The organism is Shewanella sp. YQ_9 (genome assembly GCF_043103185.1).
Lineage (GTDB): Bacteria > Pseudomonadota > Gammaproteobacteria > Enterobacterales > Shewanellaceae > Shewanella > Shewanella algae.
The window spans coordinates 1-115343 of sequence record NZ_JBICJO010000039.1; the positions used below are offsets into that span (position 1 = coordinate 1).

General features: G+C 51.2%; 110 protein-coding genes and 4 tRNA genes (1 of these 114 running past the window's edge). 41 read left to right on the forward strand and 73 right to left on the reverse strand.

All coding sequences use genetic code 11. The annotated features are described in order from the left end of the window. Window positions 1-106 precede the first annotated feature (106 nt). The 3 genes from ACF8D4_RS11960 to ACF8D4_RS11970 all read right to left on the reverse strand — a co-directional run bounded on the left by ACF8D4_RS11960 (window position 107) and on the right by ACF8D4_RS11970 (window position 3062). On the reverse strand, window positions 107-508 hold the full coding sequence (locus tag ACF8D4_RS11960) for a hypothetical protein (RefSeq protein WP_044733678.1): 402 nt from the start codon (window positions 506-508) through the stop codon (window positions 107-109). 312 nt (window positions 509-820) lie between these two features. Then, window positions 821-1129: a hypothetical protein gene (locus ACF8D4_RS11965; RefSeq protein ID WP_025889188.1), complete on the reverse strand. Its 309-nt coding sequence runs from the start codon at window positions 1127-1129 to the stop codon at window positions 821-823. 4 nt (window positions 1130-1133) lie between these two features. Then, window positions 1134-3062, reverse strand: a complete 1929-nt coding sequence (locus tag ACF8D4_RS11970) for a hypothetical protein (RefSeq protein ID WP_392465573.1) — start codon at window positions 3060-3062, stop codon at window positions 1134-1136. A 330-nt stretch (window positions 3063-3392) separates the two neighbouring features. Here ACF8D4_RS11970 and ACF8D4_RS11975 point away from each other — a divergent pair, with 330 nt between their 5' ends. Together ACF8D4_RS11975 and ACF8D4_RS11980 are read left to right on the forward strand one after the other, a co-directional pair. Further along, a complete protein-coding gene (locus tag ACF8D4_RS11975) occupies window positions 3393-5300 on the forward strand; it encodes an ABC transporter ATP-binding protein (RefSeq protein WP_392465574.1) in 1908 nt (635 codons plus the stop codon). Between the two features lie 44 nt (window positions 5301-5344). Continuing rightward, a complete protein-coding gene (locus tag ACF8D4_RS11980) occupies window positions 5345-5797 on the forward strand; it encodes a DUF2390 domain-containing protein (protein WP_025011297.1) in 453 nt (150 codons plus the stop codon). On the opposite strand, the gene ACF8D4_RS11985 is transcribed toward ACF8D4_RS11980, so the two are convergent. Both ACF8D4_RS11985 and ACF8D4_RS11990 read right to left on the reverse strand, forming a co-directional pair. Then, window positions 5757-7370: a GMC family oxidoreductase gene (locus ACF8D4_RS11985; protein WP_144216758.1), complete on the reverse strand. Its 1614-nt coding sequence runs from the start codon at window positions 7368-7370 to the stop codon at window positions 5757-5759. The genes ACF8D4_RS11980 and ACF8D4_RS11985 overlap by 41 nt on opposite strands. 19 nt (window positions 7371-7389) lie before the next feature. Then, window positions 7390-7896 (reverse strand): hypothetical protein, encoded by a 507-nt coding sequence (locus ACF8D4_RS11990; RefSeq protein WP_025011298.1) that lies wholly within the window; start codon window positions 7894-7896, stop codon window positions 7390-7392. A gap of 122 nt (window positions 7897-8018) precedes the next feature. Here ACF8D4_RS11990 and ACF8D4_RS11995 point away from each other — a divergent pair, with 122 nt between their 5' ends. The 3 genes from ACF8D4_RS11995 (at window position 8019) to ACF8D4_RS12005 (ending at window position 10228) form a co-directional block, all read left to right on the forward strand. Beyond that, complete coding sequence (locus ACF8D4_RS11995) at window positions 8019-8996, forward strand: hydrolase (protein WP_392465575.1); 978 nt, start codon at window positions 8019-8021, stop codon at window positions 8994-8996. After that, window positions 8980-9237 (forward strand): YheU family protein, encoded by a 258-nt coding sequence (locus tag ACF8D4_RS12000; protein WP_025011300.1) that lies wholly within the window; start codon window positions 8980-8982, stop codon window positions 9235-9237. Before ACF8D4_RS11995 ends, ACF8D4_RS12000 begins: the two co-directional genes overlap by 17 nt. A 103-nt stretch (window positions 9238-9340) precedes the next feature. After that, a complete protein-coding gene (locus ACF8D4_RS12005; protein ID WP_025011301.1) occupies window positions 9341-10228 on the forward strand; it encodes a phosphoribulokinase in 888 nt (295 codons plus the stop codon). Window positions 10229-10573: 345 nt separating this feature from the next. On the opposite strand, the gene ACF8D4_RS12010 is transcribed toward ACF8D4_RS12005, so the two are convergent. Continuing rightward, window positions 10574-11356, reverse strand: a complete 783-nt coding sequence (locus tag ACF8D4_RS12010) for a tetratricopeptide repeat protein (RefSeq protein ID WP_025011302.1) — start codon at window positions 11354-11356, stop codon at window positions 10574-10576. A gap of 356 nt (window positions 11357-11712) precedes the next feature. Here ACF8D4_RS12010 and crp point away from each other — a divergent pair, with 356 nt between their 5' ends. The 4 genes from crp to ACF8D4_RS12030 all read left to right on the forward strand — a co-directional run bounded on the left by crp (window position 11713) and on the right by ACF8D4_RS12030 (window position 14766). Further along, complete coding sequence (gene crp / locus ACF8D4_RS12015) at window positions 11713-12348, forward strand: cAMP-activated global transcriptional regulator CRP (protein ID WP_025011303.1); 636 nt, start codon at window positions 11713-11715, stop codon at window positions 12346-12348. Between the two features lie 84 nt (window positions 12349-12432). After that, window positions 12433-12780: a PepSY domain-containing protein gene (locus ACF8D4_RS12020; protein ID WP_144216762.1), complete on the forward strand. Its 348-nt coding sequence runs from the start codon at window positions 12433-12435 to the stop codon at window positions 12778-12780. Then, window positions 12761-13435, forward strand: a complete 675-nt coding sequence (locus tag ACF8D4_RS12025) for a response regulator transcription factor (RefSeq protein ID WP_025011305.1) — start codon at window positions 12761-12763, stop codon at window positions 13433-13435. Before ACF8D4_RS12020 ends, ACF8D4_RS12025 begins: the two co-directional genes overlap by 20 nt. Further along, window positions 13435-14766 (forward strand): ATP-binding protein, encoded by a 1332-nt coding sequence (locus ACF8D4_RS12030; RefSeq protein WP_025011306.1) that lies wholly within the window; start codon window positions 13435-13437, stop codon window positions 14764-14766. Before ACF8D4_RS12025 ends, ACF8D4_RS12030 begins: the two co-directional genes overlap by 1 nt. 92 nt (window positions 14767-14858) lie before the next feature. Here ACF8D4_RS12030 and ACF8D4_RS12035 read toward each other — a convergent pair whose 3' ends face one another. From ACF8D4_RS12035 to ACF8D4_RS12090, 12 genes are all read right to left on the reverse strand, one after another. Then, window positions 14859-18317 (reverse strand): zinc-dependent metalloprotease, encoded by a 3459-nt coding sequence (locus tag ACF8D4_RS12035; RefSeq protein ID WP_392465582.1) that lies wholly within the window; start codon window positions 18315-18317, stop codon window positions 14859-14861. Between the two features lie 23 nt (window positions 18318-18340). Next, entirely contained in the window at window positions 18341-19204 is an 864-nt protein-coding gene (locus tag ACF8D4_RS12040; RefSeq protein ID WP_181317252.1) for a hypothetical protein, read from the reverse strand. 52 nt (window positions 19205-19256) lie between these two features. Then, window positions 19257-19649, reverse strand: coding sequence for a hypothetical protein (locus ACF8D4_RS12045; protein WP_025889173.1), 393 nt, complete (start codon window positions 19647-19649; stop codon window positions 19257-19259). A gap of 330 nt (window positions 19650-19979) precedes the next feature. Beyond that, a complete protein-coding gene (locus ACF8D4_RS12050; RefSeq protein WP_025011309.1) occupies window positions 19980-20780 on the reverse strand; it encodes a DUF1338 domain-containing protein in 801 nt (266 codons plus the stop codon). An 83-nt stretch (window positions 20781-20863) separates the two neighbouring features. Further along, on the reverse strand, window positions 20864-22324 hold the full coding sequence (gene astD, locus ACF8D4_RS12055) for a succinylglutamate-semialdehyde dehydrogenase (protein ID WP_025011310.1): 1461 nt from the start codon (window positions 22322-22324) through the stop codon (window positions 20864-20866). Between the two features lie 10 nt (window positions 22325-22334). Beyond that, window positions 22335-23354, reverse strand: coding sequence for an arginine N-succinyltransferase (gene astA / locus ACF8D4_RS12060; RefSeq protein WP_039035546.1), 1020 nt, complete (start codon window positions 23352-23354; stop codon window positions 22335-22337). Window positions 23355-23455: 101 nt separating this feature from the next. Further along, entirely contained in the window at window positions 23456-24673 is a 1218-nt protein-coding gene (locus tag ACF8D4_RS12065) for an aspartate aminotransferase family protein (protein WP_028779706.1), read from the reverse strand. Between the two features lie 305 nt (window positions 24674-24978). Next, the gene (locus ACF8D4_RS12070) at window positions 24979-25884 is read right to left on the reverse strand and encodes an alpha/beta hydrolase (RefSeq protein ID WP_392465585.1); all 906 of its coding nucleotides are present in this window, start codon (window positions 25882-25884) and stop codon (window positions 24979-24981) included. 37 nt (window positions 25885-25921) lie between these two features. Continuing rightward, a complete protein-coding gene (locus tag ACF8D4_RS12075) occupies window positions 25922-27064 on the reverse strand; it encodes an HDOD domain-containing protein (protein ID WP_144135837.1) in 1143 nt (380 codons plus the stop codon). Between the two features lie 138 nt (window positions 27065-27202). Next, entirely contained in the window at window positions 27203-29683 is a 2481-nt protein-coding gene (locus ACF8D4_RS12080; RefSeq protein ID WP_392465687.1) for a prolyl oligopeptidase family serine peptidase, read from the reverse strand. Window positions 29684-29861: 178 nt separating this feature from the next. Continuing rightward, window positions 29862-30434, reverse strand: a complete 573-nt coding sequence (locus ACF8D4_RS12085; protein WP_392465588.1) for an aminodeoxychorismate/anthranilate synthase component II — start codon at window positions 30432-30434, stop codon at window positions 29862-29864. Between the two features lie 247 nt (window positions 30435-30681). After that, window positions 30682-31581 (reverse strand): LysR family transcriptional regulator, encoded by a 900-nt coding sequence (locus ACF8D4_RS12090; RefSeq protein WP_025011314.1) that lies wholly within the window; start codon window positions 31579-31581, stop codon window positions 30682-30684. 232 nt (window positions 31582-31813) lie between these two features. Between ACF8D4_RS12090 and ACF8D4_RS12095 the strand changes: the two genes are divergently transcribed. The 7 genes from ACF8D4_RS12095 to ACF8D4_RS12125 all read left to right on the forward strand — a co-directional run bounded on the left by ACF8D4_RS12095 (window position 31814) and on the right by ACF8D4_RS12125 (window position 37888). Beyond that, window positions 31814-33034 carry an MFS transporter gene (locus tag ACF8D4_RS12095; protein ID WP_198552059.1) on the forward strand — a complete coding sequence of 407 codons (1221 nt, stop codon included), beginning with the start codon at window positions 31814-31816 and terminating at the stop codon, window positions 33032-33034. Window positions 33035-33174: 140 nt separating this feature from the next. Continuing rightward, window positions 33175-33570: a cyclophilin-like fold protein gene (locus ACF8D4_RS12100; RefSeq protein ID WP_259663458.1), complete on the forward strand. Its 396-nt coding sequence runs from the start codon at window positions 33175-33177 to the stop codon at window positions 33568-33570. A gap of 4 nt (window positions 33571-33574) precedes the next feature. Continuing rightward, window positions 33575-34078 (forward strand): cupin domain-containing protein, encoded by a 504-nt coding sequence (locus ACF8D4_RS12105; RefSeq protein ID WP_101095573.1) that lies wholly within the window; start codon window positions 33575-33577, stop codon window positions 34076-34078. Window positions 34079-34179: 101 nt separating this feature from the next. Next, window positions 34180-34839, forward strand: a complete 660-nt coding sequence (locus ACF8D4_RS12110; RefSeq protein WP_096141995.1) for a carboxymuconolactone decarboxylase family protein — start codon at window positions 34180-34182, stop codon at window positions 34837-34839. Window positions 34840-34846: 7 nt separating this feature from the next. Continuing rightward, on the forward strand, window positions 34847-35938 hold the full coding sequence (locus tag ACF8D4_RS12115; protein ID WP_096141996.1) for an alpha/beta hydrolase: 1092 nt from the start codon (window positions 34847-34849) through the stop codon (window positions 35936-35938). Window positions 35939-35996: 58 nt separating this feature from the next. Beyond that, window positions 35997-36635 carry an NAD(P)H-binding protein gene (locus tag ACF8D4_RS12120; protein WP_392465592.1) on the forward strand — a complete coding sequence of 213 codons (639 nt, stop codon included), beginning with the start codon at window positions 35997-35999 and terminating at the stop codon, window positions 36633-36635. A gap of 122 nt (window positions 36636-36757) precedes the next feature. Next, window positions 36758-37888, forward strand: coding sequence for a GGDEF domain-containing protein (locus ACF8D4_RS12125; RefSeq protein ID WP_208158138.1), 1131 nt, complete (start codon window positions 36758-36760; stop codon window positions 37886-37888). A gap of 44 nt (window positions 37889-37932) precedes the next feature. Here the strand turns inward: ACF8D4_RS12125 and ACF8D4_RS12130 are convergent, their stop codons facing one another. The 14 genes from ACF8D4_RS12130 to ACF8D4_RS12195 all read right to left on the reverse strand — a co-directional run bounded on the left by ACF8D4_RS12130 (window position 37933) and on the right by ACF8D4_RS12195 (window position 51926). Beyond that, complete coding sequence (locus ACF8D4_RS12130; protein WP_054743349.1) at window positions 37933-38385, reverse strand: ClpXP protease specificity-enhancing factor; 453 nt, start codon at window positions 38383-38385, stop codon at window positions 37933-37935. Beyond that, a complete protein-coding gene (gene sspA, locus ACF8D4_RS12135; protein WP_025011321.1) occupies window positions 38385-39014 on the reverse strand; it encodes a stringent starvation protein SspA in 630 nt (209 codons plus the stop codon). Before sspA ends, ACF8D4_RS12130 begins: the two co-directional genes overlap by 1 nt. Window positions 39015-39109: 95 nt before the next feature. Beyond that, the gene (locus ACF8D4_RS12140) at window positions 39110-39844 is read right to left on the reverse strand and encodes a cytochrome c1 (RefSeq protein WP_107005505.1); all 735 of its coding nucleotides are present in this window, start codon (window positions 39842-39844) and stop codon (window positions 39110-39112) included. Then, complete coding sequence (locus ACF8D4_RS12145) at window positions 39841-41058, reverse strand: cytochrome bc complex cytochrome b subunit (protein ID WP_025011323.1); 1218 nt, start codon at window positions 41056-41058, stop codon at window positions 39841-39843. The genes ACF8D4_RS12140 and ACF8D4_RS12145 overlap by 4 nt, the downstream gene beginning before the upstream one ends. Further along, a complete protein-coding gene (gene petA, locus ACF8D4_RS12150) occupies window positions 41058-41648 on the reverse strand; it encodes a ubiquinol-cytochrome c reductase iron-sulfur subunit (RefSeq protein ID WP_025011324.1) in 591 nt (196 codons plus the stop codon). The genes ACF8D4_RS12145 and petA overlap by 1 nt, the downstream gene beginning before the upstream one ends. A 378-nt stretch (window positions 41649-42026) precedes the next feature. Continuing rightward, a complete protein-coding gene (hflC, locus tag ACF8D4_RS12155; RefSeq protein ID WP_025011325.1) occupies window positions 42027-42950 on the reverse strand; it encodes a protease modulator HflC in 924 nt (307 codons plus the stop codon). 3 nt (window positions 42951-42953) lie between these two features. Beyond that, a complete protein-coding gene (gene hflK / locus ACF8D4_RS12160; protein WP_044733661.1) occupies window positions 42954-44093 on the reverse strand; it encodes an FtsH protease activity modulator HflK in 1140 nt (379 codons plus the stop codon). A gap of 35 nt (window positions 44094-44128) precedes the next feature. Further along, on the reverse strand, window positions 44129-45436 hold the full coding sequence (hflX, locus tag ACF8D4_RS12165) for a ribosome rescue GTPase HflX (RefSeq protein WP_028779698.1): 1308 nt from the start codon (window positions 45434-45436) through the stop codon (window positions 44129-44131). Between the two features lie 20 nt (window positions 45437-45456). Then, window positions 45457-45732, reverse strand: a complete 276-nt coding sequence (gene hfq, locus ACF8D4_RS12170; protein ID WP_025011327.1) for an RNA chaperone Hfq — start codon at window positions 45730-45732, stop codon at window positions 45457-45459. Window positions 45733-45819: 87 nt separating this feature from the next. After that, window positions 45820-46746 (reverse strand): tRNA (adenosine(37)-N6)-dimethylallyltransferase MiaA, encoded by a 927-nt coding sequence (gene miaA, locus ACF8D4_RS12175; RefSeq protein ID WP_392465598.1) that lies wholly within the window; start codon window positions 46744-46746, stop codon window positions 45820-45822. Then, on the reverse strand, window positions 46739-48601 hold the full coding sequence (gene mutL, locus ACF8D4_RS12180) for a DNA mismatch repair endonuclease MutL (protein ID WP_392465600.1): 1863 nt from the start codon (window positions 48599-48601) through the stop codon (window positions 46739-46741). The genes miaA and mutL overlap by 8 nt, the downstream gene beginning before the upstream one ends. Before the next feature lie 7 nt (window positions 48602-48608). Further along, the gene (locus tag ACF8D4_RS12185) at window positions 48609-49934 is read right to left on the reverse strand and encodes an N-acetylmuramoyl-L-alanine amidase (protein ID WP_028779695.1); all 1326 of its coding nucleotides are present in this window, start codon (window positions 49932-49934) and stop codon (window positions 48609-48611) included. Then, window positions 49921-50403 (reverse strand): tRNA (adenosine(37)-N6)-threonylcarbamoyltransferase complex ATPase subunit type 1 TsaE, encoded by a 483-nt coding sequence (tsaE, locus tag ACF8D4_RS12190; RefSeq protein ID WP_028779694.1) that lies wholly within the window; start codon window positions 50401-50403, stop codon window positions 49921-49923. Before tsaE ends, ACF8D4_RS12185 begins: the two co-directional genes overlap by 14 nt. A 38-nt stretch (window positions 50404-50441) precedes the next feature. Beyond that, window positions 50442-51926 carry an NAD(P)H-hydrate dehydratase gene (locus ACF8D4_RS12195; protein WP_392468748.1) on the reverse strand — a complete coding sequence of 495 codons (1485 nt, stop codon included), beginning with the start codon at window positions 51924-51926 and terminating at the stop codon, window positions 50442-50444. 112 nt (window positions 51927-52038) lie between these two features. Here ACF8D4_RS12195 and ACF8D4_RS12200 point away from each other — a divergent pair, with 112 nt between their 5' ends. After that, the gene (locus ACF8D4_RS12200; protein WP_162887874.1) at window positions 52039-52215 is read left to right on the forward strand and encodes a hypothetical protein; all 177 of its coding nucleotides are present in this window, start codon (window positions 52039-52041) and stop codon (window positions 52213-52215) included. 134 nt (window positions 52216-52349) lie between these two features. Here the strand turns inward: ACF8D4_RS12200 and ACF8D4_RS12205 are convergent, their stop codons facing one another. The 6 genes from ACF8D4_RS12205 to orn form a co-directional block, all read right to left on the reverse strand. Further along, on the reverse strand, window positions 52350-52805 hold the full coding sequence (locus ACF8D4_RS12205; RefSeq protein WP_025011330.1) for a hypothetical protein: 456 nt from the start codon (window positions 52803-52805) through the stop codon (window positions 52350-52352). 198 nt (window positions 52806-53003) lie between these two features. After that, window positions 53004-53079, reverse strand: a tRNA-Gly gene (locus tag ACF8D4_RS12210). A 46-nt stretch (window positions 53080-53125) separates the two neighbouring features. Continuing rightward, window positions 53126-53201, reverse strand: a tRNA-Gly gene (locus tag ACF8D4_RS12215). A 121-nt stretch (window positions 53202-53322) separates the two neighbouring features. Then, window positions 53323-53398, reverse strand: a tRNA-Gly gene (locus tag ACF8D4_RS12220). A 42-nt stretch (window positions 53399-53440) separates the two neighbouring features. Then, window positions 53441-53516: transfer RNA gene (locus ACF8D4_RS12225), tRNA-Gly, on the reverse strand. 207 nt (window positions 53517-53723) lie between these two features. Continuing rightward, window positions 53724-54269, reverse strand: a complete 546-nt coding sequence (orn, locus tag ACF8D4_RS12230) for an oligoribonuclease (protein ID WP_025009371.1) — start codon at window positions 54267-54269, stop codon at window positions 53724-53726. A 112-nt stretch (window positions 54270-54381) separates the two neighbouring features. On the opposite strand from orn, the gene rsgA reads away from it, so the two are divergent. From rsgA to ACF8D4_RS12255, 5 genes are all read left to right on the forward strand, one after another. After that, complete coding sequence (gene rsgA, locus ACF8D4_RS12235; RefSeq protein WP_025009370.1) at window positions 54382-55446, forward strand: small ribosomal subunit biogenesis GTPase RsgA; 1065 nt, start codon at window positions 54382-54384, stop codon at window positions 55444-55446. A 31-nt stretch (window positions 55447-55477) separates the two neighbouring features. Next, complete coding sequence (gene asd / locus ACF8D4_RS12240) at window positions 55478-56341, forward strand: archaetidylserine decarboxylase (RefSeq protein ID WP_025886885.1); 864 nt, start codon at window positions 55478-55480, stop codon at window positions 56339-56341. A 2-nt stretch (window positions 56342-56343) separates the two neighbouring features. Beyond that, window positions 56344-57234, forward strand: a complete 891-nt coding sequence (locus ACF8D4_RS12245) for a DMT family transporter (RefSeq protein WP_371874326.1) — start codon at window positions 56344-56346, stop codon at window positions 57232-57234. Between the two features lie 75 nt (window positions 57235-57309). Then, window positions 57310-60513 (forward strand): mechanosensitive ion channel domain-containing protein, encoded by a 3204-nt coding sequence (locus ACF8D4_RS12250; RefSeq protein WP_144216776.1) that lies wholly within the window; start codon window positions 57310-57312, stop codon window positions 60511-60513. A gap of 6 nt (window positions 60514-60519) precedes the next feature. Further along, window positions 60520-61239, forward strand: coding sequence for a glycerophosphodiester phosphodiesterase (locus ACF8D4_RS12255; protein ID WP_335901420.1), 720 nt, complete (start codon window positions 60520-60522; stop codon window positions 61237-61239). 32 nt (window positions 61240-61271) lie between these two features. Here ACF8D4_RS12255 and ACF8D4_RS12260 read toward each other — a convergent pair whose 3' ends face one another. Then, on the reverse strand, window positions 61272-61604 hold the full coding sequence (locus ACF8D4_RS12260; protein ID WP_025009366.1) for a DUF3392 domain-containing protein: 333 nt from the start codon (window positions 61602-61604) through the stop codon (window positions 61272-61274). 48 nt (window positions 61605-61652) lie between these two features. On the opposite strand from ACF8D4_RS12260, the gene ACF8D4_RS12265 reads away from it, so the two are divergent. Next, on the forward strand, window positions 61653-62579 hold the full coding sequence (locus tag ACF8D4_RS12265; RefSeq protein ID WP_392465609.1) for a D-2-hydroxyacid dehydrogenase: 927 nt from the start codon (window positions 61653-61655) through the stop codon (window positions 62577-62579). A 186-nt stretch (window positions 62580-62765) separates the two neighbouring features. Continuing rightward, entirely contained in the window at window positions 62766-62957 is a 192-nt protein-coding gene (locus tag ACF8D4_RS12270) for a bacterioferritin-associated ferredoxin (RefSeq protein WP_025009364.1), read from the forward strand. 61 nt (window positions 62958-63018) lie between these two features. On the opposite strand, the gene parC is transcribed toward ACF8D4_RS12270, so the two are convergent. From parC to nudF, 7 genes are read right to left on the reverse strand one after another with little or no spacing between them, the layout of a single operon-like run. Beyond that, entirely contained in the window at window positions 63019-65286 is a 2268-nt protein-coding gene (gene parC / locus ACF8D4_RS12275; protein ID WP_044733649.1) for a DNA topoisomerase IV subunit A, read from the reverse strand. Beyond that, window positions 65286-66461 (reverse strand): sorbosone dehydrogenase family protein, encoded by a 1176-nt coding sequence (locus ACF8D4_RS12280; protein WP_093982098.1) that lies wholly within the window; start codon window positions 66459-66461, stop codon window positions 65286-65288. The genes parC and ACF8D4_RS12280 overlap by 1 nt, the downstream gene beginning before the upstream one ends. A 47-nt stretch (window positions 66462-66508) precedes the next feature. Then, on the reverse strand, window positions 66509-68395 hold the full coding sequence (gene parE, locus ACF8D4_RS12285; protein WP_025009362.1) for a DNA topoisomerase IV subunit B: 1887 nt from the start codon (window positions 68393-68395) through the stop codon (window positions 66509-66511). A 53-nt stretch (window positions 68396-68448) separates the two neighbouring features. Beyond that, a complete protein-coding gene (locus ACF8D4_RS12290; protein WP_392465612.1) occupies window positions 68449-69024 on the reverse strand; it encodes a YqiA/YcfP family alpha/beta fold hydrolase in 576 nt (191 codons plus the stop codon). Window positions 69025-69059: 35 nt separating this feature from the next. Beyond that, window positions 69060-69899, reverse strand: coding sequence for a 3',5'-cyclic-AMP phosphodiesterase (gene cpdA / locus ACF8D4_RS12295; protein ID WP_025009361.1), 840 nt, complete (start codon window positions 69897-69899; stop codon window positions 69060-69062). A 15-nt stretch (window positions 69900-69914) separates the two neighbouring features. Then, the gene (locus tag ACF8D4_RS12300) at window positions 69915-70349 is read right to left on the reverse strand and encodes a DUF1249 domain-containing protein (protein WP_028779682.1); all 435 of its coding nucleotides are present in this window, start codon (window positions 70347-70349) and stop codon (window positions 69915-69917) included. After that, on the reverse strand, window positions 70330-70956 hold the full coding sequence (gene nudF / locus ACF8D4_RS12305) for an ADP-ribose diphosphatase (RefSeq protein WP_028779681.1): 627 nt from the start codon (window positions 70954-70956) through the stop codon (window positions 70330-70332). Before nudF ends, ACF8D4_RS12300 begins: the two co-directional genes overlap by 20 nt. Window positions 70957-71192: 236 nt before the next feature. On the opposite strand from nudF, the gene tolC reads away from it, so the two are divergent. Beyond that, window positions 71193-72509: an outer membrane channel protein TolC gene (gene tolC / locus ACF8D4_RS12310; protein ID WP_025009358.1), complete on the forward strand. Its 1317-nt coding sequence runs from the start codon at window positions 71193-71195 to the stop codon at window positions 72507-72509. A 67-nt stretch (window positions 72510-72576) separates the two neighbouring features. Here tolC and ACF8D4_RS12315 read toward each other — a convergent pair whose 3' ends face one another. The 3 genes from ACF8D4_RS12315 to ACF8D4_RS12325 are packed head-to-tail and all read right to left on the reverse strand — an operon-like array spanning window position 72577 to window position 74766. After that, entirely contained in the window at window positions 72577-73314 is a 738-nt protein-coding gene (locus ACF8D4_RS12315; protein ID WP_345872624.1) for a TIGR04219 family outer membrane beta-barrel protein, read from the reverse strand. Between the two features lie 3 nt (window positions 73315-73317). After that, window positions 73318-74289, reverse strand: a complete 972-nt coding sequence (locus ACF8D4_RS12320; protein WP_025009356.1) for a DUF2333 family protein — start codon at window positions 74287-74289, stop codon at window positions 73318-73320. A 12-nt stretch (window positions 74290-74301) separates the two neighbouring features. Beyond that, the gene (locus tag ACF8D4_RS12325) at window positions 74302-74766 is read right to left on the reverse strand and encodes a copper chaperone PCu(A)C (RefSeq protein WP_071239108.1); all 465 of its coding nucleotides are present in this window, start codon (window positions 74764-74766) and stop codon (window positions 74302-74304) included. 52 nt (window positions 74767-74818) lie between these two features. Here ACF8D4_RS12325 and ACF8D4_RS12330 point away from each other — a divergent pair, with 52 nt between their 5' ends. Beyond that, on the forward strand, window positions 74819-75559 hold the full coding sequence (locus ACF8D4_RS12330; RefSeq protein WP_039034482.1) for an enoyl-CoA hydratase: 741 nt from the start codon (window positions 74819-74821) through the stop codon (window positions 75557-75559). 62 nt (window positions 75560-75621) lie between these two features. On the opposite strand, the gene ACF8D4_RS12335 is transcribed toward ACF8D4_RS12330, so the two are convergent. The 4 genes from ACF8D4_RS12335 to dusA all read right to left on the reverse strand — a co-directional run bounded on the left by ACF8D4_RS12335 (window position 75622) and on the right by dusA (window position 77892). Next, on the reverse strand, window positions 75622-75996 hold the full coding sequence (locus ACF8D4_RS12335; RefSeq protein WP_052657930.1) for a hypothetical protein: 375 nt from the start codon (window positions 75994-75996) through the stop codon (window positions 75622-75624). After that, window positions 75993-76187, reverse strand: a complete 195-nt coding sequence (locus ACF8D4_RS12340) for a PspC domain-containing protein (RefSeq protein ID WP_025009353.1) — start codon at window positions 76185-76187, stop codon at window positions 75993-75995. The genes ACF8D4_RS12335 and ACF8D4_RS12340 overlap by 4 nt, the downstream gene beginning before the upstream one ends. A gap of 127 nt (window positions 76188-76314) precedes the next feature. Further along, window positions 76315-76614 carry a hypothetical protein gene (locus tag ACF8D4_RS12345; RefSeq protein WP_025009352.1) on the reverse strand — a complete coding sequence of 100 codons (300 nt, stop codon included), beginning with the start codon at window positions 76612-76614 and terminating at the stop codon, window positions 76315-76317. A 243-nt stretch (window positions 76615-76857) separates the two neighbouring features. Beyond that, window positions 76858-77892, reverse strand: a complete 1035-nt coding sequence (gene dusA / locus ACF8D4_RS12350) for a tRNA dihydrouridine(20/20a) synthase DusA (protein ID WP_392468751.1) — start codon at window positions 77890-77892, stop codon at window positions 76858-76860. 97 nt (window positions 77893-77989) lie between these two features. Here dusA and ACF8D4_RS12355 point away from each other — a divergent pair, with 97 nt between their 5' ends. Next, window positions 77990-79087 (forward strand): site-specific integrase, encoded by a 1098-nt coding sequence (locus ACF8D4_RS12355; RefSeq protein WP_023622870.1) that lies wholly within the window; start codon window positions 77990-77992, stop codon window positions 79085-79087. A gap of 65 nt (window positions 79088-79152) precedes the next feature. Here ACF8D4_RS12355 and ACF8D4_RS12360 read toward each other — a convergent pair whose 3' ends face one another. After that, window positions 79153-79602, reverse strand: a complete 450-nt coding sequence (locus ACF8D4_RS12360; protein WP_017789775.1) for a hypothetical protein — start codon at window positions 79600-79602, stop codon at window positions 79153-79155. A gap of 405 nt (window positions 79603-80007) precedes the next feature. On the opposite strand from ACF8D4_RS12360, the gene ACF8D4_RS12365 reads away from it, so the two are divergent. The 4 genes from ACF8D4_RS12365 to ACF8D4_RS12380 all read left to right on the forward strand — a co-directional run bounded on the left by ACF8D4_RS12365 (window position 80008) and on the right by ACF8D4_RS12380 (window position 82680). Beyond that, window positions 80008-80634 (forward strand): hypothetical protein, encoded by a 627-nt coding sequence (locus ACF8D4_RS12365; RefSeq protein WP_017789774.1) that lies wholly within the window; start codon window positions 80008-80010, stop codon window positions 80632-80634. Between the two features lie 3 nt (window positions 80635-80637). Next, complete coding sequence (locus ACF8D4_RS12370; protein ID WP_017789773.1) at window positions 80638-80886, forward strand: hypothetical protein; 249 nt, start codon at window positions 80638-80640, stop codon at window positions 80884-80886. Between the two features lie 450 nt (window positions 80887-81336). After that, window positions 81337-81969, forward strand: coding sequence for a hypothetical protein (locus ACF8D4_RS12375; RefSeq protein ID WP_023622872.1), 633 nt, complete (start codon window positions 81337-81339; stop codon window positions 81967-81969). A gap of 3 nt (window positions 81970-81972) precedes the next feature. Next, on the forward strand, window positions 81973-82680 hold the full coding sequence (locus tag ACF8D4_RS12380) for a PIN domain-containing protein (RefSeq protein ID WP_023622873.1): 708 nt from the start codon (window positions 81973-81975) through the stop codon (window positions 82678-82680). 50 nt (window positions 82681-82730) lie between these two features. On the opposite strand, the gene ACF8D4_RS12385 is transcribed toward ACF8D4_RS12380, so the two are convergent. From ACF8D4_RS12385 to ACF8D4_RS12415, 7 genes are all read right to left on the reverse strand, one after another. Further along, on the reverse strand, window positions 82731-83366 hold the full coding sequence (locus ACF8D4_RS12385) for a recombinase family protein (RefSeq protein WP_017788969.1): 636 nt from the start codon (window positions 83364-83366) through the stop codon (window positions 82731-82733). Between the two features lie 121 nt (window positions 83367-83487). Further along, window positions 83488-83787 (reverse strand): hypothetical protein, encoded by a 300-nt coding sequence (locus tag ACF8D4_RS12390; protein ID WP_017788968.1) that lies wholly within the window; start codon window positions 83785-83787, stop codon window positions 83488-83490. Window positions 83788-83805: 18 nt separating this feature from the next. Continuing rightward, entirely contained in the window at window positions 83806-86586 is a 2781-nt protein-coding gene (traN, locus tag ACF8D4_RS12395; protein ID WP_017788967.1) for a conjugal transfer mating pair stabilization protein TraN, read from the reverse strand. A gap of 90 nt (window positions 86587-86676) precedes the next feature. Next, entirely contained in the window at window positions 86677-87234 is a 558-nt protein-coding gene (locus ACF8D4_RS12400; protein WP_318117241.1) for a FlhC family transcriptional regulator, read from the reverse strand. Then, window positions 87224-87844, reverse strand: coding sequence for a hypothetical protein (locus tag ACF8D4_RS12405; protein ID WP_000128321.1), 621 nt, complete (start codon window positions 87842-87844; stop codon window positions 87224-87226). Before ACF8D4_RS12405 ends, ACF8D4_RS12400 begins: the two co-directional genes overlap by 11 nt. Window positions 87845-87994: 150 nt before the next feature. Then, entirely contained in the window at window positions 87995-88243 is a 249-nt protein-coding gene (locus ACF8D4_RS12410) for a hypothetical protein (RefSeq protein ID WP_077672958.1), read from the reverse strand. Window positions 88244-88333: 90 nt separating this feature from the next. After that, window positions 88334-88675: a hypothetical protein gene (locus tag ACF8D4_RS12415; RefSeq protein ID WP_039549275.1), complete on the reverse strand. Its 342-nt coding sequence runs from the start codon at window positions 88673-88675 to the stop codon at window positions 88334-88336. Window positions 88676-88758: 83 nt separating this feature from the next. On the opposite strand from ACF8D4_RS12415, the gene ACF8D4_RS12420 reads away from it, so the two are divergent. Further along, a complete protein-coding gene (locus ACF8D4_RS12420) occupies window positions 88759-89043 on the forward strand; it encodes a hypothetical protein (protein WP_023622879.1) in 285 nt (94 codons plus the stop codon). Here ACF8D4_RS12420 and ACF8D4_RS12425 read toward each other — a convergent pair. Continuing rightward, window positions 89037-92495, reverse strand: coding sequence for a conjugal transfer protein TraG N-terminal domain-containing protein (locus ACF8D4_RS12425; RefSeq protein WP_039549272.1), 3459 nt, complete (start codon window positions 92493-92495; stop codon window positions 89037-89039). The two genes, ACF8D4_RS12420 and ACF8D4_RS12425, sit on opposite strands and share 7 nt — an antisense overlap. Continuing rightward, window positions 92492-93862: a conjugal transfer protein TraH gene (locus ACF8D4_RS12430; RefSeq protein ID WP_023622882.1), complete on the reverse strand. Its 1371-nt coding sequence runs from the start codon at window positions 93860-93862 to the stop codon at window positions 92492-92494. The genes ACF8D4_RS12425 and ACF8D4_RS12430 overlap by 4 nt, the downstream gene beginning before the upstream one ends. 222 nt (window positions 93863-94084) lie before the next feature. Between ACF8D4_RS12430 and ACF8D4_RS12435 the strand changes: the two genes are divergently transcribed. Both ACF8D4_RS12435 and ACF8D4_RS12440 read left to right on the forward strand, forming a co-directional pair. Next, entirely contained in the window at window positions 94085-94942 is an 858-nt protein-coding gene (locus ACF8D4_RS12435; RefSeq protein ID WP_017788951.1) for a hypothetical protein, read from the forward strand. Window positions 94943-95005: 63 nt separating this feature from the next. After that, window positions 95006-95719: a hypothetical protein gene (locus tag ACF8D4_RS12440; protein WP_039549270.1), complete on the forward strand. Its 714-nt coding sequence runs from the start codon at window positions 95006-95008 to the stop codon at window positions 95717-95719. Window positions 95720-95761: 42 nt separating this feature from the next. Here ACF8D4_RS12440 and ACF8D4_RS12445 read toward each other — a convergent pair whose 3' ends face one another. From ACF8D4_RS12445 to ACF8D4_RS12455, 3 genes are all read right to left on the reverse strand, one after another. Beyond that, on the reverse strand, window positions 95762-96043 hold the full coding sequence (locus ACF8D4_RS12445; protein WP_017788949.1) for a hypothetical protein: 282 nt from the start codon (window positions 96041-96043) through the stop codon (window positions 95762-95764). A 68-nt stretch (window positions 96044-96111) separates the two neighbouring features. Then, window positions 96112-96366, reverse strand: a complete 255-nt coding sequence (locus ACF8D4_RS12450; RefSeq protein WP_017788948.1) for a hypothetical protein — start codon at window positions 96364-96366, stop codon at window positions 96112-96114. Continuing rightward, window positions 96366-96674 carry a hypothetical protein gene (locus ACF8D4_RS12455; RefSeq protein ID WP_017788947.1) on the reverse strand — a complete coding sequence of 103 codons (309 nt, stop codon included), beginning with the start codon at window positions 96672-96674 and terminating at the stop codon, window positions 96366-96368. Before ACF8D4_RS12455 ends, ACF8D4_RS12450 begins: the two co-directional genes overlap by 1 nt. Window positions 96675-97036: 362 nt before the next feature. Here ACF8D4_RS12455 and ACF8D4_RS12460 point away from each other — a divergent pair, with 362 nt between their 5' ends. After that, the gene (locus tag ACF8D4_RS12460; RefSeq protein ID WP_017788946.1) at window positions 97037-97513 is read left to right on the forward strand and encodes a hypothetical protein; all 477 of its coding nucleotides are present in this window, start codon (window positions 97037-97039) and stop codon (window positions 97511-97513) included. Window positions 97514-97812: 299 nt separating this feature from the next. Here ACF8D4_RS12460 and ACF8D4_RS12465 read toward each other — a convergent pair whose 3' ends face one another. Beyond that, window positions 97813-98778 (reverse strand): integrase domain-containing protein, encoded by a 966-nt coding sequence (locus tag ACF8D4_RS12465; RefSeq protein ID WP_001203214.1) that lies wholly within the window; start codon window positions 98776-98778, stop codon window positions 97813-97815. 1010 nt (window positions 98779-99788) lie between these two features. On the opposite strand from ACF8D4_RS12465, the gene ACF8D4_RS12470 reads away from it, so the two are divergent. After that, entirely contained in the window at window positions 99789-100358 is a 570-nt protein-coding gene (locus tag ACF8D4_RS12470; RefSeq protein ID WP_017788929.1) for a competence protein CoiA family protein, read from the forward strand. A gap of 1201 nt (window positions 100359-101559) precedes the next feature. Here the strand turns inward: ACF8D4_RS12470 and ACF8D4_RS12475 are convergent. From ACF8D4_RS12475 to ACF8D4_RS12490, 4 genes are all read right to left on the reverse strand, one after another. Next, the gene (locus ACF8D4_RS12475) at window positions 101560-101805 is read right to left on the reverse strand and encodes a pyocin activator PrtN family protein (RefSeq protein ID WP_000351061.1); all 246 of its coding nucleotides are present in this window, start codon (window positions 101803-101805) and stop codon (window positions 101560-101562) included. Between the two features lie 663 nt (window positions 101806-102468). Next, complete coding sequence (gene repA / locus ACF8D4_RS12480) at window positions 102469-103437, reverse strand: plasmid replication initiator RepA (RefSeq protein WP_103270986.1); 969 nt, start codon at window positions 103435-103437, stop codon at window positions 102469-102471. Between the two features lie 462 nt (window positions 103438-103899). Further along, window positions 103900-104544, reverse strand: a complete 645-nt coding sequence (locus tag ACF8D4_RS12485; protein WP_107352376.1) for a response regulator transcription factor — start codon at window positions 104542-104544, stop codon at window positions 103900-103902. Window positions 104545-104570: 26 nt separating this feature from the next. Further along, window positions 104571-106382, reverse strand: coding sequence for a PhnD/SsuA/transferrin family substrate-binding protein (locus ACF8D4_RS12490; RefSeq protein WP_392465637.1), 1812 nt, complete (start codon window positions 106380-106382; stop codon window positions 104571-104573). A 214-nt stretch (window positions 106383-106596) separates the two neighbouring features. On the opposite strand from ACF8D4_RS12490, the gene dsrO reads away from it, so the two are divergent. From dsrO to ACF8D4_RS12510, 4 genes are all read left to right on the forward strand, one after another. Continuing rightward, entirely contained in the window at window positions 106597-107340 is a 744-nt protein-coding gene (gene dsrO, locus ACF8D4_RS12495) for a sulfate reduction electron transfer complex DsrMKJOP subunit DsrO (RefSeq protein ID WP_025009348.1), read from the forward strand. Then, window positions 107330-108403: an NrfD/PsrC family molybdoenzyme membrane anchor subunit gene (nrfD, locus tag ACF8D4_RS12500; RefSeq protein WP_335899352.1), complete on the forward strand. Its 1074-nt coding sequence runs from the start codon at window positions 107330-107332 to the stop codon at window positions 108401-108403. The genes dsrO and nrfD overlap by 11 nt, the downstream gene beginning before the upstream one ends. Next, a complete protein-coding gene (locus tag ACF8D4_RS12505; protein WP_392465641.1) occupies window positions 108403-111513 on the forward strand; it encodes a tetrathionate reductase subunit A in 3111 nt (1036 codons plus the stop codon). Before nrfD ends, ACF8D4_RS12505 begins: the two co-directional genes overlap by 1 nt. 181 nt (window positions 111514-111694) lie before the next feature. Next, window positions 111695-112162 carry a chemotaxis protein CheX gene (locus ACF8D4_RS12510; RefSeq protein WP_028779668.1) on the forward strand — a complete coding sequence of 156 codons (468 nt, stop codon included), beginning with the start codon at window positions 111695-111697 and terminating at the stop codon, window positions 112160-112162. Between the two features lie 56 nt (window positions 112163-112218). Here the strand turns inward: ACF8D4_RS12510 and alr are convergent, their stop codons facing one another. Together alr and dnaB are read right to left on the reverse strand one after the other, a co-directional pair. Beyond that, window positions 112219-113295, reverse strand: coding sequence for an alanine racemase (alr, locus tag ACF8D4_RS12515; RefSeq protein ID WP_392465643.1), 1077 nt, complete (start codon window positions 113293-113295; stop codon window positions 112219-112221). Between the two features lie 68 nt (window positions 113296-113363). Further along, window positions 113364-114770 (reverse strand): replicative DNA helicase, encoded by a 1407-nt coding sequence (dnaB, locus tag ACF8D4_RS12520; protein ID WP_025009346.1) that lies wholly within the window; start codon window positions 114768-114770, stop codon window positions 113364-113366. A 130-nt stretch (window positions 114771-114900) separates the two neighbouring features. Here dnaB and ACF8D4_RS12525 point away from each other — a divergent pair, with 130 nt between their 5' ends. Then, on the forward strand, window positions 114901-115343 hold the 5' portion of the coding sequence (locus ACF8D4_RS12525; RefSeq protein WP_392465646.1) for a S46 family peptidase. The gene runs 1759 nt beyond the window's last position; the window shows 443 of its 2202 coding nt (coding positions 1-443); it begins with the start codon at window positions 114901-114903; the stop codon falls past the right edge of the window.

Sequence of the window (115343 nt, forward strand, 5' to 3'; positions counted from 1 at the left end):
CTATTTGACAATGGGAATCATATCAACGCCTTGGGCATATTTTTGCACCACAAACTAGTAGAAATTTGACAAAATTTCGAAGAGTCACGACAGTCCTGTATAATCTTTAATTCTGGTATAAATGAACTTCTTTTGATAGCACTTGTAAATCTAATCCTACAGATGGATATAATATCGAATAGATAAGATCTCCATTTTTGTATTTATGCATTACCTCACCATTAAGTTCACACTTGAGTCCTAGACGTTGCGGTGACTGTATCAATTCTTCCACTGAGCAATTTTCGCAGCTTAACAGTAACAAATCTAAAATTGTATTTTGTTCACAAAACCCACCCATGACCATCTGCTCGACTTCTACAAACTTAACAACAAACTCTTTATCCCTATCACTTAAATGTAGAAACAAGTTTTTCTTAAATATTCTTAATGACTTGACATCGAAATCATGAAGTGAAGGCGCCACAACTTCAGCGGCATCATTAAGCATAACTTTTATTTCATTCATTTTTAACCCATAAAATTCACCTACCTAAATAACTATTCCAAATAGTAGTTCACTGCACCGATATCGTCTAAAAGTAGTAACTTGACGCAGTTAGAACACTAAGCCTGTTGAGCTGGGTTCAATAACACATGTCCGGAAACTCTTACGCTACAAGGGTTCTCAAGGTGTAGCACAAATAAAATCTGTTAGTTAGAACAAGGAGCCTACGATCTGCCAAGAATTATGGGTTTCTCCATTTTTCTCTAGCGCAGCATTAAGACTGAGTGTCCATATTCTTCTGCTTTTTGAATCAGACTAAGAAATAGCCCAGTCCTAAACCAGCTTATTCTCCACAACACTAAAGTAACTAATTTCGTACTCTGCCCCTAATTCCAGTTTCAGTTTTTCCCAAATGTCTCTCCCTTCTAAGTCAAATTCCTTCTCTTCATCAAGATTAGAAAAACCAGATTGACTAGGATCATGATTATTAAGAGTTGAATCATAAAGGTCTTCCCATTTAGATATCTTCTCTTTTAATTCATCCGATATAGAAAGCTTTCTCGAATCTAAATTTTCTAAACTATCAACATCCCAAAGAGCATAACATTCATAATCAGGCAAAAGCTTTAATCTATTAGGCATATTTTCACTCCGAGATATATGGGGTTAAACGCGATTGAGGGTTCGCACCAACAATAAAGCCATTGTCGGAAATTGTAACACTAATTCGATGTCGAGTATCGTTATAGACAACATCATAAATAGTTCGACCTCTGTTTTTCCCCTGATACCCAACTACCTTTCCTTGCGTTACTGCTGTCATAACCGCATCTGGTATTTGGTCAGCATGTATACCAACACTAGCAAAATCTTGCTCATGACGAACCATAATATGCTCAAGGCCTGCTTGCTTATTTCCTATCTCCAAGAAGACTACTTGGCCATTTTGTGTCTTTCTGATATCTACGACATTTTCAGGAGTATGCTTTATACCATTAGCACTTAACTCATCCAAGAGACCTTGACGATCAAGAGCTTTTAGTTGATTTACGTGTTTAGCATGAAAAGCACTATTGAGAGCACTGTCTCCCGTATTCGGAACACCTTTTGGATTCTCCTGACTTTTCAAAGGAGTGTCAACATCACCCTTTGGTGTCTTGCTATTCAGTGGAGTCTGGTGTTTCCCGATATAAGTTTGAACTGCATGGTCGTTCCGAACCGCCTTTTGGGCCTTGGCGATATCTTCCAATACGCTGCTGGCCGGGCTGATAATCCTATTGGCCCGTTTCTTTGTCACCAAAAGGAACATCAGGATCACCCCAAAGACGCTGCCAACCAGCGCCGCAAGCAGGACAAGAGACATCTCCAACATGCCATCCAAACTGACCCGGCTATGCATATAACCGGCTATTTCGGCCAGCTTATCTTTGGGAAGGGCGTCCAGATAACGCAGTGGCAGTGATTGCAATAAGGCCCGGACATACTCGTCTTTTAACAGCAAGATCAGCATTTCCATCGCCTCACCTGTGGCCTTCAAGCCATTTTCACCGCGGGCACGCCATTGGGCCAGTTTGGCCTCCAGAGCATCGACATCGCCTGTCATTATCGCCTCGAGCAACAAAGAAAGACTTATCTCTGCTTCCTCGAGGAATGCCATCAAGCCGCTGAAATCCAGCAAATCGTCCATGAAGCTGGCTGTTCCCTGACTCAGCCCCTGTGTGTAAGCCTGGCCAGTCTGCAAGGCTTGTTGCCAGATTTGCTGTTGGTTGAACTGTTCTCGCTGAGCCGTCAGCTCCGCCAGCTGTGCATCCACTTTTTGCCTGAAGCTGTCACTGATTTGCTGAACATCCGCCTGAGCGGCCAACTGTTCGCTTTTCTTGGCCATTTCCGCTGCCGCGGTGTCCAGCGAAGCCGCCAACTGACGGTAGAGGTCGGGTAACCTTTGCTCTGCACTTTGGCGCTCAGCCTCATCGCCGAAGATCACTGTGGCTTCCCCGTTGGGGCAATCTTCCAGGCAGGCCCAGCCCTTGGCATTCAATACCCCGCTCTTTTGCGAACCATCACTGAATTCGACTCTATAGGGCACCTTACCGGCCGCCGTCTCCTCTTTGTCATCGTAAACCAGTTCCAACTCCAACCTGCGTCTGGCTTGAGCGAACTTGGGGCTGATTTTGGCCGTTGGCGCCGTGGTGGGCGCAATCTGAGTAAGGCTGGGATCCGGGCTGTAAACAGGTTCGATGGCCGGGGCCAGGCTGCCGGTGGATGTCTTAAAGTGAGCACTGCTGCCTGCAGAGGCAAAACGCTTTTGGATCTGATTAACAGCGTGAGGGGAAATACCTTCTTGAATGTTGGTAACCCACTCGCCTGATTGATAACGAAATAGTGGCAAGGTTGGAGTATCACTGAGGATCACTCTGCTGCCATCGGCCAGTTCCCGCTTGAGCTGCTCGAGCGAGCGCCCGGACGGCGCCAAAGATACCAGTTGTTCATGGCTCAAGCTTTGCCAGTTAGCCTCAATCTGCCCGGCATCGCTGAGATGCAACTCAGCCATGCTGACTACGCGGATTACGCCCATCTACGACTCTCCCTGTCTGCCCCAAGGTAATTAGGTTACCCCTTGGTAAAACTCCTTGTTTCCTGTGGCGCTTTTTTGAGCGCGCCTGGATGGTACTGCAAGTTTTTACAAAAAGCAGCTCAGAAATATCTGAAACTTTGGCTTTTTCCGATATTTTTCGCGTCGTTAGCCGTAAAACTATACTTTTGAGGGGAGTCTTTCATTCGAAATGATGACCTACTTTTACACCCAGGTGCCAGCTCACAGCAAAGTGTTGCTGCTATAGCCTGAGGCCGGGGTTCTGGGCTATCATCTGGCCCCATAAATTCAGCGTATTCCAAAGCAGTATTCATGATCACCATTTCCGATGCCCAGTTGATCCGTGGCACCAAGACCTTGCTTGACGAGGCCTCATTGACTATTTATCCCGGCCACAAGGTGGGATTAGTCGGCGCCAACGGTACGGGCAAGTCCTCATTGCTGGCCCTGATTTTAGGGCAACTACACCTGGACAAAGGCGAGATCAGTGTGCCATCCCAGTGGCGCATTGCAACTGTCGCCCAGGAAACCCCGGCGCTGGAGGTATCGGCACTGGAATATGTGCTCGATGGCGATCGTGAGTTTCGCGAGCTCGAAACCCAGCTGGCGAAAGCTGAAGCAGAGGATAATGGCCACAGGATAGCCGAACTGCACGGCAAGCTTGATGCCGTAGGCGGCTACAGCATACGCGCCCGTGCCGGTACCCTACTGGCAGGTCTTGGCTTTACCGAGGCCCAGCAGAGCCATCCGGTGAAGAGTTTCTCCGGCGGCTGGCGGATGCGTCTCAATCTGGCGCAGGCACTGCTGTGTCGCTCGGAATTATTGCTGCTCGATGAACCCACCAACCACCTGGATCTGGATACCATGTACTGGCTGGAGGGTTGGATTAAATCCTATCAGGGTACGCTGGTGCTGATCAGCCACGACCGTGACTTTATCGATGCCATAGTGGACGAAATCGTCCATGTGGAACACCAGAAACTCAACTTCTACAAGGGTAACTACAGCGCCTTTGAACACACTCGCGCCGAGCGTATGGCCCAGCAACAGGTGGCCTATGAGCGCCAGCAGCGAGAGCGTGCGCACATGCAGTCTTTTGTGGACCGCTTCCGTTACAAGGCCAGTAAGGCCAAACAGGCCCAAAGCCGCCTGAAAGCACTGGAAAGGATGACTGAGTTGATGCCTTCCAAGGCCGACAGCCCTTTCTATATGGAATTTCGCGAGCCGGATGCGCTGCCCAACCCCTTGGTGAAGATGGAAGATGTGTCGGTCGGCTACGGCGACAAGGCTATTCTCAACAAGGTGCATCTCAATCTGGTACCCGGCGCCCGCATCGGTTTGCTGGGGCGCAACGGTGCCGGTAAATCCACCCTGATTAAGTTGTTGTCTGAGCAGCTCTCGCCCATGCGCGGCCTGTACGAACCCAATCCCGGGCTCAATATCGGTTACTTTGCCCAGCATCAGATAGAGTTTCTGCAGCTGGATGATACCCCGCTGCAGCATCTGCAGCGCCTGGCACCCAATGCCCGCGAGCAGGAGTTGAGAGACTTCCTCGGTGGTTTTGGGTTCCAGGGCGATATGGCACTTGCCCAAGTGCGTCCCTTCTCCGGTGGTGAAAAGGCCCGTCTGGTGCTGGCGCTGCTGGTTTGGCAACGCCCCAATCTATTGCTGCTCGATGAGCCCACCAACCATCTGGATCTGGAGATGCGCCACGCCCTGACCGCAGCGCTGCAGGGCTTTGAAGGCGCCATGGTGATAGTGTCCCACGACCGTCACCTGCTGAGACTCACCTGCAACGACTATTACCTGGTCGATGGCGGCGAAGTGCGGATGTTCGATGGCGATCTGGATGACTATCACCAGTGGTTGCTGGATGCCGCCAAAGCCGCAACGGCAAGTGTGTCTCAGGTTGACGAAGCCTCACCGGCCCAGGACAAGAAGCTGCAAAAGCGCCTGGAAGCTGAATTGAGGCAAAAGCTATCACCGCTGAAGAAACGTCAGGCCAAACTGGAAGCCGAGCAGAGCCAGGCTACCGACAGATTGGCGGAGCTGGAAAATCTGCTGGCGGATACTTCTCTCTACGAGGCCGAACAAAAGCCCAGACTGACGGAGATCCTCGCCGAGCGCACCCAACTTTCGCAGGCGCTGGAAGAGAGTGAAATGAACTGGTTGGAACTTCAGGAAGAGATAGACACCATCGAAGCCGAGTCAGGCCTTTGAGCCGGGGAAACCCGGGTGTTGAGATTGCAAGCAAGGAGAAAAGCGTGCCACATACGAGTCTGTTTACCTCTAGTCTTTGGCAGGAATGTGAAACACTTTACCCGGCGCTGGAAAGCCTGCTGATAAAGCTGCAGGATGAACACGGCCTGATAGTCAACCTCTTGCTGCTGGCGCTGACCCTGGACAACAAAGGCGTTAGTCTTAACCAGGGCTCATGGGCCCAGCTCCACAGCGAAGTTGAGCAGTGGGAAAGCGGCATTCTGCGCCCCTATCGGCGGCTGAGACGCCTGGCCAAACCCAACCTGGGACAAGCCGAGTACCAACAGATGTTGGATGTCGAGCTGATGATGGAACGCAGAGGGCAGCAGCTGATATTGCACAAACTCAATGGCCTGCCTCGCAGCGTCACTGAAGACAAGCAACACAATCTCAGTACCTATCTGGCACAGTTCAACCTCAGCCCTCAGCAACATCCTGCTCTGCTGGCTCAGGCTTGAGCCTCCGAGCCAGCAAGCTGGCGTTGCGTGCAGTCAAACCATAGATACTCAGCTGTGGATTGGCTCCCAAACTGCTGGGGAATACAGAGCCATCCATCACCGACAGATTGCTGTAGTAATGCGCCTGGCCTTCGCTGTTCACCCAGGATAACTGCCTGTCTTCCCCCATGGCGCAGCCACCCATCACATGCGCCGAAGCCACTATGGTCTTCAGTGGCGCCAGCGGCATCTCGGCAATAACCTGTTTGGCCTCTTGCCAGGAGGACAAAATTCCGGCGCCCTCATTGATGGGCATAACCTGCTCGGCGCCTGCGGCAAACTGCAGCTCGGCCATGCTGGCAAAGGCCCTTCTGGCGGCGGCAAACAAGGCCGGCGTCAGGGGGTAATCCAGGGCAGTACCTTTATCTGTCAGCAATACCTGGCCACCGGGCAATTCCGGCGAAAAGCCATCCCGGATCAGGGCTATGGTGACCTGCAGATGATTGAACCAGGACATCAGCTCGGCATGCTGTGGCCCATAGCCCAAGGTCTTGGAGGCAATAAGCACAGGATGCACCGGCGGTACCTCCAGCTTATATCCAGGTTGACCAGTGGCACCATCTTGCCAAACAAACTGATCCGAATATATCGACTGCGGTGCACCGGAGTGGGCATTGATTGCTTCCCGAAAGCGGGCGCCGCTGAGTACGGTTGGGTGTAAACAGGTCTGCTTGCCGAGGCGCTGATAGGGATCTGTCATTTGTGAGCGCAGCAGCAATGCCGGAGTGTGGATTGCTCCGGCCGCCACCACATAATGACGGGCGCGGATCATCAATTTGACACCTGTAGGCTTGTTATAGCCATCGAGCGCCTCGGCTCTAAGGGCAAAAACCCGCTCACCATGATGCTCGAAGCGTTCGGCGCGAACATGGCTGTATAGCTCTGCCCCGGCATTCAGGGCAGCCGGTATTGTGGTGACCAGCATGGATTGCTTGGCATTCACCGGGCAGCCCATGCCGCAGTACCCCGTGTTCCAGCAGCCCAGCACATTGCGTTTGATAACTGTGTAGTCCCAGCCAAGCGCGACACAGCCATCCCTGAGGGCCTGGTTGTTGCGGTTGGGATCTATCGGCCAGCGACTGATATTGAGCCTTTGCTCCATCTTGTCGAACCAGGGATCCAGCTCGCTGCGGGACAAACCTTTAACCCCAAGGCTTTGCCAATAATCCAAAGTGGCTTTGGGGGTGCGAATCGAAGTAGTCCAGTTGACTGTGGTGGAGCCGCCGACCGACTTACCCTGGAAAATACTGATCCCCTTATCCTGGGTCTTCATGGCCGCCGCTTGCTGGTAGAGTTCTGGATAGGCGCGGCGCTCCTCCATGACAAAGTCAGAGGATGACTTGAGCGGCCCGGCCTCCAACAGCAAGACTCTGAGCCCCGCCTGAGTCAATACTTCAGCCGCCGTGCCACCGCCGGCACCTGTGCCTATGATGACAACATCCGTCTCCAGTTCAAGATCCTCGGTCAAAGAGGCTCCATCTGTATGTTTCCAACCTGCGGCCAGCCCGGCCAAAATGGGATCAGCTATCGGCAAATGTGTCTCCAGTCGGGTATCAGAGTGCCAGTTTTGGCTTGTTATAGTTGAGTCTGTCCCAATGCTCAGGGCAGGCATAATAGCTTGCCATCAACAACTCTCTGAGACCGAGATAAGCTTGTTGCAGCAGCTCCATCCAAGAGCTGCGCCAGGATTCCAGCATCTCGACCAATTCATTGGGGCTGCGCAGCATTAGAGGCGTCATGCTGCCACTCAGCAAGAGTAAACCAAAGCGGTTTTCCAGGATGTCGAGCAGTTGTTCCAACTCCTGACGCTGGGCCTTAGGTAGCCATTTCAGGGTTTGATTGACCGCATCCAGAGTGCGATTGATGGCACTGCTTCTATGTTTGTTAATCTCCGGCAACGCTCCTTCCAGCAACACGGGGATCAAGGCACCAAGCAGAAGGTCATGGGGCTTTTCGTGCTCACTCAAGTTGGCGATTTCCTCCTCCTCATAGAGGCTGACACCCAATGCCAATGCACTGGTTCCCCCCAAAGCCCAAAGCAGAAACTGCCGTCTTTGCATGCCTGTCCTCCTGTCATTCCCCTGCACTCAGCTGTGCTGACATCTGTGTTACAATCCTGCCAATAACCAATTAACCACAGCAAAGTGCCCACGGCAATAGGCCATTTCGCAAGCGAGATCCCATGAGCAGTAGTTTTCGTCCGCCCTGGTGGGCCAGGAGCCCCCATTTTCAAACGATCATACCTGTTTTGACCAAGGTGGCAGGGCTACCGCTGCGGCGTGAGCGGCTGGAGCTGGAAGATGGCGACTTTATCGACCTCGACTGGCTCAAGACGCCAATCCCAGGTAAGCCCTTGTTGGTAATACTGCACGGGCTGGAAGGCAGCGCCGACTCCCACTATATCCGCCGCCTGCTGTGCGAGTGTCAGAAGCAGGAGCTGGCAGCCGTAGTGCACCATCACAGAGGCTGCTCGGGTGAAGACAATCGCCTGGCGCGCAGTTACCACAGTGGTGATACGGCCGATATCAGCCATAGCCTGCAAACCCTGAAGCAGCGCTATCCCCATTCGCCTCTGCTGGCGGTGGGTTACAGTCTCGGCGGCAATGTACTGGCCAAGTACCAGGGAGAATTTGCAGATAAAAGCCTGCTCAGCCGCGCCGCCGTGGTATCGGCACCGCTGGCGCTGGCATCCTGTGCCAAGCGGTTGGAGAAAGGCTTCTCCAAAGTTTATCAAAGTTATCTTATCCGCCAATTGCAGCAAAAAATGCTGCTGAAACTCGAGCGGGGCAACAGCCAGTTGCCGCTGAATGGTGAAGCCATCAAACGGCTGAACACCTTTTATGATTTTGACCATCAGGTGACTGCACCGCTGCACGGTTTCAACGGTGTCGATGACTATTATCAAAGGGCCAGCGCCTTGCCTTTATTGGGTAAGATAGCCAAACCGACCCTGATACTGCATGCAGCAGACGACCCTTTTATGACTGACGCCGTAATCCCTTCATTGGAGCATCTGCCCGCCTGCGTCGAATATGAGCTGCATGCCAATGGCGGCCATGTGGGCTTTATCGAGGGCGGCACACCGTGGCAGCCACGCTATTATCTGGAGCAGCGATTGCTGCGTTATCTGACGGAGTCAACCCATGCTGATACCCTATGAATCCCTGCTGCAACTGCCCAAGGAAACCCTGGATAACCTGATTAAGGAATACCTGCTTTCCCAGGTGGAAGACGGCAGTTTCGATGCGCTGGGTGACAAGGCGTTGGAGCAGGCCATCGGCAAGTGCCGCCTGGCGCTCAAGAGCGGCCATTTACTGGTAGAATTCAGCGAAGATGACGAGTCTGTTGCCATCCGCTCCCGCGAGGAGATCATGCGGCGTACCCCACTTGTCGACGATTGACCCGTCCCCCTGCATTCCTTTATAAGTAGTTAACTAAAGGTTAACGGGTCAGATAACCACAGCGTCGGCCCGCAGCCCAAGCTCTTTGAAACAGGTAGGAAAAATGTCTGCAAAACATCCAATTATCGCAGTGACAGGTTCATCGGGTGCCGGAACCACGACTACCACAACCGCCTTCAGTCACATCTTCAGACAACTGGGGATCAACGCGGCCATGGTGGAAGGGGACAGCTTTCACCACTATACCCGCGCCGAAATGGAAGTGATGATCCGCAAGGCCAAGGCCGAAAACCGCAACATCAGCTATTTTGGCCCGGAAGCCAATGACTTTGCCCGTCTGGAGAAGTGTTTTTCCGACTATGCCGGCACGGGACAAGGGGAAACCCGCTCCTACCTGCATACCTTCGATGAAGCCGTGCCTTACAACCAGATGCCGGGTACCTTTACTCAGTGGCGACCGCTGCCGGAAGACACGGATATGCTCTACTACGAGGGGCTGCACGGCGGTGTAGTGACCGGCGAAAGCAATGTTGCCCAGCACGTGGATCTCTTGATTGGCATGGTACCCATAGTCAACCTGGAGTGGATCCAGAAGATCATTCGCGATACCTCTGAGCGCGGCCATACCCGTGAAAAAGTGATGGGCTCAATCGTGCGTTCGATGGACGACTATATCAATCATATGACGCCACAATTCTCCCGCACTCATATCAATTTTCAGCGGGTTCCTACGGTAGATACCTCCAACCCCTTCAGCGCCAAGGATATTCCCAGCCTGGACGAAAGCTTTGTGGTGATCCGCTTTCGCGGCATCAACAATGTCGACTTCCCCTATTATTTGAAGATGATCCAGGGGGCTTTTATGTCCAGGGTTAACACCCTGGTCGTGCCGGGAGGCAAGATGTCACTGGCAATGGAGCTTATTCTGACACCGCTGATCAAAGACCTGATGGATAAGCGCCAAGCCCTGCTGGAGCAGGATATTGAATAGGCTGGATGCAGATAAATTTTGGCTTCAGACTCGATTAAGTTTGATTTAAGTCTAAAGGGGTAAATTACAGTCATCGGGATTTCAGGCGAAATACTGATGGTTGACATACTCTTGGGGATAGATTCCCCCATCTTGATCTGTTTGTTCCCTCGAGTATGTCAACAACCTACCCTATTTTAGATGCCCATAATGGGCATTTTTTATTGCCCGAATTCGTGCTCCCCATGCAAGCGTCAGTTTCTTCCTCTGACGCAAACACAATCAACCACAGCTAAAACTTCAACCAAAACCCCAGCGTTCGGCAAAGGGATTATCCGTATCGGCTTGAAGCATTCACAATGGGCGTTATTCCATCAAGGGCACCACTTCACGGTAAGGCTTGTGACTGCGATAACTCTCCAGCCGCTGCCGGAATTCAAGCGCCTTACTGAGATCCTGCGACTGCTCCAGCGCTGCAATGGCCTGCTGCTGAGTCGCCACCGCGGCGGTAAAATCCCCTAATTCGGCGTAAGCTGCCGCCAAGTTATCGAGATTGGTGGGGTCCTGATTGTTGTCTTCCAGTAGTTGCTTGGCAAGCGCCAACGCCCGACCACCATCGCGGTACTTGGCTTCGGGACAAGTGGCCAGGATCCAGGCTGCATTACCAAGAGAGATGTCATCACCGGCCGAGCTGAAAAACGCCACAGCCTTGCCGCAATGGCGGTTAACCCCTTCACCACCTGAAGCATAGAGAAAGCCCAGTCTGAACCTGGCCCAATGGTTGCCCTGCTCCGCCAACGGCAGATACCAACGCTCGGCCAGCGCCAAATCCCGCTGCATCAACTTGCCTTCAAATGCCAGGTCTGCCAGGGTTTGCTGCGCCTTGGTTTCGCCCCCTTCGGCAGCCTTGGTCAACCAGGCGAGGCCGGCAATTTTGTCCTCGGCAACGAAACGGCCGGAGAGGTACATCAAACCTAGCAGGTACTGAGCTTCCACTTCACCATTGGCGGCATTGAGCTGAATATAGGCCAGTTTGCTGGCGGCAATTTCCTTGCTTGGCTGGGGAATGGCAAAGGCCTGTAACTGTCCGCTGAACAGACTCAAGGCCAACATGGCAGCCGCTGCAATTAAGGGAGATTTCACTCTGATACCCTTTGATAATCTATGCATACAGACTCATAAATTAGCCCGAACCCGGCGTGAAAGTCGAGGTCAATCCAACAATAAAACGCTAATAGTAGCCCTCAATGGGCTTGGCGAATTGTGAGCAAGGTGAAGAAGATGTGATTTAACCTACAGACTGGAGCGATTCCAGGGGCTTTTAATCTGTATTGGTTGACATGTATCACTAAAGTATCAGAATGATAACCAAGATTAGCGATTTAATTGCGTTGATTCACTCAGTCTAAACTAAGACCTGGTTCAAAGTTTACTCTTTGATATTGACGTAAAATCCTTATTTAGAATATCCTTACTTTCGTTTTAATCAATCGAGGAACATAGGCATGGCTCTGATTGGTAAGCCAAAACCAGATCCGACTTTGGAGTGGTTTTTATCACACTGTCACATTCATAAGTATCCAGCCAAAAGCACTCTGATCCATGCTGGTGAAGATTCAGACACTCTGTATTACATAGTAAAAGGGTCTGTTGCCGTATTGATTAAAGATGAAGAAGGTAAGGAAATGATCCTCTCTTACCTGAATCAGGGCGACTTTATCGGTGAACTGGGTCTGTTTGAAGAGCAAGCCGAGCGTACCGCTTGGGTTCGCGCCAAGCAAGCCTGTGAAATTGCTGAGATCTCTTACAAGAAGTTCAAGCAGCTGATCCAGGTTAACCCTGAGATCCTGATGAAGCTGGCCGCTCAGATGGCACACCGTCTGCAAAGCACCAGCCAGAAAGTGGGCAACCTGGCCTTCCTCGACGTGGCCGGTCGCATCGCTCAGACCCTGTTGCATCTGGCTAAACAGCCTGATGCCATGACACATCCAGACGGCATGCAGATCAAGATCACCCGTCAGGAAATCGGTCAGATTGTTGGCTGCTCCCGCGAAACCGTGGGCCGCATCCTCAAGATGCTGGAAGAGCAGAACCTGATCCAGGCGCACGGTAAAACCATAGTAGTTTACGGTACCCGCTAAGCCAGCTTCAGCTTGATTTAAGCCTGATTCTATAGAGTGGCCAAGGTAATAACCTTGGCCACTTTTGTTTTTCAGGAGCATCAATTGAGAGGGCTATTTTTCATTTGCTTTATTAGCCTGACTTTGAGCACTGCAAAGGCTGAAGTGGTCAGTCCCCACCTGGAACCCGATCACGATATCGCCAAGGAATTAGTGAAATCCGGGACGATCCTCTCCCTGGATGCCACTCTCTCTCAGCTACAATGGGTGTGCCATGGCAAATTGATTGACGCTCATCTCTATCAGAAAGAGGGTGAATGGCGTTATGATTTGCAGATAAAAGTCGAACATGGCCATATCGTCAGTCTGAGTCTGAATGCAGGCACAGGTTTACACGATGATCTAATCCCATTACCGAGCGAATGTCGTCCCAATGAAACTTCTACTCGTTGAAGATAATGCCCTGCTGGTTGAAGAACTGGCAAAACAACTAAAGCAAGCAGGCTATGTCACGGATGTGACCGACAAAGCCATAGAAGCCGACTATCTGGTCAAAGAAACCCAGTATGACTGCATCATTCTCGATATAGGCCTGCCCGATGGCAACGGCTTGCAGTTGCTGGAAAAATGGCGTCAGCAGGGGCTGACCACTCCTGTGATTATGCTGACCGCCCGCAGCCAGTGGCATGAAAAGGTTGAAGGCTTCAATGCCGGCGCCGACGACTATCTGGGCAAACCCTTTCACACCCAGGAACTGCTGGCCAGACTGCAGGCGATAATCCACCGCACCCATGGACGTGCCACTGTGCCCGGCAAGCAATTAAACTTCGGCGGCGTCAGTCTGGATGAAGCCGAGCAGACTGTGACTGTCAATGGTCAACGTTTCGACCTGACCGCCATGGAGTTTCGCTTGCTGAGGATCTTCTTGATGTCACCCAAGAAGCTGCTTTCCAAGGCACAGATCACCGACAAGCTGTACCAGTTTGATGATGAGAAAGAGAGCAATGTGGTCGAGGTCTATGTCACCCATCTGCGCAAGAAACTGGGTAAGACAGCGATAGAAACCCGTCGCGGCCAAGGTTATATCTTTCACGGCAGCCAATCCTGATGATGTCCATCCGCACCAAGCTGAGCCTGTGGCTGACAGCACTGGTGTTACTGAGTACCCTGATAGGCCTGGCGTTTATGGAATCCATGCTGCGCCAGGCATTTCACGACTCTATTATCAACCGCTTGCAGGAAGATCTGGAGCAAGTGGCGCTGGCCACTCACCTCAATGACGGTGAGATCCTGATAGATCAGAGCCTGCTTTCCGGCTTCTACAAACCCGCCTATTCCGGGCGCTACTACCAGCTCAATCTGCCGGATCGGGAGATCCGCTCCCGCTCCTTGTGGGATCAACGCCTGGAAATAGTGCAATTGGAGCCAGGGCAAACCCGTGCCTGGCAAACCAAAGGGCCACAGAATCACGACATTCAGCTATTGTCATTGGGGCTGACCTCAAGTAGCAAGAAGATCAATGCCACCCTGACGGTGGCACAGGATCTCAGCATAGGCCGCAAGGTATTTACCGAGGTTTATGGCACCAAACTGAGTGTCAACCTGGCCATGTTGCTGGCAATGATCCTGGGAATATTTCTGGTATTGCGGCAATCCTTCAAGCCGGTGAAGCAGATAAAACAGGCGCTGGCCAAACTCAGGGAGGGGGAGATCAACTCGCTGTCGCTGGAGACTATTCCTCCCGAAGTCAAACCTCTGGCCGAAACCTACAACGAGCTGCTCGAATACACGAGTAACCAAATTCAGCGCAGCCGCAACAATCTGGGCAATCTCAGCCACGGCCTGAAGACGCCACTGGCAGTGATGCGCCAGCAGGTAGAAGCGCTGGGGCTGAAAGATCCCGATACCGCCAGGGCACTGGAGCAACAACTGGATCAGATCCACAAGATGATAGAGCGTAAACTGGCGGCGGCGCGGATCACAGGCGATATGCTGCCGGCGGCACAGTTGGTGCTGCCAAGGGATCTGGAGAGCCTGTGCCAGACCCTGGACAAGGTGCATAGACACAAGCAGATTAGCTGGCGCTTCGATATCAGTGATGGTATTCCCAGACTGCCAATCCACAGAGAAGACGGCATGGAACTGCTCGGTAACCTGTTGGACAACGCCTATAAGTGGGCCTCAAGCCAGGTGTTGGTGAGGGTGTGGCAACATCAGGGACTGGTGTATGTCAGCGTCGAAGATGACGGCCCAGGAGTGGCAGAGGAAAACATGCAAACCCTCACCCGCCGCGGCAATCGCCTGGATGAAGAGATCAATGGTCATGGGCTGGGGTTGTCGATAGTCAAGGATATTGCCGAGCAGTATCAGTTGGATATCGACTTCTGCAAGAGCCCGGCACTGGGCGGACTCAAGGTTTCACTGACCTTCAAGGCCTGAAGGTTAGCCTGGCTCCTCAAAGAGTCACTCAGACAAAAATAAAGAACCCAGCCTAGGCTGGGTTCTTTGTTATCAAGCTGTCAGACCTTGGCTCAATCGAGTACAGGCAGGTAGCTCAGAGCAAGACGATCGCGGCTCAGTTGACCATTGAGTATCTCACCCACAGTGCCGCCCTTGAGCTGCTGCGCCAGCAGTTCAGGAGAAGCCGAGGCGATAAACTGCTCCACCTCCTTGATGCGGGCAATCAGCGCCAGCGCCAACTTATTCTCGGCGGTCGCGGCGTAGATTTTACCGTTAAGGGACACTTGGGCCTGCATATCCAGCCCAGGGGCAGCCTGATGAATACCGACATATTCACGCCATACCCTGGCCTTCTGCTCACCCTGATAGTCGCTATCGACCGATGCCAACACCACTTGTCTCAGCATCATCTGCAGCAGGTTGCTCTTGCCTTTGGGTTGACCATTGACGGTATCAAAGCCGAAGAAGCGCGATACTGTACGGTCATAATTGGGCAGAGGCTCTATGCTCTGGCTGGCAAAATCGCTGTAGTAAGGCAGATACGTTTCCAGCTCAGGGCTGCTGTTGCAGGCATCGGCAAACAAAGGCTTGCCATTGCTAACCAGATCCGGGCCATTACCCAGCGCCATGCGGCAAAGCATATCTTCGAACAGCTTGCCGGTTTGTGGCAGATCCACCAGCGCCTTGTGACCACGGCTGGAAGTCGATCTCGGAGTCGTGCGACTTACCAAGGCACGCACTGCCAGCAGTTTGTCCGGCCATACCCCAAGCACATCACGCTCGTTGACATAAGGATGGTTGGGCGAGCCTTCAGGCGCCTTGATCCCGTTCAGCAAACGACCGGCGAAGGTCACATCGGCGCTCAACATATCCCGGAACTCTTCCTTGATACCATAGTTGATGATAAGTTCCTTCAATGCCTCTGGAGAGTCGGCAAACCTGCTGATCACTTCACCCGGAGCAAACTTCATGGTCATGTCGGCGCTCTTGAAGCGATACTGCTCCAGCAACTTGGCAAAGTTGTACTGCTGTCTCAGGGCTGCCTGGCCATCTGCAGTGCGGAAGGTGACATCTACCACGGCATCATTTTCACCGGCAAGGCGCAGGAACAGGTCTGCCGCCTTGTTCATCGCCCTTTGGTTGGCACAATACCAGGCATCCTGGCCGGCTGCGACTTTCAGCTGACAGTCGTTGGCGAAGAAGTTTTCCGGCAAGTCGAACAGCCCCTCGAGGAAGCTGACATCTTCGATAAACTGGCGGATCTCATCAAACTGACGCTTGCGGGCAATGGTGTAACCCAGGCTGTGGTCTTCATAAAGCGACTGACGGTTATGTCTCAGGTTACTGGTTTCATAGCTGTCCTGATATCTGTCGATATAGAACTGGGCGATGTCATCCAGGTTCTGACCGGCATCACTGCGGTTACAGTTGCTGTTGAGCGACACATGCTCGTCGGTACAGAAGGCATAGCTGCGCAGCTTGTGGTCGCGGGCAATGTTGTAGAGCGCACCGAAACGTGTCTCGCCCTGGATCACTCCTTTTTGCAGCTCATCACGACGCTTGGCATCTTCGTCTTTAAGGGAGACAAAGTCGCCGTTGTCGGCCTCAACTTCACGGGCATAACCGAAACGCAGCGCCGCCAGGTCATAGGGCTCAAAAGTGGTCGCAAAACGGTTAACGTTGTAGTCCATCTGGCTGGAGAACTCGGCGTTCACTTTCAGATCAGGATAACCGGCACCGGCAAAGGCCTGGTTAAGTGTTTCCATTTCCTGTTGGTTGAAGGTGTTGTCACCATCGCGGCTACCGGCGAAGTTGTGTCTCAGGCCGAAGTTGTGGCCCAGTTCATGGGTCAGGGTACCGGCAAAGGCCTGGGCGGCCAGCGCAGTGCTCAGGCTATCCTGCAGATCCAGGCTCAGCTTCTCGAATGCCTGCAGCTTACCGCCAACATCACCATTGACCCACAACTCGGCATTCTGCCAATCAATCTTGTGGTCCTTGACACCGGCCGGCAGCATTCTTTGCTGACCACCTGCGGCAAACACAGTGTCGACATGCATCAAAGTATGCTCGGACCAATAGTCACGGCTGGCTTCATCGAAGTCGGCCAAGGCGTTGAACTGCTGCTCAGCGGGCTTGAGTGGCAGAGCTGCCGGAGTGGCGGCGACCATCACATCGGCGGGCTTGTCCAGCGCCGCAGGCACAGCTTGCAATGTGGTGGAAGCCACTGGCTTAACCACGGCTTGCTGATAAGGCACGCCGGTGAGCGCTTCGACCGAAGCCGCATCCAACTTGCCGCGGTTATAATCCAGCATCAGTTGCCGATAGTAACGCACCGCGCCTTGCTTGAGGTTGGAGCTGTATTGGTTAACCCTGGCGCTGACAATCTCCCCTGTCAGTGGGTTGGCTGCTGATGGACCGTAACCGGCCAGACCGTTATCCAGAGGCTCATCAAATAGAGTGATATGGTTATAACGCAGATCGCCATGGCGTTTATCGCCCGCCTGCTCCAGCTTAATCTGTGGCAAGCCGGTATGATAACGGCTGTTGGCGATATTCATCGCGGTCACAGATTCGATAGCCGCATCCAGGAAAGGCTTGTTCTTGGGCTCATAGAAGTTGTTGGACAAGTAGTACACCAACTCACCCTTAGCCGGGTTGAAGCGGTTCAGGTAGGTACGAACATAGCCATCCACCCCTTCTGAGTCGGTTCTGTCCCGATAGCTGTGACTGGAGTTGAAGAAACCAAAGGTGCCCTTCTCGTGCTCGCTGTAAGGAATGGGTTGATAATCTTCACTGGCCAGCTGATCCAGCGCCACTATGGAGATAAATTCCGTGGTGGTGAACGACAGATTATCCAGATTGCCACCGTAAAACTGATTGAAACACTGGCCCGATGCCTGATAGGTGTGTTCAATCTCGAAGTTGATCACGCCCTTGTCCAAGTCCATTTCATAGCCTTTGTAGGCTCCGGCATTGACCAGTTTTGGGGATTCAGTTTCGGTGACGCACTCACCAAACATAAAGATATCGTTGATCCCCAGCTCGGCAATCTTGGTGTCGGCAAAGTCAGGCACAAAGAAGCGCTTATCCTGCCAGGTCAGGTTGGCATCTGTATTGACCTGCTCAACGTTGATGCATTCACGCCACTTGTCTTCGGTACATCTGAAGTCTATGTACTCACCGGGGATAGTCAGTACCGGGGCCTGGTTGATGCCCTCCTGGTAGCGGCTGTCATGACCAAGACCTATGGCGTCCCGGTCCAACTGGCGAACCTGAATACCATTCTCTGTCTTGTGCAGGGTCACCAACTTGGGATCCCCCTGGCTGAAGCCGCGGATAGCGGCGGCATAACGCGGCGCCTTGCCGACACTGCGGATATAGAGGTATTGGCGCTCACCGGCCTTCTCTATCGAGTCGCTGCTAATCTGTTTCTCATCTTTGGGCAACTCCTTGTACGGTTCTTCTCCTGCCCCACATCCTGCGAGTGCCAGGCTGGCTGCTATCGCCAGGCTCAGACTTGACTTCTTCATTTAATCCTCTGAATAAATTGAGTTTATAGGTATTTTGTTACTGAGAAATAGAAGGTGGAGCTGCGCTTGTCATACAGCTCAAATCCTTCGGAAGGCCCCAGTTCCGGGTGGTAGAAACGGCCGCTGTTGTTATGGCCAATGGCCAATGTCCAACTCTCGGCAGGCATCCATCCCAGTTCCTGGGCAAAGGTGAATTGGTCATCCATACGACGACCACGGTAATTCTTCGACATCCGATAGCGGCCGCTGATATCCAGGTACCAATTACTGGCAAACTGCCAATAGGCATCGGCCACCAGATCGACCTGATGTTCAATCAGCACCCGCTCACCGGCGGTCTTGTACTTGTAGGCGTTGTACCTGTATCTGGGAGACAGGTAGAAGCTGAAGTTGCCCTCAGGGCGATAGAAGAGATAGGCCGCCACTCTGGGGGCATACTCCAGTCTATCCAGCTTGGTGTAATGCGCCGCCGGCAGATAGACACCGACACTGCCCTTGAGTGATAGAGTCTCGGTCAGAGAATAGAGTGGCGTTCGATACTCGAGCAAGGGATCAAAAAAGCTCGACTCCTTACCGTGCAGCGTCTCTTTTTCACCGCCAAAGGTCAGCAGCACACTGCCCCAATCACTGTTGTAATCGACTCTGGCATCCAGGCTATAAGCCCGATACGCATCGAAGGCCGACTCACTGTAGACATTGCGGGTATAAGACGCATTGAAATAGGCAGTCCATTCGCCGAATTCTTCCTGTTTGAGTTCAAACTCATTAACCGCCTGAGCTTGTCCCGCAAGCAATAGTAAGCCCAGCAAAGGGAAGCTCGTCTTTGCTTTTTTACTTTTTATTATGCGTGACAAGGCCAGATCGCGGTGATATTTACCGGATCTCATATTTAAAAGCCTTAATTTATTTAAAACGAATTAATCTGGAGGTAATTCCAGTCTAAGAGGTACTGCCACGAATAGGTTTTACCCATTCAAGGAGTAATTGCGCCCAATAGGGCATCCAACCAAAGGAAAGTTGCGGGACACCCAGGTTGGGAATACGGGGCCCGCATAAGAACAAAATAAACCAACTGACTGTAATGGCTTTAAACACTTCGGCCAAGACGGCGTTATCCGCCAGTTTAACGGCCATAATACAAGGCAAGGAGAGAGAATAGATTGCCAACTGATTTACCGGTGACGCGTTCTGTTTGGCAATAGATATCAGCGTATTAACTTCTTCAAACTCATTAGATATCGCTGCATTAGAAAAAGCCAAAAACAACAGCAAAGGCATGGCCAACTTGACCAAGCTCTGCAATTTACTATTCGACTTATTTCTCTTATTCATGTGATTTTCCGCCGCCCCAAACGGAATAGCGTCTCGATATTAGCTCGAATGTATTCAATACATATTGTTACTTATGTAAACAGCATAATCATGAAAAACACAGTGATCAACACCAACACTTAATGACTAGTCTAAATAGATTAAAAACTGGGTATATATCATAAAAAACATCATAAAAATAAATTAACCTTGGCAAATCAACACCAACATAAAACATAATTAAAACATCATAAAAACATTAATGCTTCACTATATTAAGCATGGTGTTTTGTTTACTTACAAAAAAGCCTCCTTAATTAAGGAGGCCATTCTGTAACTAATTAAGCACTGTTACGACTTGACGTTGGTACTCTCAAAAATCTTATCTGCCGAAGCCGCAACAAAGCCGGTATAGAGTTCACCATCGGCTTTGGGATAACGCAGGGCAAATTCATAGAAACAACTGGGGATCTCTACCGTCTTGTCATCAAAGGCGACAGGGATTCTGTCGGCCATGGTGGAAGACTGTTCCAACAAGACTTCAGCTGAACCTTTGATCTCACCGCCAACACTGTTGAGGGTAAAACCGGCCTCCTTGAGCGCAGTATTCACGGCGGCCAGGGTGCTGAATTCGGCCAGATGGTTCACAGACACGGTAAAGTGGTTGGCACGATAACCAAAGGCGGCAACCCAGGCAGCATACTCACTCTCGGCGAGCAGGGCTTGGTAGGTGTCATAGTCAAGCTGCCAGTGTCTGCCTGAATAAGTAAAGTTATCTGCGGTCAAAGCCTGGGTTGGGATCTGCTCAACCAAGTCGGCAACCCGCTGTTGCAACTCTGGGCTGAACTCTTCCACCAGCAGCTCAGAAATAAAGACCTTGGGCTGAGTCGGGTCCGGATGCTCAAAGTGCTTTGCCACCAGCTTTTTCTGCTCAAAGCGATAATCGCCGCAAGCCACATAGCCCAGCGCTTCGAAATGGGCTGCCAGCACATCCAAGCCCACCTTGGGCAGATTGAATGTACGCAAGGCGATATGGTCGTTAATAATCGCCTTGCCTTGCCCCAACAGCTGGTGCACTTTGGCCGCCGATGGCGTCATCTTGATATAGTCCTGCCACATGGCATTGAACAGCGCATTGATATCTGTATGCATGGTTATTCCCTGTGTAATGCAGTTTGCCCAAAGGCAAATGGTATGTTCAAAAAAGGGAAGCGCCACTGCGCTTCCCTTCACTGTCAGAGGCTAAGTCCCGGACTCAATGCCTGTGGCAAACTCAGACCATCGGCCTCCATGGAAGCCACGGGATAAGCACAATAGTCGGCCGCATAGAAGGCGCTGGCTCTGTGGTTACCCGATGCCCCGACACCGCCGAATGGCGCCGCACCTGAGGCTCCGGTGATCTGCTTGTTCCAGTTCACTATGCCGGCACGAATCCGTGCCAGGAAATAGTCATAGTCTTCACGGCTATCGGCCAGCAATCCGGCAGAAAGGCCATAGCGGGTATCATTGGCCAGCGAAATCGCCCGGTCAAAGCTGCTGTAACGCACCAGTTGCAACAAGGGTCCGAAATACTCTTCATCAGGTAGTTCAATCACCTCGGTAACATCAATCAACCCTGGAGACACCAGGCCGGTACCGCTCTCAATATGGGTTAGTTCCACCAGCGAGACCCCGCCGAGATTCTGCAGATTACGCTGCGCCGCGACCATTCCCTTGGCTGCTGCTTCAGAGATCATCGAGCCCATAAAGGGCTGAGGTTCGGCATTCCAAGGGCCGACAGCTATCGCTTTGACCGCCGCAACCAGTGCGGCAATCAAAGCATCGCCCTGCTCACCTTTCTCTATGTAGAGTCGGCGGGCACAGGTACAGCGCTGGCCACTGGAGATATAGGCAGATTGAATTATTTCGTGCACGGCCGCCTTGATATCACTGATCCCTTTGACGATGAGCGGATTGTTACCGCCCATTTCCAGGGCAAGGATCTTGCCCGGATGACCGGCGTACTGCTGATGCAGCAAGTGGCCGGTGCGGGAGCTGCCGGTAAAGAACAGACCATCAAGCTGAGGATGTGAAGCCAGCGCTTTGCCGGTTTCCACTTCGCCCTGCACCAGATTGATAACCCCGGCGGGCAGGCCGGCTTTCTCCCACAGCTTGAGCATCAGCTCTGCCACTTTTGGCGTCAGTTCCGATGGCTTGAATACCACGGTATTGCCCGCCAGCAGAGCCGGTACTATATGGCCGTTGGGCAGATGCCCAGGGAAGTTATAAGGCCCGAAGACCGCTACTACGCCGTGTGGCTTGTGTCTCAGCACGGCCCGCCCGGCAGGCAGTTCATTTTCAGTTTCGCCGGTACGCTTGTGATAAGCCGCGACCGACAGACCAATTTTGCCTATCATGGCACCCGCCTCAGTGGCCGTTTCCCACAGTGGCTTACCGGTTTCCTGCGCTATGGTGTCGGCGATTTCCGCCTTATGGGCTTCCAGCTGATCGCGATAGGCCTCTATCACCTGCAAGCGGCCGTCAAAGCCGAGCATAAACCAGTCAAACTGCGCCTCTCTGGCGGCTGCAACGGCAGCTTCAACTTGAGCCGGGGTAGCGGCATTACCCTGCCACAGGGTTTCGCCGTTGGCCGGGTTGCTTGAACTCATTGCCTGGCCTTCGCCAGCGAGCCATTGGCCCTTGATAAATTGTGTCATTATGCTGTTCCTATATTGCCAATACCCTGACCGATTGCCCGTCTGCCACCAAGAGTGCGGCGGCCAACTCGCTCGACAGGATCACTTCTTCACTGTCGTCTGTCAGCGCCAGCTTGGCCGAACCGGCACGGTAGTCTGCCAAATGGGTGTTGGAGAGAATAAAGCTGTCCTTTGATTGGGGCATATCGCCGATACGCACCGTCAGCAGGCGACTCTCGCGCACGGAGCGAATGTCCGCCAGGTTGCATTCAACCGTGGGGCCACCATCAAAAATATCTACATAATTGCGCCAGCGGAAACCTTCCGCCTGTAACAGGCTCAGGGCCGGGCGTGTATTGGTGTGCACTTCACCGATAACCTTCTGCGCCGCTTCGGGCAACAGGCAGACATAGACAGGGCTGCGGGGCATCATCTCGGCCATAAAGGCCTTCTGCCCCAGACCAGAGAGGTAATCGGCCTGAATAAAGTCTATGCCGAGGAAGTTTTGCTGCAGCCAGCCGTAGAAAGGGGAATTACCGTTTTCATCACTGACCCCGCGCATCTCGGCGATAACAGTTTCACCGAACCGATTGGCATGTTGGGCCAAAAACAGAAAGCGGCTGCGTGACAGCATGCGGCCATTGTTGCCCTTGCGGTAGGAGTCTCTCAGAAACAGGGTGCAGAGCTCGGCGGCACCAGTGTAGTCATGACACAGGCTGAGGGTTTCAACCTCGTTACGCACTTCTATCTGCGACGAATGATAAACCTCTGTGCCCAAACGGTAATGGTAGAAGGCATCTTCCATTCCCACCGCGGCTTCCAGACCACAGGTGCCCACGACCTCCTGGGTCTCTGTGTCTTCCAACACCATGAGGTAGCCTTCATCAAAAGGCGTTTCCACCGCCTTGGCGAAAGAGGTTTCCGAACGGGCAATCTTGCGGGTCAGCAGCTCATCATTGACCGGCAGCGAGGTGAATCCATGGCCCGATTCTTCGGCGATACAGCGCAGCGCCGGGAAATCTGAGGCTCGGATAGGCCGTATGATTAACATGGTTAAATCTCCACTCATCCACAGTTGCTGCTCCGTCGGGCCCGCCCGTCAGAACAGCAGCTGTGAGTCTATTGCGCTAAGTGGGCCTGGGCCCACGGGGATCAGGCGGCAACCACCTTGGCGACCGCTTTTTCAAAGCGTGCCAGACCCTCGGCAATATCACTTTCAGGGATGATCAAAGAAGGAGTAAAACGAACCACATTGGCACCGGCCATCAGTGTCATCAGGCCATTGTCGACCGAGGCCAACAGAAACTCACGGCTGCGTCCCTGATACTGTTCATTCAACACGGCGCCGAGCAACAGTCCCTTGCCGCGCACCTCGGAAAACACCTGGTACTTGGCATTGATTTTTTCCAGGCCATCACGCAGCAGTTGCTCACGACGCTTAACGCCCTGCAACACTTCGGGGGTATTGACTACATCAAATACCGCGTTGCTGACGGCGCAGGCCAGAGGGTTACCACCATAGGTGGAACCATGGGTGCCCACTTTAAGATGAGCGGCAATCTTGTCCGTGGTCAGCATGGCCGCGATGGGGAAACCGCCGCCCAGAGCCTTGGCCGTAGTGAGAATGTCCGGCACTATATCTGTACCCATGTAGGCATACAGCTCGCCGGTACGGCCAACGCCGGTTTGCACTTCATCGAACACCACCAATGCATTGTGCTTGTCGGCCAGTTCACGCACCTTGGCCAGAAACTCTGGAGTGGCGTTTATGATACCGCCCTCACCCTGCAGCGGCTCCAGCATGATGGCGCAGGTCTTGTCCGACACCGCGGCTTCCAATGCGGCAACATCGTTGAATGGCAGGTGTGTGATCCCCTGCGGCTTGGGGCCAAAACCATCTGAATAGGCGGCCTGGCCACCTACGCTGACGGTAAAGAAGGTTCTGCCGTGGAAGGCTTTGTCGAAGGCGATAATCTGATCTTTTTCGGCGCCGAAATTATCCAGAGCATAGCGGCGGGCCAGTTTCAGGGCCGCTTCATTGGCTTCGGCACCTGAGTTGGCGAAATAGACCTTGTCGGCAAAAGTGGCGTTAACCAGTTTGGTCGCCAATGCCAGTGCCGGCTCATTGGTCATCACATTGGACAAGTGCCAGAGTTTTTCGCCCTGCGCCTTAAGCGCCTCAACGGCGGCTGGATGACAGTGGCCCAAACAGTTAACTGCAATACCACCGGCAAAGTCGACATACTCTTTGCCTTCCTGATCCCAAACACGACTGCCATCGCCACGAACCGGGATAACGGGTGACGGTGCATAATTAGGCACCATGACTTCATCAAACTGGGCACGTGTCAAATTCATGTTTACACTCATTCCTTCTCATCCTTTGTGTTGTCGGCGGCTCTGTCGGCCACCGTTTTAAGCAGTTAATCTTTATTTTTTGTGAGTAAAACTGCACTTACTTGTGTTGCTTAGGTGTCATTATTAGCGAAATTGTGATCAAAATACCAGTTTGATCAATATGCAGGAGCAATGCCTTGGCCTATAAGTGCATAAAGATCTGAGTTTGAGAATTAAGCAGGCAAATATCTGCCGTTTAACGGCATAAATAGTCACAAAAAATCTCAACTGATACCGAATTCGTTAACTATTCACCTATTTTGAATAGTTAACGACAATCATAACAGTAGATTATTGCGTATAAAAGCAGCGATTTGGCCCCTGGCTTCCATGGCCTCGGGCAAGAGTTCAAATAGTGGAAAGACATGGGGCATATTGAGGTAGAAACCGGCTTCTATCCGGCCTCCGTCGCGCAATACCGCCTGTTGCAGGCGCTCGGCATCCTGTAGCAGCAGCTCACGGGTACCGGCCAGCAGCAAGATGGGCGGCAAGTCCTTAAAGCAACCATAAAGCGGCGAAACCCGCTCAGACATGGGGTTACTACCGGCGAGATACGCCCCTCTGAGTCTGAGCAGTGATTCAATGGTGAACAAGGGATCGTCGGCAGCCAGTATGCGCTCGGTATCACCTGTGATGCCGAGATCCAGCGCTGGAGAGAGCAACACGCAGGCTCTCGGCAACGGCAACTCGAGCTGTTTCAGCTGCAATAACAGGCTCAAGGCCAAATTGCCTCCGGCAGAGTCGCCCATCAGCACCAGTTTGCCCGGGTCACAATGCTCAAGTGTCATCCGATAAGCTTCCAGCACATCATCACAGGCTGCCGGAAACGGGTGCTCCGGCGCCAGACGATAATCGGGCACATAGCAGTCCGCCAGACTGCGCCGCATAATATCGGTCAGGAAACGGGCATGGGCATGGGGTGTCTTGAAACAGAAGCCACCGCCGCGAATATAGAAGAGGCTGACTTCTCTTGGCTGCGGCAACTGGTAATGGATGAGTGGCGAGTGGCTCAGCGGCCAGTGCTCGACCTTGAGTTCCTGCGGCCAGCCCAACCAGCGGCGATCCATCTCCAGTAAGCGCCGGCGAATGCCGCACAGAGGCACTTTGGCACTGCCGCGACTGACCGATGGCCGCGCCACGTAAGTTAACAACCGGTTCAATACCGAGGCTTGCCAACTGGGCATAGCTCCTCCATGGAAGGCCTACAGGCTCCGCAACGGCTTAAAGCAGCTCGGGTTTGCGGTAATTCTGGCCTTTGAGACGAATGAGTTCCTGTTCCGTGAGCTCATGATACGCCATCATGATCCGCCTGTCCCTGAATTCCAGTTGCCGCATCTCTTCCAGTAAAAAACACTTGGCAAAACAATCGGCTTTGGCCAGCACTGCCGCATTGGGTGACAACTGACTGAAGCCAAAGGCCGTGTCCCGCTCCTTGAGCAGAGTCACCATGGCCGCATCCGCAAACCCAAGCTGGGTTGGCAGTTGCCAATTGAGTGATAGCGCATGCTGCTTGACCAGGGAATAGACCAAGGCGGCGGGGAAATCACACAGGGCTATGGCATCATAGAGCGCCTTATCCCTGTCGCTGCTCGCCTCTCTGAGCCATGAGCCGCGCAACTGCTCAAACAGCTTGGCGCTCATGGAGAGCAGCACTGAGATCCCCAGTTGCTGCATCAAGGAAACCGCGTACAGCATTGGGGCATCCAAGTCATGCAACTTGGCCAGGGTTCTGGCGGCAATGCCCTGCACCTGAGAGAAACGCCATAGCTTGCGCACAGTCCAAAGCAAACTGGCGTGGCCTGTAGGCAGCCAATGACGACAGGTGTAGTAAGGGATCAATACCCGCAAGTGCTCAACGCCTATATAGCTGAGCACCAGCTTGAGATCTGTCAGTTGCACATCCAGATTCTGCGGCCTGCGGGCCCTGAAGGAAGGGCTGTTCACCAGAGAACTCAAGTCTCTCACCAGCCAACTCTGCTCGGCAACGACCGGACGAAGGCGTGCCAGATCAAGCCTTGGGTGCTGCAATAACTCCAGCAGCAAGATCTGTTTATCTGTGATGCCTGATAAGCGTGTCACCTCTTCGATGGAAGCCAGACGGTTGCCGAGCTCAGCCGCCAGGGTATCGGTCAACTGAGCCGATACTCTTTGATAAAGCGCCTTGGCCTGTTGCTGCCTGGCGAGCCGCTCCAGAGTCGCCTCGCGTTCAACCTCAAGCTTGAAGGCCACCGCCTCCAGCTCAGGTTCAAGCTCATCGTCACCGCTGTCAATGCGTTGCTTGCCCAGTATCAACTGCTGATACAGACGCTGCTCTATCTCTATTACACTGCCGGGTTTGACCCCACCCGCTACCGACAAGCCCAAAATGTTGCCTTCCTGCCACGCCCGCACCCGGGCCCTGTGTTTTTATGTTAGTCCCTTTAGGGTTATATATATAGCGGTCACACCGGCAAAATCTTGATACCAAAAAGAAACAGGCCTCGAATGAGGCCTGTAAAGTGACTATTTCAGCTCTTGTTCAAACAACTTATAGATGCGGCGATACTCGTCCAGCCAGCTCGATGGCTGTCTGAAGCCATGGGGTTCAACCGGGTAAATAGCCGTCTCAAACATCGGCTTTTCCAGCTCTATCAGTCGCTGCACCAGGCGGACACTGTCCTGGAAGAACACGTTGTCGTCCATTACCCCGCTCATGATAAGCAGCGGCTTTTGCAAGCCCTCGGCATGATAGATGGGCGAGCTGCGTTCATAGGCGATGTGGTCAACGTCCGGGGTGTTGAGTATGTTCGAGGTATAAGGCGCATTATAGTGAGCCCAGTCGGTCACAGGCCGCAGCGCGGCGCCGGCCTGGAACAACTCGGGTTCGGTAAACAGTGCCATAAAGGTCAAAAAGCCACCGTAAGAACCACCATAGGTGCCTACCCGCTTGGCATCAACATTGGCATGCTGACTCATCCACTTGACGCCATCGGCCAAGTCTTCCACTTCCGGATGCCCCATATTACGGTAGATGGCGGTGCGCCAGTCGCGGCCATAGCCTTTGGAGCCGCGATAATCCATGTCCATCACCACATATCCGTGCTGTGCCAGCAGGTTATGGAACATGAACTCACGGAAATAACCGGAAAAACCATAATGGGCATTCTGCAGATAACCGGCACCATGATTGAAGATCACCGCCGGATATGATTCGGCGCGATCCTTGTCGAAACCTGCCGGCAGATACACCCTGGCATAGACTTCACCTGCGCCATGGCTGGAAGGCACGGCAACCACCTCAGGCGCCTGCCAAGGATAGCTCTTGAAGCTGTCGCTGGTGTAATGGGTCAGTTGGGTCAGCTCACCGCCTATGGCTTGAATATAGAGCTCATCCGGCTGGGTCAGGCTGGAGGCGGTCAACAGCAGCGAACGGCCATCCGGGCTCAGGCTGTAGTCGAGCACTCCATTCCACTGGGTCAGTTGTTCATCCTTGCCGCTACTTATCTCAACCCGATAAACATTGTACTTGCCGGGGTGTTCTTTGTTGGCCTTGTAGTAGATATAACGATTATCCGGGCTCAGAGTGATGTCACTGACCACGAACTTGCCCGAGGTCAAAGCCCGCGCCTTGCCACCGAGCGGCTTGAGATACAACTGCGAATAACCACTCTCTTCCGACAGGTAGTAAAGGGTGTCGCTGCCGGGTAACCAACCATACTGATTGTAGTCATAGTTGACCCAGGCATCGTCATGCAGCCTGTGCTCAGTGACCAGCTTGCCCTTGGCCAGATCGACACTGGCCAGCCACCGGTCTTTGTTGTCCACGGCTTCCAGCATTACGGCCAAGCGCTTGCCTGAGTCTTGCCATTGAATGGCGCTCTGACTCCAGCCCCAATCCTGCATCAGTTGGATCTTGCGCGGGGCTTTTTCACTTTCGTAGCGTTCCCCCTTCGCCTTGGCGTTTTCTGCCTTGACGCCGGCCAACACATCCTGGTTGTAGCCGAGCAAACCTTCGATGGTTATCTCTTTCTTACTCTGCTGCTGCAAGTCCAGCAGTACCAAGCGCTGCCCTGGCGCCTTGTCTTCAGCCACTCTGGCTCGCACGGGCACAGGATCGACATAGCCATCTTTGCCAAGATAGTTGGGCATGATGTCATGCTCGCCACGCCAGTTGTAACTCTTGTCCTGCAACGCCAGCAGCACATAGCGTCCATCCGGCGACAGGCTCAGTTCCACCAGCTGCTCACTCTCACCCAGATACCAAGGCTTGGCCGACAGGGTCGGGTCTTCATTCTGTAACTGCTGCTGATATGTCTCCCGAGCCTTGGCGTTTTCCTGCTGTTTGGCCACATAGTGGATCAGCTTGTGTTGCTCCTTGGCGAGATAAGTTTCCGGCTCTTTGGTCTGTGCCGGCTCTTTGGTCATCTTGATATCCGCGAGCTGCTCCACAAGGCCTGAGTCGGCATGCAATCTGAATATCTGCCCCGCCTGCCAATAGGCAAGATCGCCATTCGCTAAAAAACGCAGCCCTTCAACCTTGGTATTTTGCCGGGTCAACTGAGTGATCTCACCGCTATCGAGCGCCTTCACAAACAGGTTGCCTTGATAGATATAAGCCTTGCGGCGCTTATCCGGGCTCAGAACACCGTCTCGTTGTGAGACGGTATGCAGTTCAGACAACGCCAGCTCCTGCGCCTGTTTGTCTGTCACTCCCTGACGATAGTAACTGCGCAGCACAGATGCACTCTGCTGGCGGGCGAACAGCACAGCGTGGCTGTCATCGCTCCAGTAGGCACCTTTGGGGGCGAGTCCCATCCAATCTGGATCCGCCATAATTTTATTCAGAGTTAACGGCTTGTCGGCCACAGGAGGCGCTGCCAAGGGTACTGTTTGGCTGGGGTTGGTGATCTCTTGGGTGGTGAGTTGCGGCTCGGTGGCGGCGCAGCCGCTGAGAACGGCCAGAGTCAAAACACTCAGACCGGCATGACGCATCAGGCTTTTCATCATCCTTCCTTTTTTATAGTTATCTTGGCCGCCGGGAAGCGACATATGACAGAAAACAAGCGATTGCGGCCTGTTATACCATATTTGCCAGAGGATGTTGTTCTGCAAAAGCTGAAAACTTGTAAAGGCTTGTTAAGGATGGAGCCTTGGTACGAATCCGGGACTGGCTCACTGCTCCTTAAGCCAGATGCAGGAAATTATTGAGCAGTTCAAGCCCCTGCTGGGTCAGAATGGATTCAGGATGAAACTGCACGCCGTAGAGGCGTTTTTGTGCATGGCTGATGGCCATGATTTCCCGCCCGTGTACCGGGTCATCATACCAGGCATCCAGACTGAAGCCTTCGGGCACGCTGTCAATCAACAGCGAGTGATAGCGGGTCACGGTCAAGGGGTTGGCCAGACCTTGAAACAGCCCGCGACCATTGTGACTGATTGCCGATGTCTTGCCATGCATCACCCGCTTGGCCCGAACCACCTTGGCACCGAATACCTGAGCCAGCGACTGGTGTCCAAGACAGACACCCAAGATAGGCAACTTACCGGCAAAATATTCGATGGCGGCCAGCGAGATCCCCGCCTGATCCGGGCTACAGGGCCCGGGAGAGATCACCAGATAATCCGGCGCCAGCTCGCGGATCTCATCGAGCCCAATCTCATCGTTGCGCTTGATAACAGGCTGCTGCCCCAACTGCTGAAAATACTGCACCAGATTGAAGGTAAAGGAATCATAGTTGTCGATCATCAGCAGCATATAACGGGAACCGATTGATTTAAGAGATAGGGCTTACAGTGCCGCAAACAAGATACCGCTGGAGATGTTCCATCTTTTTTTCAGGCGCCATCTTTTTGCGCACGCTATGTTACGTTTAACGCTGAGCTGGTTCAACCTGGGGATGAACAAGGATAGCTTTATTCGGTCAGCTATTGGCTCATTCAAACGACAAACTTATTGTATCCTGAATAATAGATGCCTTGGGCCGGTTCTCCTTGATGCCAGTTCAATCCTTACCCTCATACCTGAGTCTGTCAATAACCAACCTGAATGCCGAACTGATATTACGCCGCCCGGAATAACACAGGCAGTATCCTTCAAACGGCGGACACCAATCGGCCAACACCCGCCGAAGGGATCCATTCTCTATCTCTTCCGTCACTTCGGCTTCGGTAACAAAGGCAATGCCGTGCCCGGCCTTGGCCGCTTCAATACACACATCACTCTCACTGAAAATAAAGGGGCCGGATACATGTTTGACTATCTCTTCGCCCTCTTTTTCAAACTCCCAGTCATAGACGGGTGCATGAGCATGAAACCTCAATACTAGGCAAGCATGCTCGTCCAAGTCATGGGGGTGCTTTGGCACGCCATGGCGTTTGAAGTATTCAGGGGTGGCCACGGCTGCCAATCGCACAGCGGGGCCAATTTTCACGGCAATCATGTCCGGGCCGACAAACTCCCGCAGCCTTACCCCGGCATCGAAACGTTCTTCGGTCAAATCCGTGAGGCGACTTTCCAGATTCAGCTCAATCTGCACTTCCGGGTAGTCACGCACTATCTGTGACAACTTGGGCCACAGCAGGGTTCGCAGCGCAGGTTTACTGGTAGCCAGTCTCACCAGCCCTCTAGGGGCATCACCCAATAGTCGCAACTCTTCAATTCTCGCATTGATCATCCCCAGCCCGGGCTTGAGGGCCGCCAACAATTTTTCACCTGCATCTGTGGTGGACACTTTACGGGAAGTACGATTGAGTAATTTGATACCAACCCCCTCTTCCAGGCGCCTTATTGCATGGCTGACCGCGGATTGAGACAGCTCGAGTCGGGTCGCCGCGCGAGTAAAACTGCGCTCTTCAGCGACCGCCATAAATAGAGTTAAATCACTCAATTCTTCCCGCTTCATATTATTCCCCTGCTTGGCCTTCAGCTCACCAAATCAATCAAATATTCACAAGAATACTTCGAAAACTGGGCCAATATAACCGAAAAACATCCGTTATTAATGAATTGGATTCATAGTTTCAATGAATTTAGAGCGCTTGTTACCACAGGCGTCCAGGCCTATTCTGCTGGTCATAAATTCATCCAACAACGGCTACCAGCGCCAGCTACTCCTGAGGGGAAATTCTCAATCTATGAGCCATTCAGTTACAGATCCGCTTCCAACCACTGAAGATACCGCCTGCTGGAGTGGTGTCTTTGCCATGTCGTTATGTGTCTTCGTCCTAATTGCGTCTGAATTTATGCCGGTCAGCCTGTTGACTCCTATAGCCTCATCCCTGCAGATAACCGAAGGAATGGCCGGCCAAGGGATAGCCATTTCCGGCATATTGGCCGTGGTGACCAGCTTACTTATCCCGGTACTGGCCGGTAAGGTAAACCGTAAAACACTGCTTCTGGGACTGACAGGGCTGATGGGGATTTCCGGCCTCATCATAGGTCTGTCCGATAGCTATGCCAGTTACTTGCTGGGCCGGGCACTGATCGGTGTCGTCATAGGTGGATTCTGGTCCATGTCGGCGGCTATTGCCATGCGCTTGGTACCGAGTGAACAAGTCCCCAAAGCGCTGGCCATCTTCAATGGCGGGAACGCCTTGGCGATGATTTTGGCAGCCCCTCTCGGCGCTTATCTGGGCTCAATGCTTGGTTGGCGTGGCGCCTTTCTCTGTTTATTGCCAATAGCTGTCATCACCCTGATTTGGCAATGGCTTAGCCTGCCGTCCATGCCGGTTAGAGAGCGTTCAGCGAGGATCCGCGGCACTTTTGCGGTACTGGGCTTGTTACGCACTCCAGTAGTACTGGCCGGTATGCTGGCGATTGCCAGTTTGTTTATGGGGCAGTTTACCCTATTCACTTATGTTCGCCCGTTTCTGGAAAGCGTCACACAAGTGGCTGTAAAGCCATTATCCCTGATCCTGTTGCTCATAGGCCTGGCCGGGCTCATAGGCACCAGCCTTATCAATGGGGCTCTGAAACGACAATTTTATCTGACGCTGAAAATCATGCCCTTGTTGATGGCCGTCAGCGCACTCGGTTTGGCGTTCTTTGGCACTCAATTGATCTCGGTGATTGTGTTGTTACTCCTCTGGGGACTTATCGCTACAGCCGCCCCTGTGGGTTGGTGGGCCTGGGTGCCACGGACTATTCCGCAATCGGCCGAAACAGCCGGTGGCCTGATGGTCGCAGTCATTCAGCTCTCTATCGCCTTGGGTTCTACCTTGGGAGGTGTGCTATTCGACATTGGTGGCCACCAACTCTGTTTTGGTATCAGCGCCCTGCTGCTGTTGCTATCCACAGCTTTGGTCGGGGTAACACAAGGCTACGAAACCCCGAAAAGCCAAAAGGATAGGGTCTGACGATGACATGGACAAAGCCTTTGACCAATACAGCCTGTTTAAAGATAACCAAGGCATTTATGTTTGTCCTGCCTTTCCTTGGAGGACAAATGTCTCTGGCTCAAGACCAGTTACCCACTCAGATTGAGGAGACAAAAATCATGCACAGCATAACTCTGTTACTGGGCGGCAAAACCCTGGTCGCGAGCCTGGAAGACAACTCTGCCAGCCGGGATTTTCTTGCCTTGTTACCCCTTGAACTTGAACTGAGCGACTATGGCGCCAGTGAGAAAATCGCGGACTTACCCAAAAAGCTCTCCACCTTGGATGTCCCCAGCGGGCATTCGGCCAAAGTTGGCGACCTCACCTATTACGCCCCTTGGGGGAATCTGGCCATTTTCTATCGTGACCATGGCTACGCCCAAGGCTTGATCCCGCTAGGGCGGATAGACACTGGCAAAGAGCTGATGAAATTTTCAGGCAGGCAGAAAATTCGCATAGAAAAAGCAGGGCTTATCGAAAGCGAACAACTCAAGTCTCACTCTAACAAGGAGTAAAGCAATGAAACTCAACTTCATATTCACTTGCACATTATTGCTTATTTCGCTGCCAAATGTGGCAGCGCAGCCAAAGCAAAGTATCTCAGAATCAGGTTCCCGTTCTTCAATTGCCGGGCCAGAGCAATTTTTCACTGGTGCAGCACGTATCGACCCACTGTTTCCTGCGACCGATGAAATCAATGCATCTGCAGCCTATGTCACCTTTGAACCTGGTACCCGCACAGCCTGGCATATCCATCCCAAAGGCCAACAAATTATTGTGACTCAGGGCGTAGGCTACACACAGGAATGGGGCAAACCTCGACAACAGATAAAACCAGGCGATGTGATCTGGTGCCCTGCAGGCATAAAGCACTGGCATGGTGCAGCTCCCAAGACTGCGATGACACATCTTGTGGTCACAGGGCAAGACAATGAAGGCCGTAATGTCAGTTGGTTGGAAAAGGTCAGCGATGAACAGTATCTGGGACAGGATCAAGCAGACAAGACAGGGAAGCACCCATGAAACCCGGGATTAGTTATTGGCCGCTGATACTGTGTCTTTGCATCCCAATATTTCAGACTGCCGGACAAACACCCCATACGTTCCAATCGAGGACACCCACTATGACAGAACCAGAGCCTTTAACCTCAAGACAGCAAGCGATAGTACCTATTGCGGCTTTTGCCGCCGAAGGTAACTTGGCCAAGCTGGATACCGCCCTGGAACAGGGACTGGATGCCGGACTCACCATCAACGATACCAAGGAAATACTGGTACAGGTTTATGCCTACGCCGGCTTTCCCCGTAGCCTCAATGCGCTGGGAACTCTTATGTCAGTAGTTGAGACACGCAAGGCTCGCGGCGTGAAAGATGAAGTTGGCAAGTTGCCCAGTCATCCGCTCCCCAAAGGTGATGCGTTACTCTCAACGGGTACAGCCAACCAGACACAACTGGCAGGAGGCGTTGTCCAAGGCCCTCTGTTTGACTTTGCACCGGCCATTGATGAGTTTCTCAAGACCCATTTATTCGGTGATATTTTCAGCCGCGATAACCTGAGCTGGCATGACAGGGAAATCGCAACGCTGGCCATGTTGGCGGTTTTGCCTGGCGCTGAACCCCAACTTCAGGCCCACATAGCCATTGCCATGAATCTGGGACTAACACCTGAGCAACTCACATCTGTGATCACCGGCTTGAAGCAACTGGTGAATCAAGCCAGCGCCGAGCGCGCGCAAACCGCGCTGAACCAGCACCTGGAGCACCAGCCCTACAACCAAGAGTAACACCAGCATGAACAACCTAGACACAGCAAAATCCCCCTCTGAGACGCTCGATAATGGGCGTCGTGAACTATTGAAAATGACAGGAGCCGGTATCGCCATGACCATTGCAACCACCATCCCCACTCCGGCATTAGCCGAGTCTGAATTGAAGCTCAGTGACAGTTGGGACAAGACCTTCAGCAAGAGTGACAAGGTCGAACATCAAAAAGTCACCTTTAAAAATCGCTACGGCATCACCCTGGCCGCCGACTTCTACCTGCCAAAAGCAAGGCAGGGCAAGCTGGCCGCAATCGCAATAAGTGGCCCCTTCGGCGCGGTGAAAGAACAATCATCAGGCCTATACGCCCAAAAGATGGCCGAATACGGCTTTGCCACATTGGCGTTTGACCCCTCCTATACAGGTGAAAGTGGTGGAGAACCCAGGAACGTCGCATCCCCGGATATCAATACCGAAGATTTCAGTGCTGCCGTGGATTTTCTCGGCTTGCAAAGCCAGGTGGATCGCCAACGAATTGGCATTATCGGCATATGTGGCTGGGGTGGCATGGCACTGAACGCTGCCGCAGTGGATCAACGCATCAAGGCCGTGGTAACCAGCACCATGTATGACATGTCCCGGGTCATGTCCAAGGGCTACAACGACAGCATGACTCATGAGCAGCGCAAAGAAATTCTGGGCCAGTTGAGCCAGCAGCGCTGGTTGGATGCCGAAAATGGCAAACCCGGCTATGGCCCTATCTCTCTGGAACTTAAGGGAGGTGAACCCCGGTTTGTGCAGGAATACGCCGATTACTACAAGACCTCGCGTGGTTTTCACCCAAGGGCCATCAACTCCAATGCTTCCTGGACCATCACCAACCCTATGTCATTTATGAATCAACCTCTGCTGACTCATATCGCCGAAATCTCTCCCAGGCCTATTTTGTTGATCCACGGTGAGAAGGCGCATTCCCGCTATTTCAGTGAAACAGCTTTCGCTGAAGCCGCCTCTCCCAAGGAGCTGCTGATTATCGAAGACGCCAACCATGTTGACCTCTATGACCAATTGGAGCGGATCCCCTTCGATAAGTTGAACGCATTCTTCGGTGAGTATTTATAACTTTCAAGCGGACAGAGGCTCTCCTCTGTCCAGCCTTCATCTTTAATGGAGTTTGTTGATGCACATTTTGTTAATCGGTGCCAATGGCCGTTCGGCGCAAGCCATCTTGCCGCGTTTGTTGGAGATAAAGGAAGTGCAACTGACGCTTTTTCTTCGAAGATCTGAACGACTGCAACACCTTTACAATGACAGAGTTCGGCTGGTAGAGGGGGATGCCAACAAAGTCGATGACCTGGTCTCGGCATTGACCGGAATCGATCTGGTGATAAACACCATGGGTGGAATGGATTTGGACCGCAAGACCCGAAATCTGGTGCACGCCATGGAAAATGCTCAGGTGCAGCGCCTCGTTGCACTCAATGCCGGCGGTATCTATGAAGAACTTCCTGAACCCTTCAATAGCTGGGACAAGAGTATGGTGGGTTTCACCCGGCCTGTTAACCTCAGAAGTGCCAATGTTATCGAAGCTTCATCACTCGACTACACCATACTACGCCCCGTCTGGTTAACCGATAAACCGATAGAAGAGTTTCAACTTACTCAAAAAGGCGAGTGCTTTCTGGGGACCGAAACTTCCCGCGCCAGCTTGGGTAGATTTATTGCCATTTTGGCCAAGAATCCTAACTTTTATAGCCGCTGTAATCTGGGAATAAGCCAAAGTGGCACAGAGGGGGAGATCCCTGCCGCTTACCGCTGAAAGACATTGGCTGTTCCGCCAAACTTCACCGGCAATCCGCTGCTATCTGGCGCCAAGACTGGTTCAACAACGGGGTTTGAATTAAGCTGATATTTCGAGTGGCTTATAAAAGTGCTTTGCCTATGCCCAATATGACCAGGTTGCTGAATTTTTTGCTGATGCTGGGGTGTGATAGATGTGCTATCAAGACCCGGGAGCGTAAAGTCATTCAGGTCAACTTGGGCGTACTGGTTTCCGTAACAACTATATTGCTGTTTATTTTGGGTTTTTATATCAGCGGTAACCAAGGCTTTATTCTTTCCGGCTTGAATCAGCTGCCCTTTGTTGCCCTGCTGCCTCTGGTATTACTGCTCAACTACAAGGGAAAGTTCTTTGCCGCCAGGTGGTGTTTAATGTTGCTGTTGATGGCCGATGCCGCCACAGCTTTAATGACGGCCCAAGGTACCAGTATCAAAATCCACAGCTATTACCTGCTGTTTGCCATCATGTTGGTTGTACTGTTTGAGATCCGTGAATGGCGTTCCATCCTGATCCTGATGTTAGCCAATCTGGGGTTGTTCAGCTTCTTTGAGCTGCACGGCTGGCCATCCCACCCTGATATCGCCCTGCTTTCTACACACACTCTGGCCATTTTAAAGGCCTTGGTGATCTGCTCTTGTATTATCAGTTCCTGCGCCATACTGCTGATCAGCGAAATGTATGCCGAGCGCGCCGAGCTGGTACTGCAACATCAGGCCGACACAGACACCTTGACCGGATTGCTCAACCGCCGCGCATTCATGCGCCAAGTCGCACTGCAAAGAGAGCAGCCGGGCTGCTGGGTACTTGCCCTGTTGGATCTGGATTTCTTCAAGAAGATAAACGATAACTTTGGCCATGATGCCGGCGATGTCGCCCTTATTCATGTCAGTAAGCTGCTCAAGAAAGCGCTCAAGCCTCAGGAGCGACTGGCCAGAATAGGCGGGGAAGAGTTTGCCTTGCTGCTGAAGCTGGATGAACCCGGGACTCAGGCCCTGCAGCAAAGAGGCGAGCAACTCCTTGAGTCCCTCAGACAACAAGGCCTGGAATATCAAAGCCATTACCTACAACTGACAGCTTCTGTTGGCCTGGCAACTCTCGATCCTGGAGATAGTGCAAGCGAGGCACTCAAACAGGCTGACAAGGCTCTGTATCAGGCCAAGATAAATGGTCGTAACCGAGTGGAGCTGGCCGGCACGGTATTGCAGCCGCTGAAAAGAAAAAGCCAGTCATAGTGACTGGCTTTTTGCAATGCTGTAGCTGAAGCGTCAACCCGGCTTTATTTAACCAAAGTCAGGTGGCCACGCCGCTTGGGCTTGTCTTCTGTAGGTTCAGTTTCGGCTTCAGTCCGTGGCTGTTCAACCTCTTCAACCACATTCAGCAGTGATTCTTCACCATCTTCAAGCAGATAGGCGTCTTCCATATCGAATACTGTGCCGGCACCATTTTCACGGGCATAGATGGCAACAATAGAAGCCATAGGCAACAGCACTTGCTGTGGCACACCACCGAAACGGGCATTGAACTCGACAAACTCGTTGCCGAGCTGCAGGCCACCGACAGCACTGCCGGCGACATTCAGTACTATTTGACCATCCTTAACATACTGCAGCGGTACCTGAATATCTGGCACAGTGGCATCCACTACCAGATGTGGAGTCAGCTGATTATCCATCAGCCATTCATAGTAAGCTCTAAGCAGATATGGACGACTTGGGGTCAAATCTTTCATCAGATACCCATGCGCATTTCGCGCTCGGCTTCGGTCAGAGAGGCCTTAAAGGACTCACGCTCGAAAATACGGTTCATATAGGCTTTGATGTCTTTACCCGCGCGGTTATCCAGTTCGATACCCAGCACTGGCAGACGCCACAACAAGGGGCCAAGATAACAGTCAGCCAAACCAAACTCTTCACTCATGAAGTAAGGCATTTCGGCAAACACAGGCGCGATAGACAGCAGGCTTTCCTGCAACTCTTTACGGGCCGCATCGGCGCGGTCACCCTTACGGATACGGTCGACCAGGCAATACCAGTCTGTATCGATGCGATGCATCATCAGACGGCTTTGACCACGGGAAACTGGGTAAACGGGCATCAGCGGCGGGTGCGGGAAGCGCTCGTCCAGATACTCCATGATAATACGGCTTTCGTACAACACCAGTTCACGGTCTACCAGTGTAGGCACTGAGTTGTAAGGGTTGAGTTCCAGCAGATCCTCTGGCATATCATTGGGATCCACCTGCAACACATCAACAGTTACCCCTTTTTCAGCCAATACGATGCGAACCTGATGGCTATAGAGATCATCGGCACCTGAGAACAGGGTCATGATAGAGCGTTTATTGGCAGCAACAGCCATTGATACCCTCCGGAATTGAAAAAAACAAATGTAAACGAGGGGCAATGCCCCCCGTTTACATTATGCGGATAATATATTCTACCCCTTTCTAAGGGTTAGTGTACATCCTTCCAATATTCTTTCTTGAGCAGGTATGCGATCACGAAGAATATGAACAGGAAGCCGAGTACCCATTTACCCAGGTTTTCGCGCTCCAGTTTAACCGGCTCAGCCGAGTAAACCAGAAAACCGGTAAGGTCGCGAACAACCTGATCGTACTCTTCCGCAGACAGACTACCACCTTCAGCTGGATTCACACCTTTAACCTTAGTAACTTCTTTGCCATCAACAACTTCAGTTTCAATAACTGGAGTTGCGATGCCTTGCAGGCCTTCCAGCACATGCGGCATACCGACTGACGGGAACACAGTGTTGTTCACGCCGAAAGGACGACTTGGGTCTTTGTAGAACCCTTTGAGGTAGGAATATACCCAATCTTCACCACGGACACGGGCTACCAGAGTCAGGTCCGGTGGCGCAGCACCGAACCACTTGGCCGCATCTTTGGTTTCAATCGAGTTTTCCATCAGCTCGCCGATCTTGGCATCTGTGTGGATCAGCTTGCGCATCTCATCGACAGGAATATCCAGATCTTCGGCGACACGTTGGTAACGTTGATATTGAGTGCTGTGACAACCGGCGCAGTTGTTTTGAAACAGCTCCACACCACGACGCAGCGACTCTTTATCGGTCAGATCAATATTGGCATCTTCCAGGTGCACATTGTGACCGCTGGCGGCAGACACCATACCAGGCACAAAGGCAACCAAAGCAATCAATAACTTTTTCATTTGAATGTCACCCTTTCTGGTACTGGCTTGGTCTTTTCACTCTTGCTGTAGATGAACAACAGCAGGAAGAAACCGAAGTAAGTGAAAGTAAAGATTCGGGCAACAATGGTCAGTGTTGGTGTCGCAGGTACCGCACCCAGGTAACCCAGGACGATAAAGGACACAGCAAACTGAGCAATGTTCAGCTTGTGAATCATGCTGCGGTAGCGAACCGACTTGACCTTACAGCGATCCAGCCATGGCAGAACAAAGAGTACGGCAATCGCCAGACCCATCATAACGACACCACCCAGCTTGTCCGGTACGGCCCGCAAGATGGCGTAGAACGGAGTGAAGTACCATACAGGCGCGATATGCTCAGGCGTCTTCATTGGGTTAGCAGCTTCGAAGTTAGGCTTCTCGAGGAAGTAACCACCACCTTCAGGCATAAAGAACAGCACGTAACAGAAGACAATCAGGAAGCCGGCAACGCCCATGATATCTTTTACGGTGAAATAAGGATGGAATGGGATGCCATCGACAGGCCAGCCATTTTCATCTTTGTTCTTCTTGATTTCGATACCATCCGGGTTATTGGAACCCACTTCATGCAGCGCAATCAGGTGCAGGAATACCAGTACCACAAGTACCAGAGGCAACGCGATAACGTGCAGAGCGAAGAAGCGGTTCAGGGTTGCACCTGAGATCACATAGTCACCACGGATCCACAGGGTCAAGTCATCACCGATAACCGGAATAGCACCGAACAGTGAGATAATTACCTGAGCGCCCCAGTAGGACATCTGGCCCCATGGCAGCAGATAACCCATAAAGGCTTCGGCCATCAGCACCAGGAAGATCAACATACCGAACAGCCACAGCAGTTCACGAGGCTTCTGGTAAGAACCGTAGAGCAGGCCACGGAACATATGCAGGTAAACCACCACAAAGAAGGCCGAGGCCCCGGTGGAGTGCATGTAACGCAGCAACCAGCCGTACTCGACATCACGCATGATGTATTCGATGGAGGCAAATGCGCCTTCGGCGGTAGGCACATAGTTCATGGTCAGCCAGATACCGGTCAGCAGCTGGTTTACCAGAACCAACAGTGCCAGAGAGCCGAAGAAATACCAGAAGTTAAAATTCTTGGGGGTGGCGTACTGACCAACATGGCGGTTATAAGTTGCCGTCATAGGGATACGCGCATCGATCCAGTCAATTATATTCTTAACCATTATGCAGCTCCCTGGTCTACGCCGATGAGCACGTTACCATCATCAATGTATTGATGTGGAGGAATCACCAGGTTCAGTGGAGCAGGTACGCCCTGGAAGACGCGACCGGCCATATCGAACTTGGAACCGTGACATGGACAGAAGAAACCTGAAGTCACACCTTCAACCTGCTCTGAGAAAGAGTCTGGCAGGTAAGTAGGTGAACAACCCAGGTGAGTACAAATACCTACGGCAATAAAGTACTCAGGCTTAATCGAACGTACGCCATTTTGGGCGTAATCAGGCTGCTGTAATTCGTCAGAAGCCGGGTCCCGCAGTCTGTCATCGTGGGTTGGGAGCTCGTTAAGAACTTCCTCAGTACGGCGGACAATCCATACGGGTTTGCCACGCCATTCCACACGGATCAGCTGACCTGGTTCTAGCTTACTGATATTTACTTCTACCGGCGCACCTGCAGCTTTCGCTTTGGCACTCGGATTCCATGACTTTATAAAGGGAACCGCTACAGCGACGGCACCAGCACCGCCCACTACGGCGGTTGCAGCTGTCAGGAATCTGCGACGTCCGGTATCGACTGGCGCATTGCTCATCCACTTATCTCCCAGAGGGTGTTGGAATTTTTGTTTTTCAAGACTTTAGGCCTCTTAGTTCTCACTAAAGGGAAAAGTCGAATTTTGAGGCGGGGCTCATTATAGCGAAAAATTAGAAGCAGATCATAGTCAAAAGACACAAGTTGGTTAGGGAGATTACAGTTTTTTAGCAGGCAGGGTTAAAAAAACAGCAGATTTAGGCTACAAAATCTGAGCATCTCGAGAGTAATTTAACCATAGCTAAAACATAACCAATTGACTATTAACAGTATATTTTGGCTTTACACATTAATGCCAATAATTCTGTGACTTTCGCATCAAGCCGAGAAAAAGATAAAAAAAGACCCGGAACCAGTCCGGGTCTTTCAAGCAGTGCAATTACTTGCCTTTTTGCTTCATGTATTTGAAGAATTCGCTGTCCGGCTCCAACACCATGACATCAGACTTACCGGCGAAGCTGGCCTTGTAGGCCTCCAGGCTACGCAGGAAACTGAAGAATTCAGGATCCTTGGTATAAGCATCGGCGTAAATCTTGGCAGCAATGGCGTCGCCTTCACCGCGGATGTTCTCTGCATCGCGACGGGCATTGGCCAGAGTCACAACCACGTCGGCATCGGTCAGTGCACGGATTTTCTCAGCCGCTTCCTTACCTTCTGCCCTGTGTTTCTTGGCTACCGCCTGACGCTCGGCACGCATCCGCTGGAAGATACTGTGGCTAACGTTGGATGGCAGATTGATCTGCTTCACCCTGACATCGACCACTTCTATACCCAGACCTTCAGCACTCTTGGCGGCATTTTCCAGGGTAATACGCATCAGGTCATCACGACTGCTGCTCTCAGACAAGCTTGTGCTGCCTTCACTGGTACCGGAAACAATCTGTTTAATGGTCAGCTTACCGAACTCGGTACGCAGGTCACTGTTAATCTTACGCTGCAACAGTGACTCGGCCTTGGACTTGTTGCCACCATCTGTAGCCAGATAGTACTTTTCAAAGTCTTTGATCCGCCATTTGACATAAGAGTCGACCATTAGGTCTTTCTTCTCAGAGGTCACAAAGCGGTCGGCGGCGCCATCCAGAGTCTGGATACGGGCATCCATATAGCGGACTTTGTCGATCAACGGGATCTTAACGTTGAGACCCGGGCCATAGACTCGGGGCACCATTTTACCGTCGACCTTGTCTTTCAACACTTCACCAAAGCGGGAAACAATAGCGCGCTCCCCTTCGTTGACGACCATCAGCGAAGACACACCAACGACCGCCAGCAGGGCAATAATAATGAGTACGAATCTGCTCATGGTTTACTCCCTTCCCTGACGCATGCGCTCTTCGCGGGACATGCGTCCGTTGAAACTGCTGCTGTTAGTGTTTCTTTGACTACTGACGGCATCCACTTGCTGCTCAGGTTCCTGTTCAGTTTTGGGTTTAGGCTTGCCTTCCTGAGACATCAGCTTATCCAACGGCAGATACATCAAATTGCCATTATTTTTGGCATCTATCAGTACCTTATTGGTATCACTGAACACTTGCTGCATCGCATCGATATAGAGGCGATCGCGAGTCACTTCAGGGGCCTGCTTATACTCGGGCAACAGCTTGTTGAACTTGGCCACTGCGCCTTCAGCATCCTGGATAACACGTTCTTTGTATGCACGGGCGTCCTGCTTGATACGTTCCACCTGACCACGAGCCTTGGGCTCAATTTCCAGCTGATAAGCTTCGGCCTGACGGATATAAGTGTGCTCATCTTCCTGCGCTGAAATCGCGTCATCGAAGGCATCTTTCACCTCTTCAGGCGGTCTGGCCGGCAGGAAGTTAACGTCTTCAATCTGCAGTCCCAGGTTGTAAGGCGCGATAATACGTTCAATCTCGGCGCGGGTGTCGTCACGAACTTTGGCACGCCCTGTGGTCAAAATGTCATTCATTTTTGAATGACCTATGACATAACGCAGCGCACTGTCGGTAGCTTCACGCAGGCTCGAGTTGGCATCAACGGCACTGAACAGATACTGGTAGGCATCTTTCACCTTGTACTGCACATCGAGTTCAACCACGACCATGTTTTCATCGGCTGTCAGCATGCTGCCGGAAGCAGGAATAGAGCGAACCGTTGAGACATCTACCGGTAAAACCGAATCGACAAAAGTGGCTTTCCAGTGCAGGCCGGGACCAACTTCGCCGACATGTTCACCGAAACGCAGCACGACACCCTGCTCCGCTTCCTTGATAGTGTAGAAACCGGAAAAACCCCATACTGCCAGGGCAATACCTGCAACTATGGCCAGTGTTCCCATGCTGAAGCCTGAACCACCGTTGCCCTTGCCGCCAAAGCGTTTGGCCAGATTGCGAAATACATCGTCCAGATCCGGTGGCCCCTTGTCGTTGCCACCTTTGTTTCCCCAAGGATCATTACCCTTGTTACCGGGCTCGTTCCAAGCCATTTAACTCTCCATAAGTGGATGAATAAACGAGATTATTAACAAACTACTTTATCAATCTCGGGTTCGAGGATAAAGGTTTCCAACTCACCTTGACTCTGTTTAACCAGCCGATGCCAGTCCGGCTGTGGTAAACGAATAGACAAGATACAGTTCCCCAGGTCGTCATACTCTTTCTGCTGTATCGCATCCAGTCGATAAAACTGGCCAAGATAATGTCCGGCCATTGCCGGTATTCTCAAGCTAAGCTCAACTATAGTGGCAGCGGTCAGTTGATCCACCGCCTGCTTGAGAAGGTCCAGTCCCAACCCTTTTTGGGCCGAAATCCATACTCTGTATGGCCGGCCTTCGGGGTCGAAATCTATTTTTGGGCCTATCTCTTCCAGCAGATCTATCTTGTTGCAGACCAGAAGCTGCGGAATTTCATCGGCCTCAATCTCTTTGAGCACTTCTTGCACCTGCTCAAAGTTGTCATTCATATTGTCGTCGGCGCAGTCCACCACGTGCAGCAGGAGGTCAGCCTGGCGGGTTTCCTGTAATGTCGCCTTGAACGCCGCCACCAACTCATGGGGCAAATGACGAATAAACCCCACAGTGTCGGCTAAAAATACGGCGCCGTTGTCCAACTCCAGCTTACGCAGCGTCGGATCCAGGGTCGCAAACAACTGATCGGCGGCATAGACCTCCGATGTTGTCAAAGCGTTGAATAGAGTGGACTTTCCGGCGTTGGTATAACCGACCAGTGACACAGTAGCCAAGTCGCTTCGCTGTCTGGCCCGGCGACTTTGTTCCCGCTGTTTGTCCACTTTTTCCAAACGACGATTGATGGACTTGATCCGCCCCCGCAGCAATCGCCGGTCAGTTTCCAGCTGGGTTTCCCCGGGGCCGCGCAAACCTATCCCGCCCTTTTGACGTTCAAGGTGAGTCCAGCCCCGTACCAGGCGAGTCGACATGTGGCGCAACTGCGCTAGCTCCACCTGCAACTTACCCTCATGGGTACGGGCCCGCTGAGCAAAGATATCGAGGATAAGCGTGGTTCTGTCCAACACCCGGCATTGACACAGGATTTCAAGATTTCTTTCCTGTGCAGGACTCAATGCGTGGTTGAAGATCACCACATTTGCCTCGGTCGCAGCTACCAAAGCTGCCAGTTCTTCCGCCTTTCCCGTCCCCAAGAAAAACTTGCGGTCAGGTGCCCGGCGGCTTCCTGTTATCACCCCTACCGAACGTGCTCCAGCCGAATCGACCAAGAGTTGCAATTCGAGAAGGTCTTCCCGACTGTCTTCGTCGGAAAAGTCGATATGAACAAGTACTGCAGTTTCTCCCGCCTCATAGCGATCAAACAAGAAGTGAACTCCTTAACTTATTACTGTTCGCTGCTATCATCATGCTGCGAGTTATAGCCCTGCTGGCCGCCACCCTGGTGATTGCTCACATTGAATGGACGAGAAGGCACAACAGTCGAAATGGCATGCTTATATACCATCTGGCTAACCGTGTTTTTCAGCAAGATAACGAACTGGTCAAAAGATTCCACCTGTCCCTGCAACTTGATACCGTTGACCAGGTAGATGGAAACAGGAACGCGCTCACGGCGTAGTGCGTTCAGAAATGGGTCTTGTAAAGATTGCCCCTTAGCCATGTTTTTATTTCCTTTTTTTAATTTATATAAAATCTAACAAAAAGCTTTCTTGTTCGGTTTGAGTATTATACAGCAAGGGCTATTAAGCTAGCGGCAGTGGCGTATAAGCTGAACTATATTCCCTTGCGCCCCGCTCTCCAGCCAATTCAACTCTGGCCATCCTCGCAACCATGTTAATTGACGCTTTGCCAATTGCCTAGTAGCAGCGACGGCTTTTTCGACCATAGTATCATGGTCAAATTCACCCTCCAGATATTGCCAACACTGACGATATCCAACACAGCGCATAGAGGGCATATCCAGGTGCAGATCGCCCCTTTGCTTCAGCTTGGCCACTTCGTCTGTGAATCCGGCCTGCAGCATCTGCTTAAATCTTGTCTCAATCAGCCCATGCAGCGTCTTGCGCTCCTGTGGCGCAATGGCAAACTGCACCACATCATAGGGAAGCTCTGGAGATTTGGATTGAGTCAGCTCAGTTAAACTCTTACCGCTGATACGATATACCTCCAGTGCCCGAGCCAGTCGCTGTGGGTCATTGGGATGAATGCGTGCGGCCGAAACCGGGTCAATCCGCGCCAACTCCTGATGCAGCATTTGCCAGCCTTGCTGCTCGGCTTCCTGCTGTATCTGAGCCCTTATCCCCTCATCGGCACTGGGAAGTGGCGATAAGCCTTCCAATAATGCTTTAAAATACAACATGGTACCACCCACCAAAAGCGGGGTTTTTCCCATGCTGATTATCTGCTCAATCTCCCGCAGACAATCGCTGCGAAAATCGGCAGCTGAATAACTTTCGCGGGGATCGCGGATATCTATCAGCCTGTGCGGCCCGCGAGCCAGCTCTTCCGCGCTGGGCTTAGCCGTGCCTATATCCATTTCCCGATAGATAAGTGCCGAATCTACCGAGATGATCTCGCAGTTGTGATGTTCGGCGAGTTCCAGCGCCAACGCTGTTTTTCCTGAGGCAGTGGGCCCCATCAATGTCAGCACTCTTGGCTGTTTCGCCTTACTCACTGCCTTCTTCTTCCAACCATTGCTGCCAGGGCAATACCTTGGCCAGCTGTAAAATTTCTTGTCGAGCTTGCTCGTCCAATGCAGAGATCCCCTGCCATATCAATGGTGCCGAAACAAAGCTACTTAAGCTGCTCTGCGCCAGCCAATTAGCCAAGGCCGCTTCCTGGGGCTGCTCAAATCTGAGCCATTGCAGCAGCTCAGGGATCAAACTCGCCAGCTGCGTGTCCCTCAGATATGGGGGCACTTTTTTGATTATCAACTGCGAATGACGAATACTGAGATCCAGCCCTAGCTGCCTCAGCAGAGTCGCCCTTTCCTCCAGCAATACCGGCCATTCAGGGTCGGCATCCACAGCAACCGGCATCAACAGGGGCTGACCAGTCAGCCCGGTAGGGATGCGAGCGATAATCTCAATATATCTCAATCGCTTGGCAGCAGCTTTCACCTTGAGCAGTTTAAGTTGCTCATCTTCGACCAACACCCAATGCTCGCCATCCAGCAGAGGCGGCATGACGGTCATCTTAGCTTCTGGGCTTGCTTCATTGACCACGCCAGGCGTCGACAATAAAGCGCCATAACTGCTGATGGCCGACTTGGACGGGGCAGCGGCTCCCTGACGGGGATTGCCCCCAGAATATGAACCCGATGCCTTGCCACCTAAAGGGGCGTTGCCGCTATATTGGCTTTGATATCCAGCGCTGCCGCCGCTTGACTCGGGCTCGCGAAAACTCGGCTCGGCACGGCTGCTATCTGTCGTCCCACCTTGGGTGAAGCTTGTGCCAGCGGCGTCTGAACGCGCGTCAATGGCCGCAGCATAATCTGTTTGGCTTAAATGCGGATTAACGTCATCGACCGGCAGTTGCTGCGCTTGCTGCAGGGCAGAGCTCAAGGCCTGCAGAATATAATCGTGCACATATCTGGCCTGATGGAAACGCACCTCATGCTTGGCCGGGTGCACATTGACATCTACCTGGTGGGGATCCAGCTCCAGCATCAGCACATAGCCTGGTTGTTCCAACTCGGCCAAACCGGCAAAGGCTTGCCTGACCGCATGGTTCATCAAACGGTCTCTGACCAGGCGGCCATTGACATAAAAATAGTGAGTATCACAAGGCTCAACTTGCCAGGGTGACTGCAGGTAGCCACTGAGGCGCATGTCGTCATGCTGACATTCCACCTTCAACGCCTGCTCGGCAAACGGACGACCACAAACCTGAGCCAGACGCTGCAGATATTGGGCTTCATTCTCTGCCGGACGATAGTTGCGCACCTGTTTGCCATTGTGTTTCAAAGTCAGGTGAATTTCCGGCCTAGCCAGCGCAATCCTTTTCAGCCACTCATCGATATGGGTGAATTCTGTCTTGTCACTCTTGAGGAAACGTCTGCGCGCCGGGGTATTGAAGAAGAGATCGACCACTTCAATACTGGTACCCACTGGATGAGCCGCAGGCAGTATCTTGACCCCCATATCCGCGCCTTCGGCGTAAGCAAGCCAGGCCTCGGATTGTTCGGCCGTGCGAGATGTCAGGGTCAGACGGGAAACCGAACTGATACTGGCCAGCGCCTCGCCTCGAAAGCCAAAGCTGAGAATGGCTTCAAGATCGTCCAGTGTATGCACCTTGGAAGTGGCGTGACGGGACAGCGCCAGTGCCAGTTCCTCCTTGGCGATACCGCCGCCATTGTCCTGAATTCGAATAAGCTTGGCGCCGCCCTTATCGATTTCAATATCGACTCGGGTTGCACCGGCATCCAGGCTGTTTTCCACCAGCTCCTTCACGACGGAGGCCGGCCTCTCTACCACTTCGCCCGCCGCAATCTGGTTGGCCAGTTGTGGGGGTAATATCTGAATTGCCATTTCTTCCTCAGGCTCTGGGGATAACCAGTTGCTGACCTATACGCACTACATCCGATTTCAGGTTATTGGCTTTCTTGATATCGGCCACCGACACCTCATAACGATTGGCGATTACCGACAGAGATTCACCTCTGACAACCTTGTGTTTAATCACGCCCTGTTTGGCCAGCATGGTACCGGCCGGCGGATTGGCTTCAAAATACTTGAGCACGCCTTTATGAATCGCCTTGGCCAGCTTGTCCTGATGGTTGGCATTACTGAGCAACTTCTCTTCCTGAGGGTTGGAGATAAAACCAGTCTCCACCAGAATGGACGGGATATCCGGCGACTTGAGTACCGCCAGGCTCGCCGACTCGGGCTTGTGCTTGTGCAGTTTGGTCACCTTACCCAAACCAGAAAGTATGTCGCTGGCCACTGTGTGACTCATCGCCATGGATCTATCCATCGACATATCCAGCAAGGTCATCGCCAGATACTGTTCATTATCGGTATTTTGAATAATCTCACCGGCACCGCCGAGCAGCTCTGAATGTTTCTCTTTCTGCTCCAGCCAGCGGCCGATCTCGGTATTGGCTCTGCGCATGGAGAGCACCCATACAGAGGCGCCTCTGGGCTGAGGTGAAGTAAAGGCATCGGCGTGGATTGAGATCAGCAGATCGGCCTTACTCTGACGCGCCAGTTCCGAGCGACGGTTCAGGTTAACAAAGTAGTCACCGGTGCGAATCATCACGGCTTTAAGTCCGGGAGTCGCGTTGATTTTCTGCTCGACTCGCTTGGCAATCGCCAGTGAGACCTTTTTCTCGTACAAACCGGAAGGCCCGATAGAGCCAGGGTCATCACCACCATGACCGGCATCGATGGCAATAATCACATCCCGCACCGCTTCAGTGGCTGTCGGGGTTACCCTGGCTTTGGCCGAAGTGCTCTTGTCATCGAGATCCACCACCAAACGGTTGCCGTATGGTGCAGTTGGCGGCAGGGAGAACAGATTGGCCTTAGCGGCCCGCTTGAGATCTATGACCACCCGCAAGGTGCCTTTCTCCGGCGGCTGGCTCAAGCGCACCCTTTTGACCAAGGGGCTGTTGTTTTCAACTTTTTCCAGCTTGACGCCATTGGTGCTCTTTTTCAGATCCACCACAAGTCTGTCAGGGTTGCTCAGTGTGAAATAGCTGTAATCAGGCGCCTGGCTTAAGTCAAATACCACCCGGGTAGACTCAGGCGCCGCCCAAATACGCACACCGTCGAGTTTATTGGCTGCCCAAGTTGGCGCCGCCATTACCCAACAGATAACAAAAAAAGTCAGTTTAAATAAGATGTTATTAGTCTTTACCATTGTTTGTTATTTTTCTTAATAGCACCTTACCCTTGTCGGAACCGGCTTGCAGAGAGACTTCGCGACCAGTATTAGCATACTTGATATGCAGATGTATATCGGCAGCAGGCAAGCACCCCATTCCCTGTTCCGGCCATTCAATAATGCAAAGGCTGCGCTCGTTGAAGTAATCCCGGATCCCCATAAACTCCAGTTCTTCAGGGTCGCTGAGTCGATAAAGGTCGAAATGATATACTTCGATTCCTTCAAGCTCATAAGGTTCCACGAGTGTATAGGTCGGACTCTTAACCGCACCTTGATGACCCAAGGCTTGAATTAAACCACGGCTGAAAGTCGTTTTGCCGGCACCAAGTTCTCCGGTCAGATAAATGGTCAGCGGCGCACTGATCAAGGCCGCCAATTGCCGCCCGAAGGCGACAGTTTGAGTCTCATCTGCCAATTGCAGAGTCAAGCTATGTTCGATAGTCATTTAAGTGAGGATCCACGCCTTACATTGGCCCATTAAGCTTACAAGTCAGTGTTTACCAGATGGCGGATCCAGGGCATAAGATCGCTGGCGAGCATGCCTCTCTCCCCATCACGGGCAGCAAGATCGGCAGCGCCGCCGTGAACTATCACGCCTGCCACAGTCGCGCGGGTGTTGTCCAGCCCCTGAGCCATCAGCGCGCCGATTATACCAGATAACACATCGCCGCACCCACCGCTGGCGAGCCCGGGATTCCCCACAGGGGCAACAAACAGCTGTTTACCATCATAAATGAGAGTACCCGCGCCCTTGAGCAGTACCACACCACCATATTGAGCCTGCAGCTTTCTAACCGCTGCAAACCTGTCGGCTTCGACATCAGCAGTATCCGTTGCCAGCAACCTGGCGGCTTCCCCCGGATGAGGGGTCAGAACCCGATTGTCCTGGGAGCGTTTTTCCTGGCTCAAGAGATTGAGCGCATCGGCATCCAGCACGCAGGGCTTATCGCTCAGGCTGACCGCCTTGAACAGATTGTATCCCCAGTCGGCGCGGCCAAGCCCTGGCCCCAACACCAGTACCTGTGCCCAGCCAAGGCGCAAATAAACCTCCATATCCACCAATTCACAGCCCCAGAACATCAGTTCCGGCCTGTTGGCATTGACCGTGAGCTGATGCTCCGGCCGGCTCACCACAGTGACCAAACCGGCGCCGGCCCTGAGACAGGCTTCGCCCGCCAACCTGACTGCCCCCCCCATGCCATAATCGCCGCCTATAACGGTGACCTTGCCCGATTTGCCCTTGTGGCTGTCCCTGGGGCGGGCATCGAAAAGCCCCTTGAGGTACTCAGCGCCGACTCTGACCACATCCGATGGTGGCAGGAATTCACTCAGCCCCAAGTCAACAAAATGCAGTTCGCCGCAGCAGTGCCTGGCCCTGCCGGTCAGTAGCCCTTGCTTAAGGGCCGCAAAACAGAGTGTCTGCTCGGCTTCGACTGCCGCCCCTAGAGCTGCGCCGGTATCGGCATCTATACCGGAAGGCAAATCCAGACTCAGCACCTTGGCCCGCGCGGCATTTATCCGGACTATCATGACGGCGGCTTCCGGCCGGACATCGCCCTTGAGGCCGGTTCCCAACAGGCCGTCCACTATCCAATCATATTCGGCTGCGGTTATCTCTGATACCTGAGCCACCTTCGGCGCGGATTGCTGTAACTTATTCCAGGCTTGCTGCCACTCGGTACTGGGCTGACTGGCGGGAAAGATAAACAGGCTGGCGTTGAAACCCGAGTTCAATAACCAGCGCAAACAAACCAAAGCATCGGCGCCGTTGTTTCCCTGCCCGGCAATGACCAGTACCCGGCTGCCTTGAGTCAGCTTGGCCGCCAATAACTCAAAGGCGGCTTTCCCTGCCCGCTCGACCAACTCATAGAGGCTGCCCTGTCCGGCTGCCACCCAGTCCAATTCGGCCTGGCGCACGGCTTTGGCGCTATACAGCTGACGGGGCATATCTGACAAATCCTGGGCCATATCGATTCTCCTATCTCCTGACTGACAGATACTGATGACTTGTTAACTCGAAAAAATCCACTCGTTCACTAAACTTATGCTGTGGCAAAGGATGCCGGAAGGAAGCACAGGGATGATACTGCTGACACTGCTTATTTTAATACTCTGCGTATTACTGCTGGGATTACCCCTTAACGGGGCATTTCCCTGGTTCTGGCTCCTGGCTCTCTGCGCCTTATTGGTCGCCGTTGGCATCTTTCGGGCGCTGACACTACCGATAAAAAATCAGCATAAAGACTGTGATGATTGATAACACACTAGCAGTAAAGTCAGTGAGTATTTATGACTTGAATCAGAAACAAGTTGATAAAAAATGAAAAAGCCCGGTCTGGGCCGGGCAGAACTAACGGCAGACCCAAGCAGATCCGCCAAGTCTGGGAGACGTTAAATATCGTCCATACGTATGGTACTGTGCACCAGTCGTTGCTGCTGGATCTTCTCGACCCGCACCAAATCCTCCAAAGCCCCTTTTACCTCGGCCGAAGCCGACGAACCGGCAGTTTTTTCCAGTAAGGCAATCAAGCGGTTTTCCAGATCCAGATGCAGATTCAGCACATCATCCTCTGTCATATTGGCCGCCAGCATGGTATCGCGGCAGCGTTTGCCAAAGTCCTCAAACACAATGTCTTTGTACCAGGTATCGAGGATCTTGTTTGGCGCATCATCGATATAGTCTTCGAGAGTTTCAGCAATATGTTTCTGATGCTGTTCAAAATATTCCAGCATTAGTTTGACCCTGGATGAGTCGGCCTGAGTGTGTAATCTATGATAGAGCTGAGCCATATCAAGACGACATTTCGCTATAAATTCAAGGAGTTCACGTAACTGTTGAATACGCATCTGCCTATCTCCATTCTTCTGCCGTCAACGGCACAATTCAATTCGGTATGGAGACATTATGGAAGTAAAAAAGGTGGGAATATTTGAACAAGGTCATAAATCAGTGCTTACAAATGTCGCTACATTAGACAAAACGCAAGAAACCTGCGGCAGATCACGAAAAGCACTTTTTAAGAATTTTGAGGGGGAAATAAAGATTGGAGCGACATATCGGGTTCGAACCGATGACCTGTACCTTGGCAAGGTACCGCTCTACCAACTGAGCTAATGTCGCATTGCAATAATGCATCCACCTTTAAAGACAGTGGGAGTCTGGAATTTGGAGCGACATATCGGGTTCGAACCGATGACCTGTACCTTGGCAAGGTACCGCTCTACCAACTGAGCTAATGTCGCATCGCTTGTTTGCTGCATCATCCGAGCTGATAATCAACAAAGGTACCGACCTCTGTTTTATCAACTGAGCTAATGTCGCATCACTTAAGTCCACATTTAAAGACCGTGGGCGTCTGGAATTTGGAGCGACATATCGGGTTCGAACCGATGACCTGTACCTTGGCAAGGTACCGCTCTACCAACTGAGCTAATGTCGCATCACTTAAGTCCACATTTAAAGACAGTGGGTGTCTGGAATTTGGAGCGACATATCGGGTTCGAACCGATGACCTGTACCTTGGCAAGGTACCGCTCTACCAACTGAGCTAATGTCGCATCACTTATCAGCTTCATCATCTAAATTGACAATCAACAAAGGTACCGACCTTCTGTTTTATCAACTGAGCTAATGTCGCATCAAACTGTCAAACTCTTACCACTTTACCTATTCACACTGGTTACCACCAGCGGAAAGGTGAGGCCGCATTATATGGAAATTTCCATCTGCTGCAACCCCCTGAAACAGATTTATCTACCGATCGCTCAAATTTTAAATACCCGCTCACGATAGAATTTCAGCTCGGCGATCGACTCCTGAATATCCATCAAAGCCTGGTGAGTATTTTGCTTTTTGAAATCCTTCATGATTTCCGGCTGCCAACGCTTGGTGAGTTCCTTAACCGTACTGACATCGATATTGCGGTAATGGAAGTAATCTTCCAGCTCACGCATATACTTGTTCAGAAAGCGTCTGTCCTGACCAACACTGTTGCCACACATGGGGGACACGCCTTTAGGCACGTACTGGCTCAAAAAAGCTATGGTCTCGGCTATGGCGTCAGCCTCTGTGTGTTTCGAAGCTTTCACCCGCTCAATTAGCCCGGAAGCGCCATGATGTTGTTGATTCCAATCATCCATGGCAGCCAACACTTCATCGCTCTGGTGAATCGCTATCACAGGCCCTTCACCGATAATGTTCAGCTCCTTGTCTGTAACCAAGGTGGCTATTTCCAGTACTCTATCGGTTTCAGGCTCCAGCCCGGACATCTCGAGATCTATCCAAATCAGGTTATTTGCATCCGCAACCATAGCTCAGCCTATCGCTCCTGTTCGCCTAAATTCAGGCTTTTTTGTTTAAGACCGTGTATCATACTGCTTTTTGCCAAGACACAAAATCACCTTATACCGCGAAGAACAGCCTGTGAGTAAAAAGAAACCATTGAGTCATGGCCAACTGCGCCGTATGAAAGCCAATCATCAGAAGCGTCTGCAACGTGGAAAAAACGCTACAGAGGCCGCTCCTGAAATACAGGATAGCTCACTCGGCCCCGAGCTGGAGGCCACGGTTATTTCCCGTTTCGGTCAGCATGCCGATATTGAAACCCATGATGGCCAACTGGTTCGTTGTAATCTTCGCCGCACCATAGGCAGCCTGGTTACCGGCGATAAAGTAGTGGTACGCCTGGCGACCGATCCGCAAACTACTGTCGCCGGTGTGGTTGAAGCCGTCCACCCGCGTAGCTCGTCACTGACCCGGCCCGATCTCTATGATGGCGTTAAAGTCATTGCCGCCAATATAGATCAAATTTTTATAGTGTCATCTGTGCTGCCGAGCTTTACTACCCAGATTATTGACCGCTATCTGGTGGCGGCTGAAGACACAGAGATCCCGCCGGTGATCATTCTCAACAAGGTCGACTTGCTGGACGAGACTCAGGCTGTTGAAGTGGAAACGGCTCTGGCCCGTTACCGCGCTATCGGCTACCCGGTCTATAAAGTCAGCAGTAAAACCGCTGAAGGGATAGAGCAACTGAAAACCCTGTTGCAAGGCAAAACCAGTGTATTTGCCGGGCAATCCGGGGTAGGTAAATCGTCTATTGTCAATGCCCTGCTGCCACAGGCGCAGTTACAAACCGGGGAAGTCTCGGAAAACTCAGGCCTGGGTCAGCACACTACCACCACGGCCAAACTGGTTCACCTTCCCAGCGGCGGCGATCTGATTGACTCTCCAGGAGTTCGCGAATTTGCCCTCTGGCACTTACCTGCCGACCGTGTCGGCTGGTGCTTCGTGGAGTTCAGGGATTTTCTCGGCGGCTGTAAATTCCGCGATTGCAAGCATCTGGACGATCCCGGCTGCGCATTGCGTAAAGCGGTAGAGGAAGGCAAAATTGCCGAAGACAGATTCAACAATTATCACAGAATTATCACCAGTCTGGATGAACAGCGTCACGCCCGCCATTTCCGCGCCGGCATGGACGACATTTAAGCTGGCAAAGCCCATTTGAAGGAAGCAAAAATTGGATAAAGTGAAGATTGCACTGCAGTACATGCTGCCAAAACACCTGTTGTCCCGCCTGGTCGGGAAACTGGCAGCGGCCGAAGCCGGCAAGCTGACCACCTGGGCTATTCGCTGGTTTATCAAACAGTACAAGATAGATATGTCAGAAGCGGCCCAGAGCGAGCCTGAAGCCTACAAAAGCTTCAACGCTTTTTTCACCCGCGCCCTGAAAGACGGCGTTCGCCCTCTGCATCAGGACGCAGAATATATAGTGCACCCGGTCGATGGCGCCGTGAGTCAGTGTGGCCCCATTGAAGACGGCCGCATTTTTCAAGCCAAAGGTCACCACTATTCGGCTCTGACTCTGCTGGGCAATCAAGCCAAAGACGCAGAACGCTTCGAAGATGGTGACTTTGCTACCATTTATTTGGCGCCCAAGGACTATCACAGAATCCATATGCCCATCAAAGGCACGCTGTCGAAAATGACTTATGTGCCCGGCGAACTCTTCTCGGTCAATCCGTTGACCGCCCGCAATGTACCCGGGCTGTTTGCCCGTAACGAGCGAGTGGTAGCCATATTCGAAACCGAGATTGGCCCCCTGGCCATGGTATTGGTCGGCGCCACCATAGTGGCCAGTATAGAAACCGTTTGGGCCGGCACTGTCACACCGCCGACAGGCAAACGCGTCTTTACCTGGGAATACCCCACCACTGGGCCGGATGCGATCACATTGGAGAAAGGTGCCGAGATGGGCCGCTTCAAATTGGGCAGTACCGTGGTCATGCTGTTTGCCAAGGACGCCTTGGATGAATTTGCCGATGGTGTTGAGCCAGGTGCAGTGACCCGTATGGGTGCACCTTTTGCCAAAATAGAGGACTGAACTTGTCTGCCAAGGGGCAAGCTCGTACAGGCCTGACAGAACTGCATCTGGCGGTACTCCTGTTCGGGGGAACCGCCCTGTTCTCCCGGCTTATTCCCTTGAGCGCCCTCGATATCACTCTGCTGCGCTGCGTTATCGCCGCCATAGTTCTGGCGCTGCTGGTTAAACTCAGCCGTCAGCGCCTGCGCTTGCTGCGCGGCAAAGATTACCTTATTGCCCTGTTACTTGGAGTGATTGTCAGCCTCCATTGGGTGACCTACTTTGCGGCGATGCAACTCTCCTCTGTCGCCATCGGCATGATAGCCTTTTTCACCTATCCCGTGATGACAGTGCTGATCGAACCCTGGTTTACCGGCAGTCGCTTGCACCTCAGAGACATTGCCAGCGGTTTGGCGGTGCTGCTGGGGGTGATTCTGCTGATCCCCGAGCCATCATTGGGCAACGACGTTACCCTTGGGATCCTGGTTGGCGTTGTTTCCGCCATCTTGTTCACCGCCCGTAACCTGTTGCACAAACGCTACTTCACCGCCTACAGCGGCCAGCAGGCGATGTTTTATCAAACCGCGGTAGCAGTGCTGGTGTTGGCTCCATGGCACAATCCTGATGTCGGTGACATCAGCAACCAAACCTGGGGATTGCTGCTGCTTTTGGGAGTCGTCTTTACCGCGGCGCCCCATGCCTTGTTTACTTCGGCACTCAGATACCTGAGTGCCAAGACTGTCGGTTTGGTTGCCTGTTTACAACCCTTCTATGGCGCCATGCTCGCCTGGTTGCTACTGGATGAATCGCTGACTCTGGCAACCGCTATCGGTGGCACTTTGGTGGTGGCTACCGCCTTGTTTGAAACATCACAGAGTCACAAATCACAAGCCCCGAAAAAGAACCTTGGCTGACATATCAAAACCCGCTTAACTTAGCTAATATGAGCTGTCGATTAACTCTTTGAATTTAGCTCTTTGAATTTAACTATGGTTCGAGCCTGCCTTCTGCTGTTCTGTCTATTTATCGCCTCCGCCCAGGCCAACTCGCCACTGGGGTTGGATAAACGTCTGGGTCTCAACCAACAAAACACTGAAACCCTGTCGCAGGAGCAACAACTGGCGCAGCTGGAAAAGAGCATTCAGCAGCTTGCCGACACCAACCGCAGTTATCAGGAACTGCAACTCAATTTCGAAAGCCGGCGCCAGCATCTTTATGATCAGTTGCAGGAAGCCGCCGCGCCACTTAAGCCCGAACTCCATCAGGATCTGGATCAGCAGGCCTCCATGGCCTACCTGCGTCTTTCCGAACTGAAAGAGAGTGAAACCAGCCTAAGCCAGGCCAACAGCGCCATGCTCAAGCGCCACAGCGAGTTACCTGCCGAAATAGTCAAAATCAGACAGGCACTGCTGCAACAGCAAAAGGCCCAGGCAGTGACCACTGACAATGCCACCAAAGAGCTGCAACAGGCACAGCTATTATTGCTGGAACAACAGCTCACCACGCTGGAAAGCGAACTGGCAGTCAGCCAACAAAAGCGCGAACTGCATCAGTTACAACTGCAACTGGTACGCAAGCAGTTGCAGCAACAAGAACTGCTTATCGAACAGCTTAACCGCGCCATTACCGATGCCAGGCAGCAGCAGGTCAATGCCACACTGGCCGAAACCCTCAATGCCGAGGCTGATGGCCGCGATCGCCTGACCACAGAGCTGAGTCTGGCCAACCAGAGATATGGCCAGCAATTGCAGCTACTGACGGAGCAGACCGCGCAGACCATAGCCCTGCAAGAACAAGCGGAGAAGCTGGATCAGTCCCACAGCAAGCAACTGGACAACATCAAGGAGCAGATAAGCTGGGTCAAGATGAACCCGGTTTTCGGTGAGCGCTTTTTGCAGATCCTGCAGTCACTGCCAAAGCCCCCCAACCAAGAACACCTGCAGACCCAGATAGCCGATGCCAGACTCAATCGCTATCAGATTGAGCAGCAGTTTGCCGCCAATGAGCAACTGCTAACGACCCAGGCCTACAGCAATGAATCTCAGCTGCGGCTGCTTGAGTCGCAACAGGCTTTGCTGAATCAACTATTGAAAGGCTATGACACTTATCTCAGTGAACTGGCCAAGCTCAAGAGCAAATATGAGCTGCTCACCGACAGCTACCAGAGGCTCAAGTCCACCCTCAATGAACACCTGTTCTGGGTACCCAATGCCTACAGCATCAGCAAGCTGTGGCTGACGGATCTGCAGCGCTCCAGTCTCTGGCTCTGGCAACAAACCAGTCTGCCTGAGATAAAGCAGGGACTGACCGAACTGAGTCCATACTGGTCCTGGTGGATCATCCTGGTGGTGTTGTGTCTGGTGGCCCAGGATATTCTCACCCCCAGATTCAAGACCATGATGCGCGAATGTGAGGCGCCGGTCGGCAAGGTGACCCAGGACAAGTTCATCTACACCATCCAGACATTAGTGATCAGCGCCGGTTACAGTCTATTCAAACCCTTTCCCATAGTGGCTGCCGGCTTAATCATGCTGCAGTCAGACAGTAATCCCATTCAGGCCATAGGCATGGGTGTACTGGCCATAGGCAGCCTGTACCAGCTCTATCGCTTCATCTATCTGCTGGCGCTGGACAAGGGCCTGCTCATAGGCCATTTCAAACGGCCGCAAGAGGTGATCCGTCAAGGCCAACAGCGTTTTCGCCGCTTTGTCATCATGGCCATGCCTCTGGTGGGCGTCATGGGCTTTACCGAAATTCTCGACTCCTCTCTGGTGCGCAACAGCATAGGCCGCGGTGCCTTTATTCTGTTCTGTATCATGCTGTTTATGCTCTATCGGGACGTACTGACTCTGTCCCGTCGCTACCGTGAAAGCCATCTGGACGACAAGAACAAGCGCCTGCTGCAAAAGCTGCTGTGGCTGCTGCTGTTGCTGGTGCCGCCACTGAGCGCCGTGTTGGCATTCAGGGGCTACTATTTCACCGCCTTCCAGATGCTGCTGCAGCTGCAGCTTTCTTTACTGCTGGGACTCGGCTTCCTGTTGCTGTACCAGTTGCTGAAACGTTGGATGTTGATTGAAAGGCGCCGCATCGCCTTCGATCGCGCCAAGGCCCGCCGAGCCGAGCGTCTGGCGCAGCGGGAAAAAGGCGATACCTCATCGGGCACCAACGATCATCAGGACACCTATGAAGAGCCGGTAGTCGATTTGGAAACCATGTCCAGCCAATCACTGGGTTTGGTGAGATCCCTGCTGCTGCTGGCGTTTCTGGCCTGTTTGGTCGGCCTGTGGACCCAAACCCACACCGCCCTGTTCAGCTTCCTCGACGGCATTACTCTTTGGACAACAACGACTACCGGGGTAGGCGGAGTCGAGCAGCCTCTGCCCATCACCATGAAGTCGCTGGTATTTGGCGCCATTGTGGTCGGCTTTTCCATGATGATAGCCACCAATCTGCCCGGCCTGTTGGAGCTGACTGTGCTGCAAAAGCTGGATCTCACCCCGGGAACCGGCTTTGCCATCACCACTGTGACCCGTTACCTGGTGGTCTTTATCGGTATCGTCATCGGCTTTGCCACCCTGGGGATGGAGTGGTCCAAGCTGCAATGGTTGATTGCGGCCTTGACTCTGGGTCTGGGTTTTGGTCTGCAGGAGATCTTCGCCAACTTTATCTCGGGCCTTATCATACTGTTTGAAAAGCCGGTGCGTATCGGCGATACCGTCACTATTCGTGAGCTCACAGGCACGGTTTCCAAGATCAAAATTCGCGCAACCACCATCATAGATTGGGACAGGAAAGAGATTATCATCCCCAACAAGGCCTTTATCACAGAGCAGTTAATTAACTGGTCGCTGTCAGATCCCATTACCCGGGTGATCATCTATGTTTCGGTCGCCAGGGATTCAGATCCTGCCCGGGTGGAGGCCGCGCTCTATCAGGCAGTGAAAGAGTGTGAAAACGCACTGGAAACCCCTGAGCCGGAAGTCTGGTTTGCCGGTTTCGGCAAGCACACTCAGGACTATGAAGTCAGGGCTTACGCCAAAGATATGTCTTCCCGCTGGCCGCTGCGCCACGATCTGCACAAGCGGATCAGCAAGAAGCTCAAGGAGAACCAGCTGGAGCTGGCTTACCCTCAGTTGGAAGTGCATATCAGCAACACGCACAACAAAGACACCAGCGGTATTATCAGAGGTTAATCGCAGATGTTGATTTTCGCGCACCGTGGCGCCAGTGGTTATGCGCCGGAAAACACCCTTAAGGCGATGGCGCTGGCACTAGAGCTTGGATGTGAGGCAGTTGAGCTGGATGTACATCATGCCGATGGTGAGCTCTGGGTCTTCCATGACCGCCGCCTGAGCCCCAAGAGCAACGGCAAAGGGCTGCTCGCGCAGCAAAGCAGCAGCTATCTACGGCAGCTTAGGGTCGAGGGAGAACCTATCCCTACCCTGCGCCAGGTACTTGAGCTTATCGAGGGTCGCATGACGGTCAACATAGAGCTCAAGGGAGTGGGTTGTGTCGAGCCTTTTATCCAGCAATACCCTCAGCTACTGCAACTCGGCTACCAGCCTGAGCAGCTGCTGGTGTCTTCATTCAATCATCTCTGGCTCAAACAGGTAAAACAGCAGTTGCCCAACGTACCCGTGGCACCACTGCTCGAGGGGATAGCGCTCAACCAAGCCGCCGTGGTCAGTGAGCTCAAGGCCTGGTCACTGCATCTGGATATCAGCTTTATCAGCCGTGAACTGGTAGCCGATGCTCATCAGCGCGGTGCCAAAGTGTATGTCTATACCGTAGATGATGCCGATGATATCAGGGCGCTGGCGGCGCTGGGGATAGATGGTATTTTTGCCAACTATCCAGACAGAGCCGCCGCCGCATTGACTCAGGAGTCACAAACCGACTACCGCCACTGGTTTGAGTGATTAGTCGTTTGAATGCTCTCTGATTAGTGTATTCAACTCTGGTTATTGCGCTGGGCCCAACTGCCGACAAAGATAAAAGTGGCGCTGACCAAGAGTAAAGTCCACAGTGCCGGTAAGTGCGCCAGCTGCCTGGCGAGCCAGGGACTGAGCGCCACTATCAGCATGCCGTAACCAAAGGCGTTGACCAGAATAAAGATCAGCGTGCGTAGCACAAAGTTGCGTGCTCCAAGCTTACGGCGCAGAAAACGGTTGAAATCGGCACCGAACACCAAAATGACGCAGGCAACCATGGCGGTGGCAATCTCATTGAGCCAGGGATAGAGCTGACTGCCCAGCTGGGTCAGCAGTTGCGTAACTGAATCCATTAAAATATAAAATCCATAAAAATAACGAAAACAACAAGGACAGATACTATGGCATACAAGCTGCTGTTACTCACCCGGGAAAATGCTGAATATCGACAGTTGTTGTCAGAAAAATCACTTCCTGGCCTTACTATCCTGGGCGATGACCCGGCCAATATCGCCAGTGCCGATATCTGGCTGGCCGAGCCGGCTCTGGCCCAACCGCTGCTGAGTCACGGCAAGAATCTCAGTTGGTTGCAATCAACCTTCGCCGGTGTCGATAAACTGCTTGGCGCTAAAACCAGGAAAGACTACCTGCTGACCAATGTGAAAGGTATCTTCGGCCCCTTGATGAGTGAATATGTGTTCGGTTATCTGCTCGCCGAAGTTCGCCAACATGCGCTGTATCATCACCAACAGCAGGAGAAATACTGGCACCCAGGTTCCCTGGCCACCCTGCAGGGGATGAAGATGCTGATCCTGGGCACGGGTTCCATCGGCGAGCACCTGGCCGCCAGCGCCAAGCACTTCAAGATGCAGGTCTGGGGTATGAACCGCAGCCAAAGGGCCGTCGCGGGCTTTGATTGCATCATCAGCCCGGCCCAGCTCGATGAGCTTTTGCACCAGGCCGATGTGGTCGTCAACACTCTGCCGAGCACTCAGGAGAGCCGAGGCTTGCTGAGCAAAGAGAAGCTGGCACAACTCAAAGACAGCGCGATACTGTTCAACATAGGCCGCGGCGACGCCCTAGATCTGGATGCCCTGGTGGTCGAACTCGGTCGCAGAAACCGGCTCAAAGCCGTGCTGGATGTGTTTGCCCAAGAGCCGCTGTCACCGCTGCACCCCATCTGGGATTGCCCCAATGCGGTAATCACTCCCCATATTTCGGCGCCCAGCTTCCCGTCTCAGGTGGTCGATATTTTCTCCCGCAACTATCACCACTACCTCAATGCCGAATCACTGGAGAACCTGGTGTACTTCGACAGAGGCTACTAATCCTTACTCTAGCGCGCCCATTCCTCCGGGCGCGGTGCTATTGGCTGACTAAAGACCTAATAACCAACTAAAGGGTGATCAGCCCTAAAATATACCCAAGCGTTATTAGTATTGATAACGGTTTTCATTTAGAATTACAAACTAAAAATTGCTTTCCACTTACCAGCAGCAACCGGAGCCCGATAAATGTACGTTTGTCTGTGTCATGCGATTACGGATACCCAGATAAAGCAGGCTGTCAGCCAGGGAGATGTTAGCCTCAGCGAGGTGAAAAAACGCCTCGGTGTGGGTGATCAATGCGGTAAGTGTGTACGGATGGCGACGCAAATCATCCAGAATCAGCTGGATCTCGAGCCCAATTATTACGAAGTCGCCTGATATATTGGGTAAAAAAACAAAAGCCGCATCATAATGCGGCTTTTGTAATTTCTGGGCCGGGCTACAACGCCGGCTCCTCCAAACTGACCTCGACACTGTCGACCCTTTGCAACCCTCTTGGCAGCTTGGCGCCACGACGGCCTCGCTCCCCACGGTAATGTTCCAGATCGCTGCTCTTCAATGTCAGCTTACGCTTGCCGGCCCAGAGGGTGACATTGGCACCCTCCGGCACCAGATATAGATGGGTCACCAACTCTTCGCGGTTTTTCGCCCGCTCCGATGGGATGCCGATGATCTTGTTGCCCTTACCCTTGGCCAACTGCGGCAGCGCCTCCATGGAGAACATCAGCATCCGCCCTTCATTGGTAATGGCCAGAATCGAACTGGGTCTGGACTTGTCCAGTTTACGCGGCGTTAAAGCCTTGGCATTGGCCGGCAGTGTCAGCAAAGCCTTACCCGCCTTATTGCGCGACACCATGTCCTTAAAGGCGCAGATAAAGCCGTAACCGGCATCACTCGCCAGTAGGAAGCAGTTATCATCATCCCCGAGCAATACGTGCTCCATGCTCTCCCCTGGGGCCAGATTGAATCTGGTGGTAATAGGTTCCCCTTGGCTACGGGCCGAAGGCAGAGTATGGGTATCCGTGGCGAAGGCGCGCCCGGCGCTGTCAATAAACACAGATTGCTGGTTGCTGCGGCCGGCTGCGGCGCAGAGGAAACTGTCACCAGCCTTGTAGGACAACCCGGCGGCGTCTATATCATGGCCCTTGGCACAGCGTACCCAGCCCTTTTCAGACAACACCACAGTCACGGGCTCGGTCGGCACCAACTCCTGCTCAGACAGTGCTCTGGATTCGCTTCTCACCACCAGTGGCGAGCGGCGGTCATCACCATAGGTTTCCGCATCTGCCTGCAGTTCTTTCTTGATCAAGGTCTTCAGGCGGCGTTCCGAACTGAGCAGTTGCTGCAACTTTTCCCGCTCGGCTTCAAGCTCATCCTGCTCACCACGGATCTTCATCTCTTCCAGCTTGGCCAGATGGCGCAGCTTGAGGTCCAGAATTGCTTCGGCTTGCTTGTCTGTCAGCCCAAAGCGGCGCATCAACTCGGCCTTGGGTTCGTCGTGGAAGCGGATGATTTCTATCACTTCATCAATATTGAGGAAGGCAATCATCAAGGCTTCAAGAATATGCAACCTGGCCAGGACTTTATCCAGACGAAATTCCAGACGGCGGCGCACAGTATGAATTCGAAACTCCAGCCACTCACTCAAGAGTTGCTTGAGCCCCTTGACCTGAGGCCGACCATCGAGACCAAGCACATTGAGGTTGACCCTGTAGCTCTTCTCCAGATCTGTAGTGGCAAACAGGTGCGCCATCAACTGTTCGATATCGACCCGGTTGGATCTCGGCACTATCACCAAGCGAACCGGACTTTCATGGTCCGACTCATCGCGCAAGTCTGTCACCATAGGCAGCTTCTTGGCCTGCATCTGCGCCGCCAACTGCTCGAGGATCTTGCTGGAGCTGGCCTGGTGTGGCAAAGCCGTTATCACCACTTCACCGTTTTCCACAGTGTAAACCGCACGGGCCTTGATTGAGCCGCGGCCCGATTCATAGACCTTGGCGATTTCGGCGCTCGGGGTAATGATCTCGGCAGCTGTCGGATAATCGGGCCCGGGCACGAATTCCATTAGCCGCGGCAGGTCAGCCTTGGGATTATCCAGCAGCTCGATACAGGCATTGGCCAACTCGCGGGCGTTATGGGGCGGAATATCCGTGGCCATACCCACTGCGATACCGGTAATACCGTTGAGCAGAATATGCGGCAGTCTGGCAGGCAGTACCAAAGGCTCTTTCAGGGTGCCGTCGAAGTTGACGCCCCAGTCCACTGTTCCCTGACCTAGCTCGCTGAGCAGTACCTCGGAAAACTTGGATAGCCTGGCTTCGGTATAACGCATGGCCGCAAACGACTTGGGATCGTCCGGAGCTCCCCAGTTACCCTGACCATCCACCAAGGGATAGCGATAGGTAAAGGGTTGCGCCATCAGTACCATGGCTTCGTAACAGGCGCTATCGCCGTGCGGGTGATACTTACCCAGCACGTCACCCACGGTACGGGCCGACTTCTTGTATTTGGCCGCCGCCGATAATCCCAGCTCGCTCATGGCGTAGACGATTCGCCGTTGCACCGGCTTGAGACCATCGCCGATATGGGGCAAGGCCCGGTCCATGATCACATACATGGAATAGTTGAGATACGCCTCTTCGGTGAAGCGCCTGAGCGGCATCTGCTCCACGCCATCCAGGCTCAAGGCTATCGCATCACTCATTATTCATTTTCCTGTTCAGGTGTCGGCGCATAGTCCGACTCAGATTCAGCATCTTCTGCATCAGTGTCTTTGTAGTACAGGCGGTAGATGTTTCCCTTCAGATCATCCGAAATATAGACGGCGCCATCCGGGGCCATCGCCAGTGAATGGGGTCTGGCCACCGGAAACTCACCATCGAGAAAACTCACCAGGGTGCGGCGATTGCTCACCTGACGGCCATCGGTTTCCAACACCACTATCTGGTAGCCCACCTTACTGGAACGGTTCCAGGAGCCGTTCTCAGCCAATAAAATCTGGTTGTGATATTCGGCGGGAAACTGGGTTCCCCGATAAAACAGCATCCCCATAGGAGACACATGCGCCGGCAGTTCATAGACTGGCTTGGTAATATTCAGGCTCTTGGGCTCTTCATAGGCAGGCTCCTGCACCGCTTTGCCATGCACATATGGAAAACCATAATGCGCCCCGGCAACATCGACCCGGTTGATTTCATCCGGTGGCAGATTATCCCCCATCCAGTCGCGGCTCATATCGGCAAACCAGAGGCGGTTATCCAGTGGCGACCAGTCAAAACCTATGACATTGCGTATTCCGAGCGCTATCTGCTGACTACTGCCCGAGTTCACATCCACGGCAATGATGCTGCCAAAAGGGGCACTGGGCTCACACACATTGCAGGGGGCGCTGATGGCGATATAGAGCCTGTCGTCCGGGCCAAAGCGCATGGCTCTGGCGCTTTTCTTACCATTGCCCGGCAGTTGATCATAGACTTCCCGTGCCCGCGGAGGGCGCCTGAGCCTGGGTTCGATATCACGGAATACCACAACCCTGTCTTCCAGAGCAACATAGAGATCGCCCTTGTGAAAAGCCAAGGCCTCCGGGTAATCCAGGCCCTTGGCTATCAGATAACGCTTATCAACCCGGCCATCATTGTTACTATCGACCAAAGCGTGAATCGTGCCACTCTTGTGAGAACCGACAAACAGGGTACCTTCATCTCCTACTGCCATCTGCTTGGCATCGCCAACATCTGTGGCATAGAGAGAAACACCAAAGCCTTTGGTCACAGTAATGATCATCGACTGAGATGCATTGGCCGCCGCACTCAGCAACGCCGCTCCCAGCAGGAGCAAGCCTCCGCCGGCCGCGATACCGACTCTGTTATTCAGGTTCATCATATCCTTGCCTTTAAGTTTTATAGTTATTGGCACATCAAGGGCGATTACAGCTGAGCAAGGTCTCCCTTGGTTTCCAGCCACGACTTACGATCACCTGAGCGCTTCTTGGCCAGCAACATGTCCATCAATGCCACAGTCTCGTCGACATCATCTATGGTCAGTTGTACCAATCTACGGGTGTTGGGATCCATGGTCGTTTCCCTCAGTTGCAGTGGATTCATCTCACCCAGACCTTTAAAGCGGGTGACCTGCACTTTTCCTTTCTTGTTGTCTGCGGCAATCCTGTCAAGAATGCCTTGCTTTTCAGGCTCATCCAAAGCGTAAAACACTTCTTTGCCGATATCGATACGGAACAGTGGCGGCATAGCGATATACACATGCCCCTTTTCAACCAGAGTGCGATAATGTTTCAAAAACAGCGCGCACAGCAAGGTTGCTATGTGCAAACCATCCGAGTCAGCATCGGCGAGAATACAGATCTTGCCGTATCTGAGTTCGGAGATATCGTCGCTATCGGGATCGCAGCCTATGGCCACAGAAATGTCGTGCACTTCCTGGGAGGCCAACACTTGGCTCGCTTCCACTTCCCAGGTGTTGAGAATTTTGCCCCGCAGCGGCATGATCGCCTGAAACTCTCTGTCCCTGGCCTGTTTGGCACTGCCACCGGCCGAGTCCCCTTCCACCAGAAACAGCTCGGAACGCGCCGGATCCTGACCTGTGCAGTCGGTCAGTTTACCGGGCAGCGCCGGGCCTGAAGTGACCTTCTTTCGGGCGACTTTCTTCGCTGCCTTGAGGCGCTTCTGGGCGTTGTTGATGCACATCTCGGCCAGCAGTTCGGCTTGATCTGTGTTGCTGTTGAGCCAGAGGCTGAAGGCATCACGCACCACACCCGACACAAACGCAGAACACTGGCGGCTGGAGAGTTTCTCCTTGGTCTGGCCGGCAAATTGCGGATCTTGCATCTTCACCGACAGAATAAAACTGGCCTTGTCCCAGATATCTTCCGGGCTAAGCTTAATCCCCCTTGGGATCAGGTTGCGAAACTCACAGAACTCACGCATCGACTCGAGCAGTCCCTGACGGAAACCGTTCACATGGGTCCCCCCAAGCGGCGTTGGGATCAGGTTGACATAGCTTTCGCTGATACTGTCGCCGCCCTCAGGCAGCCAGGTAATGGCCCAGTCGGCGGCTTCCAGATTGGTCTTGATACTGCCGACAAAAGGCTCCTGTGGCAGCGCCGGGGCTTCTTTGAGGGAGTCTTTCAGATAATCGGTCAGGCCCTCTTCATAAAACCACTCATGAACCTCACCGTTTTGTTTGTTGGCGAAACGAATTCTAAGCCCAGGACAGAGTACCGCCTTGGCCCGCAACAGATAAGTCAGCTTGGTGACCGAAAAGTTCGGTGAGTCAAAATAGCTGGGATCGGGCCAAAACTGTACCCGGGTGCCGGTATTGCGGCGCCCGCAGGTACCGGTTTCCCTGAGGCTCTCGGCCTTGTCGCCATGCTCAAAGGCCATTTCATACACTTTGGCATCGCGGCGAACCGTGATCTCAACCCTTTTGGAGAGGGCGTTAACCACAGAGATCCCCACCCCATGCAAACCACCGGAAAACTGATAGTTTTTGTTGGAGAACTTACCACCGGCATGCAGTTTGGTCAGGATCAGCTCGACCCCGGGGATCCCCTCCTCCGGGTGAATATCCACCGGCATACCACGGCCATCGTCTGTGACTTCCAGCGAGTTGTCTGTGTGTAACACCACATCGATTCGGGTTGCAAACCCTGCCAAAGCCTCATCGACACTGTTATCTATGACTTCCTGACCCAGGTGGTTGGGTCGGGTGGTATCGGTATACATGCCGGGACGGCGTTTTACCGGATCCAGTCCGTTCAGTACTTCAATGGCATCGGAGGTGTATTGATTGGTCATAGCGCACACTGTCTTTTATGTTCAGGCCATGGTGGGCCGCGAGGATCTGATTGTCAAGATAAGTGTAAAAAACGGCAGACTGCGTCCAGCTTGTCGCCGTAACCCACAAAACTATGGTTTCCACCGCTTTCCAGCAGCATCTCACAGCAGTGATATTTGCCCAGGGCCTGGCGATAATCCAGCACCTCATCGGCAGTCTGTAATAATACAAAAAAACGATCCGGATTGAGAATGACCGGCGTATCAAATTCAATCAGCTGCTGCTGATGTTGTGGCAATAATTGGTAATGTTCGTCGGTATAAGGGTTGTATTGCGGCCCCAAATAGTCGCTGAATAACTCAAAGGGACGCACCGCCGGGTTGACCAATACCGCCTTGCCGCCATAGCGCTCCGCCAGCCAAGAGGCAAAATACCCGCCGAGGGATGAACCGATAAACGCCAGTGGCTCGCCCTTGGCTTTGGCCGCTTCGGTCAACTGAATCAACAGTTCCATCGCCGCCTTGGGCGAACTGGGTAGCTGTGGTTGCTCCAGTCGCACACCGGGAAAATGTTGTTCAATATAGGTGCGGGTAAGCACGGCCTTGTCAGACAAGGGAGAACTGTTGAAACCGTGAATGTAGAGCAGCATAGTTCCTCACAAGGGGCCACTGCTCCAAAGCAAATTCAGTAGCCGCTGGCCTCAGCATCCGGTGCGAAGCGCTCGCCCGGGATCCGATAAACATTGGTGAGCATGCTACCATCGGGTTTGAGCTCCAGCAAACGGTAGCCAGGCTGCAGTGCATCCAGCGCAAAATAGGAAGACAAGGGTTTGAATTGAATACAGGTCGATGGTGTCGCCATCAGAGATAACTTGTGAGTTTCACCCTGATATTCTGTATCCAATTGCTGATGAACATGGCCCCAGAGCATGCCCTTGACCTGAGGATAACGCCCCATCTCTTTGAGAAAATGGGCGCCATTGTCCATACAGTGCTGATCCAGCCAGGTGCAGTCCACCAGCACAGGATTATGATGCATCACCAGCAGCACATGTTTGTCCGGTTCAGCGGCTATGGCACTGCGGATGATCTCAATTTCGCTTTCGGCCATATGGCCACCGGGCTTTCCCCGCACTGTGGAGTCCAGCAAGATAATCTGCCAATTCCCGGCCAATACCCGTCTGTGACCATAGACACGCTCACCCTGCATATGCAGATACATGATCCTGGGGTCATCGTGATTGCCAGGCAGATAATGGCAGGGCAGATTCAGCGGTTTGATGGCTTCGACAAAGTTGCGGTAGGACTCACCGGAGTAATCCTGGCTAATGTCACCACTGGCCAGCAGCATGTCGGCGGGATACTTGACCGCCTGGATGGTATTGATAACGGCATTGAGACTGTTGGCGGTATTTACGCCAAGAAGCTGTCCTTCAGGATCGGCAAACAGGTGAGGATCTGTGATCTGCACCAAACGAACACTCTTGTCCTCAGGAATACTGTATGTGATTGCCTCTTTCAGCACTTTGATTACCCAATCTCAGGACTGACAAACGAGGCGCGCCTGACAGTCTATTTTCAATAACTCCTCCAGGAAGGCGTTTACCTGGTACTTTTCATCGCGGTGGTACATGCGTAAGTTCGGATAATCATACACTGGCCGCAATTGGTAAATCTGTCGGCTGCTTAACACTTCTGCTAATTTAGCATCATGATAAATCCGCACAGTGACCTTGGGGACAGGTATCAATCCGCCCTTCCCTACATGGCGGGAAATACTGACCAACTGGGTATAGCGGGTATTTTCCAGCAACTCGACATCCAGGCAGCCGAAATCCCCTTCTACCTGCCAGCTTTCACCCACTTCACCTTGCTCCGGCAACCAGCGCTGAATATGGCCATAGTTGCGGCCACACAGGGCTAAAAAGCGGCTGACATCCGGCTGGTATTTCTTGTCACTGTCTTTCTTGTTCATTGGCCTGGATTAAACTTTGATAGTTAAGCTGCAACCATTGCAGTCCGAGCACGGTCGAAGCATTGTCGATTTCGCCACTAAGCACCTTGGCATAAGCATCACTGCGGGAAAGCACATGCAACCTAATGTCTTCATGTTCTTCGGCCAAGCCATGCAGCCCTTTGGCCTTGGATGAATCCACCGCCGCCCAGTAAAAGAAGAAGCGTTCACTGCAACCTCCGGGGCTGGAAAGATAGCTGCTTACGGCCGAAATTGCACTGGCATTGAGTCCGGTTTCTTCCAAAAGTTCCCGTTTGGCCACCTCATCGGCCACTTCGCCTGGGGCGATCATACCCGCCACCAACTCCAGCAGCCAAGGAGATTCACTGGTTTCCAGCGCAGGAAACCGCACCTGCTCAATCAACACCACTTTGTCTTCTCGCGGATCATAGGGTAAAACCACCACGGCATGGCCGCGCTCAAACACCTCACGAGTCACTTCATCGCTCCAGCCCCCGGCAAACAGCCGATGACGGAAACGGTATTCCTCCATACGGAAAAACCCACGGTATAGCGTGCGCTGCCCCAGCACCTGAACATCCTCTTTGGTGAATTTTTCTGCTGCCATTTTCACTCCGCTTTAGCTATAAAAGGTGCAATTTCAAACCACCCGGCACCATTTGCCAATAAAATCTGTTACACTTCCGAATTGACTTGAAAACGGTTGATTTTTTAGTATCAAAACCATTAAGTTTTGCTGTATCGGGAAGCGTCGGGAAGCGCAAACCGCCTTTATCAAAGGCATTAACAGTCTAACGAAGTTGAAACCGCCCGTCACAGGGTGTTTGTCTATAAGGACAGCCAATGAAATTCAAGATCCGCACTTTATGCGCGGCGTTAACGCTCGCAGTTTCTGCCCCGGCCGTTCAAGCCGACGATTTACTTCAGATATATCAGCAGGCATTAACCAATGATCCAGTGGTACTCCAGGCCAAGGCCCAAAGAGACCAGTTGTATGAGAAAATTGAAGAGAATCGCGCACCACTGCTGCCAACCATCAGTGCCAATGTCGGTTATGATAAAGCCTGGAACGATCCCAGTGCCGACACCAGCGGTCTGACAGGTGCGATTAAACTTAACCAGGTCATCTATGATCATTCTGCCTGGGTCGGTTTGAGCCTGGCGGAGAAAGCCGCATCACAGGCCGATGCCGTCTACGCCTCTGCCCTGCAGACACTGATCACCCGGGTAACAACCGCTTACTTTGACGTGTTGGCCGCCAAGGACAACTACGAGTTCAAAGGCGCCGAGAAGCGTGCCATCGAGCGTCAGTTGGAACAAACCAAGCAACGCTTTGCCGTTGGTCTGACAGCCATTACCGATGTTCATGAAGCACAGGCTCAGTATGACCTGGCGACCGCCGATGAAATTTTGGCAGAGAATCAGTTGATCAACAGCTATGAAGCCCTGCGTGAAATCACCGGCATAGATCACAAGAGCATCGACATTCTGGATACCAACCGCTTCTCTGCGGCCAGCCCAACCCCGGCAGTGCCAGGCGATTGGCTTAAGATGGCCGAGACCAACAGTGTCGACCTGCTGACCCAGCGTATCGGTAAAGATATCGCCCAGGAAACCATCAGCCTCTATAAGGCCGGCCATATGCCGTCTCTGAGCCTGAGCGCCGGTTATACCAAAGGCCTGGAGCAGGAAATCGGCAGCCAGAGCCAACCTGACTTCGATAACGGTACCGTTGGGGTTAACCTCAGTGTACCTATCTTTGAAGGTTTCAAGGTCAGCTCTCAGGTGAAACAGGCGCAATACGCCTATGTTGAAGCCAGCCAGAAGCTGGAACAGACTTACCGCCAGGTAGTCAAAAATGTTCGCAACAACTTCAACAACGTTGGCGCTTCTATCAGCTCCATCAAGGCCTATGAACAATCAGTGCTCTCTTCCGAAAGTGCATTGAAAGCCACTCAAGCCGGTTTTGAAGTGGGTACCCGTACCATAGTCGACGTGCTGAACCGTACCCGGGATCTGTATGATTCCAAGCGTCAGCTGTCCAACGCCCGTTACGGCTATATCAAGTCGATATTGGCGCTGAAACAAGCCACAGGCACCCTGAATGAAGATGACGTCATCTCAATCAACAACGGCCTGACAGCTCCTGCACAGCAGTAAGCTGAAGCTTAACCAATAAAAAACCGCCAACTGGCGGTTTTTTTGTGACTAATCGACTGAAACGGAATTAGAACACCAGTTCTACGCCGGCAAAGAAGCCGTCAAACTGCATATTGCTGCTCATGCCGTTGAAGCCGTTCACGTCGAATTTAAAGTCGCGGTAGCCGGCACGCACCCGGGTATCCAGCGCCACGCCATCAAACTCCCAGCCCAGACCTACTTGGTAGTCATAGACACTGGATTCATTGATACCGGCCAACACATCGGCAAAGGCGTACAAGCCGAAGAAAGGCAGGCCAACCTCGGCATTGGCATAACCCATGACCACACCGCTGTCGATATCACGCTGCTCAGGATGCCCCTTGTCTGCCACCCGGAAAGAACCATCCATCAACTTGTAGGCCCCACCCACATCCAGAGAAACCAGATCATTGTCCAGTAGCTCATAGTAGAGGATAAAGTCTGTGTTGCTCAGGTCGGCCGTAGCGTACACATCACCGTTGAAGGTGTGGCCGTTGAAACTGAAGTTGGCATTGCTCATAGCGCCATCTTCTTTCAGGCGGTTTTCGCGGATCTTCAGGTTGGGCAGCAGTGGCACAGGGTGCTCAACGCTGAACCAAAGGCTGTACTGGGCGGAAGAGTCATAGTTGAACTCCTGCTGCGGCTGGCCTTTCTCGGCGAAAGTACCGCTGGCATCTCCTTTCCAGTAATCGGCGCCTACCTTAAAGCCTACGACTGTTGCTGCCTGGGCGGAGGTCGCCATCAAAGAAGCCAGCAAGGCTGTCGCCAATAAAGTCTTTTTCATAAATTAACCCTGTGAAAGCAAGTTGGTTAAATCAATCACCGCGGCATTGGCGCGGGACACATAGTTGGCCATCACCAAGGAATGGTTGGCCACCAAACCGAATCCGGAACCGTTGAGGATCATTGGGCTCCAGACTGTTTGCTGAGTCGCTTCCAGTTCACGGATGATCTGTTTGAGACTCACTTCGGCATTCTTTTTCTTCAGTACGTCAGCAAAATCGACCTCTACCGCCTTCATGAAATTCAGCAAGGCCCAGGCAGAGCCTCTGGATTCATAGAAGACATCGTCTATTTGCCACCAGCTGGTCTTAATCTGCTGGCTCGCCAGGTTGGGGGTCGACTGACGCGCGGCACTGTCACCGGCCAGATCGGTATTCAGCCTCTCCTGACCAACACTGGCAGCCAGACGCTGTGACATGCTGCCCAAGCGCTTCTGCACCTCTTTCAACCACTCATTGAGGTTATCGGCACGGGCATAAAACTGGGCATCCGGGTTATTAGGATCCATCATCCGCGCCCGGTAAACCTTCAATAGCTTGATGGCATCGCGATACTCACTCTCGGCACTGGGCACCAGCCAACTGGTATGCTCGATATTCAGCTTGGAGTGTGCTTCCAGCAGATCTTTGTCTGCGGTGGACTGTGACTGGGAGCGGCTGAACTCTTTGCGCATGATTAAAGCGAGATCCCGCACCTGTTCCAGGGCACCGAACTCAAACGCCGGCATGTTGTCCATCATCACAGAAGGCGGCATCATGTCGTTGGACAACCAGCCTCCTTGCTTATCCAGCAAGGTCTCCATGGTTTCAATCAAGGCGCTGGTAGTGGCATAACCTGTGATTTTCTCGCCCTTTTCCGATGTCATCACCTTGGGCGTCAACACTTCGGGTTCAATACTCCACCAAACACTGATGCCGTATGCGATAACGAACACTATGACCGCTGCACCGACACCTTTTTTCCATGTCATTTGCATCCCGGGTTCTCCTTAATGATGGTGATGATGCTCTTGGGCTGCAGGAGCATCATTGGGGGATTTTACTTCGAGTTCGATATTGAGGGTTTCACCATTGGCAAAACTGAGTGTCATAGGCACTTTTTGCCCCAGCTCTAACGGTGCCTTGAGGCCCATGATCATGATGTGATCGCCGCTGCTTTGCAGCGTCAACTGGCCATGCTCAGGCAGCGGGAAAGCCGCCACATGGCGCATTTTAACCAGGCCATCTTCCTCAATCAGGGTATGCAGCATGGCTTCACGGGCCACAGGGGTGCTGGCAGAAACCAGCTCAGTCGCCGCGCCATGGTTGCTGAGTGTCAGATACGCCGCCGTATTGGGAACAGAAGCGGGCATGGCCCGGATATATCCTTGTTCGAGCATTATGTTCGAGGCGAAGGCGCTGGCACTGATGCCGGCCAGCAAGATAACTTTAAACAGTTGTTTGAATATCGCCATCTATGTCTTAAACTCCATGTAAAACCCATTTCGTCAGCAAAGGAAACAACGAATGAGTACGATTCAGGTTCAGGATGAGCAGGGTGTACGCATCATACGTTTTAACCGTCCGGATAAACGTAACGCCCTCGATCTCGATATGTATAAGCAGCTTACAGAATACCTGATCCAGGGGGAAGCGGACAACGAGATCCGTGCCTTTCTGCTGACAGGCAGTGAAAACTGCTTTACTTCAGGCAATGATGTGGCGGATTTTCTCAAGCAGCCGGATCTGGGCCCCAACCACCCTGCAGTGCGATTTCTCTTTTGCCTGCTGGAGCTGAAAAAGCCCTTGGTCGCCGCTGTCAGCGGAGCCGCTGTCGGAATCGGTACCACGCTGCTGCTGCATTGTGACCTTGTCTATGCCGATAACACAGCCCAGTTCCGCTTGCCCTTTATCGACCTGGCACTGGTGCCTGAAGCTGGCTCCAGCCTGCTACTGCCTGAATTGGTCGGCTATCAAAAGGCCTCTGAGCTGCTGTTGCTGGGCGAGAGTTTCGATGCCGAAACGGCGCTGGATCTCAAACTCATCAACCGCATGTTGAGTCCGGCAGAACTCTTCCCTTATGCGCTGGAAAAGGCCAAAGCCCTGGCTTCCAAGCCACCTCAGGCGCTGCAACTCACCAGACAACTTATGCGGCCACACAAGAGCCGGGTACAACACCAGATGCATCAGGAGTTGGAACTCTTCGGCCAGCGTCTGCAAAGCGATGAAGCCAAAGCGGTTTTCCGCCAGTTTCTCAACAAAGGTTAAATCATCGAGGCTGAATCCAATGTTGCTGCGGCTGGGCTGACACCAAGCCAGTCGCAGCAACACTACTCCTGCCATTGACTGGACTTGCCTATTCCCCATACTGCCAATGCCAAAACCAGCACGGGCCAAATCACTGCAAAACCGCTGATAAACATCAGTAATGCCGCAGCAACACAAAGTACGCACACCACCGCCAACACACTGAAAGTCATTGCGGCCCACACCAATGCCAGCATCGCGGTTATCAGGGTCAACACCCAGCTCCAGTTCTCGGCATCCAGCCATAAAAACGGGCTACCCCAAATCCCCACTGACATAAACTCGCGGCTGAGCAGAGAGACCATAAGGATCAGCGCGCCGACTATGCTCCATACCAGTAACTGAGACAGCAACCTATATCTTCTGTGCTTGTTTCGACTCTTGTTATACATACTCATTTCACCCACTTGGGCCACAGCAGTGCCAAGGCAAAGTAAGCCGTCAACCCGAGCAATGGGTGCATCAGAGTGATGACTGCGGCAACAATTCGGGTCCAGAATACCGACCAGCCAAAACGCTCAGCCATATCGCGGCATAGGCCACAGACGATGGAAGAATTTCCCTTGAGTGTACGTTCCAAATCAAACATAACTGACTCCGATTATCTCGTTAACTGTATCTGCCGGGCACTGCAGGCTAACAACGCCACCAGGGTGTAGCCAAGCAACGGCAGAAACATCAGTAGTGCCAAGGTGCTATTTATCCACATAGGCACCTCAATCGTTGGCTTGGGTCAGAACACTGGTCTCCACGGGTAATTCGGTGATCTGACTCAGGGTTTCTTGAGTCATCTCGTCGCTCAGTTGGGCCACGCTACGTTCCAGTTCCTGTTGCAGGGAGGCCAGCATTTCACGCTTGGCACTGAGCAACATGGTCTGGGCCTGTTGACTCAGGTTCTGTTCAACAGCACTGAGGATAGGTTGAGTAGGCAGTACATCGGCCTGGGCTGAAACACTGGCTGAAGCCAAAACAACGCCAAGAAGCAAAGATTTAATAGTCAGGTTGGAAGTTTTCATGCTTGTCATCCCTTTCTGGTTAAGCTGAACGGGTCAGCGGTCAAGATGACTAATTCAAAGGGCGTGCCAACTGGGAAAAACTTTAATTAAGAGTATGATATTAAATGAAATAAAAAATAAAAACGGCCAATCATTAACACAGAATGACTGACCGTAACAGCACAAAAATACAGCAATTTCCTATCTGTTGGTAAAAAGCACTATCACCATAGCGATTTTCACCACTCGGGTATTACAGCAAGGTCAAACTCCGCTGTGCATCATTTCACGAGCCTTAAGCAGCACTTCGATGCCGGCACCCGGCTTGTGGGCATTCTCGCTTAGATGACGGCGCCAACTGCGAGAACCGGGGATCCCCTGATACAGGCCTGTCATGTGTCTGCTGATATGATTCAAGCGGCCACCCGACTGCAGATGAGCTTCCACATAGGGCAACATGGCATCCACCACCTGATCGCGACTCATAACCTGGCTATCGAGGCCAAAGATCTTCTGATCCACCTCAGCCAGCAGATAGGGATTTTGGTAGGCTTCGCGCCCCACCATCACCCCGTCCAGCTGGGCCAGATGGGTATGCATCTCTTCAAAGCTCTTGATACCACCATTGATGCTGATATGCAGGCCGGGAAAATCCTGCTTCAATTGATACACCCTGGGATAATCCAATGGCGGGATCTCACGGTTTTCCTTGGGACTAAGCCCCTGCAACCAGGCCTTGCGGGCATGAACGATAAAAGTATCGCAGCCGGCGGCACTCACCTTGGTAATGAAGTCACAAAGAAATTCGTAGGAATCTTTGTCGTCTATGCCGATGCGGGTCTTGACCGTCACCGGAATATCCACCTTCTGGCGCATGGCATCGACGCAATGGGCCACCAGCTCGGGCTCTTCCATCAAACAAGCACCAAAGCGGCCGTTCTGTACTCTATCCGAAGGGCATCCCACATTGAGGTTAACTTCGTCATACCCCCTTTGCTGGGCGATTTCGGCGCAGCGGGCCAGATCCTCAACATTGGAGCCACCCAGTTGCAATGCCAACGGGTGCTCTTCTTGGTTATAAGCCAGATAATCGCCCTTGCCATGCAGTATCGCGCCTGTGGTCACCATCTCAGTGTAGAGCAGCGTCTGACTCGACATCAGCCGGGCAAAGTAACGATAGTGGCGGTCCGTCCAATCAAGCATGGGTGCCACGCTAAATCTCCCACTCTTTGACACATCAATATTACTAGACAAGTCTATATTTTGCAAAGAATTATCTGTTTTCTGTTCTCGGTTCATTTTCAATTATTCTCAATCATTTTTCGCTATTGCGTGCCCCATATGTATCCCAGTATCATATGGGGCACGCATTCGAACAACTATCAAGGAACCATAGATGGCCAGCTTTACATTGGAGAAACGTAAAACCAGCAAAGGGGTACTGCGATATAGATGTGTTGTTCGATTAAAAAAAGGTAATGACGTAGTATATCGTGAATCTCGTACTTTCGGGAAAAAAGCCGACGCAAAAGCTTGGGGGACGGCGCTTGTATCTAAACTCGAAACGCATGGCCTACCAGGTAAAACCCCGGAAGTTACTCTTCGAGAGCTGATCATCATGTACTTAAATGAACCTCACATTGCGAAAGGTATTGGTCGTTCAAAACGTTATGGTCTTAACATGCTAATCGATACAGAATTAGCGAAAATTCAAGCGAACAAGTTGACCGTAGCCAACCTTGTTCAGCACTGTAAAGATCGTAATGACGCGGGAACAAGCCCTCAAACAGTGTCCGGTGATATTTCATATCTTCGCAGTGTTCTTAGAGCAGCAAAGCCAATTTTTGGTATAGATGTTAACGATTCTGTCGTACAGGAAGCTTACTATACTCTTTATCAACACAATCTAATTGCCAAATCAAACCGAAGAAGCCGACGCCCTGATACGTCGGAGTTGAACAGAATCAAGGTAGAACTTCGGAAAAGACAAGAACATCGTGCTGCTCATATCCCGTTTTTAGATATTTTGGATTTTTCTATTTTGAGCTGTATGCGGATTGGTGAAGTGTGCAAAATTCTATGGGAAGACGTAGACGAAGGAACTAGAGCTGTTAAGGTACGAGATCGTAAAGACCCTCGTAAAAAAGAAGGGAATCATATGTGGGTTCCACTTTTAGGAGAGGCCTGGGAAATCCTGAATAGACAGCCGAAGACCTGCGACCGTATCTTTCCCTACAACAGCAAAAGTGTTTCCGCTGGCTTCCAACGTGTAAGAAGCTCACTAGGAATCCAAGACCTTAGATATCATGATCTTAGGAGGGAGGGAGCAAGCCGTTTATTTGAACAAGGCTTTTCCATTGAGGAAGTAGCTCAAGTGACTGGTCATAGGAATCTAAACACCCTTTGGCAAATTTACACTGAGCTTTTTCCAAATCGCGTGCATGAAAAATTCAATTCACTCCAAAGGCTAAAACAAATGGATCAAGAGCTTTAATGCTACAATCGAGCATTACACCTAACCTCCTTTGCTTCACGGAAATTTAGCCTTTGGATTAGCCTTTATTGGATTGCTTCGCTCTGAGAAACCACTTCATCCCAAGTATGCAATACCTTCGATAAGTGCTGATGCTTTTTATTAAACTCTGTGCTGTTCAATACAGCCTTGTACGGAGCACTAAGGTCAGAACAGCTGATATTAGCCCCTATCAATTGAAGCGTATCAGAAAGTGAACCACCACTAGCATCTAGTCCCAACTTATCGACTGTTTCACTACTAACAAGTGCCTGAACAACGTTAGTGAAGCCCCGTGAGTTTAACTGCTCAATCGTCAATTTTGTTTTACAACTACTTTCCACAGCTGCTTTATACTGAATTGTGTATTTGGCGTTTACCGGAGCCATTGAGTTCATTGCTAGCAAATATGCATCTACTTCTGTTCTTGGAAACACGCTAGCTTGAACAGAAAACGCAGCTACAGTTGCTAGAACAATCCCTACTTTTTTCATCATTCTTACCTCCATCATATTCATTCACCTGCATAAAATTCTGAGTTCATTCTCAAATCAAATAACTTAAAAAGTCAAGGCATCAATAATGAGCGAACAAGAAAAGCACATAATTTATTATCAAACAGAAAGTTATGCATCATCACAGCGCGCAACTTGAAGCTTATAGAGTCCGACAATATGCTCACACTTGAATATTAACTAGATCTCACAATCATCACATAGGGTATCTATGCTCAGAGTCTCTGTTCACTTGTCGCCTACCTCCCTGGGCATATCATCGAAATACTGTTAGAGATATGCCTCAAGATTAGTGTTTATTTATACAGCAAAATAATTGAATGCTTTGCTTTTGCAGGTTACTCTAAGCACATGAGCAAATCTAACGTATATAGGGTAAGGTGAACGATGGCGAAGCAAGACAAACGTCAAAAACGAGCAAAGCAAAAAGCTAAACAAGCTCGACTAAGTAAACAGAAAGTACGAGATGAAAAAAATTATGCAGACTTCGTTTACATTCAAGAACCGATGCTATCGCTATTTAAATCTCTACCACTTCCGAATGATGACTTTGAATATATAGTACCTATCGTTAATTTTGCAAAAGCGCAGTTCGGAAAAAATCTATATACTGAACAAGCAGTTACAATATCTGCGACTTACCTTTGTTGGGGGCTACACGATAAGTTTACGACCGATGACATCAAAGAAATGACTTATATTCTTGCTGCAAATCCGGATTTCACCATACGCCTAAATAATGCTTTAGAGAAAGAAAGCACACCACAAACGCATAGTAACGAAATGCTTACCGTCAAAACTGAACGACCGTTACCTGAAACAACATATGTATCTACAACACCAAAAGGAATGCGTTTTTACGTAGAAGATGTTATTGGTGAGGAAGACGATGATTTTTATCTAGTGATGCTCATCGATGAAGAAAATAAACACAATATGGATGCTGCTGGAGATGAGTTAACAGCATCAGAATGGACTCACTTAGTTGAGAAATATTCTTTAGTTTCGGAGTAATTTATGTCAGCATCTTTTGTCGTTATAGACGGAGATTTGGATCGTCCGACTCGGTTAAGAAAAGCAATTCTTGGTATGAGTGCCACGGAAAAATTTGCACCTCCGATCACTTCAAAGGATGTTCAGAGAGTCTGGACACAAATTGGTAAATCGGGTTATTGCCCTCGCTCAATTGCTAACATAGCTAATGACAAAGATGTAGAACCTCAGTTATTTGTTTTATTTATGGAATGTCTTAATAGCTACCTTTAGTTGGATTTGCCAGCACCATCAGTAGCCTTTAAATTCGAGCGCTGACAGGCCCCGCTATGGTTTTGTATTCTGAAGTGACTTTTTATTGCAATCTTTACATTAGAAAAACTTTATATAACTTTAATATGCAGTCATCAGATTAGACAGAAAAGGCAGAGTTGTATGACTCTGCCTTTTCTGTCTAGTAGAAGTAAGATCCTAGCTTAACAGTACCTAAAATCGTTCAAACTAACGTTACTAACCACTTTCTCACGTCAGTTCTTGACCGCCTGAACCTAATAGCAGATTATGAGACTAGTTGGCCAGAAAGGTTTACACAGACATTCGCTGTAAGCTGTTGAATTATAAACTCTAGTTACAACAGCATTAAGAACTCAATGTCTGTGTTTTCTTAAAGATTATTAAGATATTGTAATACCTTCTGTGAGTTAATTCATATTCGGAGAGAAAATGCAAACATTTAAAGATGTATTTATAAAGCTTGATGATAAATCAATAGTTGATTTTATTTCAAAAGTCACTGATAACGTGAAATCTTATTGGAGTCGCTCATATGAAAGTGAAGAAAACTCTAAATATTTAGGTGAAATAGCTTTTAGCTTTAAAAGGTCAGGGGATAGTATTTTACCTGATGCCGGCCTAAGCATTTTTCAGAAAGAAAATAATACTTGGTATATTCCTAACGTTGTACCTTTAGAAAAAGGACAACTAAGCTATGACGAATATAACGCAATAATTACAGATTTCTATAACTCATGCTTAACACCAGTTGCGTTAGAGTTAGATATTGATGTCGAAATAACTTCGGATTCCTTAACAGCAGAAGATGTTGTAGGGACTAAAGCAGGAAATTTACTAGAACAATTTTCATCTTTAGCAAACAAGTCAACAGGAAGCTCACATCCTAGTGATCAAAAAAGGTGGTTCGCCTTTATTTTGGAAACATGTAAACAGAATAAATATGTAAATTCTTCTGATCTAGCCCGAGTGTTATGCGAACAAGGTTGGAGTGAAAATTCAGCACAAAAGCTGGTGATAGAGTATGAATTTGCAAGAGATTTAATAACGTACATGGAGCAATGATTCATGTATTTATCAACAAGAAAAGTTAAAGATGAATTGTTGGAAAATGAACAACCAGTGTTATTCTTCGACACATGTTCAATATTAGATATTTTAAACTCTCTTCATTTACATGGATTGCCAGATTCTTACGCAAGCAATATGCTTGAACTCATAAAAATAAATGAAAAGTCATGTTGGTTAATATCCTGCCAAAACGTTAACGAGGAGTGGGCGGATAATATTGAAGTTGTTCTCTCTACCATGGACAAAGAAATAAAAAAATTAGACCGTAGTATAAGTTCGATAATTAATGTGACAAACTTGGTGTTAAATACCAATCACTCTATGCCACCAAAATTTTCAGATCTAAGCATATCTAGCAAAATAAGATCTTTATCTGAGCATTTTCTAAAATCTTGTCGCAGTATTGAGAGAACTAATGATCATACACTGAAAGCTATGCAAAGGGTTCGCAAACTAGAAGCTCCAGCTAGGAAAGGAAAACTTGAACCAAAAGACTGCGAGATTGTTGAGTGCTTTTTAGAATTATGTCAAGAGTTAAGGGCGGCTGGTTTCAATGAAAAAATTATATTTGTCACTGCGAATAAAGATGATTTTGGGACATACAACAATCTGAAATCACCACTTGATACTCAATTTTCTTCTCATCAGGCAATATTGATCAATAGTGTGGAACATGTACTTGCAATAGCAAAAGGGCAAGCATAATAAATATCGGGGTCTGGAGCCCAATGGAACGAGAGCATGCATTAAGCTTCTTACCCCACTGCTCGCTCACTTGCCAACTTCTTAGCAACCCGAATTACCGTACGATCTGACACATTAGTCAGTTTGGCCGTATCACGAATACTCAGCTTGTTGATGACTCTTAGCTGATAGATGCTTTCGTGTAGATCTGCGTCAGCCTGTCGTCCTCGGTATTTCCCTTCCTCTTTCGCCTTATGAATTCCTTCAGCCTGACGGCGGCGGCGATCTTGATAATCTTTTCTCGCGATAGCGGCGAGCATATCCATCATCATGCTATTTATCGCTTTGATCATCGATCCGGTAAATTCATCAGTGATTTGGGGAGAGAATGCAATATGGCTAGTTGGCAAATCCAGGCTAATCACTTTGAGCTGTTTTTCGTGCAGCATTTCTTTTAATGTGAACCAGCTTTTCTCATCCAGACGAGAAAGCCTGTCTATCTGTTCAATGATGATTGCATCGCCTTTCGCAGCATCATCAAGTAAACGAAGAAGTTCAGGTCTTTGCAGCGAAGCTCCTGATTCATTTTCGATGTACCATCCAGCGATACGAAATCCCTTATCCTGTACAAACTTCTGTAAGGTACTCTGCGCTCGTTTTGCATTTTGGTCACTTGTTGATGCTCTAAGGTAGCCAAATATATACATAATCTGCCCTAAGTGACATTTAAGTTATGATCTAATGTGGTGTGACATATAGGTTATGACGAATATATCAAAACTGCCACTTTTCACCTGTGACCATAGAGTATACCTAAATGTCACATTATTAATCTTCTAACTTTGTGATTTTCCCCAACTCAAATGAACCATTTTCCAGCGCTTTCCATTCCAGTTCGTCTCCTTCCCCCCAACCAACTTGCTTCAATAAATCGTTTGGCAACTCAATAAATGCATCGCCTGTCTCTAAGTATTGAACGGCTACACGATAGCGAGCCTTCTGCTTACCCATCGTGCCTACCCTCCACTCTGAACGGGATTTGTCATAAATACGCTTTGTATATAAGAAGATCCCTCCAACAATAGCGATCACAGTTAACAAACCCATGAACCAAATCCAAAGTTCCATAATCCCTCTCCCCGAACTCTAATTACTTGCTCCAGTATCAATCAAAATTGAACTAGTACTCTCTCGTCGAATACGTTCTAAATCGACCCCATCAAGCCTTTTGTGTGTTCTTTCTACCGCATTCAAACGAGTGCCATCGGTATTAAAAATACTCCCAGCACCAGTTAAGCTATCAAGGTCAATCGCAGATGACTCTGGAAACTTACCATTCGCCTGTAACAATCCTAACCATTCATCGAGGTTTACTTGCTCCCAGTCAACCTCAGCCAAACGGTTCAAAGGAATGCCGTCACATTGAGGAGTCTTCGCAGAACCCCAACTCAACCCCAACTGCGGTCTGATTTGTTGCTGGATAATTTTTGATAATGGCGAACTGAAACAACAGTAAGTTTGGCGCTTCTCGATACAAGCACCAAGCACTTTTGTTTTGCAATATGACCCAACCTGATGGCAACTATTCAAAGCTCTTTTTGCATTAAGCTCAAATTCTTCTTCTTCACATTTCCACACAATCTGAATGATCATCATTGCCACGACGTAAGCGGTATATGCGGCCATAATGCCGCTGAGCATACTCGCCGCTTGTTCTCCGACTATTTGTTCCATCATCCCCTCGGGTGCATCAACAGCAACACCTGTGCTCCCCGTAGCAGATGCATTACCAAGAGCCTTACCTGTAATTTTGGCGATTTCATCCTTTAACGCTTGGATAGCCTCTTTAGCTAAGTCGGTTATTGGCTTAGTAAAGTTATCAATAGCACCTGTAATATTTTCCATATAAGACGTGAAAGGTTTCGTTATCTCTGTCCACCCACTTATAGCAGGATCACGGATAGCCTGATATGCACCTTTTATTGCACTGCCATCTTGAAGAGAAAGAATTGCACCGTCCAGTTTCGGCACTGACATGATAAGTGTGAGATAATCCCCCATCGATAAGCCGCTAGGCTTTTCACAACAATCCTGAGCGCCGCCAACCGCTACCTTACACTCGCCTTGATCACCGCTAAACGCTTTACAATATGTGTTGTTCTCTCCTGTAATATCTTCACAGCTCATATCCTGAGTCATGAACTGTGCCGCATTTAACAATGCAGAAGCTCTTGCAAAATCAGCACTCTGAGTTTTGTTTATATCAAGGCAATCATCCCCCATACATCGGATTGGCCCACCACATGAATACTCGGTTTCTTTTTCTAAGCTAGGTACTTCTACATCGTAACCACAATCATATTTCTCTTCATGTACATAACAGTTACCTTGTGAGCCTCTCGCTCCATCAACACACTCTGAGCTAATGAAACCACATTGGGGGTTATCTTCATATTTTTTACACTGCTCAATATCTTGGTAATTTTCCAGACATTGCTCGTTGCCATCTTTATCGAACCAACAAGTTCCTTGCCCCTGGTTAAATGAACATTCTAATTGTGAGACATCTACTCGTGCAGCTAACTTCGGTACATTGGGCAAAGGCGGTTCACCAAGTAAATTATAAACAGGATCGCCTTTACATACTTGGAAGCCAGAAAGCATTACGCACGTATCATCATTAGATGGTGAAGCACTATAAGAACCCGTACAGAACTCCTCTAATGAAGCAATCCCATTCTCAATGCAACTTTGAGGCGTCCATCTATCGGAGACAACGGTAAGATTCTGCGCAAACTTTAAAAGTAAAGGCCCTGAGAAGTAATCAGCTAATGGTGTACCAATGCTCTTTACTTCCCCACTGTTGTGAAAAGAAAAAAGCTCTACTTGATTTGAAGCTAGTGCAGAGATTGCTGCTGACTTATTTCCAGCGGAATCATCGTTCCCCACTAACACAAGAACCTTTCGAATATCCCCTCCACGCCATTGGTAATGATTCGCAGCCCATGTAATAGCATCAAATGGGTAAGTAGGTGCGCTAGCTGCATTCACGCCATCTAGCCAAGTTTTAAAAGCGTTAAAATCCGGAGTCAATTCCACACGATTAAAGATATAATCACTGTGCCTGTAAACAGCACCTCCAAGCCTTAAATCATCACTACCATCTTGTGTTAGCAATTGAGCAAAAGCCCCTACGTTGTTCCTTAAATCGTGAATGACCCCACCCATTGAACCCGAATTATCAATAAGAAAGACAATATCAGCTGGCTCTGCGGCAATCTCTATCGTATGAGTGATAGCACAGTTACCTTTAGGCTTATACAGTCGGTCACATGTATAATAATCAGGCACATGTGACTTAATGGTTTTATCTTTGATAATGGTTTCAGCCGAACAATCCCCAAACCCCTCGGCTATTATGTCGATATTGTCGTAGGTCTCTCGGCTAAGATTCATCAACGGATCATTGCTGAAATCGGGCTTGGACTGGTTCGTGGCATCGAGGAGAACCTTATAAGCAGCTCCAGAAACCGAAGGGTTATCGCTGTTAGCATCATGCCACAGGGAGCTTTTAGTGTTGCTCCCTACATCATCCATCCCATCACTGGAGTCCCAGATATTTTTCAGCGCGTCCACATTAGGTTGTGTACCGTCTGCAAAATAGTCACTTAACGGATCATCGTTCTGGCCTGATGTGCCAGGGAAAAGATCATTCACATTGATGGCTTCACCGCCGCTAAAGTGAACATTGCCAGCCTCATATGAGGGCTGCTCAAACTCTGCGGCCATTTCAAGACCAAAATTTTGAGCTTCTCGACCAGTCTTAGCAGGATTTGTTGGTTGATTTGTATATCCGTGGGTTGGCAACAGTGACATTGTGACAATAAGCACACACGAGATAAACCTTGATGTGGGGTGATGAACCATAGACGATACCTCCGTTTTCAATGGTTCATGCTATTTCAGTATTTAAAATTCTTACGCACCTGTAATTGCCCATTTGGGGTGTATTTGGCATCAAACTGTCGTAATCGTTGCTTCTTTTTTTGTGCTACTAGCTTGTGGTGAGCTTAAGCAGAAAGGGCAATTCACAGATGTTCGTTGATTCACTGATGTAAAGTAATTGCACTTACAGCTAGGACATGTCTCTATCATCGCTTCACCAGACCGCAGCTCTTGGGCTAAACACCATGCGTCTGTAATATCTAGCATCTGCCAGCGCGCTCCATGCATACCAAGCGTTTCACTTCTGACTGCGCTGTAAAGTTTATACGCAGAATGAAGAGTATTGATGTTGATAGATCGCAATGCTGCTTTTCCTGTGATATTAAAATAGAGCTGCATTAGCAGTGATGCTTCTATCTTTGAGGTGTGACTATGGATAATTGTTGCACCACCACGAACTTTGTGGCTCTTCCTACGGATCGTAAGTCCTTCATCTTTGAGTTCTTTGTATAATCTGCGAATCTGCTTATAAGTGAGCCCGGTTTCGATCATGATAATTTGGCTTATGTAGCCTATGAGTGCCATATTCCTAGCTATGCTCCATCGTGACAAGTTACTGTTACAGCTCATATCTGCCTCCAGTGCTTAAAGATTGTTGATGTTTTTTTAAGATGAGATGAGTAACGTGGCATTCGTCACTCTCCAGAATTTCTTTCACCAGTTCGGGAGAGAAACGGATTACAAATGGCATATCCTTGTCACAGGCTAAGCTACGAAGCTGGTTGTCGGTGGCTGCGGCCACCGATTTGGTTAGGGATGTAGTTACATCAAATATCTGGGCTGCTATGTCCGTATTGTCATGTGCTATTCGGCCCATGAGCAGCCAATAGGCGGAGCTGAGCCCAGCATCCTGATTATTTATAAGACTGACGTGATCATAGTGACCTTCTAGGTACTCGATGTAGTCCTTTTCACAACCAGAGAGTTTGAAGGAGATTATGGCACCAGATGACAACAGTTTGAGTTGACTTTCGCTTGCCGAAGCCAAAGCGGCCACAGTATCCAATGGAAGAGAAAATTGCTCGGAGACTTCTTTCGGATAAAGGCTAGACAGGCTTTTCAAAAGCGTCCATAGGCACAGATCAAATTCAAATACGTTTTCATTAAATCGGGCTACACCAAAACTCTTTTGAGCATGATCTATCATTTTCGGAATCAAGGAGCTGCTATTACATGTCATTGAAACGCTCTCCTCTATCAGTTTTTTCTGACTAAGCTAGGACGAGCAATAAACAGTGCTGTAACAACGGCCGGAAACGCTAGTGCATATAACCATTGCTTTGTCTCAATACCGCTGAATGTTACAGTTGCTGCTACACCCAGCGTATAGCTAACTCCTACCCAATAAATTAACCTCTTCATTATTTTCATCCTTTAGTAATACGACAAATTTTTCACACCCTAGCTGTTCCAAATATTTTTTAGCTGTCTCAATTTTCAATTCGCGCCTACCTCCTCTTTTTGAAATAAGAATCTCAGCGTTAACTTCAATCTGAAAATAGTTTTTTCTGACTTCCCTCAGAATTACAATTTCAACTTTGTTCTGACGGAACATTTTTAATAAATCAACATGTTTCATAAACAACCTAAATATAAATTTATACCTTCCCGTTTGGGGGTCAAGTGGGGGAATCAAAAAACACACATGATATTTTTTCATGAAATCATTTTATGGTCTTTTAATTTTATAGTCTGACCTTATTTTGTCTCTTAAAGCTAAGCATTCTTCATTCTCTTTCACTATGATGAGAAATAATTTCTCATACTCCTTTGAATACAAGAGAAAAGGATTCCGTCTTTGTCCAGCGATGATAGTCGCCCGAACATGTATCATCGACAATATAGACTCTGTTTTTTCCAACATAAGCTCTAGGGCTTTCCCGCTTGCCACAATCACTTTTCCCTCATATTCAAGCGATACTCTTCCTACAAGCCAAGGACCTCTCCCCCTAATCATTTGTATTTTAAGTTCTTCAAGTAAATAACCTAAATCTCTATTTTTATTCATCATCTAAATTCCTCCACTCGCATTGACAAAAATAAATTCCATGTTAAATGTCAATTAGGGACATCTAAATTAATAGGGGATCAGTAATGTTCAGAGAAACAATTAAGTTTTCAGCCTTCATGGCCGCTTTGTTCTTTTGTGTCAAAGTAGCCGGAATTTTTGGTCTGATTGTTTTAATCATTGCCGTGTGCTTCTATGCCCAATGGCTCAATGGCCGCTCCCCATCTTCAACACTGAATATCAATAATGTTGAAGATAGAGACACAACAAACAAGCTTAGAGACACTCAATCCTACTCATCAAGCTACTGTTACGGACCGAATGAGCACCCATACGATCCGCACATTAGCTCGGTTGAACGAACCTACTGACCTCTGCTTACACTCATATATCGCGCCACTGGATTAAGATACCCAGCAGCTTGATCTTTACCCGCGTCTGCGGAAGTCTGGATGATGTCGCTCATACGGTCAGCAAGTTCAGTGTCGCCAACCTCAGTTCGCATCTGCTCCCTCAAGTTGGCGACTTGCTGATCATCCCCTGTCAATGAAGCCGCGAACAACTGAGCACCTGTTTGATTGAGCCCGGCTTCGGCCCCGGCAACCGTAGCCATACTCCTAAACTCATCACCATATTGCTCAACAAACTGTTCCGCAGCTTCAACACTGTGTTCACTAGCAGCAGCCAATGCTGACGCAAAAAACATCCCTCTCTCCTGGAGACTCATTCCTTTAGCTGCTTCGGAGAGATCCGATTCACCAGTCAGCCACTCTTTAGCTGCGTTGTATCCTGATACGCCCGCTCCCATAATACCGCGACCAAGGGAAGCCATTCCTGTTAATGCCTTACCTGCAACCCCCCATTCCTGCTCAACGTATTCATCACCACGCTTAGCATCTTCAATGAATTGATCACGCTGCTCAGAGGTCATACTGGCAAGACGCCCCATTGAGCTTCCAAAATTATCAGAGAAGCCATCTACAGCAGCTCCTGCTCCACCAAATAATTTCTCGATAAATCGGCCAGCTCCTTCGGCTGTAGCGAAAACCTGAGATGAAGTTGAGGGAGCAACATCATTAGCCATAATGCGGTTGCGTAGCTCCCCTAAACGTTGCCCTGTAAAATCGCTCCGATTTTGACCGTGTTGCGCGTTTACGTTATCCAGGTTCTCACCGTGAGCGGCATAAACATCGCTATCTCCTCCGGGAAGATCCGTTTTAGGTTTGGCTTTCTGCTCAGCTGTCATCAATTTAGGGGCGTTCAAGTTTTTCTCCCCTTGGGTGATTAGTGTGCTATCTATTTGGGGAGCCCCGCTATCTAAATGGCTGTGCCTTTGCGCCTCACTGGCATTTGCAATCGGGTTTTTAGCTCCAATTGTTCCTGCAACAATTTCCGCTGCCTGAGTTCTATGTTGCAAATCTTCTGAGTTAAGCATCGCATACAGAGCCCCACCCACTGAAGCCCGGTCTCCGTCCATACCAAGACCTTTATAATGTCGTGCTCGATTAGTTGCGGCCTGGCGTAACTCACTAGGAGCCTGCCGCATGTATTGGCTCAAATTCGCCATTGACGCCTGATCACTCAAAACCGATCCAGCAATAGCTTGCATGTCTGCTGACGTCACACTGCCCAGCACTTCTTGAGCACTTGCTAATCGCTGATAGGTATCCTGAGCAGTCAGCATCTGGGAGGCAGTATGAGTCAGTCCACGACGCTGATCCTCACCAACAGACTCAGTAAACCGCTGCGTTTTATCGTCACTAATCTGATTAGCAACATCATTGGTCAGTGCTGCTGTATCATCCTTGGAGAATCCAATGTCATTAGCAATTCGATCCAAATCCTTCGTCATTTGAGTTCTTGCGGCAGTTGAGCGGGTTTCAGCATTTGCACTGAGGTCTCCTCTCATATCTACAGGATTTTCTGCTCCAGCCGCTTTAGCAGCTTTTCTGGCAACCGAACCAGCTGGCCCCATTAAAGTTGAAACCAACTTTCCTGCATCCACGCCAGCACTCATTCTGGCACCAATCGCACCAATAACTGCGTTGGTCTGAGATCCATCAAGGCCATGCTCTTTAGCGTACTGTTGACCAGCATTCACTATCGCTTTGGCTTGACTGCTATCAGATGCCCTCAGCATCTGCCCAAAACTCTGGAGTCGTTGATAGGACTTGTCAGCACTATTCCCAGAGAAGAATGAGTTCGAGAGCTGATTCTGAAAAGCGTCTTGGGCAACCGCAGCTCTTGCATGTCCACTGCTTACCATTTCAGAAGACATTTTAGAGAAATTCATTTTATCAATTAGGCCATTAGCACCTCCCTGTAAGCCGCCCTGAAGAGCATTGAAAGCGTGGGCTGGCATTTGTTGGGCTAACGGCGCAGGTTGCAGTAAGTCAGGGGAAGAGATCTTCTCATTGATATGATCACCACCACTCATGCGGCCAGCCAGAGAGTTCAGTGAGTAAATTGACCCAGAAACAATGAACAAAGTAAGGACTGGTATGGCAGAAGCCATCATTCCACCTACAGCAAGATCATTGCTCATCATATCCGTTACGTGAAGAATCCCCTCGAAGCTTGTTGGATCACCGCCAGAAGTGATGTAGTCCTGTAAGGAGGCAGTGCTGCGATTATAGATAAAGAGATTCACCACTGCCAAAACGGGCATCCATAGCTGAATCCAGATCAACGTCATAAAGTATTTAAAGACCAGTTGAATCCCCATCATTCCCAGCACGATGAGCAGCCCCATTAGCGGCACAATGGCGTATACCAGAGCTTCGATAAATGTCAGCATCGGCCTGACAACAGTAGCAAATACCGATTGCTCCGCAGTCCACTGAGTATTTCGCTGCTGCACCGCCTGCTCAATCATCAGTGAGGCAGTGCCTTGCTGTATGGACTCGTAATATTGCCCCATGCCCTCGGTTAGCACCGGGGTTAGGATCGCTGCCTTAAGCATGTCAGAGCTAATGATTCCTGTTGCCGACAGGTCATTAAGCGCGTTGTTTGTTTCCGCCACAGGATTAACGCCACTTGTACCAGCGACAGTCAGACCCAGTAGGTAATTGATCGATTCATGAGAAGTTCCAGAGTCGAATGCCGTATCCGTGGCAACCATTAGATCAGTCCAGGCGTCAGTACAATTTGGAGTTGTCGACCCACTAGGTGACACAAAAATCTCAGTACCATAGACCGTTGACGAAAAGCGCAATGCCTCGCGCCAGGTCAGATTCTTCAAATTCGATTCGGATACGTCAGCCAACTGATAACGGATAGCGGTACAGTCAGCAACGTAGTTTCGCCAGCTACGCTGCATGTCTGCTGAGCCACCTCCGACAGCACTATCCCAGCTAGCCCAGAGTGCGGCATTTCCCGCAAGCTGGCGTTGTGCACTGATCAACTCTAATGAGGACAGAAACCCTTTCCGCGTTATCTGAGGTGTAATAGTCGCAAACCCGGTCTCGAACTTGTCGGTCAGGACATAGCCGATATTCGAGATCATTCCCCCAATCGCGGCTGGTCCCAAGGGTACGTTGGCAACAACACGGACATCACCAGTGTAGGCATCCTCGATTTTGACCAGAGCTGATGCCCCGAAAAACATTGCATATACAATCCAGCCGATAAGCACCTGCTGGATCTCAATACCACGCCCTCCCTGTACTACCCCCTTAACGCACACAATAACCACGGACACCAGAAGACCGATGGAAGCCATTTTAGTGAAGTCATTCGTCCCAGTGATCATCGCAACGGCAATCAGTACCTGCTCTAGTAGTTCCGAATCACCGATGCTATAAATCGTAAACTCAGGCATCATGCACCTCCCCTAGAGCTGGTGAGGCTGAGACGTTGCGCCTGAACATTTTTTATGATTTGGTTGTAGCGAGTCACAATCTCACTGACTGAACCGTACTGCTCGACCATCTGCCGATGTTCGTTCTCGATGTTTATACGCGCTCGCTCTAACTGACCCATTACCTCATTTTTATGCGGTGAGTCGGCATTAGATACTGCTAATTCTGCCGCGGAAATCATCTGTGTCGCTAGGTCGTACACGATCGCATTGGCAATAACAGTAGCATTTTCATCTGCAAATGAATTAGCAACACTGTCAGAAAGAGCAGCCAAGTTACGAATAATTGTGCCTACTGAGGCTGGAAGGTTTGTGATCAGTGCTTGCTCATCGGAAGTGATTGGACCAATATTACTTCTATACTTGAAAATGATTCCTGGTCGAGAATCTGTTCCTGTGAGCGCTTCATAAATTTTTTGACGAACGCTAGTTAAGGTGACAGTTTGTCTCGCTGGAGCCAAGCAATCATCGTCACAGTCATAGATTTTAACTTGACCGCCGCCTACAAGATCTGAAAGGGAGACTAAGCCTCCTGGGAGGCGTGAGACAGGGTTGGTATCACCTCCACTGGCATCTGCCACCAAATCGCCAACAATCACCGAACCAGTAAGTGAAAGCATCGCCTCAAGCAGGGCAGTGTCACCATATTGAAACCAGGTACTTACAGAGTTAACTTTCAGTTGCTTCCAAACAATATTACCGATCATTTCTTGATATTTGGCTGGATCGTTATTCTTCAATTTCCGTAGTGGAGTTTCCCCGTCTTGTTCTTGTACCGAACCGAACATATCGTCATAAAGCCCAGCCCCCGTTGCCTTAATAGATGCCTTGGTTTTATGCTGAATATCAAATGCTGACGTCGCGTCATTAACAATCCCTTGCGCCAATTGGCAGCTATTCGCTAAGTGCTGGTTTAATGCTTGAACCTTTTTCTGAAAGTTCTCCATCCACTTCGCTCCATCCGGGAAAACGTTATCCAGAGCCAACTGGAACGCATAACCTTTTGCGTTGGCCGCAACTGCTCGCATCATCGTGACTAGCTGCTCAGCGTTAATAAATGAGAACGACCCGCCAAACATATCAACCCCACCACATCCCGCCTTCCAGGATGGTGGAGTAAAGGAAACAAGGTTCTGCTCATAGATGCGTGACTTAACTGTATAGCGCCCCCCAGTGAAGACTCCGCGACGCTGTGACTCATGAACACCAGGCAAAGTGGTATTGCTCATTTCATTGAATAAGCGATCCATTTCAGACTGTAGTCCCCCGGCGGAAACCGGGGCGGTTACTGTCGATGCAGCGATAATCGCCGCCAAAATTGTTTTCCGCATAATAGAAACTCTCCATCCGACTTTGAGTTTCTATTTTCTCAATCATTAGCGCTATTCCTTAGCGCTCTAATTGCCCACTTTGGGAGTAATCGGGATTAACTTTAAATTGTTCTTTCGTGACAGGTTAAAAACATTTGAAAAAGCCACTTTCTTAGACTTGCGTTTATGGTTTTCCATGAGATGTTATATATGAAACAAATCTCACCAAATGGAGAATGACGAATGAACCAAAAATTGACACTGTTATTATCAACTATCATTTGCAGCCTTTTTTTAAACGGCTGCGCTGTATCACCAAAGCAATACGATACACAACAGAGTAGAGCACTAAACATTGCTAGAGCTGGCGGGATTTACGATCAAGATTTACAAGACTCCTCAGATGGTACTAACTCCTACAAAAAATCACTTTTGCTTCGCGCACTAAATGCAACAGCCCTACTAACTTCACTCGATGCGCCATTGTCTGGGATGACTGGCGCTCAGACTCTAGCATTCAATGCAGGAAATATCATGGCGACACCTGATAACCCGTCCGCTCGCCCATCGTTAATGGCCTGGATGCCCAAAACAGAAGCTAGTAATAAAGATAATGCACGTATCAAATTCGAGGAACTTGTGGATGCAAGCCTAATAAATACAGCCCAGAATATGGGAATAATCGTTGAAAAACTGGCCGACAAAGGTATTACGATGCCAAAACTGAATGGCTGGGATATCAATATATGGACAGTGGATGCGCCTCAGTTCGGCTGCAAACCTGAGCATTGCGTAATTGCAACTCACGTTGCTCGGATAAATGATTGGCAAACACCTGAATTTATCACTTCTGGGCCAGGTGCAAGTTTTATTCTAGATTCTAATCACCCTAGTCAATACAGCCGAATTATTTTCCAGCAGACAACTGAAAAGGTTTCCTTTCCGGTCGATGAATTCTATCGGCAGTTAAGTGCCAGCCTCCCTGCATGGTCAGCTATGTACTTTCCTCCCAATACCGTGTTTAAGGATGGGCAAACACTACCTTACCCGGTGCTTTATGAACATGGTCAACAGCTTATGTTCGTAACTCCTCAAAGCTAACTGAAACCATATAAGGGCGGAACTGGCGACGATGCATACCAGTTCCTCGATGGAAACAAAACTATGATGACATTAACGACCGTATCAGAACAACTCAGTAGTACCCAGAGCCGAGTATTTTGGCGTGTGGGTACCCAACGAAAAGGCATACTCAATGTCACCCTCGATTTTGAAAACGACGATAGCGCCTTACTCTGCGAGCTATGTGCTATCCGCCACTTACTAATTGAGAGCCAAGTGTTTGGCCGTGTGCCAGGTACAGGAAAGGGCTACAAACTGGTTGTATCAAAAGGTGCAATTAAAAAGCTGGCACGAGGAAGATCCGACAAGAAGTACGCCCAAAAGTTTGCCGCCTTCCTGCAATCTCGCTTGGCTGGAGTGCTGATCGAGGTCTCTACTAAAACGGAGTTCATGGCCGACACCGAAAAGGAGGCAACAGAGCAACTGCTTGCTGAACGTAAACGCTACGCAGGCACCTTTGATGCTATCGAAACACCTGCAATGGGCACGGTCTTGGTAACAGATCACGCTGTATCACGATACAGTCAACGGATCACCTCAGGTAAACCCAAAGCCCCGTGGCTGTCACTGGTCAAACGCATCCAGAACCCGGAGCTTCGCATTTACCCTCTTGCGGAACGAGAGCGCCGTCGTAAAGCCAAGAAATATGGCACTGCTGATAACGTGGAGGAGTGGGGGCACCCGAGCAGTGAGTTCCACTTCCTAGTACTGAACGATCAGGGCACCAGAACACTCGTTACCGCCTACAAACGCTAGACCAGAAACGAAAAAAGCCGGGTTTCCCCGGCTTTTTCAAGATCAATGAACAGTTTCATCGACACCGAACGCTTTCTCCCAGGATTCACCACTTTCAGCAGCATCTAGGTCGATAACGAATTCCAGCTCGATGCGATCCAGTTCCAGCGACCGCATTTCACATTGTTCAGCAACCAGCTCTCGGTAACGGTTTTCAGCTTCATCGTGAGATGTCGCTGAAATCGTCTCTGAAAACAGTTCCTGATGTTTGTGAGTGTTGAAAGCGTAAAATATGGTGCCAACAACATCGTAGTTGCGCGTAGCGCATTGAGTTTGTACCGACATAACAGTCTCCTAATACGGTTAGGCCGGGAATCCCCACCGGGATTTTCCCGGCAAGGGTGCTGTTTGATTTAATAAATTACTTTATCGACCAACGCGCCAAAAGCGGCCATTGCATCAATATACGAGTCATAAGTACGGTCAGTGACCTGCTTAGGCAGGCCGTACTCATCTTCATAAATCCCCAAGAACAGACGTCCATCACTATCAGGAAGCGGAGAGACTTGATTGAACAAAGCGCCAATCTCGTCTCCAGTTGCTTGTTGATAGGTGGTTTTCATCATATCCAGAGCAGTTTCCTCAGTGATCACATCGAACAGGCTCATTAGCATACCTCTAGGCAGCGGTTAAACGCTGATAAGCGGCGTGGCTCACGACCAATCTGGCCGTCGATTGGCGCAGACTCGATGAAAGCACTAGGCGTTTTGTGAGTTTTAGGCTCGCGGCTGAGCCACTCACCAACAACCGAGTTGTCACTCACTTGGGTAGGCATGACGGCCTTTACAGGCCGCTTCTTAGAAAGACCTAACGCAGTTTTGAGCAGATACAGCATTCCGCGAGCAAGCAGGGTTGCTGAAGCCGCAAATAGTGCGACGGTAACGATCATGACTAAGAAGAAAGTGGTTGCAGACATAGCTTCACCTCATATTGTTGAGGGAGCTATCCCCACATGGGATTCGCTCCCGAGTGGGTTTAAAGTTAATTTGCTGTTTGTTTCTGGCGACCAGCTATCGCACTTATCAGCTACAAGAGCTGAATAAGCTTCCAAGCTAACAGGCTGTTCTACTTAGACAAATCGCTCCAACTGCCCTTTTGGGGCGACAAACTGTTCAGCATCCCTCCCCCAAGAAAGCGATTAACCCCATTTGAACACCAATTACGTCTCAGCTCAGTCAGAACAGCGACTTTCACATGTGAAAGTGAATCCAGTCCGTCATTGAAATCAGCAACTTTACCCTCCATATAACATAGGGATAATTAACCTCTGGAGTACCTATGACCGACAATACAGTAATGGAAGCACTGTTCATCCAGCAGCGCCTGCAAATCATGAATCTGGGCGTGCATCATGACGAGTTTTCTGACTCTTACCTGCACGCTTGGGAGTCTGGCACTTATCCGCTCCTACAAGACACCGATGGCAGTGTGATCAGGATGCCTCATGAACCCTATGCCGAGTTCTTCAAGACCCCAAAAGACAAAGTGCAACGGCTATTTGATCGCTTATGTACAGCATGGGACGCCAAAGAAGAACTGACTTTCTATGCCCTGGAAGATGAGCTAGGCGTTCACGGTGGCTATGGTAGTGAATGGGATCGCGTCGACCTCATCAAGATTTGCCGTTACTTGTACCTGGAGCGTTCGTTTGACGAAGAGTTCTGGAAAACTCTGATCACACCGATGGAACACCCTTCCGAAGCATCATCGATCCTTCGTGAATTTAACCGTGAGCGTGACATCTACTTCATGTAATCAATTCACAGTTCCGGAGGTCTCGGTGGATCTCCGGGGCGCTTTAGCAGCACCTGCCAGAGCACACGAAAAGCATAAAAGTGAGTCGCCAGTGTTTTCTGTGTCAGATCTGACTTTCTGGCATAGTATCGGTGGATGTGTGCCCGACCGATTTGAGGTGGCGTACTCACCCCTGGTTCATTGGCCGCAATGTCATTGCACGCATTTACCAGCAGCCGGATCTGAGCTCTCCTTGTCTGCTTACCACCGTGGCGTAGATATGAATGCGACCGTTCTTTAATCCATTTTTCCATATCCGCTCACCCCAAGTACGAATTTGTCACGTCGACACGACCGTGACCCAGTTCTCTTGCTATTTGCATCCTGACCTCACGATCAAGAGACTTTGCTGTTTCAACGCTAATTCCCTTTTCTCTGGAAATATATTTATGATGTGCGTTGCCATGTTTTATTCCCGCTTTGACTGGACATTTCACACCAGATAATTTCTCATACCTATTTTGAGCATACGCATGACGCTCACCGTGGAATTTAACACCCAATCTTGCCGCTTCTTTGTAAGCATCCTGCCGAAACTCTTTATAGCTCTGTTCGGCTGGGATCATACTGCGACCATTTTGAATATCCCTGGCATGTTCTAGCGCTTTAATTTGTGATTGCTCAAAAATAGGAACAAAACGAGGGCGACCTCCTTTCGTTCCGTCTCTTATTTCTACACATCCTTTACTCTGGGCTTGAGCCAGAGCTTTATCTGCATTCAATTTTGCAGACTCTTCAAACCTGAGACCTAGTTCTCGTTGCAAATTTAACAATGCTCCAGTTCGCTCAGTTGCAATGTAAGTTGCTTTATCGTGACGCTCCTGAGAAATACTTTTGTCCCCTTCACTAATGCCACTCCGCTTAGGTAAATCACCTTGTTTTACTGGATCAACACGAACCTTATTATCTCCACGAGCGATTTCCATTACTCTATTAACCGCACTTAAATAGTTTTGTGCAGTTGATGCTTTTATCTCACCATTTTCAAAGCGATCTCTTAAATGATCCGCGTACTGCATTAAGTGTGAAACTTCAACTTTTCTAAGATCTTTAATTCCCTGTTCAGCTTTGACCCAGGAGCAAAATACATTCCAGCGGTCATGGATCGTGCTAATAGACTCAAATGACTTGTACTCTTCTTTCAGCGCATTTAACCCGGCATAGCCCATGTCACGACTTTTAAGGCCAAAGTTTTTGGCATCCGGATTCGTTCGTTCACATCGCACTGATGCTCCCCTCTTAGTTGTTCTGTCCTCATTAGCCATGCCCCTAACTGGTGTTAAGTGATATGCAGTTTTTGATGGCAGCTCTGCGTGCTGCTGGCTAAGCGGTTCTCGCCGCTTCAAAGGGCAGATAAGACGATGCCCACGTCTACTTTATTACGACCAAACATTGCTATGGCAGGGGCTCTGCTCTCAACCGTCTGGCCTGCCTGAAATGGCAAACTGACGGCAGATCCGGCTGATGTCATCGTCTCTGATTCCTTCCCAATACTGGAAAGGACCCGGCGAAGCCGGGATTTTTCGCGCGTTTTCCCGCGCGGGTCGAAAGCCTAGCGCCATTGAGGCGCAAGGCTTTCGTCGGGTGGCTAGCCCCCCCGTCTCTGTTCCCTGACGGTAGACAGAGACGGGGGCGAAGCATCAGCTCCACAGCAATAGCAACATCAGTTACAGGTTGTTGCTCAGGAGGAGATCGAGCACTTTTGACTGGCTCAGGAGGGAGCCTAGAAGCTGGGACCTTTGGTTGATCGCAGGTAAGAAGCATTGTGCTGCGCAAAACGCATACAGCAATGCAGCAGCACAACGCTGCAAACAATAAGAATAGAAACATGATGTTTCCTCCGTTCTGTTAGATTTCAGGCGGAGGAGTGCCCTATCAGGGGTCACATCCCCCAGATGGGTTAACTATGTAGAGCCATTCGGCTGTAAGTATTTTGAAGTGGTTTATGCTATTTCTTGGTAACGATGACTAGCTATCAACGACCGACTTTGAGCGGTATTCCATCTTTTATGATAGTTTCGTTAGTCTGTGTGTCAACTGCTATCAAAAGAGGCTTTTTAGGTTGCTTTTCGACGTAATTTTCAGTCCTATCGTCACAACTGTTAATCCAAAAGCAACTTTTCGAGGGCTCTCAAACATACACATACAAACATACCTGTTGCCTTAATCAAAATACTATCTTGAGATAGTATTTTGACATGAGAAACATGAAGCTACGCTGCGAAGGAAAATACATATGCCGTTTATTGGACATGACACGATTAATGACAAACGTGTCAACATCCTTAACTACGAAGACCCGAGAGCAATATTTAAACGAGGTCAAATAGTATGTCGATACTGTAAAGAGGAATTGGTGATCAGAGGAAACTCTAGAATAAGCGTACCCAAAATACACTTCATGCACCTATCAAATGAGTGCAAAGGAGAATACAAACATCATCCAGAAAGTCCCGAACACTTATTCTTTAAAGAGCTCCTTTCAAGGGACTTAGCCAAAGATCTTGATGAGTATAGCAATGCACGTGTAGAGCTCGAATGTCCTGTTGAATCCATAAAGCGAATCATTGATGTTGCTTTTATCTTCCCTAATGGATGGGTTGTTGCCCATGAAGTTCAGTTAAGTGCGATCACACCCAATGAGTTAGAGGAGAGAACGAATGATTACAGAAAAGCAGGAATTGACGTTACTTGGTGGCTTGGGAAGCAGGCAAATACCCAAAAAAATCGCCAATGGTGCTACGAAAAACTGGGTGAGTGCCACACCATTGATTACGAAAAGCTGGTCGAACATTCAGCCAAGTGAAAAAGCTGTGAGATATGGAAGCTCTGAACCTAAATTTTTCACCTCCTTTTGGTGGTCGCTATCGATTGAAAATTTTAGCGAATTTAATTACCCAATGCTCCCTGCGGATAGACAAAGAATGCCGAATCAAACAATGCTCTCTTATACACTCATTCACCGCTTACTATTTGCTACACTTCAATGCTGGGCTACAACATCGTCAATAGAAAAATCGCGATTAATGAATGGGATAGGAACCCCTAAAAGCCAAGCGCAAGCAGCAGCCCTATTAGGAGCTTGGGAAGGTGTTGGATTTTTAACGAAAGAAGGAAAAGGAAAAACAGCATCGTACAAGATAGTTGATGGCTATAATGCAGGAAATTGGCCAGGAGCCACAAATGAGCAACGAAAACAGTGCTACCAAAGAATACTAAGAAACATACCATTGGGCATAAATCTGAATGCAGTCAAAATAAGGGCTGTATGCTTAAAGAAAATAACTTATGAAGCCGCAGACTTTACTCTTTAACGGTAAAGCTTGAGCTAGAGAGCAAGTCAAGTAGCTCAATTATGAGCTATTTTATAAAAATTTAGGTCATTGAAACCTTGAAGCCATTTGCTATTTATTACACAGGCTATGATTGATAGAGGTGATAGCTTGAAATACAACGCAACTCAACAGTCTTTTCCCCCTAATCTTGATATGTGGCCTGTAGGTTCGGCAGAACGCTTAATACATGGATGCTGGCTGTTGAGCATTATGAGGCTCCATACGTTCACCAATGAGTGTGGCGAAACGCTCCAGGAAACGTACAATGAAATTAATCATAGAATAGGTGTAAATACGGTTTACATTGACCTTCTTACCTTAGGCGAGAATTATAGAAATGCGTCACAAATCTTAAATATCATCAGGAACAATGAACAACCGACTTGGGTTTGGTTTACCAACTGCGACGCTCTATTAGATACTTCGCTTGCTGGTTGGCTACGATCGATTCTAACTACCTGTGATGTGGAGCATCTAAGAGTGGCTTTTCTTCTCGATAACAAAATGCAATACAGGAGCATCTTTCAACATTATTCAGCACCACTTTACAAAAGTACTACATATCTAGTTCTTAAAGTGAACTAAAGCTTGTTGAAAAATACTGTTTATTTGGAGTCTCTGTAATAGCCTCATCCCTCGTAATCAAAGAAAATTTCAATCTAGTTTTCGTATTCACATGTTTACCTCTTTCCGTTTTTCATCGATGTAATTAGCTAAGTCAATTAAGCTAACTAAATACTCCGCCTTTTGCGACTCACGCCAAGCTGGGATAGGTAATCGATTTGCCGTTGCGCGATCTTTCGCAGTACGTGGCGCTAAGCCAAAATATTTCTCACATATTTGTCCTAAAGGTACAACTGGTGTATTAAATTCCGCCATCAGTAAAAAAAGTGTATTCATAGAAAGACCAATATCCATTCCTCAACTAAACGCCATCATTTTCGTTTATTTCAACATGCGAGACATACCGCGGATCTGCCCTTTCTAGGCACTTAGAGACGTTTTTTAAGTGGAAAGCCTGTCAAGGGTTCCAGTGGCCGTTCTCCGGGCTTTAAAGCGCCAGCCTTGCCCTGCTATGGAAAAATGAACTAAACGCGCTCTATGAGCTAAAGCGGCCACCCCTTGACTGGATTGGAACGTAATAGCCTTGACTTAGGAGGTTGGCTTTAGGCCGAAGGCCGCGCCATCCTCCTGAGTCCCCGGCGGCGAGGGGTTCCCCCCTTGGGGGGCGGAGGGGGGTATCACTGGCCCCTAGCTTTAGCTAGGAAATGGCCAGGCATTATTTTCTTTTCCTCATAACTCACAGAAAGTGAGATATAGAAATATATATGTATTTATTAGAAAGATATGAAAGAGCGGGTTTTGCGCATAACTTCGTTATGGTCGCAGATAAACTAATCTACCCGCTTGCAGATAAGAGTGGATAACAAAAATAATCCACAAGGAAGGCCGCAGAAAGCCCCTGAGCGCATCAATAATAAGAGGGGGTAAGGTTAAAAGGTGGGGAGATCTTGCCGGATCTTGGCTTACAGGAACGACAAATGCCGGGCATGTGCCCGGTTAGGTTTAATCCGATTGGATTTATTGAATGGTATCAGGTGGCGGGTGACTAATGCCTATATCCATGCTGTTCAGGCGTTCCCAAACTAGCTTATTGAACTGCTTACTGCTTAGCTGGGCAAGCTCATGGGCAGGCATAGACTTGGTAAGGGCCGTAGCCACTTCATGCTTGCGTTCGTCCAAGCTCTTGGATGCCAGCTTGTTGCGGCGGCGTTGAGCGCCAGCGTTCTGCTTTCGGGCATCCCATGCACGTTTGAAAATTTGTTTACGCTTACGGTTACGCGCTTCTCTTAGGGTGATAACCTCGCCCGCCTCAGTGAGTCCGCTATTACGCAAAGCCAGTTGCTCATCAGCCTGAGTGTAAAGTTTATCTAAATCAGCCCCCGCAAGGCGGTAAAACTCGCTAGTAAGCACCAGAACTTTAGGGAACCAAAAGCCATTAGCCTGATCCCATACCATGCCGCTTTTCGGGTTGGCTTCATCACCATCAGCGTGAACGTAACAAAGGCCAAACGGGATCATGACTTCATCAATGAAGCGGCTGATCCGGCTTACGGTCACTTTGCTTTCAGTGATGTATTGCTCACCTGTTTCCGGGTCTGTTACCCACATTTTGGATAGTTCGGCGGCCATATCTTCCAGATCGAGTTCCACGATACCTGTAGCCAGATCATGGCGTGAAAGCAGCATTTGAAACATCGGGTTGATGAGGTTACGGCGCACGTCTTTGAAGTCACGCTGACGGCCTGCGGCCTGACGCAAGTGGACAAAGTGAGGATCACGGGAAATGTCGCGCTTACGACAGAAGTTGAACGTTTTACCCAGCTCACCCGGTAAATTCTTCCAAGATGCAGGACGGACGTAAACGGGCTTTGGGTTTAAGCAACAGGTGCTGTGAGTTCCTCTCTTGCGTTTGGTACTTTTACAACACAAGCCATTGGAGTGAGAGCTCGCTCCCCTTCCTGCTAATTTTACGTTATTAGAATACACCTTGGCACTTCTCCGCTCTGGAGAAGTAGTGCAATCTCAACAAATTTGACTTGTTAAAAATCCACATTTTGCTACACTAATCCTCGAATGAAAGACTAAACCCGCGAGGAGCGCCAACTCCGTTATCAGCGGGTTTTGTTTTATCTGTCATCAAGTTTTTGATTAGCGTAACTATCTGTCCCACTTTCACATGTGAAAGTGAACGTGCCCCCCTATGTGTCCCTTAAAAATAAAAAACACAATCATTTCAGAGCTTTAATCAAACAATCACTCCCATCCAGCATGGGGGCAATGGAAAAACGGCGGTTGGCATCGATAGGGCTTGGCATTAACGGATCCGGTACGTAAAAATGGGCCGCTATTTTACCCTCTGTGGCCATAAAACGACAGCCGCAGATGAATCCCTCTCATAAGCCCCTAATCAAAGGTCATTCTGTTGCCGCCGAAGACTTTTGACCCGAGTTAATCAAACTCGGTCTCTATCCCGGCATAAATCAACAACATTTCAGCCAGCGAGCTCACCTGCATGCCCTTCATCAGGTTGGATCTGTGGATCTCCACTGTGCGCATGGCGATACAGAGTTCGTCGGCTATTTGCTGGTTCTTATAGCCCTTGGCGATGAGATGCAATATCTCTTTCTCCCTCGGAGTCAGCGCCTGGTAGATGCCTTGCAGCTTTCGGCGTTTGGCGATTTCGGCAGAGTGACTCAGCGCCTTGGTGACCGCCTCTGCGAGGCGAGCACCATCGGCGGGCTTTTGAAAAAAGTCCACCGCGCCGGATTTAAGCGCATCCACCGCCAGCGGCACGTCGCCATGGCCGGTGAGAAAGATCACCGCCAGCGGGCTATTACGCTCGTTGAGCAGCTGCTGCAGCTGCGCCCCACTGAGCCCAGGCATACGCATATCGAGGATCAGGCAGCCGGGCAGATCCAACAGCTGCGCCTTGAGAAAATGCTCTGCATCTTCAAAGGCCTGCACCTCAAAACCATAGCCTTCCAGCATAAATCCCAACGAACGCCGCACCGAATCATCGTCATCCACCAGATAAACTGACTGACGCTTGTCATCGGTCGGTGAACTGTTTTGGGCAGCAAATTGTCCCGGCATTTTTCTTTCTCCTTGGCAAAACGAGTTTAAGCCAGCACCACTGTGACCAGACAACCGCCCTCAGGCGGCTGCAGCAGACTGATGCTGCCGCCATGGCTCTCGGCGATTTCGCGGCAGATCACCAGCCCCAGCCCCAGGCCATCTGTCTTGGTACTGGTAAAGGCCTGCATCAGGCTCTTGCCATCCTGTTTAAGCCCAGGGCCATTATCCTGCACTTCCAGCAAGAGCTTGCCGGGCTGGGATTGATAATCCAGCCGCAGCGCAATAATTCGCTCGGCTTTAGGCTCTTCAGCCAAGGCTTCGATGGCATTCTTAAGCAGATTCAACAAGAGTTGCTGCATGGCGACCGTATCCAGTTGCATGGGGCTTTCTTCGCCGACAATCTGCCAATCGACGCGGATCGCTTGTTTCTCCAGTTCATGCCCCAGCAGAGTCAGCGTCTCGCTCAGCAAGGGGCTGAACGGCTGCAACTGTTTTTGCGGCGGGCGCTTTTTCAAAAGCCCCCTGAGCCTTTGAATGATACCGTGGGCGCGGCCCACTTCCGCCTGTATCTGTTCCAGTGCCAGGGGCAACTTGTCCAGTTGCCCCTGTTGCAGCCTGACACTGGCGCCGTGGCAATAGTTGCCTATGGCCGCCAAAGGTTGGTTCAGCTCATGGGCCAGGCTGGCGCCCAGTTCACCGGCCACCGCCGCCCGCTGGGCATGTTCCAGCAGACTGAGGTTTTCACTCAGTTGCCGTTGGGCCTTGGCCAGTTCCCGGCCGCGGCGGCTGAAACTGTATTCGAGCCAGAAGTGATAACCGTTGAGCAGCACCAGCAGCGCCAGCAAGCTCCAGCCCCAATGACTGTGGGCCTTGAGCCACTGCAGCGCCCTTTGCCACCAAGGCGCCTGCAATGGGTGCAGGTCCAGATCCTTGAGCAGCTTATCAATGGCCAGTTGACTAACCGCCGTGGTCCACCCCAGCGAGCCGGACATTTTGGCCGCCTCACTGTCCTCCGGCAGTGCCAACAAAGCCAGGGTCAATTGCTTGGCCAGCCCCTGGCCGGCACGGCTGGTCTTGGCCATGGACCAGTTGGGATAGAGGCGGGTCGACACCTCGCAGGCAAACCCTGCCGGCGCCTGGTTGTCCAGCACCCGATAGTGCCCGGCATCGATAAGCCCCTCCGCCGCCATCTGCTCCAATTGGCAGACTGGCACCACGGCGGCGTCTATGCTGCCATCGCGCAGGCGATAGAGCAGATTATCCAGCGGGAATCCCAAAGATTGGATCTCGGCCACATAGCTTGGCAGGTCTATCTGCTTGAGCCGCGCTTCATACACCAAGGTCAGGTAGCCGCCGAAGGCCTGGGTCGAGACTATCCCCAGGCGCTTGTGCCTGAGATCTTGCAGATGTTGCAGGCTGGACTCGCTTCTTACCACCAGCGCCGAGCCCACCTGCATCGGCTCACCGGCATTGAGGCGGCTCTTGAGGGTCGCCAGCCAGCTTAAGGAGTATTGCCGCGCCAACAGCACAGATTGGCCCGGGTTGGTGATCACAAAGTCCAGCTCCTGGGAGGCCACCGCCTGCGACAGCTGCTCCAGCGTCAAAGGGTGCAGGCGAAAGTAATATCCCGGGATCTGCTGCTCGAGCCAATTCATGGTGGGTTGCCAGCGGTTGATGCTGTCGCTGTAGCCCCGGGTAGCCAACACACCTATATCCACCACCGCCTTATCGGTCAGCGCTCCAGTTGTTATGGCTGGGCCTGATAGCGGCAACGGCTCAGTCGCTGCCGCAGCTGACGGCCAATGGCCGAGCAGTACAGCCGCAAGCAGATAACACAGCAGATACAGGGTTCTCATCTCTTGATTTTGGCTCCGGTTAGGAAATCTTGCGGCCACAAGCGGCTGGGTCAGCATCAGTCTGCCCGCCATTCTAGCCTCAATTTCTTGCGCTGGATCAATAGCGGCCCCGATATGTGGAAAACCACTATAGAGACCAAGGGCGCCAGTTGCCGAGAATACAGGCAACAGGAGCCCGGTGGGTTTCCAATCACCGCAAGACTCAGGAGTCTGTATGGACAAGAGTAAACGTCAACTACTGGGGCAAATCGCCGCCATCAGCGCCGGAGCTGCGTTTTTGCCCGTCGCCCAGGCATCGACTTCCAAGCCCCAGGCAACCAGTGGCAAACGCTATGGCATGCTGATCGATCTGCGCCGCTGCGTTGGTTGCCAGGCTTGTACTGTCGCCTGCACCATAGAAAACCAACCCCCACTGGGGCAGTTTCGTACCACAGTCAACCAGTATGAAGTGACCCAAGGGCAGGAAAGCGCCTTTATGATGCTGCCCAGGCTCTGCAACCACTGCGAAAACCCACCCTGCATCCCGGTTTGCCCCACAGGCGCCACATTCCAGCGCCAGGACGGCATAGTGGTGGTCGACAGCCACTGGTGTGTCGGCTGCGGTTACTGTGTCCAGGCCTGCCCCTATGATGCACGCTTTATCAACCATGACACCAACACCGCCGACAAGTGCACCTTCTGCGCCCATAGGCTGGAGGCGGGCTTGCTGCCGGCCTGCGTCGAAACCTGTGTCGGTGAAGCCAGGATCATCGGCGATCTCAACGATCCCGGCAGCCAAATCAGTCGCATGCTGGCCGAGCACAGAGACGAGATCAAGGTACTCAAGCCCTCGGCAGAAACCTCGCCCTGCGTATTTTATCTGGGGATGACAGCCGCATTTGAAGAAAGGATCCGCGGCGAAGCACCGGTTCGCAGCCTGATGACCGCCACTGGAGAGGAGTTGCACCATGGACATTAAAGAGATCTTGACCCCGGATATCGCCATCACCTGGTTACCCTGGGCGGTGCAATACTTCTTTATGATGGGACTGGCCTATTCCGCGGTGTGGATTGCGGCGCTGACCATTATCCGCCCCGGCGCCAAAGATAAGCGCCTGCTGACACTCTGCGGCAGCCTGATCCTCAGCACCGCCATTGTGGCACCTGTGGCACTCTTGGCCGATCTGCACCAACCCGCCCGCGCCTGGCACTTCTATATGCAGCTCAGACCGGATTCCTGGATGTGGTATGGCGCCTGGTTACTGCCGCTGTTTATGGCAGCGGCGCTGGCCTTTGCCTACCTCTTGCTGCGCCCTTCCCTTCCGACTCAGCCCAAAGATGGCTGGAGCCGCCTGGGATACTGGTTACGCCTAGGGAACTGGCAAGGCGAGTCCTGGCTCAAGCCTCTGGCCTGGGTTGCCCTGCTCAGCGGCCTGAGCATCGCCCTCTACACCGGCATGGAAACCATGGCCATCAAGGCCAGGCCACTGTGGCACAGCTACTGGCTGCCGCCTCTATTCGCCGCCAGCGCCCTGGCCGCCGGCAGTGGCATGTTGATTTGGCTCAACCGCCTGTTCAATGGCCATAAGCAGGAGACCGACAAACAGCTGCTGCTCTGGCTGCGTGGCTCCTTCGCCCTGTTTGCCCTGTTGCTTATCGGCTGGGCCCTCAGTGGAGGCAACAGCGCCAATGAAGCCAGATTACTGCTCGGCGACAGTCCCAGTTGGCAACTGGCCGCTATCTGGGTGCTGGCCACCCTGGCCTTGTTGGCGCTGCTGCTGGCCTTCAGACATCTGCCCCGCTGGGCCTTGCTGTTTGGCAGCTTTGCCGCCATCCACCTGGCTTGGGGCTTTCGCTGGCTGGTGCTCATCCAGGCGCAGACGGATCCCAAGTATGGCGCCGGCACCTACTTCTATGAACTGCCCTGGGGCCCACAGGGGCTGCTGGGGATCCTGGGTACCTTTGGCCTATGGCTGGCCCTGATCACCCTGATTTCCGAACTGATACGTCATTCTGCCACCGGACTGAAAGGAGCCGCATAATGGATAAGAGTAAACGCCGTTTTATCAAAGGGGCTGCCATCACAGGTGGTACCGGACTGTTTGTTGCAGGCTACAGCCACACCCTGACCCAGTTGGGCAAAGGCCTGGTCAATGGCAGCTCGGGCAAAAATACCCAAGAAGCGATTCATGGCAACTCGCTGGCACCTGAGCTCAAGGTCGACCTGAATAGTGGCCAACTGAGTGCCAATGACAACCAGCGTCTGGCCAACACCATGTGTTTCGGCTGCTGGACCAAATGCGGGGTACGAGCCCGTATCGATAATGAAACCGACAGCATTATCCGTATCAGTGGTAACCCTTATCATCCACTGTCGGCCCGAGAACACCTGGACTTTGACACCCCGGTGCGCGATGCCCTGGTGTCCACCAGCGCCTGGCAAGAGCAGGGGCTTGCCGGGCGTTCCACCGCCTGCGCCCGCGGCAACGCCATGCTGGAATTATTGGACAGCCCCTATCGGGTAACGCGCTGCCTGAAACGGGTCGGCCCCAGAGGTTCGGGCCAATGGCAGAGCATAGCATTCGAGCAGTTGCTCAAGGAGGTTGTCGAAGGCGGCGATCTGTTTGGTGAAGGCCATGTGGATGGACTCAGGGCGATTCGCGATCTCAATACGCCTTTGGATCCCGCTAACCCTGAATACGGCCCCAAGGCCAATCAGCTGTTGGTCAGCAACGCCTCGGATGAAGGGCGGGACACCTTGATAAAACGATTTACTTTCAACAGCTTCGGCACCCGTAACTTTGCCAACCACGGCTCTTACTGTGGCTTCAGCTATCGGGCCGGTGCCGGCGCCTTGCTGGACGATCTGAAAAAGTACGCCCACTTGAAACCGGACTGGGATCATGCCGAGTTTCTGCTGTTCATCGGCACTTCACCGCAGCAGTCCGGCAACCCCTTCAAGCGCCAGGCTCGGCAACTGGCCAATGCCAGGGTCAACAACCGCAACTTCAGCTATGTTGTGGTTTCGCCCATGTTGCCCAACACCTCCAATCTGGCGTCGGCGCCGGACAATGTCTGGTTGCCGATCCGCCCGGCCACAGACGCCTCGCTGGCGATGGCCATGCTGCGCTGGATCATCGACAATCAACGCTACAGCGCCGAGTTTCTCAGTACTCCCAATGCCAAGGCCGCCAAAACCGCCGGTTTCCGCGGTTTCAGTAATGCTGGTTTCCTGGTGCATTCAGACCAGGCGCATCCGAGATACGGCCAATATCTGCGCGCCAGCGAATTGGGGTTGGCCTTCAGCGGCAAGCCATTCGGTGATGAAGACCCCTTGCTGGTACTGGACGCCGTCAGCGGTGAACCCATGGCCGCCGAGGTCTGCCCCAAGGCGCAGCTCGAAGTGGACCGCGGACTCACAGGCCCAAATGGCCAGAGCCTGGCCTGCAAGAGCAGTTTCAGCCTGCTGGCCGAATCGGCCCGGCTCAAGACATTGGCGCAATACAGCGCCGAATGCGATGTGCCGGTCGATGAGATTGAAGCCCTGGCCAACAAGTTCACCAGCCATGGCAGCAAGGCGGCGGTGATCAGCCATGGCGGCACCATGAGCAGCGATGGCTTCTATACCGCCTGGGCCATCATGATGCTCAACGCCATGATAGGCAATATCAACCAAAAGGGCGGCGCGCTGGCCAAGGGCGGCACTTTCCCGGCCTTCGGCAAAGGCCCGCGCTACAATCTGGCCGAGTTTGACGGCATGGTACAGCCCAAGGGAGTATTCCTGTCGCGCTCCCGTTTCCCCTATGAAAAAAGCTCGGAATACAAGCGCAAGCAGCAGGCCGGTGAGTCGCCCTACCCGGCCAAGGAACCCTGGTTCCCGATTTCGGCGCCCATGCTGAGCGAGCATCTAACCGCGGCGGTCAACGGTTACCCCTATTCGCTCAAGGCCTGGATCAACCATATGGGCAACCCTGTCTACGGTCAGGCCGGGCTCGGCGCCGCCATAGGCGAAAAACTCAAAGATTCCAAGGTGCTGCCGCTGTTTATCAGTATCGACAGCTTTATCAACGAAACCACGGCGTTGTCCGACTATATAGTGCCGGATACCCTCACCTATGAGTCCTGGGGCTGGACCTCGGCCTGGCAGGGCACCATGACCAAGATAGCCACCGGCCGCTGGCCGATAGTCAAACCCAGGGTGGAACACACAGTGGATGGCGATCCCGTGTGTATGGAAAGCTTCCTTACCCGGGTTGCCATGGCGCTGGCCCTGCCCGGCTTCGGTGAAAATGCTGTGCTGGCCCATGATGGCACACGCCACCCGCTGACCCGCGCCGCCGACTTTTCTCTCTACGGCGCCGCCAACGTCGCCTGGTTGGGAGAGAAAGTCCCCGCCATCGGCAAGGAAGATCTCTATTGGTCCGGGGTTGCCAGGATCATTCCCGAACTCAAGGCCCGTCTCGGCGAAGAGGAAGCATCCAGGGTGGCTTATCTCTATGCCCGCGGTGGCCGTTTCGAATCAATGAACAAGGCCAGGGACGCCGAAGGCAACCCCGCCAAGGTCTGGCCCAAGCCGATGATGTTATGGAACCCTCAGGTGGGCAGTCGCCGTCACTCCCAGAGCGGCGAGTTTCTCAGTGGTTGTCCGCGCAGCTATGGTCAACGCCTGGCCGATGGCACAAAACTCAGGCAAGCCTTCGACCGCCAGTCCTGGCCCATGTTGCTGTCGAGCTACAAGTCACACACCATGAGCTCCATGAGTATCGGCTCTGACAGGCTCAGGCAGGTGCACCCCAATAATCCGGTGCGGATCAATAAAGACACGGCCCAAAGATTGGGGATAGCCACAGGGGATACAGTGAAAATCAGCACCCCCAACGGCAGTGTACTAGCACTGGTGGAATGCGTCGCCGGCGTGCACCCGGAGTGCATCGCCATTGAACACGGCTTTGGTCACAAGGAGCTCGGCGCGCGGGCATTCAGCATAGATGGCAAGCAGGTTGCTGCCAATCCGCTGATCCGCGCCGGGGTTAACCTCAACGATCTCGCAGTGCTGGATCCCAGCCGTTCGGGTTCCTACCCTCTGGTGGATTGGGCCAGCGGCGCCTCGGCCCGCCAGGGGCTACCGGCGAAAATCGAAAAAGTCTCCTGAAGCTCGCTCTGTGCCCGGTTTTTATACCGGGCACAGTTTTTCCGGGCAAGAAATCGCCACAGAGCCCAAGCCATTGTTCTAAGCTAATAAGAGTGTGATCCAGTGGGCGGGAGTCAAACCGCTTATGGATTAGCCTTACGCTATCTGCACTTCCCTAGGCAGCAAGAGGAACAAATCCGGCATGAATGTCACTTTTATCAATCCCTTTCTTCAGTCACTTCTCAATGTGGTTTCCACCATGGCCAACATGCAGTTGACCCCGGGTAAGCCCAGACTCAAGACAGACAACCTGGCCAAGGGCGATGTCTCCGGGCTTATCGGTATGGTGGGCCCGCAGACCAAAGGGTCGCTGTCGATCACCTTTGAACAAGGGCTGATCCTGGAGATAATGCAAAATATGCTGGGAGAGAATCCCGGCAATATCAATGAAGAAGTGACAGATCTGGTGGGGGAAATCACCAACATGGTGACCGGCGGCGCCAAAAATCTGCTGTCGGACAAGGGCTATGAGTTTGAAATGGCCACCCCTGTGGTAGTTTCCGGCATAGGTCACAAGATTTCCCATCAGGCCCAGGGCCAGAAGATCATCATGCCTTTTGTCGCTCCCAAGGGCTCGGCCTACATAGAGATCTGTTTCGAGAATCAGTAATGACAAAGGGCGCCTCGGCGCCCTTTATTGTTTACCAACTCAATGGCATGACTCACTCAATCGAGGCAGACGGCCACTCTGGGGGTCAACTTGGTCACCAGTTCATAGGCCACGGTTTCGATATGAGCCGCCACCTCTTCCACCGGTAATGCCGGGCCCCACAAGAGGGCATCATCACCGACCGCATCCCGGGCATCCGGCCCCAGATCCACAGTCAGCATATCCATGGACACCCTGCCAACCACAGGCACCCGGCGACCATTGATCAGTACAGGCGTGCCTTCGGGAGCATTGCGTGGATAACCGTCACCATAACCTATGGCCACCACGCCGAGGCGGGTATCTCTTGATGAGCGCCAAAAACTCCCGTAACCCACGCTCTCTCCGGCATTGTGCTCACGCACGGCTATCAGCTGTGACACCAGACTCATGGCCGGTTGCAGGTCGTGGTTGGCGCCTCGGTCACCGACCACAGGCGACACTCCATAGAGGGCGATACCCGGGCGGATCCAATTTTGCTGGCTGCTGGGCCAGTAGAGGGCACCGGCCGAGTTGGCCAGACTGCGGTCACCATCCAACCCGGCGGTGAGCTGGTTGAAATGCTCCAGCTGTTTGCGGGTATAGTCATTGTCAGGCTCATCGGCGCAGGCGAAATGGGTCATTAGGTTGATGGGCTTGGCCACTTGCGGGCAATCCAGCAGCCGCTGATACACCTCGGTAAACTCGTCGCTGCGAAAACCCAATCTGTGCATGCCGCTGTCGACCTTGAGCCAAACCGTTACCGGCTTATCCAGCTTGGCCTGCTCCAGCATCTGCAACTGCGACTTATGATGCACCACAGTGTCTATGTCATGCTCAACCAGCAGAGGCAACTCAGTACTGCGAAAAAAACCTTCTAGCAACAACAACTTGGCCGTTACACCACCGGCCCTGAGCTCCAACGCTTCTTCGAGCCGCGCCAGACCGAAGCCGTCGGCACTGCTCAGGCTCTTGGCCACGTTCAGCGAGCCGTGGCCATAGCCGTTGGCCTTGACGACAGCAATAACTTTGCTGGCGGGTGCGATCTCACGCAGCCTGGCCAGATTATGTTGCAGCGCCCGGCTGCTAATCTCTGCTCTGGGAAAGGGTTTCAAAGCTTACCTTCAATCTTGGATTGGATGGCGCGCTCTCTGGCCGCGCCGGGAAAACCGTCCGCAGAGGTTTAGTCCTCTTCAAATTGCGGACCGGCGTAATTGTCAAAACGGGAGAACATCCCCTGGAAAGTCAGCCTGACCCGGCCGATGGGGCCGTTACGTTGCTTACCTATGATGATCTCTGCCGTGCCTTTATCGGGCGAATCGTCGTTATACACCTCGTCACGATAAATAAACATGATAAGGTCCGCATCCTGCTCGATAGAGCCGGATTCACGCAAGTCAGAGTTTACCGGGCGCTTATCGGCCCTTTGCTCCAATGAGCGGTTCAGCTGCGACAGAGCGATCACCGGGATCTCCAGCTCCTTGGCCAAGGCCTTGAGCGAGCGGGAGATTTCAGCAATTTCCAAGGTCCGGTTATCGGCCAGCGCCGGCACCTGCATCAGCTGCAGGTAGTCGACCATGATCATAGACAGACCGCCGTATTCCCGGGCGATACGCCTGGCCCTGCTGCGCACTTCGGTCGGCGTCAGGCCCGAGCTGTCATCGATATACATCTTGCCCTGCTCGAGCATGATCCCCATGGTAGAGGACACCCGCGCCCAATCGTCATCATCAAGTTGGCCGGTACGTATCTTGGTCTGATCCACCCGGCCAAGCGACGCCAGCATACGCATCATGATCTGTTCCGAGGGCATCTCGAGACTGAAAATAAGCACTGGCTTGTTTTCATTGAGCGCCGCGTATTCACACAGGTTCATCGCAAAGGTGGTCTTACCCATGGAAGGACGGGCCGCGACAATGATCAGGTCACCGGACTGGAAACCTGCAGTCATCTTATCCAGATCGGAGAAGCCGCTGGATACCCCGGTCACACCGTTGTGCGGGTTGTTGTACAGCTGCTCAATCTTGTCGACGGTTTTTTCGAGGATGGTCTTGATCCCCTCCGGGCCCTCGTTGGCGTTGGCGCGCTGCTCGGCTATCTTGAACACCTTGGTTTCGGCCAAGTCCAGCAAGGCGCCTGAGTCCCGCCCCTCAGGGTTGTAACCTGCGTCGGCAATCTCATGTGCTACCCGGATCATCTCCCGCACCACGGCACGCTCGCGCACGATTTCGGCGTAGGAAAGAATATTACCGGCGCTGGGGGTGTTCTTGGCGATCTCACCCAGATAGGTAAAACCACCGGCATCTTCCAGCTCGTCAGTCAGTTCCAGTTGTTCTGAAACCGTAATCAAATCTATGGGTTGGCCGTTTTCTACCAGCTTTTGCATGGCACCGAAAATCAGCCTGTGGGAACGGGAGTAAAAGTCTTCTCTGACCACGGCCTCGGACACCTTGTCCCAGGCCTCTGCATCCAGCATCAGTCCCCCGAGCACGGATTGTTCCGCCTCAATGGAATGGGGGGGCAGCTTGAGCGCGTCAACCTGGACGTCTCTTCGCTTGTCTTTGGCCTTAAAGGCACCTTGCTGTTGCATAAATCTCCAACTCTCCAACAATCAGGCAAAATGTGATATAAAACCCGGTTCAATCAGAACAGGAATTTTACACCTACAATAACCTGTTTTTCATATCCAAACGGACACTAACAATAAATAAGGAATGAACATGCGCAATGCATTGGCTGCAGCCTTGGCGCTGACCTCTGGCCTCGCCATAGCCGATGAAGGGCAGTGGCAACCTTACCAAATGCCCTCTATTGCCGACAAGCTCAGTGAGCGCGGCATCGCCATCCCGGCAGAGCAACTGGCCGATCTCGGAAAGTATCCCATGAACGCCGTGGTGGGCCTCGGCTATTGTACCGCCAGTTTCGTCTCACCCCAAGGATTGGTTGTCACCAACCATCACTGTGCCTATCGGGGTATTCAATACAACAGCACCAAAGAACACAACTATCTGGCCGACGGCTTTTTGGCCAAAGAACAACGCCTGGAGCCTTCGGCCGGCCCCAACGAGCGCCTCTATGTCACCGAGGCGGTCACAGATGTCACAGATAAGATAACTGCCAATCTGCCGACCGAGCCACTGGCGCGTTATGAAGCCATCCAGGC

Coding starts and splice junctions, on each gene's coding strand:
- ACF8D4_RS11960 (WP_044733678.1), bottom strand. CDS start 508: ATGAATGAAATAAAAGTTATGCTTAATGATGCCGCTGAAGTTGTGGCG.
- ACF8D4_RS11965 (WP_025889188.1), bottom strand. CDS start 1,129: ATGCCTAATAGATTAAAGCTTTTGCCTGATTATGAATGTTATGCTCTT.
- ACF8D4_RS11970 (WP_392465573.1), bottom strand. CDS start 3,062: ATGGGCGTAATCCGCGTAGTCAGCATGGCTGAGTTGCATCTCAGCGAT.
- ACF8D4_RS11975 (WP_392465574.1), top strand. CDS start 3,393: ATGATCACCATTTCCGATGCCCAGTTGATCCGTGGCACCAAGACCTTG.
- ACF8D4_RS11990 (WP_025011298.1), bottom strand. CDS start 7,896: ATGCAAAGACGGCAGTTTCTGCTTTGGGCTTTGGGGGGAACCAGTGCA.
- ACF8D4_RS11995 (WP_392465575.1), top strand. CDS start 8,019: ATGAGCAGTAGTTTTCGTCCGCCCTGGTGGGCCAGGAGCCCCCATTTT.
- ACF8D4_RS12000 (WP_025011300.1), top strand. CDS start 8,980: ATGCTGATACCCTATGAATCCCTGCTGCAACTGCCCAAGGAAACCCTG.
- ACF8D4_RS12005 (WP_025011301.1), top strand. CDS start 9,341: ATGTCTGCAAAACATCCAATTATCGCAGTGACAGGTTCATCGGGTGCC.
- crp (WP_025011303.1), top strand. CDS start 11,713: ATGGCTCTGATTGGTAAGCCAAAACCAGATCCGACTTTGGAGTGGTTT.
- ACF8D4_RS12025 (WP_025011305.1), top strand. CDS start 12,761: ATGAAACTTCTACTCGTTGAAGATAATGCCCTGCTGGTTGAAGAACTG.
- ACF8D4_RS12030 (WP_025011306.1), top strand. CDS start 13,435: ATGATGTCCATCCGCACCAAGCTGAGCCTGTGGCTGACAGCACTGGTG.
- ACF8D4_RS12035 (WP_392465582.1), bottom strand. CDS start 18,317: ATGAAGAAGTCAAGTCTGAGCCTGGCGATAGCAGCCAGCCTGGCACTC.
- ACF8D4_RS12040 (WP_181317252.1), bottom strand. CDS start 19,204: ATGAGATCCGGTAAATATCACCGCGATCTGGCCTTGTCACGCATAATA.
- ACF8D4_RS12045 (WP_025889173.1), bottom strand. CDS start 19,649: ATGAATAAGAGAAATAAGTCGAATAGTAAATTGCAGAGCTTGGTCAAG.
- ACF8D4_RS12050 (WP_025011309.1), bottom strand. CDS start 20,780: ATGCATACAGATATCAATGCGCTGTTCAATGCCATGTGGCAGGACTAT.
- astD (WP_025011310.1), bottom strand. CDS start 22,324: ATGACACAATTTATCAAGGGCCAATGGCTCGCTGGCGAAGGCCAGGCA.
- astA (WP_039035546.1), bottom strand. CDS start 23,354: ATGTTAATCATACGGCCTATCCGAGCCTCAGATTTCCCGGCGCTGCGC.
- ACF8D4_RS12065 (WP_028779706.1), bottom strand. CDS start 24,673: ATGAGTGTAAACATGAATTTGACACGTGCCCAGTTTGATGAAGTCATG.
- ACF8D4_RS12070 (WP_392465585.1), bottom strand. CDS start 25,884: ATGCCCAGTTGGCAAGCCTCGGTATTGAACCGGTTGTTAACTTACGTG.
- ACF8D4_RS12080 (WP_392465687.1), bottom strand. CDS start 29,683: ATGAAAAGCCTGATGCGTCATGCCGGTCTGAGTGTTTTGACTCTGGCC.
- ACF8D4_RS12085 (WP_392465588.1), bottom strand. CDS start 30,434: ATGCTGCTGATGATCGACAACTATGATTCCTTTACCTTCAATCTGGTG.
- ACF8D4_RS12090 (WP_025011314.1), bottom strand. CDS start 31,581: ATGAAGCGGGAAGAATTGAGTGATTTAACTCTATTTATGGCGGTCGCT.
- ACF8D4_RS12095 (WP_198552059.1), top strand. CDS start 31,814: ATGAGCCATTCAGTTACAGATCCGCTTCCAACCACTGAAGATACCGCC.
- ACF8D4_RS12100 (WP_259663458.1), top strand. CDS start 33,175: ATGCACAGCATAACTCTGTTACTGGGCGGCAAAACCCTGGTCGCGAGC.
- ACF8D4_RS12105 (WP_101095573.1), top strand. CDS start 33,575: ATGAAACTCAACTTCATATTCACTTGCACATTATTGCTTATTTCGCTG.
- ACF8D4_RS12110 (WP_096141995.1), top strand. CDS start 34,180: ATGACAGAACCAGAGCCTTTAACCTCAAGACAGCAAGCGATAGTACCT.
- ACF8D4_RS12115 (WP_096141996.1), top strand. CDS start 34,847: ATGAACAACCTAGACACAGCAAAATCCCCCTCTGAGACGCTCGATAAT.
- ACF8D4_RS12120 (WP_392465592.1), top strand. CDS start 35,997: ATGCACATTTTGTTAATCGGTGCCAATGGCCGTTCGGCGCAAGCCATC.
- ACF8D4_RS12125 (WP_208158138.1), top strand. CDS start 36,758: ATGCCCAATATGACCAGGTTGCTGAATTTTTTGCTGATGCTGGGGTGT.
- ACF8D4_RS12130 (WP_054743349.1), bottom strand. CDS start 38,385: ATGAAAGATTTGACCCCAAGTCGTCCATATCTGCTTAGAGCTTACTAT.
- sspA (WP_025011321.1), bottom strand. CDS start 39,014: ATGGCTGTTGCTGCCAATAAACGCTCTATCATGACCCTGTTCTCAGGT.
- ACF8D4_RS12140 (WP_107005505.1), bottom strand. CDS start 39,844: ATGAAAAAGTTATTGATTGCTTTGGTTGCCTTTGTGCCTGGTATGGTG.
- ACF8D4_RS12145 (WP_025011323.1), bottom strand. CDS start 41,058: ATGGTTAAGAATATAATTGACTGGATCGATGCGCGTATCCCTATGACG.
- petA (WP_025011324.1), bottom strand. CDS start 41,648: ATGAGCAATGCGCCAGTCGATACCGGACGTCGCAGATTCCTGACAGCT.
- hflC (WP_025011325.1), bottom strand. CDS start 42,950: ATGAGCAGATTCGTACTCATTATTATTGCCCTGCTGGCGGTCGTTGGT.
- hflK (WP_044733661.1), bottom strand. CDS start 44,093: ATGGCTTGGAACGAGCCCGGTAACAAGGGTAATGATCCTTGGGGAAAC.
- hfq (WP_025011327.1), bottom strand. CDS start 45,732: ATGGCTAAGGGGCAATCTTTACAAGACCCATTTCTGAACGCACTACGC.
- mutL (WP_392465600.1), bottom strand. CDS start 48,601: ATGGCAATTCAGATATTACCCCCACAACTGGCCAACCAGATTGCGGCG.
- ACF8D4_RS12185 (WP_028779695.1), bottom strand. CDS start 49,934: ATGGTAAAGACTAATAACATCTTATTTAAACTGACTTTTTTTGTTATC.
- tsaE (WP_028779694.1), bottom strand. CDS start 50,403: ATGACTATCGAACATAGCTTGACTCTGCAATTGGCAGATGAGACTCAA.
- ACF8D4_RS12195 (WP_392468748.1), bottom strand. CDS start 51,926: ATGGCCCAGGATTTGTCAGATATGCCCCGTCAGCTGTATAGCGCCAAA.
- ACF8D4_RS12200 (WP_162887874.1), top strand. CDS start 52,039: ATGATACTGCTGACACTGCTTATTTTAATACTCTGCGTATTACTGCTG.
- ACF8D4_RS12205 (WP_025011330.1), bottom strand. CDS start 52,805: ATGCGTATTCAACAGTTACGTGAACTCCTTGAATTTATAGCGAAATGT.
- orn (WP_025009371.1), bottom strand. CDS start 54,269: ATGGTTGCGGATGCAAATAACCTGATTTGGATAGATCTCGAGATGTCC.
- ACF8D4_RS12250 (WP_144216776.1), top strand. CDS start 57,310: ATGGTTCGAGCCTGCCTTCTGCTGTTCTGTCTATTTATCGCCTCCGCC.
- ACF8D4_RS12255 (WP_335901420.1), top strand. CDS start 60,520: ATGTTGATTTTCGCGCACCGTGGCGCCAGTGGTTATGCGCCGGAAAAC.
- ACF8D4_RS12260 (WP_025009366.1), bottom strand. CDS start 61,604: ATGGATTCAGTTACGCAACTGCTGACCCAGCTGGGCAGTCAGCTCTAT.
- ACF8D4_RS12265 (WP_392465609.1), top strand. CDS start 61,653: ATGGCATACAAGCTGCTGTTACTCACCCGGGAAAATGCTGAATATCGA.
- ACF8D4_RS12270 (WP_025009364.1), top strand. CDS start 62,766: ATGTACGTTTGTCTGTGTCATGCGATTACGGATACCCAGATAAAGCAG.
- parC (WP_044733649.1), bottom strand. CDS start 65,286: ATGAGTGATGCGATAGCCTTGAGCCTGGATGGCGTGGAGCAGATGCCG.
- ACF8D4_RS12280 (WP_093982098.1), bottom strand. CDS start 66,461: ATGAACCTGAATAACAGAGTCGGTATCGCGGCCGGCGGAGGCTTGCTC.
- parE (WP_025009362.1), bottom strand. CDS start 68,395: ATGACCAATCAATACACCTCCGATGCCATTGAAGTACTGAACGGACTG.
- ACF8D4_RS12290 (WP_392465612.1), bottom strand. CDS start 69,024: ATGCTGCTCTACATTCACGGTTTCAACAGTTCTCCCTTGTCTGACAAG.
- ACF8D4_RS12300 (WP_028779682.1), bottom strand. CDS start 70,349: ATGAACAAGAAAGACAGTGACAAGAAATACCAGCCGGATGTCAGCCGC.
- nudF (WP_028779681.1), bottom strand. CDS start 70,956: ATGGCAGCAGAAAAATTCACCAAAGAGGATGTTCAGGTGCTGGGGCAG.
- tolC (WP_025009358.1), top strand. CDS start 71,193: ATGAAATTCAAGATCCGCACTTTATGCGCGGCGTTAACGCTCGCAGTT.
- ACF8D4_RS12315 (WP_345872624.1), bottom strand. CDS start 73,314: ATGAAAAAGACTTTATTGGCGACAGCCTTGCTGGCTTCTTTGATGGCG.
- ACF8D4_RS12320 (WP_025009356.1), bottom strand. CDS start 74,289: ATGCAAATGACATGGAAAAAAGGTGTCGGTGCAGCGGTCATAGTGTTC.
- ACF8D4_RS12325 (WP_071239108.1), bottom strand. CDS start 74,766: ATGGCGATATTCAAACAACTGTTTAAAGTTATCTTGCTGGCCGGCATC.
- ACF8D4_RS12330 (WP_039034482.1), top strand. CDS start 74,819: ATGAGTACGATTCAGGTTCAGGATGAGCAGGGTGTACGCATCATACGT.
- ACF8D4_RS12335 (WP_052657930.1), bottom strand. CDS start 75,996: ATGAGTATGTATAACAAGAGTCGAAACAAGCACAGAAGATATAGGTTG.
- ACF8D4_RS12340 (WP_025009353.1), bottom strand. CDS start 76,187: ATGTTTGATTTGGAACGTACACTCAAGGGAAATTCTTCCATCGTCTGT.
- ACF8D4_RS12345 (WP_025009352.1), bottom strand. CDS start 76,614: ATGAAAACTTCCAACCTGACTATTAAATCTTTGCTTCTTGGCGTTGTT.
- dusA (WP_392468751.1), bottom strand. CDS start 77,892: ATGAACCGAGAACAGAAAACAGATAATTCTTTGCAAAATATAGACTTG.
- ACF8D4_RS12355 (WP_023622870.1), top strand. CDS start 77,990: ATGGCCAGCTTTACATTGGAGAAACGTAAAACCAGCAAAGGGGTACTG.
- ACF8D4_RS12360 (WP_017789775.1), bottom strand. CDS start 79,602: ATGATGAAAAAAGTAGGGATTGTTCTAGCAACTGTAGCTGCGTTTTCT.
- ACF8D4_RS12365 (WP_017789774.1), top strand. CDS start 80,008: ATGGCGAAGCAAGACAAACGTCAAAAACGAGCAAAGCAAAAAGCTAAA.
- ACF8D4_RS12370 (WP_017789773.1), top strand. CDS start 80,638: ATGTCAGCATCTTTTGTCGTTATAGACGGAGATTTGGATCGTCCGACT.
- ACF8D4_RS12375 (WP_023622872.1), top strand. CDS start 81,337: ATGCAAACATTTAAAGATGTATTTATAAAGCTTGATGATAAATCAATA.
- ACF8D4_RS12380 (WP_023622873.1), top strand. CDS start 81,973: ATGTATTTATCAACAAGAAAAGTTAAAGATGAATTGTTGGAAAATGAA.
- ACF8D4_RS12385 (WP_017788969.1), bottom strand. CDS start 83,366: ATGTATATATTTGGCTACCTTAGAGCATCAACAAGTGACCAAAATGCA.
- ACF8D4_RS12390 (WP_017788968.1), bottom strand. CDS start 83,787: ATGGAACTTTGGATTTGGTTCATGGGTTTGTTAACTGTGATCGCTATT.
- traN (WP_017788967.1), bottom strand. CDS start 86,586: ATGGTTCATCACCCCACATCAAGGTTTATCTCGTGTGTGCTTATTGTC.
- ACF8D4_RS12400 (WP_318117241.1), bottom strand. CDS start 87,234: ATGAGCTGTAACAGTAACTTGTCACGATGGAGCATAGCTAGGAATATG.
- ACF8D4_RS12405 (WP_000128321.1), bottom strand. CDS start 87,844: ATGACATGTAATAGCAGCTCCTTGATTCCGAAAATGATAGATCATGCT.
- ACF8D4_RS12410 (WP_077672958.1), bottom strand. CDS start 88,243: ATGAAACATGTTGATTTATTAAAAATGTTCCGTCAGAACAAAGTTGAA.
- ACF8D4_RS12415 (WP_039549275.1), bottom strand. CDS start 88,675: ATGATGAATAAAAATAGAGATTTAGGTTATTTACTTGAAGAACTTAAA.
- ACF8D4_RS12420 (WP_023622879.1), top strand. CDS start 88,759: ATGTTCAGAGAAACAATTAAGTTTTCAGCCTTCATGGCCGCTTTGTTC.
- ACF8D4_RS12425 (WP_039549272.1), bottom strand. CDS start 92,495: ATGATGCCTGAGTTTACGATTTATAGCATCGGTGATTCGGAACTACTA.
- ACF8D4_RS12430 (WP_023622882.1), bottom strand. CDS start 93,862: ATGCGGAAAACAATTTTGGCGGCGATTATCGCTGCATCGACAGTAACC.
- ACF8D4_RS12435 (WP_017788951.1), top strand. CDS start 94,085: ATGAACCAAAAATTGACACTGTTATTATCAACTATCATTTGCAGCCTT.
- ACF8D4_RS12440 (WP_039549270.1), top strand. CDS start 95,006: ATGATGACATTAACGACCGTATCAGAACAACTCAGTAGTACCCAGAGC.
- ACF8D4_RS12445 (WP_017788949.1), bottom strand. CDS start 96,043: ATGTCGGTACAAACTCAATGCGCTACGCGCAACTACGATGTTGTTGGC.
- ACF8D4_RS12450 (WP_017788948.1), bottom strand. CDS start 96,366: ATGAGCCTGTTCGATGTGATCACTGAGGAAACTGCTCTGGATATGATG.
- ACF8D4_RS12455 (WP_017788947.1), bottom strand. CDS start 96,674: ATGTCTGCAACCACTTTCTTCTTAGTCATGATCGTTACCGTCGCACTA.
- ACF8D4_RS12460 (WP_017788946.1), top strand. CDS start 97,037: ATGACCGACAATACAGTAATGGAAGCACTGTTCATCCAGCAGCGCCTG.
- ACF8D4_RS12470 (WP_017788929.1), top strand. CDS start 99,789: ATGCCGTTTATTGGACATGACACGATTAATGACAAACGTGTCAACATC.
- ACF8D4_RS12475 (WP_000351061.1), bottom strand. CDS start 101,805: ATGGATATTGGTCTTTCTATGAATACACTTTTTTTACTGATGGCGGAA.
- ACF8D4_RS12485 (WP_107352376.1), bottom strand. CDS start 104,544: ATGCCGGGACAATTTGCTGCCCAAAACAGTTCACCGACCGATGACAAG.
- ACF8D4_RS12490 (WP_392465637.1), bottom strand. CDS start 106,382: ATGAGAACCCTGTATCTGCTGTGTTATCTGCTTGCGGCTGTACTGCTC.
- dsrO (WP_025009348.1), top strand. CDS start 106,597: ATGGACAAGAGTAAACGTCAACTACTGGGGCAAATCGCCGCCATCAGC.
- nrfD (WP_335899352.1), top strand. CDS start 107,330: ATGGACATTAAAGAGATCTTGACCCCGGATATCGCCATCACCTGGTTA.
- ACF8D4_RS12505 (WP_392465641.1), top strand. CDS start 108,403: ATGGATAAGAGTAAACGCCGTTTTATCAAAGGGGCTGCCATCACAGGT.
- ACF8D4_RS12510 (WP_028779668.1), top strand. CDS start 111,695: ATGAATGTCACTTTTATCAATCCCTTTCTTCAGTCACTTCTCAATGTG.
- dnaB (WP_025009346.1), bottom strand. CDS start 114,770: ATGCAACAGCAAGGTGCCTTTAAGGCCAAAGACAAGCGAAGAGACGTC.